99 protein-coding genes and 1 tRNA gene (1 of these 100 running past the window's edge) are annotated in these 115343 nt (G+C 68.5%); 44 read left to right on the forward strand and 56 right to left on the reverse strand.

Annotated elements, in window-relative coordinates:
* Window positions 1-328: 328 nt before the first annotated feature.
* Entirely contained in the window at window positions 329-736 is a 408-nt protein-coding gene (locus JR064_RS11900; protein WP_179570856.1) for an RNA-binding S4 domain-containing protein, read from the reverse strand.
* A complete protein-coding gene (locus JR064_RS11905) occupies window positions 729-1013 on the reverse strand; it encodes a hypothetical protein (protein WP_206229855.1) in 285 nt (94 codons plus the stop codon). The genes JR064_RS11900 and JR064_RS11905 overlap by 8 nt, the downstream gene beginning before the upstream one ends.
* A 254-nt stretch (window positions 1014-1267) precedes the next feature.
* On the opposite strand from JR064_RS11905, the gene JR064_RS11910 reads away from it, so the two are divergent.
* On the forward strand, window positions 1268-2728 hold the full coding sequence (locus JR064_RS11910) for an MATE family efflux transporter (protein WP_179570854.1): 1461 nt from the start codon (window positions 1268-1270) through the stop codon (window positions 2726-2728).
* Between the two features lie 451 nt (window positions 2729-3179).
* Here the strand turns inward: JR064_RS11910 and rplS are convergent, their stop codons facing one another.
* The 8 genes from rplS to ffh form a co-directional block, all read right to left on the reverse strand.
* Window positions 3180-3596 carry a 50S ribosomal protein L19 gene (rplS, locus tag JR064_RS11915; protein ID WP_003470862.1) on the reverse strand — a complete coding sequence of 139 codons (417 nt, stop codon included), beginning with the start codon at window positions 3594-3596 and terminating at the stop codon, window positions 3180-3182.
* A gap of 131 nt (window positions 3597-3727) precedes the next feature.
* Window positions 3728-4510 carry a tRNA (guanosine(37)-N1)-methyltransferase TrmD gene (gene trmD, locus JR064_RS11920; protein WP_206229856.1) on the reverse strand — a complete coding sequence of 261 codons (783 nt, stop codon included), beginning with the start codon at window positions 4508-4510 and terminating at the stop codon, window positions 3728-3730.
* Between the two features lie 73 nt (window positions 4511-4583).
* Complete coding sequence (gene rimM / locus JR064_RS11925) at window positions 4584-5096, reverse strand: ribosome maturation factor RimM (protein WP_179570852.1); 513 nt, start codon at window positions 5094-5096, stop codon at window positions 4584-4586.
* A 43-nt stretch (window positions 5097-5139) separates the two neighbouring features.
* Window positions 5140-5400 (reverse strand): 30S ribosomal protein S16, encoded by a 261-nt coding sequence (gene rpsP / locus JR064_RS11930; RefSeq protein WP_179570851.1) that lies wholly within the window; start codon window positions 5398-5400, stop codon window positions 5140-5142.
* 96 nt (window positions 5401-5496) lie between these two features.
* Window positions 5497-6297, reverse strand: a complete 801-nt coding sequence (locus JR064_RS11935; protein WP_206229857.1) for an aminotransferase class IV family protein — start codon at window positions 6295-6297, stop codon at window positions 5497-5499.
* Complete coding sequence (locus tag JR064_RS11940) at window positions 6294-7358, reverse strand: NAD(P)H-dependent flavin oxidoreductase (RefSeq protein ID WP_206229858.1); 1065 nt, start codon at window positions 7356-7358, stop codon at window positions 6294-6296. The genes JR064_RS11935 and JR064_RS11940 overlap by 4 nt, the downstream gene beginning before the upstream one ends.
* Window positions 7359-7380: 22 nt before the next feature.
* Window positions 7381-8196, reverse strand: coding sequence for a DUF2314 domain-containing protein (locus JR064_RS11945; protein ID WP_206229859.1), 816 nt, complete (start codon window positions 8194-8196; stop codon window positions 7381-7383).
* Window positions 8197-8328: 132 nt separating this feature from the next.
* Window positions 8329-9708: a signal recognition particle protein gene (gene ffh, locus JR064_RS11950; protein WP_179570848.1), complete on the reverse strand. Its 1380-nt coding sequence runs from the start codon at window positions 9706-9708 to the stop codon at window positions 8329-8331.
* Between the two features lie 252 nt (window positions 9709-9960).
* Between ffh and JR064_RS11955 the strand changes: the two genes are divergently transcribed.
* Window positions 9961-10755 carry a cytochrome C assembly family protein gene (locus JR064_RS11955; RefSeq protein ID WP_191824875.1) on the forward strand — a complete coding sequence of 265 codons (795 nt, stop codon included), beginning with the start codon at window positions 9961-9963 and terminating at the stop codon, window positions 10753-10755.
* Window positions 10756-10901: 146 nt separating this feature from the next.
* On the opposite strand, the gene JR064_RS11960 is transcribed toward JR064_RS11955, so the two are convergent.
* Window positions 10902-11954: an aldose epimerase family protein gene (locus JR064_RS11960; RefSeq protein ID WP_191824876.1), complete on the reverse strand. Its 1053-nt coding sequence runs from the start codon at window positions 11952-11954 to the stop codon at window positions 10902-10904.
* 534 nt (window positions 11955-12488) lie between these two features.
* Here JR064_RS11960 and JR064_RS11965 point away from each other — a divergent pair.
* Window positions 12489-15182 carry a TonB-dependent receptor gene (locus JR064_RS11965; protein WP_206229860.1) on the forward strand — a complete coding sequence of 898 codons (2694 nt, stop codon included), beginning with the start codon at window positions 12489-12491 and terminating at the stop codon, window positions 15180-15182.
* A gap of 104 nt (window positions 15183-15286) precedes the next feature.
* Window positions 15287-16882 (forward strand): alpha-N-arabinofuranosidase, encoded by a 1596-nt coding sequence (locus JR064_RS11970; protein WP_191824878.1) that lies wholly within the window; start codon window positions 15287-15289, stop codon window positions 16880-16882.
* 99 nt (window positions 16883-16981) lie between these two features.
* On the opposite strand, the gene JR064_RS11975 is transcribed toward JR064_RS11970, so the two are convergent.
* From JR064_RS11975 to JR064_RS11985, 3 genes are all read right to left on the reverse strand, one after another.
* Complete coding sequence (locus tag JR064_RS11975) at window positions 16982-17440, reverse strand: hypothetical protein (protein ID WP_191824879.1); 459 nt, start codon at window positions 17438-17440, stop codon at window positions 16982-16984.
* A gap of 131 nt (window positions 17441-17571) precedes the next feature.
* A complete protein-coding gene (fusA, locus tag JR064_RS11980; RefSeq protein ID WP_206229861.1) occupies window positions 17572-19635 on the reverse strand; it encodes an elongation factor G in 2064 nt (687 codons plus the stop codon).
* A 443-nt stretch (window positions 19636-20078) separates the two neighbouring features.
* Window positions 20079-21242, reverse strand: coding sequence for a dipeptidase (locus JR064_RS11985; protein ID WP_191824881.1), 1164 nt, complete (start codon window positions 21240-21242; stop codon window positions 20079-20081).
* Between the two features lie 244 nt (window positions 21243-21486).
* On the opposite strand from JR064_RS11985, the gene JR064_RS11990 reads away from it, so the two are divergent.
* Window positions 21487-22755: a cation:proton antiporter gene (locus JR064_RS11990; RefSeq protein WP_191824882.1), complete on the forward strand. Its 1269-nt coding sequence runs from the start codon at window positions 21487-21489 to the stop codon at window positions 22753-22755.
* Between the two features lie 21 nt (window positions 22756-22776).
* On the opposite strand, the gene JR064_RS11995 is transcribed toward JR064_RS11990, so the two are convergent.
* On the reverse strand, window positions 22777-23709 hold the full coding sequence (locus JR064_RS11995; protein ID WP_191824883.1) for a LysR family transcriptional regulator: 933 nt from the start codon (window positions 23707-23709) through the stop codon (window positions 22777-22779).
* A 141-nt stretch (window positions 23710-23850) separates the two neighbouring features.
* Here JR064_RS11995 and JR064_RS12000 point away from each other — a divergent pair, with 141 nt between their 5' ends.
* Entirely contained in the window at window positions 23851-24117 is a 267-nt protein-coding gene (locus JR064_RS12000) for a DUF2798 domain-containing protein (RefSeq protein WP_191824884.1), read from the forward strand.
* Between the two features lie 138 nt (window positions 24118-24255).
* On the opposite strand, the gene JR064_RS23100 is transcribed toward JR064_RS12000, so the two are convergent.
* From JR064_RS23100 to araD1, 14 genes are all read right to left on the reverse strand, one after another.
* Complete coding sequence (locus JR064_RS23100) at window positions 24256-24537, reverse strand: DUF4261 domain-containing protein (RefSeq protein ID WP_241093018.1); 282 nt, start codon at window positions 24535-24537, stop codon at window positions 24256-24258.
* On the reverse strand, window positions 24538-24975 hold the full coding sequence (locus JR064_RS23105; protein ID WP_241093019.1) for a hypothetical protein: 438 nt from the start codon (window positions 24973-24975) through the stop codon (window positions 24538-24540).
* 97 nt (window positions 24976-25072) lie between these two features.
* Window positions 25073-25693 carry a glutathione S-transferase family protein gene (locus JR064_RS12010; protein ID WP_191824886.1) on the reverse strand — a complete coding sequence of 207 codons (621 nt, stop codon included), beginning with the start codon at window positions 25691-25693 and terminating at the stop codon, window positions 25073-25075.
* 206 nt (window positions 25694-25899) lie between these two features.
* On the reverse strand, window positions 25900-27891 hold the full coding sequence (locus JR064_RS12015) for a glycoside hydrolase family 97 protein (RefSeq protein WP_191824887.1): 1992 nt from the start codon (window positions 27889-27891) through the stop codon (window positions 25900-25902).
* A 187-nt stretch (window positions 27892-28078) separates the two neighbouring features.
* Window positions 28079-29152 carry an arabinan endo-1,5-alpha-L-arabinosidase gene (locus JR064_RS12020; protein WP_206229862.1) on the reverse strand — a complete coding sequence of 358 codons (1074 nt, stop codon included), beginning with the start codon at window positions 29150-29152 and terminating at the stop codon, window positions 28079-28081.
* On the reverse strand, window positions 29149-30117 hold the full coding sequence (locus JR064_RS12025) for a glycoside hydrolase family 43 protein (protein ID WP_191824888.1): 969 nt from the start codon (window positions 30115-30117) through the stop codon (window positions 29149-29151). Before JR064_RS12025 ends, JR064_RS12020 begins: the two co-directional genes overlap by 4 nt.
* A gap of 19 nt (window positions 30118-30136) precedes the next feature.
* A complete protein-coding gene (locus tag JR064_RS12030) occupies window positions 30137-31513 on the reverse strand; it encodes an MFS transporter (RefSeq protein ID WP_191824889.1) in 1377 nt (458 codons plus the stop codon).
* Window positions 31514-31666: 153 nt separating this feature from the next.
* The gene (locus JR064_RS12035; protein WP_206229863.1) at window positions 31667-33622 is read right to left on the reverse strand and encodes a glycoside hydrolase family 127 protein; all 1956 of its coding nucleotides are present in this window, start codon (window positions 33620-33622) and stop codon (window positions 31667-31669) included.
* The gene (gene yjfF, locus JR064_RS12040; RefSeq protein ID WP_179570832.1) at window positions 33619-34647 is read right to left on the reverse strand and encodes a galactofuranose ABC transporter, permease protein YjfF; all 1029 of its coding nucleotides are present in this window, start codon (window positions 34645-34647) and stop codon (window positions 33619-33621) included. Before yjfF ends, JR064_RS12035 begins: the two co-directional genes overlap by 4 nt.
* Entirely contained in the window at window positions 34644-35699 is a 1056-nt protein-coding gene (locus tag JR064_RS12045; protein ID WP_179570831.1) for an ABC transporter permease, read from the reverse strand. The genes yjfF and JR064_RS12045 overlap by 4 nt, the downstream gene beginning before the upstream one ends.
* Window positions 35696-37210, reverse strand: a complete 1515-nt coding sequence (locus JR064_RS12050) for a sugar ABC transporter ATP-binding protein (RefSeq protein WP_206229864.1) — start codon at window positions 37208-37210, stop codon at window positions 35696-35698. The genes JR064_RS12045 and JR064_RS12050 overlap by 4 nt, the downstream gene beginning before the upstream one ends.
* A 12-nt stretch (window positions 37211-37222) precedes the next feature.
* Window positions 37223-38215, reverse strand: coding sequence for an ABC transporter substrate-binding protein (locus tag JR064_RS12055; RefSeq protein ID WP_206229865.1), 993 nt, complete (start codon window positions 38213-38215; stop codon window positions 37223-37225).
* 97 nt (window positions 38216-38312) lie between these two features.
* On the reverse strand, window positions 38313-39752 hold the full coding sequence (locus tag JR064_RS12060) for an aldehyde dehydrogenase family protein (RefSeq protein WP_206229866.1): 1440 nt from the start codon (window positions 39750-39752) through the stop codon (window positions 38313-38315).
* A gap of 17 nt (window positions 39753-39769) precedes the next feature.
* Window positions 39770-40777 carry an AraD1 family protein gene (araD1, locus tag JR064_RS12065; RefSeq protein WP_179570827.1) on the reverse strand — a complete coding sequence of 336 codons (1008 nt, stop codon included), beginning with the start codon at window positions 40775-40777 and terminating at the stop codon, window positions 39770-39772.
* Between the two features lie 151 nt (window positions 40778-40928).
* Here araD1 and JR064_RS12070 point away from each other — a divergent pair, with 151 nt between their 5' ends.
* Entirely contained in the window at window positions 40929-41924 is a 996-nt protein-coding gene (locus tag JR064_RS12070; RefSeq protein WP_206229867.1) for a LysR substrate-binding domain-containing protein, read from the forward strand.
* A 612-nt stretch (window positions 41925-42536) separates the two neighbouring features.
* Here the strand turns inward: JR064_RS12070 and JR064_RS12075 are convergent.
* The gene (locus tag JR064_RS12075; RefSeq protein ID WP_206229868.1) at window positions 42537-43334 is read right to left on the reverse strand and encodes an SDR family NAD(P)-dependent oxidoreductase; all 798 of its coding nucleotides are present in this window, start codon (window positions 43332-43334) and stop codon (window positions 42537-42539) included.
* 173 nt (window positions 43335-43507) lie between these two features.
* Between JR064_RS12075 and JR064_RS12080 the strand changes: the two genes are divergently transcribed.
* The 6 genes from JR064_RS12080 (at window position 43508) to JR064_RS12105 (ending at window position 53154) form a co-directional block, all read left to right on the forward strand.
* Entirely contained in the window at window positions 43508-45232 is a 1725-nt protein-coding gene (locus JR064_RS12080; RefSeq protein ID WP_206229869.1) for an IlvD/Edd family dehydratase, read from the forward strand.
* Between the two features lie 223 nt (window positions 45233-45455).
* Window positions 45456-45980 (forward strand): RNA polymerase sigma factor, encoded by a 525-nt coding sequence (locus tag JR064_RS12085; RefSeq protein WP_179570823.1) that lies wholly within the window; start codon window positions 45456-45458, stop codon window positions 45978-45980.
* Between the two features lie 65 nt (window positions 45981-46045).
* Entirely contained in the window at window positions 46046-47056 is a 1011-nt protein-coding gene (locus tag JR064_RS12090) for a FecR family protein (protein WP_206229910.1), read from the forward strand.
* Between the two features lie 330 nt (window positions 47057-47386).
* Window positions 47387-50281 (forward strand): TonB-dependent receptor, encoded by a 2895-nt coding sequence (locus tag JR064_RS12095; protein WP_206229870.1) that lies wholly within the window; start codon window positions 47387-47389, stop codon window positions 50279-50281.
* Window positions 50282-50432: 151 nt separating this feature from the next.
* Window positions 50433-51737: a histidine-type phosphatase gene (locus JR064_RS12100; RefSeq protein ID WP_206229871.1), complete on the forward strand. Its 1305-nt coding sequence runs from the start codon at window positions 50433-50435 to the stop codon at window positions 51735-51737.
* Window positions 51738-51849: 112 nt separating this feature from the next.
* Window positions 51850-53154: a jacalin-like lectin gene (locus JR064_RS12105; RefSeq protein ID WP_206229872.1), complete on the forward strand. Its 1305-nt coding sequence runs from the start codon at window positions 51850-51852 to the stop codon at window positions 53152-53154.
* 283 nt (window positions 53155-53437) lie between these two features.
* Here the strand turns inward: JR064_RS12105 and JR064_RS12110 are convergent, their stop codons facing one another.
* The 5 genes from JR064_RS12110 to JR064_RS12130 all read right to left on the reverse strand — a co-directional run bounded on the left by JR064_RS12110 (window position 53438) and on the right by JR064_RS12130 (window position 58897).
* Complete coding sequence (locus tag JR064_RS12110; protein WP_191824902.1) at window positions 53438-53824, reverse strand: DUF805 domain-containing protein; 387 nt, start codon at window positions 53822-53824, stop codon at window positions 53438-53440.
* An 84-nt stretch (window positions 53825-53908) separates the two neighbouring features.
* Window positions 53909-55294 (reverse strand): DNA repair protein RadA, encoded by a 1386-nt coding sequence (gene radA / locus JR064_RS12115; protein ID WP_191824903.1) that lies wholly within the window; start codon window positions 55292-55294, stop codon window positions 53909-53911.
* An 87-nt stretch (window positions 55295-55381) separates the two neighbouring features.
* Entirely contained in the window at window positions 55382-56053 is a 672-nt protein-coding gene (locus tag JR064_RS12120) for a hypothetical protein (protein ID WP_206229873.1), read from the reverse strand.
* A gap of 218 nt (window positions 56054-56271) precedes the next feature.
* The gene (locus JR064_RS12125) at window positions 56272-58161 is read right to left on the reverse strand and encodes a M61 family metallopeptidase (protein ID WP_206229874.1); all 1890 of its coding nucleotides are present in this window, start codon (window positions 58159-58161) and stop codon (window positions 56272-56274) included.
* A 301-nt stretch (window positions 58162-58462) separates the two neighbouring features.
* Window positions 58463-58897 carry a MarR family winged helix-turn-helix transcriptional regulator gene (locus JR064_RS12130; RefSeq protein ID WP_191824906.1) on the reverse strand — a complete coding sequence of 145 codons (435 nt, stop codon included), beginning with the start codon at window positions 58895-58897 and terminating at the stop codon, window positions 58463-58465.
* An 89-nt stretch (window positions 58898-58986) separates the two neighbouring features.
* On the opposite strand from JR064_RS12130, the gene JR064_RS12135 reads away from it, so the two are divergent.
* Window positions 58987-59871, forward strand: coding sequence for an SDR family NAD(P)-dependent oxidoreductase (locus JR064_RS12135; protein ID WP_206229875.1), 885 nt, complete (start codon window positions 58987-58989; stop codon window positions 59869-59871).
* Window positions 59872-59991: 120 nt separating this feature from the next.
* On the opposite strand, the gene cyoD is transcribed toward JR064_RS12135, so the two are convergent.
* The 5 genes from cyoD to JR064_RS12160 all read right to left on the reverse strand — a co-directional run bounded on the left by cyoD (window position 59992) and on the right by JR064_RS12160 (window position 65096).
* On the reverse strand, window positions 59992-60330 hold the full coding sequence (gene cyoD / locus JR064_RS12140) for a cytochrome o ubiquinol oxidase subunit IV (RefSeq protein ID WP_179570815.1): 339 nt from the start codon (window positions 60328-60330) through the stop codon (window positions 59992-59994).
* On the reverse strand, window positions 60330-60953 hold the full coding sequence (gene cyoC, locus JR064_RS12145) for a cytochrome o ubiquinol oxidase subunit III (protein WP_206229876.1): 624 nt from the start codon (window positions 60951-60953) through the stop codon (window positions 60330-60332). The genes cyoD and cyoC overlap by 1 nt, the downstream gene beginning before the upstream one ends.
* 3 nt (window positions 60954-60956) lie before the next feature.
* Window positions 60957-62957 carry a cytochrome o ubiquinol oxidase subunit I gene (cyoB, locus tag JR064_RS12150; protein WP_179570813.1) on the reverse strand — a complete coding sequence of 667 codons (2001 nt, stop codon included), beginning with the start codon at window positions 62955-62957 and terminating at the stop codon, window positions 60957-60959.
* A complete protein-coding gene (gene cyoA, locus JR064_RS12155) occupies window positions 62957-63898 on the reverse strand; it encodes a ubiquinol oxidase subunit II (RefSeq protein WP_206229877.1) in 942 nt (313 codons plus the stop codon). The genes cyoB and cyoA overlap by 1 nt, the downstream gene beginning before the upstream one ends.
* A 394-nt stretch (window positions 63899-64292) precedes the next feature.
* Window positions 64293-65096 carry a helix-turn-helix transcriptional regulator gene (locus tag JR064_RS12160; RefSeq protein WP_206229878.1) on the reverse strand — a complete coding sequence of 268 codons (804 nt, stop codon included), beginning with the start codon at window positions 65094-65096 and terminating at the stop codon, window positions 64293-64295.
* Between the two features lie 280 nt (window positions 65097-65376).
* Here JR064_RS12160 and JR064_RS12165 point away from each other — a divergent pair, with 280 nt between their 5' ends.
* From JR064_RS12165 to JR064_RS12210, 10 genes are all read left to right on the forward strand, one after another.
* Window positions 65377-66966: a S10 family serine carboxypeptidase-like protein gene (locus tag JR064_RS12165; protein WP_206229879.1), complete on the forward strand. Its 1590-nt coding sequence runs from the start codon at window positions 65377-65379 to the stop codon at window positions 66964-66966.
* 3 nt (window positions 66967-66969) lie between these two features.
* Window positions 66970-68484, forward strand: a complete 1515-nt coding sequence (locus JR064_RS12170; RefSeq protein WP_206229880.1) for a S10 family peptidase — start codon at window positions 66970-66972, stop codon at window positions 68482-68484.
* A gap of 81 nt (window positions 68485-68565) precedes the next feature.
* Window positions 68566-70812: a TonB-dependent receptor gene (locus JR064_RS12175; RefSeq protein ID WP_206229881.1), complete on the forward strand. Its 2247-nt coding sequence runs from the start codon at window positions 68566-68568 to the stop codon at window positions 70810-70812.
* A 58-nt stretch (window positions 70813-70870) separates the two neighbouring features.
* Complete coding sequence (locus JR064_RS12180; RefSeq protein WP_206229882.1) at window positions 70871-72355, forward strand: S10 family serine carboxypeptidase-like protein; 1485 nt, start codon at window positions 70871-70873, stop codon at window positions 72353-72355.
* On the forward strand, window positions 72352-74391 hold the full coding sequence (locus tag JR064_RS12185; RefSeq protein WP_206229883.1) for an amidohydrolase family protein: 2040 nt from the start codon (window positions 72352-72354) through the stop codon (window positions 74389-74391). Before JR064_RS12180 ends, JR064_RS12185 begins: the two co-directional genes overlap by 4 nt.
* The gene (locus JR064_RS12190) at window positions 74388-74915 is read left to right on the forward strand and encodes a RidA family protein (RefSeq protein ID WP_206229884.1); all 528 of its coding nucleotides are present in this window, start codon (window positions 74388-74390) and stop codon (window positions 74913-74915) included. The genes JR064_RS12185 and JR064_RS12190 overlap by 4 nt, the downstream gene beginning before the upstream one ends.
* A gap of 28 nt (window positions 74916-74943) precedes the next feature.
* Window positions 74944-76221, forward strand: coding sequence for an aminotransferase class V-fold PLP-dependent enzyme (locus tag JR064_RS12195; protein ID WP_206229885.1), 1278 nt, complete (start codon window positions 74944-74946; stop codon window positions 76219-76221).
* Window positions 76218-76661, forward strand: a complete 444-nt coding sequence (locus JR064_RS12200; protein ID WP_179570805.1) for a RidA family protein — start codon at window positions 76218-76220, stop codon at window positions 76659-76661. The genes JR064_RS12195 and JR064_RS12200 overlap by 4 nt, the downstream gene beginning before the upstream one ends.
* Window positions 76658-78361: a M61 family metallopeptidase gene (locus tag JR064_RS12205; RefSeq protein ID WP_206229886.1), complete on the forward strand. Its 1704-nt coding sequence runs from the start codon at window positions 76658-76660 to the stop codon at window positions 78359-78361. The genes JR064_RS12200 and JR064_RS12205 overlap by 4 nt, the downstream gene beginning before the upstream one ends.
* Before the next feature lie 25 nt (window positions 78362-78386).
* Window positions 78387-80174, forward strand: coding sequence for a M61 family metallopeptidase (locus tag JR064_RS12210; RefSeq protein WP_206229887.1), 1788 nt, complete (start codon window positions 78387-78389; stop codon window positions 80172-80174).
* A gap of 194 nt (window positions 80175-80368) precedes the next feature.
* On the opposite strand, the gene JR064_RS12215 is transcribed toward JR064_RS12210, so the two are convergent.
* The 10 genes from JR064_RS12215 to murJ all read right to left on the reverse strand — a co-directional run bounded on the left by JR064_RS12215 (window position 80369) and on the right by murJ (window position 93854).
* Window positions 80369-81385, reverse strand: a complete 1017-nt coding sequence (locus tag JR064_RS12215) for a thiamine-phosphate kinase (protein WP_206229888.1) — start codon at window positions 81383-81385, stop codon at window positions 80369-80371.
* The gene (locus tag JR064_RS12220) at window positions 81382-82536 is read right to left on the reverse strand and encodes a DNA methyltransferase (RefSeq protein ID WP_206229889.1); all 1155 of its coding nucleotides are present in this window, start codon (window positions 82534-82536) and stop codon (window positions 81382-81384) included. Before JR064_RS12220 ends, JR064_RS12215 begins: the two co-directional genes overlap by 4 nt.
* The gene (locus JR064_RS12225; RefSeq protein WP_206229890.1) at window positions 82508-83764 is read right to left on the reverse strand and encodes an HD domain-containing protein; all 1257 of its coding nucleotides are present in this window, start codon (window positions 83762-83764) and stop codon (window positions 82508-82510) included. Before JR064_RS12225 ends, JR064_RS12220 begins: the two co-directional genes overlap by 29 nt.
* Window positions 83761-84951, reverse strand: coding sequence for a hypothetical protein (locus JR064_RS12230; protein ID WP_206229891.1), 1191 nt, complete (start codon window positions 84949-84951; stop codon window positions 83761-83763). The genes JR064_RS12225 and JR064_RS12230 overlap by 4 nt, the downstream gene beginning before the upstream one ends.
* A gap of 1522 nt (window positions 84952-86473) precedes the next feature.
* Window positions 86474-86549 (reverse strand) — tRNA-Thr (locus tag JR064_RS12235).
* Between the two features lie 35 nt (window positions 86550-86584).
* Window positions 86585-87535: a 4-hydroxy-3-methylbut-2-enyl diphosphate reductase gene (gene ispH / locus JR064_RS12240; protein ID WP_206229892.1), complete on the reverse strand. Its 951-nt coding sequence runs from the start codon at window positions 87533-87535 to the stop codon at window positions 86585-86587.
* Between the two features lie 7 nt (window positions 87536-87542).
* Window positions 87543-88046: a signal peptidase II gene (gene lspA / locus JR064_RS12245; protein WP_179570798.1), complete on the reverse strand. Its 504-nt coding sequence runs from the start codon at window positions 88044-88046 to the stop codon at window positions 87543-87545.
* A 109-nt stretch (window positions 88047-88155) separates the two neighbouring features.
* Window positions 88156-90987 (reverse strand): isoleucine--tRNA ligase, encoded by a 2832-nt coding sequence (ileS, locus tag JR064_RS12250; protein ID WP_206229893.1) that lies wholly within the window; start codon window positions 90985-90987, stop codon window positions 88156-88158.
* Window positions 90988-90993: 6 nt separating this feature from the next.
* Entirely contained in the window at window positions 90994-91992 is a 999-nt protein-coding gene (locus JR064_RS12255) for a bifunctional riboflavin kinase/FAD synthetase (RefSeq protein WP_206229894.1), read from the reverse strand.
* Window positions 91993-92261: 269 nt separating this feature from the next.
* Entirely contained in the window at window positions 92262-93854 is a 1593-nt protein-coding gene (gene murJ / locus JR064_RS12260; RefSeq protein WP_206229911.1) for a murein biosynthesis integral membrane protein MurJ, read from the reverse strand.
* Between the two features lie 116 nt (window positions 93855-93970).
* Between murJ and rpsT the strand changes: the two genes are divergently transcribed.
* Window positions 93971-94243 (forward strand): 30S ribosomal protein S20, encoded by a 273-nt coding sequence (gene rpsT, locus JR064_RS12265; RefSeq protein WP_003469619.1) that lies wholly within the window; start codon window positions 93971-93973, stop codon window positions 94241-94243.
* A 124-nt stretch (window positions 94244-94367) separates the two neighbouring features.
* Here rpsT and cgtA read toward each other — a convergent pair whose 3' ends face one another.
* The 3 genes from cgtA to rplU all read right to left on the reverse strand — a co-directional run bounded on the left by cgtA (window position 94368) and on the right by rplU (window position 96270).
* On the reverse strand, window positions 94368-95438 hold the full coding sequence (gene cgtA / locus JR064_RS12270) for an Obg family GTPase CgtA (protein ID WP_191824922.1): 1071 nt from the start codon (window positions 95436-95438) through the stop codon (window positions 94368-94370).
* Window positions 95439-95661: 223 nt separating this feature from the next.
* On the reverse strand, window positions 95662-95937 hold the full coding sequence (rpmA, locus tag JR064_RS12275; protein ID WP_179570794.1) for a 50S ribosomal protein L27: 276 nt from the start codon (window positions 95935-95937) through the stop codon (window positions 95662-95664).
* A gap of 12 nt (window positions 95938-95949) precedes the next feature.
* On the reverse strand, window positions 95950-96270 hold the full coding sequence (gene rplU, locus JR064_RS12280; protein WP_039005690.1) for a 50S ribosomal protein L21: 321 nt from the start codon (window positions 96268-96270) through the stop codon (window positions 95950-95952).
* Between the two features lie 294 nt (window positions 96271-96564).
* Here rplU and uvrA point away from each other — a divergent pair, with 294 nt between their 5' ends.
* Both uvrA and JR064_RS12290 read left to right on the forward strand, forming a co-directional pair.
* On the forward strand, window positions 96565-99531 hold the full coding sequence (uvrA, locus tag JR064_RS12285) for an excinuclease ABC subunit UvrA (protein WP_179570793.1): 2967 nt from the start codon (window positions 96565-96567) through the stop codon (window positions 99529-99531).
* Complete coding sequence (locus JR064_RS12290) at window positions 99528-99956, forward strand: acyl-CoA thioesterase (RefSeq protein WP_191824924.1); 429 nt, start codon at window positions 99528-99530, stop codon at window positions 99954-99956. Before uvrA ends, JR064_RS12290 begins: the two co-directional genes overlap by 4 nt.
* A 338-nt stretch (window positions 99957-100294) precedes the next feature.
* On the opposite strand, the gene JR064_RS12295 is transcribed toward JR064_RS12290, so the two are convergent.
* Window positions 100295-100780 (reverse strand): copper chaperone PCu(A)C, encoded by a 486-nt coding sequence (locus tag JR064_RS12295; RefSeq protein ID WP_191824925.1) that lies wholly within the window; start codon window positions 100778-100780, stop codon window positions 100295-100297.
* Window positions 100781-100828: 48 nt separating this feature from the next.
* Here JR064_RS12295 and JR064_RS12300 point away from each other — a divergent pair, with 48 nt between their 5' ends.
* From JR064_RS12300 to JR064_RS12310, 3 genes are all read left to right on the forward strand, one after another.
* Window positions 100829-101608 carry an enoyl-CoA hydratase/isomerase family protein gene (locus JR064_RS12300; protein ID WP_206229895.1) on the forward strand — a complete coding sequence of 260 codons (780 nt, stop codon included), beginning with the start codon at window positions 100829-100831 and terminating at the stop codon, window positions 101606-101608.
* A gap of 72 nt (window positions 101609-101680) precedes the next feature.
* Window positions 101681-102592 (forward strand): acyl-CoA thioesterase II, encoded by a 912-nt coding sequence (gene tesB / locus JR064_RS12305; protein WP_179570790.1) that lies wholly within the window; start codon window positions 101681-101683, stop codon window positions 102590-102592.
* A 10-nt stretch (window positions 102593-102602) separates the two neighbouring features.
* Window positions 102603-103115 carry a putative signal transducing protein gene (locus JR064_RS12310; protein ID WP_206229896.1) on the forward strand — a complete coding sequence of 171 codons (513 nt, stop codon included), beginning with the start codon at window positions 102603-102605 and terminating at the stop codon, window positions 103113-103115.
* Between the two features lie 453 nt (window positions 103116-103568).
* Here JR064_RS12310 and JR064_RS12315 read toward each other — a convergent pair whose 3' ends face one another.
* Window positions 103569-104174 (reverse strand): EF-hand domain-containing protein, encoded by a 606-nt coding sequence (locus JR064_RS12315; protein WP_179570788.1) that lies wholly within the window; start codon window positions 104172-104174, stop codon window positions 103569-103571.
* A gap of 214 nt (window positions 104175-104388) precedes the next feature.
* Between JR064_RS12315 and JR064_RS12320 the strand changes: the two genes are divergently transcribed.
* The 7 genes from JR064_RS12320 to JR064_RS12350 all read left to right on the forward strand — a co-directional run bounded on the left by JR064_RS12320 (window position 104389) and on the right by JR064_RS12350 (window position 109675).
* Complete coding sequence (locus JR064_RS12320; protein WP_179570787.1) at window positions 104389-105150, forward strand: arginyltransferase; 762 nt, start codon at window positions 104389-104391, stop codon at window positions 105148-105150.
* 226 nt (window positions 105151-105376) lie between these two features.
* Window positions 105377-106618 carry an endonuclease/exonuclease/phosphatase family protein gene (locus JR064_RS12325; protein ID WP_206229897.1) on the forward strand — a complete coding sequence of 414 codons (1242 nt, stop codon included), beginning with the start codon at window positions 105377-105379 and terminating at the stop codon, window positions 106616-106618.
* Window positions 106619-106771: 153 nt separating this feature from the next.
* Entirely contained in the window at window positions 106772-107134 is a 363-nt protein-coding gene (locus JR064_RS12330; RefSeq protein WP_179570785.1) for a roadblock/LC7 domain-containing protein, read from the forward strand.
* A gap of 10 nt (window positions 107135-107144) precedes the next feature.
* Complete coding sequence (locus JR064_RS12335) at window positions 107145-107645, forward strand: PAS domain-containing protein (RefSeq protein WP_191824930.1); 501 nt, start codon at window positions 107145-107147, stop codon at window positions 107643-107645.
* Window positions 107642-108397, forward strand: a complete 756-nt coding sequence (locus tag JR064_RS12340; protein ID WP_191824931.1) for a PhnD/SsuA/transferrin family substrate-binding protein — start codon at window positions 107642-107644, stop codon at window positions 108395-108397. Before JR064_RS12335 ends, JR064_RS12340 begins: the two co-directional genes overlap by 4 nt.
* A 10-nt stretch (window positions 108398-108407) precedes the next feature.
* Window positions 108408-109055 (forward strand): hypothetical protein, encoded by a 648-nt coding sequence (locus JR064_RS12345; protein ID WP_241093021.1) that lies wholly within the window; start codon window positions 108408-108410, stop codon window positions 109053-109055.
* Entirely contained in the window at window positions 109052-109675 is a 624-nt protein-coding gene (locus JR064_RS12350; RefSeq protein WP_206229899.1) for a hypothetical protein, read from the forward strand. The genes JR064_RS12345 and JR064_RS12350 overlap by 4 nt, the downstream gene beginning before the upstream one ends.
* 49 nt (window positions 109676-109724) lie before the next feature.
* Here the strand turns inward: JR064_RS12350 and purT are convergent, their stop codons facing one another.
* The gene (purT, locus tag JR064_RS12355) at window positions 109725-110912 is read right to left on the reverse strand and encodes a formate-dependent phosphoribosylglycinamide formyltransferase (protein WP_191824932.1); all 1188 of its coding nucleotides are present in this window, start codon (window positions 110910-110912) and stop codon (window positions 109725-109727) included.
* A gap of 136 nt (window positions 110913-111048) precedes the next feature.
* Between purT and JR064_RS12360 the strand changes: the two genes are divergently transcribed.
* From JR064_RS12360 to JR064_RS12390, 7 genes are all read left to right on the forward strand, one after another.
* Window positions 111049-111933, forward strand: coding sequence for an SPFH domain-containing protein (locus JR064_RS12360; protein ID WP_179570778.1), 885 nt, complete (start codon window positions 111049-111051; stop codon window positions 111931-111933).
* Between the two features lie 61 nt (window positions 111934-111994).
* Window positions 111995-112174 (forward strand): type II toxin-antitoxin system antitoxin, encoded by a 180-nt coding sequence (locus JR064_RS12365; RefSeq protein WP_179570777.1) that lies wholly within the window; start codon window positions 111995-111997, stop codon window positions 112172-112174.
* Window positions 112171-112356 carry a DUF4177 domain-containing protein gene (locus JR064_RS12370; RefSeq protein ID WP_179570776.1) on the forward strand — a complete coding sequence of 62 codons (186 nt, stop codon included), beginning with the start codon at window positions 112171-112173 and terminating at the stop codon, window positions 112354-112356. Before JR064_RS12365 ends, JR064_RS12370 begins: the two co-directional genes overlap by 4 nt.
* Before the next feature lie 28 nt (window positions 112357-112384).
* Complete coding sequence (locus tag JR064_RS12375; protein WP_241093022.1) at window positions 112385-113659, forward strand: alpha/beta hydrolase; 1275 nt, start codon at window positions 112385-112387, stop codon at window positions 113657-113659.
* A gap of 5 nt (window positions 113660-113664) precedes the next feature.
* Window positions 113665-114222 carry a PH domain-containing protein gene (locus JR064_RS12380; protein WP_206229901.1) on the forward strand — a complete coding sequence of 186 codons (558 nt, stop codon included), beginning with the start codon at window positions 113665-113667 and terminating at the stop codon, window positions 114220-114222.
* A gap of 15 nt (window positions 114223-114237) precedes the next feature.
* On the forward strand, window positions 114238-115044 hold the full coding sequence (locus JR064_RS12385) for a M15 family metallopeptidase (protein WP_206229902.1): 807 nt from the start codon (window positions 114238-114240) through the stop codon (window positions 115042-115044).
* On the forward strand, window positions 115041-115343 hold the 5' portion of the coding sequence (locus tag JR064_RS12390; protein ID WP_206229903.1) for a hypothetical protein. 294 nt of this gene lie beyond the right edge of the window; 303 of the gene's 597 nt are visible here — the first part of the coding sequence; it begins with the start codon at window positions 115041-115043; its stop codon lies off the right edge, out of view. Before JR064_RS12385 ends, JR064_RS12390 begins: the two co-directional genes overlap by 4 nt.

Raw genomic sequence — 115343 nt, forward strand, 5'->3', positions numbered from 1 at the left:
CGCGGCTGAAGCCGCTCCTACAGGAACTCCGCGGCGCGCCGGCTGGGTGCACTGTAGGAGGGACTTCAGTCCCGACATCCTCCAACACCGATCGGTCCACCGCTTCGCTCGTCGCGGCTGAAGCCGCTCCTACAGGAACTCCGCGGCGCGCCTGCTGGATGCACTGTGGGAGGGACTTCAGTCCCGACTGCACGATGCGTGGAAAACCACCCCAGCCGGCGGAAGCGAGCGAGGGGCCGCGAGCATCGAGCGGAGCGCGGCGCATCTGCCCAGCGCACGTTGGCCCGCGTCGTCGCGTCTTCGGAAACGGCCGTCCCCGTCAAAGCCCCTACAACGCGTCGAGATCGCCCAGCGCGCGGATCAACCGCCGCGCGCGCTTGTCCGGCTTGCCCTCGGGCGCCTGGTAGCCGTTGCGTTCGGCGCTGCGTTGCGCGCGTTGCTGCGCGCGCCGCTCGCGCGAGGCCTCGCTCTCCTGGTACAGCGTCTGCGCGACGCTGGCCGGGCCGCGGTCGTCGCTGAGCGCCAGCACCTGGATCTCGAACACCTCCTCGCCGCGCTCCACGCGCAACTGCTCGCCCACGCGCACCGCGCGCGAGGATTTCGGCCGCTGCCCGGCCACGTCGACCTTGCCGGTCTCCACCGCCTGCTTGGCCACGCTGCGGGTCTTGAAGAAGCGTGCGGCCCATAGCCAGACATCCAGCCGGACCACACTCGGTTGCGCTAGCGGTTCATTCATCGCGTTTACGGAAATCCACGTTCATCGGTCGATCGTCGCGTCGCTCGCCGGACCACTGCAGCGACTCCTGCGGATGGCAGCGCTGCTGGCGCTGGCTGGCGGCCAGGCCGTCGGCGCGGCGCGGGAGCGCGCTGGCGTCCTCGCCGACCAGGCATTCCGGGCGCTCGCCCGGCCGCAGGTGGGCCTCGTCCCGGCGCGCGTTGTCGGCACAAGCGGCCAGTGCCAGCGCCAGCGCGCTGCATCCGATCCACTGCAGGTTGCGGCGCGATCGCGGCATTGCAAGTTCCTCCGGTGAGTGCAGCGCCGACAGCCTGCGCCCAGGCCTGAAACTGCACCGAAAGGCCCGGCCGCGTGCGCCTGCACCGCCGACGGGCCGGCGCACCATCGGCGGGCGGCGATCGCCGCTTCAGCATCGACGCCTTCAGTCTAGGACGTTCGCCGCCGCGCCACATCTGCCATGCGTCGCCTCCCCGGGGTCGCGCGCAGGTGCTAGTGTGCGCGGCTCCCCGCTCCCGTCCCTGCAGGCAAGCGATGGCCAAGCCCGCCACCCTCACCGAAGGCCCGATCGGCCGGCAGTTGCTGCTGTTCGCGCTGCCGATCCTGGCCGGCAACATCGCGCAGTCGCTGAACGGGTCGGTCAACGCGATCTGGGTGGGCCGCTACCTCGGCGAGGCGGCGCTGACCGCGGCGGCCAACGCCAACAGCATCATGTTCTTCCTGATCGGCTCGGTGTTCGGCATCGGCATGGCCGCCACCATCCTGATCGGCCAGGCGATGGGCCGCGGCGACGTGGTCCAGGCGCGGCGGGTGATGGGCACCAGCGCCACGTTTTTCATCGGCATCTCGGTGCTGATCGCGGCCGGCGGCTGGTGGCTGGCGCGGCACCTGCTCGCGGCGATGGGCACCCCGGCCGCCTCGCTGCCGCTGGCCGAGGCCTACCTGCGGGTGATCTTCCTGGCGATGCCGCTGCTGTACGCGTTCGCGTTCCTGTCGGCGGCGCTGCGCGGCACCGGCGACTCGCGCACCCCGTTCCGCTTCCTGCTGCTGTCGGTGGCGCTGGATATCGGCTTCAATCCGCTGCTGCTGTTCGGGCTGGGGCCGTTCCCGAAGCTGGGCATCGCCGGCGCGGCCTGGGCCACGCTGATCGCCCAGGCCATCGCCCTGGGCGGCCTGCTGCTGTACCTGCGGCACAAGCGCCATGTGCTGTGGCTGGGCCGGCAGGACGCACGGCTGTTCCGCATCGACCCGACGATCCTGCGCGCGCTGGTGGTCAAGGGCGTGCCGATGGGCCTGCAGATGGTGCTGATCTCGCTGGCGATGATCGTGATGATCTCGATGGTCAACGGCTACGGCACCGATACCTCGGCCGCCTACGGTGCGGCGATGCAGCTGTGGACCTACGTGCAGATGCCGGCGATGGCGATCGGCGCGGCCTGTTCGTCGATGGCCGCGCAGAACGTCGGCGCGCAGCGCTGGGACCGGGTCGCGGCGACCGCGCGGCAGGGCGTGCTGTTCAACTTCCTGCTGACCGGCGCGCTGATCGCGCCGCTGATCCTGCTCGACCGCTGGACCCTGGCGCTGTTCCTGCCGCCGCACAGCGCGGCGCTGGAGATCGCGCGCCACCTCAACCACATCGCGGTGTGGTCGTTCCTGTTCTTCGGCGTGACCTTCGTGATCTCCGGCGTGGTCCGTGCCACCGGCGCGGTGATGCCGCCGCTGCTGATCCTGGCGCTGGCACTGTGGGGCATCCGCGTGCCGTTCGCGCAGCTGCTGCAGCCGCAGTTCGGCGCCGATGCGGTGTGGTGGAGCTTCCCGACCAGTTCGATCTGCGCGATGGCCTTGTCGCTGGCCTATTACCGCTGGGGCAACTGGCGCAAGGCGCAGATGCTGAGCCAGCCCCGCCCCGAGGAAATGGCGCATCCGGCGGAAGTGCCGGCGGCGCCGCCGGCCGCGGTCGCGGACGTGTCGATCGTGCAGGAGCCGGCGCGCTGAGCGTGCGCGCCCGCGTTTCGATCGAGGCGATCGCCTGTGGGAGCGGCCTCGATGGCGACGGGATTTCCCGGGAAGTCCCGTCGCGACTGAAGTCGCTCCCACATGCCGCCTTCGATGGCTCCGGGAAGCCCGCTCACTCCGCCTCGGCCGAAGCGGCATCGAGAGAACGCCGTCGGGGCTGAAGCCGCCGACGCGTTGGCCACGGATGGTCCGCGGCTTCGCTCGGTCGCGGTTGAAACCGCTCCTACAGGATTTGCGGCTGGCCGGCCCGGTGCGCTGCGGCAGGAGCCTTCGCCCCCGACCGGAAATCCCCTGCCCGCGTCATGCCGAGCGCACGCCCGACATATCGAGCGCAGCGGCGCAGCCACGCGCCATCGCGGCCACACCGCCGCCCAAACGCAAACGGCCGCCCGAAGGCGGCCGTCGCGGCAGCGACCGAAGTCGCCGGGGATTACTCGGCCTTGGCGGCGGCCGCAGCGGCCTGACGCGCGACCTTGGCCTGTGCAGCGGCGGCCAGATCTTCCTTGATGCGGGCGGCCTTGCCTTCCAGGCCACGCAGGTAGTACAGCTTGCCGGCGCGGACCTTGCCGCGGCGCTTCACTTCGACCGAGTCGATGATGGCGCTGTGGCTCTGGAACACGCGCTCCACGCCGAAGCCGTGGGAGATCTTGCGCACGGTGAACGAGGAGTTCAGGCCGGCGTTCTTGGTGCCGATCACCACGCCCTCGTAGGCCTGGACGCGCTCGCGGTTGCCTTCCTTCACCTTGACGTTGACGACGATGGTGTCGCCCTGGTTGAACTCCGGCAGCTTGCGCTGGATCTGGGCGGCTTCGAAGTCGGCCAGGATGGTCTTGTTGAGCTTGCTCATGGTGGGCACCGCTTGTGTCTGGTGAGGTGGTCCGGCAGTCGCCGCACGGCGATTGCGCGATATACGGATGGGCCAAGCGCAGATGGCTAGGCCGGAAAGCCGGGCATTTTAACCCAGTCGTGCCGCCATGGCTAGGGCTTGGATGGATTTTCCTGCACGGGGGCCGGATCGGCCTGCAGGCCCTGGCGGAATTCCTCCAGCAGGCGGCGGTCGGCCGCGCTCAGCGCCGCCTCGTCCAGCAGGTCCGGGCGCCGCAGCCAGGTCCGGCCCAGCGCCTGCATGCGCCGCCAGCGCGCGATCGCGGCATGGTTGCCGGAGCGCAGGATGGCCGGCACCTCGCCCAGCGCGTGCTCGCGCGGATGGGTGTAGTGCGGGCAGTCGAGCAGGCCGTCCGGGCCTTCGAAGCTGTCCTGGGCGGCGGACTCGGCATCGTTCAGCGCGCCCTCCTGCAACCGGGTGACCGCATCGACCAGCACCGCCGCGGCCAGCTCGCCGCCGGACAGCACGTAGTCGCCGATCGAGAGTTCCTCGTCCACCGCCACGGCGACGAAGCGCTCGTCCACCCCCTCGTAGCGTCCGCACAGCAGCACCAGCCGCGGCAAGGCCGCCAGCTGGCGGGCCTTGGCCTGGGTCAGCGGCGCGCCCTGCGGGCTCAGGTAGATGACCGGCGCCGGTTGCGGGTCGGCCTCGCGCACCGCCTGCAGGCAGGCCTGCAGCGGCTCGATCATCATCACCATGCCCGGGCCGCCGCCGAACGGGCGGTCGTCCACCTTGCGGTAGCCGCCGGTGGCGTAATCGCGCGGATTCCAGCCGTGCAGCGCCAGCAGCGCGCGCTCCTGCGCACGCCCGACCACGCCGAACGCGGCGCACTGGGCGACGAACTCGGGGAACAGGCTGATGACGTCGATGCGCATGGGGCCGGGAATGGGGAGTCGAGAATGGGGAATGGGAACAGCAAGAGCGAAAGCGGCCGCATGGCCGCCTTGCTCAGAACTCGGGGTCCCAGTCGACCACGATCAGGTTGGCCTCGAAATCCACCGACTTGACGTAGTCCGGCTGCACGAACGGCAGCAGCCGCTCGCGGTCGCCGCGCACCACCAGCACGTCGTTGGCGCCGTTGGAGAACAGGTGCGAGACCTGGCCCAGGGCCACGCCGTCGACGGTGCGCACGTCCAGGCCTTCCAGGTCCACCCAGTAGTATTCGTCGGGCTTGGGCGGCGGCAGGGTGTCGCGCGCCACGTAGATCTCGGTGCCGCGCAGCGCCTCGACCGCATCGCGATCGGTGACGTCGGGCAAGGTGACCACCAGATGCTTGCTGGATTCGCGGCCGCGCACCCCGCTGAGGGTGCTTTCGCTGCCGTCGGGCTTGCGCACGATCCAGGGCTGGTAGCGAAAAATGGCGAGGCGCGGCTCGGTCCACGACTCGAGCTTGGCCTCGCCACGTACGCCGAAGGCGCCCAGGATCCTGCCCAGCAGGATACGGCGCTGGCTGTCTTTCATGGGTGCAAAAACCGAAGGGCCGCGCCAGGCGCGGCCCGCAGGATCAGGCCGCGGTGGCCTGGGCCTTGGTCGCTTCCTTGTACAGGTTGCGCACCTTGTCGGTCAGCTGCGCGCCATTGGACACCCAATGGTCAACGCGCGGCAGGTCGAGCACGATACGCGGCTCGGCGCCCTGCGCGACCGGGTTGTAATAGCCCAGGCGCTCGATGTTGCGGCCGTCGCGCGCGCTGCGCACGTCGGTGACGATGATGTGGTAGAAGGGGCGCTTCTTGGCGCCGCCACGGGTAAGGCGAATCTTGACCATGGTGAGTTTTCCGGTGTTGCCCAGTCGCCAGGATGGCGCGGTAAGCCGGCGATTATAGCGGGCGGGCGGAACGCTGCCAAGTCGCCCCCAGACCGGTCAGATGGCTTGCCAGGCCTGGGTCTCGACGGCGGCGTTCAGTATCCGCAACAGCTCCGCGGCCGGCCCCAGCGCCTGCCCGTCCACCGCGGCGATGGCCTGCTGACCGCGCGCATTGCAGGCGAAGGCGGCGGCACACCCGGCCAGTTCGCGCAGGTGCAGCGGCCGCACCTGCTGGGCGATGCCGAGCTTGGCCAGGCCGGCCTGCAGCAGCCGCTCCTGGGTGCCGCGCAGGGCCGGCGCCTGCGGCCACACCACACCCTGCCCGTCCCACACACCCAGGTTCCAGATCGACCCCTCGGCGACCAGCCCTTGCGCGTCGACGAACAGCGCATCGTCGAAGCCGGCCTGCAGCGCCAGCCGGCGTTGGTGGAACAAGGCGAACGTGCCAGCGTGCTTGATCTGCGGCAGTTCGCGCGCGAACACCGCGCTGCGCAGCCGCAACGGCGTGGCATCCGCCTGCGCGGGCGCCGCCAGCGAGACCAGCAATTCCGGCGTGCAGGCCGCATCGGCGCGGCGGAAATCGAAGTCGCGGGCGAACACGCTGGCGCGCAGCGACGCATCGCCGCTGCCGAATGCCTGCAACGCCGCGCGCAGTTCGGCGCGGATCCGGGCGGCCGGCAGTTCGCTGCCGAACAGCGTGCGGGTGGCCTCATCGAGCCGCCGCAGATGCAGGTCGAAGCCGCGCACCGCGCCGTCGCGGACCTGCATCGTGCTGAAGTGGCCGTAGTTGACCAGCGCCGGCGCGGCCAATGCCTCCGCGCTCGCCGGCCGTCCGTTGCAGAACAGCCTCGCGCTCACAGCAGCGCCTGCGCCTGGTCCCACCAGCTGTCGAGCAGCGTCGCCGCCGGCAGCGCCGGCGCCATCCACGCCGACTGCCCGGCCCAGGCCTGCATCGCCGCCAGGCGACCTTCGCGCACCGCGGCCTGGCGCATCGGCGCGGTCAGCCCGCGCTGCACCGGGTAGGGCCGCGGCGGCGGCGCCGTCGGCTCGGCGGCGGCGCGCACGTAGTCGGTGGCCAGCGCGCGGCCGAGGCGGCCGGAAAAGGCGCGGGTCGGCACGGTCTGTTCCGGCTCGGCGCGTGCCAGCGCCTCGGCCCAGGCTGGCGCCAGCGCCGCCTCCGGGGTGCGCAGGAAGGCGGTGCCGATCTGTACCGCGCTGGCCCCCAGGGTCAGCGCCGCAGCGATGCCGCGGCCATCGGCGATGCCGCCGGCGGCGATCACCGGCACGTCCAGCCGATCGGCCAACCGCGGCAGCAACGCGAACAGCCCGGTCAGCTGCTGCTCGGCGCGCGCCGCATCGAACGCGCCGCGGTGGCCGCCGGCCTCCGCGCCCTGCGCGACCACCGCATCGGCGCCGGCCGCCTGCGCCGCCAGCGCCTCGTCCAGCGTGGTGGCACAGGCGAACCAGGCGATGCCGGCCCGCTTCAGCTGCGCGACGAAGGCGGGCGGGAACAGGCCCATGATCGAGGACGCCACCGCTGGCCGCGCGGCCAGCAGCGCGGCGCATTGCGCGTCGAAATCGGCTGGACCGGCATCGCCGGCGGCAGCCTCGACCGGCGGCCCCCACTGCGCGAGGAACGCGCGCGTGGCCGCCTCGGCCGCGGCATCGCGCAGCGGCGGCGGATCCGGCACCCACAGGTTGACCTGCGCCGGCCCATCGGTATCGCGCCGAAACGCGTCCATCCAGGCGCCGATGTCCGCGACCGAGGACAGCACCGCGCCCATCGCGCCCATGCCGCCGGCCTGCGCGACCGCCACCGACAGCGGCACCGGGCAGGCCCCGGCCATCGGCGCCAGCAGGATCGGCGCGCGCAACCGGTAGCGCTGGCAAAAGTCCGATGCGCGCGTGCGTGTCAACAAGGACGCCGCCGAAGGCCTCACGTCAGCCCGCCTGTTGCAGCAGTTGCACGATCCGCGGCCACTGCATCTGCTGCGCCAGCTCCAGCGCCGTGCGTCCCAGCGGGTTGCGCAGCGACGGATCCGCGCCGTGCTGCAACAGCATCGCCACCGGCTGGTAGTTGCCGGCCAGCGCGTCGCGCTGCAGCAGCGTCCAGCCCTGCTCGTCGAGCACGTGCACCGCATCGGGGCGGCCGCGCAGGTCTTCGTCGATGCGCGGACCCATGTTCTCGCTCATCGGGTGCTCGCGCAGCGACAGCGCCTCGGCATCGTCCTCGGCGCCGTCGTTGCGACCGAGCATACCGGCGAACAGCCCGCGCTTCGGCGCGGGCACCAGCCGCACCTGCCCGGGCGCACCGAATTCCAGGCCCCAGGCGGCGTCGTGCTCGGCGCGCTCGGCGGCCGACATGCCGCGACGCAGCGCATCGATGGTGTAGCCGCCATAGACCTTGCCGTCGATGACGTACATCCAGTCCTCCAGCTCCGCGACCGGAGCGGCGACCGCGGCGCCGGCCTGCAACGCAGCGATGTGGTCCGGATCGTTGAGCAGGGTGCCGGAGACGGTGTGCCCGTCGAACTGCACGTCGCCGACCCACATGTGTTCGACCGATGGCACGCCTTGGTCGGTGGCATCGGTCGCGAACGCCAGCTTCACCGCCGCCATGTCCAGTCCCGGCACGATGCGCCGGTATTCCCAGGACATCTCGCGCCAGAAGAACTTGAAGGTGCCGCGCGCGGCGACGTACGCCGCCTGCATCGCGGCGTCTTCGCCGCCCACGGAATAGGCTGAATCCTCATTCATCGCACTGACTTCCTCGTCGAGAACAGATCGCAGTCGACGCGCTCGCGGCGCCGCGAGCGCAGGAGCGCACGGCGCGACCGGGGATGCCGCGGCTCAGGAGCGCTGCGCGCGCGCAGCGCATGCGCACCGGCCTCAGCGGAACGGCAGGCCGCCGCGGCCGCCCATGCCGCCCATCATGCCCTTCATGCCGCGCATCAGGCCCTTCATGCCGCCGCCGGCCATCTTCGACATCATCTTTTCCATTTGCTGGAACTGCTTCATCAGCTTGTTGACGTCGGCCGGCTGGGTGCCGGAACCGCGCGCGATGCGGGCGCGGCGCGAACCGTTGAGCAGGGTCGGATTGCGCCGCTCCTTCTTGGTCATCGAGCCGATGATCGCGATCATCCGCGGCACGTCCTTGTTGCCGGCGACCTGCTGCTTGAGGTGCTCGGGGATCTGGCCCATGCCCGGCAGCTTGTCCATCAGCCCGGAAATGCCGCCCATGTTCTGCATCTGCTCGAGCTGGTCGCGCATGTCGTTGAGGTCGAACTTCTTGCCCTTGGCGACCTTCTCGGCGAGCTTCTGCGCCTTGTCCTTGTCGACCTGGTGCTCGACCTGCTCGACCAGCGACAGCACGTCGCCCATGTCCAGGATGCGGCTGGCCAGGCGGTCGGGATGGAACACGTCCAGGCCGTCGGGCTTCTCGCCCACGCCGATGAACTTGATCGGCTTGCCGGTGATGTAGCGCACGCTCAGCGCGGCGCCGCCGCGGGCGTCGCCGTCGGTCTTGGTCAGCACCACGCCGGTCAGCGGCAGCGCTTCGCTGAACGCCTTGGCGGTGTTGGCCGCGTCCTGGCCGGTCATCGCATCGACCACGAACAGGGTTTCGGCCGGGTTGATCGCGGCGTGCAGCGCCTTGATCTCGGTCATCATCGCCGCGTCGATGGCGAGGCGGCCGGCGGTGTCGACCAGCAGCACGTCGACGAAGGACTTGCGCGCGTCGGCGATCGCGGCGCGGACGATGTCCACCGGCTGCTGCGAGGCCTCGGACGGGAAGAACAGCACCCCGACCTGCTCGGCCAGGGTCTTGAGCTGCTCGATCGCCGCCGGACGGTAGACGTCGGCGGAGACCACCATCACCTTCTTCTTGCGCTTTTCCTTCAGGTGCTTGGCCAGCTTGCCGACCGTGGTGGTCTTGCCCGCGCCCTGCAGGCCGGCCATCAGCACGATCGCCGGCGCCGGCACGTTGAGGTTGAGGTCGCTGGCGGCCGAGCCCATCACCGTGGTCAGCTCGTCGCGCACGACCTTGATCAGCGCCTGGCCCGGGGTCAGGCTCTTGAGCACTTCCTGGCCGACCGCGCGCACCTTGATGCGCTCGATCAGCGCCTGCACCACCGGCAGCGCGACGTCGGCCTCGAGCAGCGCGATGCGCACTTCGCGGGTGGCTTCGCGGATGTTCTCCTCGGTCAGGCGGCCGCGGCCGCGCAGGCGCTGCATGGTGCCGGAGAGGCGTTGGGTGAGGGATTCGAACATGCGGGCGGGTCGCAGACGGGAAACGGTCGTCGATTATAGCCGCGCCGGCCGGCGATCCCGGAGCCGGCCCCGGCTCGGGCCCGTAGCGGCATAGGCAGGCCGCCCCGCCCTGGCGCCGCCGCCTGCCGGCTTCCTCGCGGTGCCGCCGATGCCGTCGCGCATGGCGCGCTGCCGTGGGCGCGGCGCGAGCGGGTGCGTCCGATCGACCGGGCCGCCGCCACGAGCGCGGGCCCGATATGCGAAACTGGCGCGATGCTCCTGATCCTCGTCGCGACCCTGCTGTACCTGACCGCTACCGGCCTGCTGGTCGGCTCGGTGGTGCGCGACCGGGTCGAACGCAGCCGCGCCTGGCTGTGGGCGGCGCTGCCGGCGGTGGCGCTGCATGCGGGCTATCACGTGGAAGTCGCGCTGCACACCGCCGGCGGGCCGGACATGCACTTCTTCGCCGCGCTGTCGCTGGTCAGCCTGGGCATGGCGCTGATGACCGCGCTGGTCGGCGCCAGCGGCCGCATGGCGGCGCTGGGCGTGGTGGTGTTCCCGCTGTCGGCGGCGCTGCTGCTGGCCTACCACTCGCACGGCCACGAACCGGCACCGCTGCTGGACTGGCGGCTGCAGCTGCATGCGTGGATGGCGCTGCTGGCCTACGCCACGCTGGGCATCGCCGCGCTGCTGGCGGTGATGCTGTGGCTGCAGGAGCGCGCGCTGCGCCGCCGCGATTTCCACCCGTGGCTGCGCGCGCTGCCGCCGCTGACCGCGCTGGAGACGCTGCTGTTCCGCACCATCGTGGTCGGCTTCATCCTGCTGACCCTGACCCTGCTCACCGGGGTGCTGTTCGTGCAGGATTTCCTGGCGCAGCGGCTGGTGCAGAAGACCGTGCTCAGCGTGCTGTCGTGGATCGTGTTCGGCGCGCTGCTGTTCGGCCGCTGGCGCTATGGCTGGCGCGGGATCAAGGCGGTGCACTGGACGCTGGCGGCGATGCTGTTGCTGCTGCTGGCGTTCTTCGGCAGCAAGTTCGTGATCGAACTGGTGCTCGGGCATCCGCAGTAGCGGCTGGGATGCGCGATGCATCCTGTGTAGGAGCGGCTTCAGCCGCGACAGAATGTTTCCGCAGCTGACATTCCTCGGCGCCCGGTCGCGGCTGAAGCCGCTCTACAGGAATCGCGCTATCTGCCCGCGGCGATCTGCATCGCAGCTCAGTCTGCCAGCGCCGCCTCCACAGCCTCCCAATCGGCATCCGCGCCGACCTCGGCGAAGCGGTATTCGATGCGGTGCCGGTAGACCTGGCCGGGACGCAGGATGGTATCGGGAAAGCCCGGCTGGTTCGGCGCATCCGGATAGCCCTGCGGCTCCAGGCACACGCCGCGGCCCAGGCCCGGATGCTGGCGGTCCAGCCAATGCCCTTCGTACAGTTGCAGCGCCGGCATCGCGCTGGCGATGCGCATGGCCACGCCGCTGTGCGGCGAATACAGGATGGCGCTGCAGTCGCGCGCCTGCGCCAGCACCAGGCAATGGTCGTAGCCGCCGCTCAGGCGCAGCTGCGGATCGGCGGCACTGTCCTTGTCGGCGATCGCGCGCGGCGTGCGGAAGTCGAATGGGGTGCCGGCCACACCGGCGATCTCGCCGCTCGGCAGCAGCGCCGCGTCGGCCACCGGCAGGTAACGGTCGGCCGGCACCCGCAGCCACTGCGCGGCAGCCGCCACGCTGGCATCGCCGGCCAGGTTGAAGTACGGATGATGGGTGAGATTGAGCGGGGTCGGCGCATCGGTCTGCGCGGCGAACTGCAGTTCCAGGGTGCGGCCATGCAGCTTGAACTCGGCGCTGACCTGCAGGTTGCCCGGATAGCCTTCCTCGCCGGCCGGCGAGTCGTAGTGCAATTGCAGGCTGCGCTCGGTCTGCGCCTGCAGCGACCACACCCGGCGCCCGAATCCGCATGCGCCGCCATGCAGATGATTGGCGCCCTCGTTGGCGCTGAGCGCGTAGCGCTGCCCGTCCACGCTGAAGGCCGACCCGGCGATGCGGTTGCCGAAGCGGCCGACCAGCACGCCGAGATAGGCCGGGTCGTGCAGGTACGCATCCAGCGTCGGCAGGCCGAGGACCAATTCGGTGCGGCCACGCGCGGTGTCCAGGCTGAGGCTGCGCAGCAGGCCGCCATAGGTCAGCAGTTCCGCGCGCAGGCCCGCGCCGCTGTCCAGAACCACGCGTTGGATGGCGGTACCGTCGGGAAGCTGGCCGAAGATCGATGACATGCAGAGGTCCTGGTTGGGTGAGCGCGCGTTCCACGCGTGCCGCGCAGCATAACCAGCGCAGCCGGTCGCAAGCCATCGCCGCGTCCTTGGCCACGGCGACGCTGGGACCCGTCGCGTGGACGCAGGCGCGTTGCGTGCAGCGACGGCACGCGCTCGCCGCGTCGAGCGTCAGCGAAAAATCTGCGGCATTGCAGCATTGCAATCCCCATATCGATAAGTCGATTTAAATCATTAGTCGGTTATTCGTCGCTCCTCTATTCTCCGCTCGCTGAACCTGGATGGGCACGCCCGTGATCCCCGCCGCGACTGCGCCGCAGCCGAGCGTGGGGACTGCGCCCCCTTGCACCTGCCTTCCTGGCGCAACGCGTCGGGCCATCGCGATGTGGCCCGACGCGCGCTCTGCGCATGCACCCAGTCGCACCACTCGGAATGGCCTTGCCACGGCATCGCCAGTCCCGCACACCGAAGGCGACCGCACTGCATCGCGGCGCCATCGCGCCATCGTCCGCACGACTCTGGGAGGAGTTACCTGCGATGAAGATCGTGACCACGAACCGCCGGCCCACGCCGCGTCCCTTGCCGCATGCGCTGGCTGCGGCGCTGAGCCTGATCCTGGCCGCGGGCAGCGCCGCCGCGCAGCAGACCGAACCGGGCTCGGACGCTTCGGCCGCCGACACCGCACAAGCCGCGAGCGGCGCTCAGGCGCCGACGCAGCTGGACACGGTCGAGGTCAAGGGCGTGCGCGGCAGCATCGCCAGTGCTATCGCGCTGAAGCAGAACAGCACCCAGATCACCGACTCGATCGTGGCCGAGGACGTGGGCAAGCTGCCGGACAACAGCGTGGCCGCGGCGCTGCAGCGGGTCACCGGGGTGCAGGTGGCGCGCAGCGCCGGCGAAGTGAGCACGGTGCTGGTGCGCGGCCTGCCGGACGTGGTGACCACGCTCAACGGCCGCAACGTGTTCACCACCACCGGCCGCAGCATGACCCTGGCCGACATTCCTGCCGACCTGCTGCAGCGCGTGGACGTGTACAAGACCAGCGGCGCGGAAAACATCGAGGGCGGTATCGGCGGCTTGATCGACGTGCGCCTGCGGCGGCCGTTCGACTTCCAGAACGACTGGACCCTGGCCGGCAGCGCACGCGCGTTGTACAGCCGCAACTCCGGCGAAGCCGACCCCAACGGCAGCCTGACCGCGAACAAGTTGTGGCACACCGATGCCGGCAAGTTCGGGGTGATGGGCAGCGTCTCCTACCAGTCCCAGCAATATCAGGAAAGCAATACCTTCAACGGCACCTACACGCTGAAGGACAACCCGGCCAATCCCGGCGAGCAGATCTACGTTCCCGATACCATCGGCTCGATCTACACCATCGGCGACCGCGACCGCCGCTCGGCCAATCTGACCTTGCAGTGGGCGCCGAACGAGAACACCGAGCTGTACTTCGAGAATTTCTACGTCGGCTACCGCAACGATTCGCAGGTCAACTTCTGGATCCCGCTGCCGACCCTGGTCAACGCCGACAACGTGGTCAGCGTGACCACCAAGCCGGGCACCAACGTCGCCCAGAGCATCACCGCGCGCGACCTGTTCACGCTGACCAGCAACCAGGCCTACGCCAACACCTCCGACACCTACCAGAGCGCGATCGGCGGCAGCTGGAAGGGCGAACGCCTGAGCCTGTCCACCGATCTGGCCTATACCTACAGCAAGGCCGACAACCGCAGCTTCATCCTCGATACCGCATTCATCGCACCATCGATCACGATGAACTTCGACAACAAGGGCGCCTCCGACGCGCGGGTCAGCAACGCCGACGGCAGCGCCTACGGCGTCGCCGACGCGTCCAACTACTGGCTGCACCAGTACTACGACGCGTGGAGCCGGCAGGAAGGCAAGGACTGGTCGTGGAAGGGCGACGGCAGCTTCAGGCTCGACGCCGGCCCGCTCGCCGCGCTGGACTTCGGCTTCCGCGCCAGCCGCCGCGAGGCGAAGAACGTCGCCGCCGATACCGGCGGGCGCACCAACATCAGCGGCGGCACCGTGTTCGTCGACGACCTGGCCGGCCTGGCCTCGACCACGCCGAGCAACTTGCTCAACGGCGAACGTTCGGTGTCGACCTCGCAGTGGATGGTGGCCGACCGCGACTACCTGCTCGCCAACGCAGGACTGATCCGCGCGGCGATGGGCTACGACGCCGCGGCGCCGACCGCGAGTCCCTCGCTGTACTTCGACGACAAGGAAGACAGCTACGCGGCCTACCTGCAGGCCCGCTACTCCACCAGCGTGGGCGGCATGAACCTGGATGGCGCGGTCGGGGTGCGGGCGGTGAAGCTGGACGCGCAATTGCAAGGCACCCAGATCGTCGATGGCGCCAACTCGCCGGTCAGCATCGACAAGAGCGACACCGAACTGCTGCCCAGCTTCAGCGCCAACCTGTCGATCCGCGACGACCTGCTGCTGCGCGCCTCGTACGGCAAGTCGATCACCCGCGCCAGCTTCAGCGCGCTCAATCCGCAGCTGTCGCTCTACCAGGCCACCGCCACCGTGCCGGCGACCGGCAGCGGCGGCAATCCGGATCTGAATCCGGTCAAATCGGAGAACCTGGACCTGTCGCTGGAATGGTATTTCCGCCCCGGCTCGCTGCTGTCGGCGGCGGCGTTCTACCGCCGCATCGACGGCTACATCCAGACCTACGCCAGCGACGAAGTCATCAACGGGGTGACCTACTCGGTGAGCCGCCCGCGCAATACCGGCGACGGCACGCTGAAGGGCATCGAGCTTGCCTACACCCAGTTCTACGATTTCCTGCCCGGCTGGCTGTCCGGCTTCGGCACCCAGCTCAACGCCACCTTCATCGATGCGCAGACCGAGTCGCCCAGCGGGCAGATGCAGGACCTGGTCAACGTCTCCGACCGCGCCTACAACGCCGTGCTGATCTACCAGAAGGGCGCCTTCTCCAGCCGCCTGGCCTACAACTGGCGCAGCGAATACGCGCTCAGCTACACCGCCAGCGGCGACCAGCCGCAGTCGATCTACGTGGCGCCGACCGACTCGCTGGATTTCGCGATGAACTACGACATCGACGACGCCATGACCGTATCGCTGGAGGCGACCAACCTGCTCGGCCAGGTCACCCGCAACTACTTCGGCGATTCGTACCGCTTCCCGCGCGACATCGGGGTCGCGGAGCGCACCTTCAGCCTGGGATTGCGCTTCCGCTTCTGAGACCCGCGCAGCGCTGTGGCGCCCACCCGCCACGGTCGCATGCGACCATCACCGACGCGGCGCCCGTGCACGGATGCGCCGCCCCTGCCCACTAGGAGACACCGATGCTCTCGACCCGTTCATTGAAGAATGCCGCGATACGCTGGCGGCGGCGCCTGCCGCTGGCCGCGGCGATGGCGGCGCTGACGCTCTGCGCCGGCCTGGCGCAGGCAGCCGACGTCGAGGTGCGTGGCACGCTGCGCGCCGACCAGCCCGGCGCGCAGGTGTCGCGCAACATCTTCGGCCAGTTCGCAGAACACCTCGGCACCGGCATCTATGGCGGCCTGTGGGTCGGCCCGGATTCCAAGATCCCCAATACCCGCGGCTACCGCAACGACGTGGTCGCCGCGCTGAAGGATCTGCAGATTCCGAACGTGCGCTGGCCGGGCGGATGCTTCGCCGACGAATACCACTGGCGCGACGGCATCGGCCCGCGCGCCAAGCGCCCGACCAGCATCAACACCCACTGGGGCGGCGTCGAGGAACCCAACAGCTTCGGCACCCACGAATTCATGGACTTCGTCGAGCTGATCGGCAGCGAAGCCTACGTGGCCGGCAACGTCGGCAATGCCGCGCCGGACGAGATGGCGCAGTGGGTCGAGTACATGACCGGCCCGGCCGGATCGACGCTGGCGAAGGAGCGCATCGGCAACGGCCGCCAGCAACCGTGGAAGGTGCCGTACTTCGGCGTCGGCAACGAACTGTGGGGCTGCGGCGGCAACATGCGCGTGGAATATGCCGCCGACGTGTACCGCCGCTACCAGACCTTCGTCAAGGCGCCGGCCGGCGCCACCATCCTGAAGATCGCCCCAGGACCCAACAACGACGACTATCACTGGACCGAGGTGATGATGCGCGAGGCCACCAAGTTCATGGACGGCCTGAGCCTGCACTACTACACCCTGCCCGGCGGCGGCTGGCCGCCGCGCGCCTCGTCCACCGACTTCGACGAGACCCTGTGGATCGAGACGCTGTCGCGCACGCTGCGCATGGACGAACTGATCACCAAGCACAGCGCGGTGATGGACAAGTACGACCCGGAAAAGAAAGTGGCGTTGGTGGTGGACGAATGGGGCACCTGGTACGCCGGCCTGCCCGGCTCCAACCCCGGCTTCCTGCACCAGCAGAACACGCTGCGCGACGCGCTGGTGGCCTCGATCAATCTGGACATCTTCACCGCGCACGCCGAGCGCGTGCGCATGGCCAACATCGCGCAGATGATCAACGTGCTGCAGGCGATGATCCTCACCGACGGCGACAAGATGCTGCTGACGCCGACCTACCACGTGTTCATGATGTACAAGCCGTACCAGGACGCCACCTATCTGCCGCTGCAGATCAAGACGCCCGACTACAAGCACGATCAGTACACCGTGCCGGCCGTGCACGGCTCGGCGGTGAAGGCCAAGGACGGGCATGTCTACGTGGCGCTGACCAACCTGGACCCGAACCGCGAAGCAGAGGTTTCGGTGCAGGTCAGCGGCGCGCAGGCCACGCGCGTCAGCGGCCAGATCCTGACCGCGCCGAAGATGACCGCGCTCAACAGCTTCGAACAGCCGCAGGCGGTGAAGCCGACCGCCTTCGGCGGCGCCAGCCTGCAAGGCGGCACGCTGAAGGTGGCGTTGCCGGCCAAGGCGATCGTGATGCTGAAACTGCAGTAGTCGCCGGACGCCACCGCGCCATCCCCTCCCGCTGTAGGCGCGGGCAGGTCGTCCGAACCGCGCCGACGCAGGTCGGCGTGGTTTTTTTATGCGCGGCGCCTATTCCGACGCATCGGACAGCCGCGCGAACAGCGATTCGCCGGCCGGCGAGATCAGGTCGCTGACCGCCCAGCAGCCGTTGCCGCGGCGCTGCAGTTCGATCTTCACCGTGCCGGTGCCACCGAGCGCGCGTCGATAGTCCATCCGCACCTCCAGCACGGTGGCCAGGGAGCCGCCGGACACCAGGGTGAAGCGTGGCGCGCCCTCGATGGCGCCCTGCGCATCGGTCCACGGATCGTAGCCCAGGCGGCAGGCGCCCTTGCGCTTGGTGCAGCCGAGCCCCGCCTCGACCGCATGGGCGAAGGACGGCGTCAACAACCCGTCCAGGTTCTGCGGCCGCCGATAGAAATCGCGCGCCTGGTACAGCTTCTCGGCCACCTGCAGCGGCGTCGCGCACGGTGGCGCCTGCGCCGCGGCAAGCGCAGGCAGAAAGGCGAGGATGGCGAACAGTCGACGCATGCACGGCTCCGGTGTGGGGGGCGCCTATGAAGCCCGGATCGCGGCGCGCGTGCAAGCGCCGGGCAAAAAAAGAGGAGCCGGCGAACCGGCTCCTCGACCTCATGCAGCTTCTCTTCGGCAGGCGAGCCGACTCATGCCGCCCTGACCGCCGCGTAGCCGTCGAAGGTCATGCTGGCCGACGCGCGGCCCTGGGTCAGCGAACGCAACGCGGTGGTGTAGGCCTGCAGTTGCGCCAGCGGCGCCTGCGCGACCACGTCGGCGCGGGTGCCGCGCTCGGCGATCGCCACGACGCGCCCCTCGCGCCGCTGCAGATCGCCGAGCACGTCGCCGACGCTGGCGGCCGGGGTATCGATCGCCAACGCCATCACCGGCTCCAGCAGCAGCGTGCCGGCCTGCGCCAGCGCCGCCTTCACCGCGTCCGACGCCGCACGCTGGAACGCCAGGTCCGACGAATCCACCGCATGCGCCTGGCCATCGACCAGCACCACCTCCACGCCGACCACCGGGTAGCCGCGCGGACCTTGCGCCAATACCGCGCGCACGCCCTTCTCGGTCGCGGCGACGAACGCCTTCGGCACCACGCCGCCACGGCTGCGGTCGGCGAAGACCACCTCGCCGTCCGCACGCGGCACCAGGTCCAGCACCACCTGCGCGAACTGGCCATGGCCGCCGTTCTGCTTGGACAGCCGCCCGACCACGCCCAGCGCCGCGGCGCGCAGCGTTTCCTGGTAGGCCACGCGCGGCGCACCGGTGCGCACGTCCACCTGCCACTCGCTGCGCAGGCGCTCCACCATCACCTCCAGGTGCAGCTCGCCCATGCCCCAGACCAGGGTTTCGCCGGTCTCGGCATCGCTGTCGACGCGGAACGAGGGATCTTCCTGCGCCAGCCGCGCCAATCCCTGCCCCATCCGCACCAGCTCCGCGGCATTGGCCGCGCCCAGCCGCCACGCCAGCACCGGCGGCTGCGTGCGGATGCTTTCCAGCACCCAGCGCGCATCGCCGCCGCTGAGCGTCTCGCCGCTGGCCGCCTCCTTCCAGCCGAGGATGGCCACGATCTCGCCGGCGCAGGCCTGCGCCACGTCGTGGGTGCGCTGCGCCTGCACCACCGCCAGCCGCCCGACCCGGCGCAGACGCCGCGCCTGCGACGTCCACACCATGTCGCCGACGCGCAAGGTGCCCGCATACACGCGCACGAACGCCAGCGGCCCCTGTGCGGTATGCGCGACCTTGAACACCAGCGCCGCCAACGGGCCGGACGGATCCGGCGCCAGCTGCGCGGCGAGCGCCATGTCCGTGCCGCCGACGTCGTCCGCGTCGCGCGTCGCCGGCACCGGCGGGCGGTCCAGCGGCGACGGCAGCCAGTCGACGATCGCGTCCAGCAGCGGCTCGATGCCCTTGCTCTTGAATGCCGAGCCGGCCAGCACCGGCACGCCGGCGCCGGCCAGGGTGGCGCGGCGCAGCGCGGCGCGCAGCGCGTCGTCGTCGATCGCACGTTCTTCCAGATAGGCCTGCGCCAGCGCGTCGTCGTGCTCGGCCACTGCGGCGACCAGCCGTTCGCGCGCCTCGGCGAACGCAGCGGCATCGTCCGTGTTCCATGCACGCGCGGCCATGCGTCCGTCGCCGTCCCACCCCAGCACGCGGCGGCCGACCAGGTCGACCCAGCCGTCGAAGCCGGAATCGCCCGGCAGCGGCACGCCGACCGCCCACACCGTGGCGTCGAGCTTGCTGCGCAGCTGCGCCAGCACGCCCTCGAACGAGGCGCCGGCGCGGTCCATCTTGTTGACGAACGCGACCAGCGGCACGCCGTGCCGGCGCGCCTGGCGCCACACGGTTTCCGATTGCGGCTGCACGCCGTCGACCGCGGAGAACACCGCGACCGCGCCGTCGAGCACGCGCAGCGAGCGTTCCACCTCGATCGCGAAATCGATGTGCCCGGGAGTGTCGATCAGGGTGAGCCGATGCGCCGGCTGCCCGCGCGGCGCCCACTGCGCCTGCACCGCGGCCGCGCCGATGGTGATGCCGCGGGCGCGTTCGATGTCGGAGAAGTCGGTGGTGGCGGCGCCGTCGTGGACTTCGCCGACGCGATGGATCGCGCCGGTGACCCACAACAGGCGTTCGGTGAGGGTGGTCTTGCCGGCGTCGATGTGGGCGATGATGCCGAGGTTGCGCCAGCGGGAAAGGGTTTGGGTGTTCATAGAATGGATTCCAGTGCCAACACGGGGAGGCCGCATGCCCCGGTTGGCGCGTGGGCATGCGGCTAGGTTTCGGGTTCGGCGGCGTGGTGCATGGCACGTTCTCCTTCGCGTCGGTTCGGTGAAGTGGAAAGCTGAAAAAAGGCAATAAAAAAGCACCCATCGGGTGCTTGTCTGCGGCGGATCGGCGGCGGCGGAGCGCTACGGCTCGGCTCGTTCCATCCCGTCAGGCAGGCGCACCCGGCCCGCGCTGGCGCGCAGGGCGTTGGTCGGCAATATCAGTAGCGGTGCGTGCGGCATGGGATGGCGGACGATACGGTGAATGAGGGCGCAAGTCTGGACCTGCGCCGTAGCCGGGTCAATGCGCTGGGCGCATCGCCGCTGGAACAGTCCGGCGCGGCGCATGCAACGGCGCGGCACACCGGCGCACGCGATCTGGGCGTGCCTCAGGCCGCCCAGATCTCGCCGAACACCCGATCGAAGTTCAACCCCAGCACTTTCTCGGTCACCCGCGCGCCGTAACCATGGCGCAGCAGGCCGTCGGCGACGCGTTCGAGCTTGCGCACGCTGTTGACGTCGGGCAGGTACGGGGTGCGGTTCTCGCCGGGCGCACCGACGCCGTCGCGGCGGCGTTGCTGCATCTGCTCGTCCAGCTCGCGCATGTCCTGTTCGGTGACCGGAAAGAACAGCGAATCGGTGCCGATGCCGACGTGGTCCTCGCCGCACACGTCCAGCGCATGCCGCATGTGCCGCAGATAATCGGCCAGCTGCGGCTGGCGGCTGTCCTCGGTCAGGAACGGCAGCATGTAGATGCCCATCACCCCGCCCTTGTCGGCGAGCGCGCGCATGTCGCGGTCGAGCTTGTTGCGCGGATGCGCGAACACCGCGCTGCAGCCGGCATGGGTGAACACCGGCGGACGCTGCGACAGCGCGATACCGTCGCGGGTGGTCTGCGCGTTGGCATGGCTCAGGTCCAGCGCCACGCCGAGCCGGTTCATGCGCGCGATCGCCTCGCGCCCGAGCGCGGTGACGCCGCCGGCATCGCCGTCCAGGCAGCCGGTGCCGAACGGCGAGGCGCGGTTGTAGGACAGCTGCATCACGCGCACGCCGAGCTGGCGGAACAGATCGATGCGCTCGGGCTTGTCCTCCAGCATGGCCGCCGATTCGAAGGAGAAGATCAGCGCGATCCGGCCCTCGCGCTTGGCCCGCTGCAGGTCGTCGTGCTGCAGCACTTTCAGGAAGTGCTGCGGATAGGTTTCGACCAGCGCCTGCGCCGCGGCGATGTCCTTCACCGCCGCTTCGAAGTCGCCGTCGGCATCGCCCAGCGTGGTCTTCAGCGCGGTCACGCCGGAATCGCGCAACTGGCGTATGCGATCGGCGCTGTCGCCGTCGCCGGCCAACCGGCCGATCGAGGCCAGGGTGTTGGCGTCGAGCACCAGGGCGCGCCGATACAGCGCCTCGGCGTCGGTCGCGTGCGCACCCTGGTCGGCCGCGCCCTTCGCCGTCCCTGCCGCTGCGCCGCTTGCCGTCGCCGTACCCGGCAGCAGCCCCGCAAGCAGCGCGCTGCCGGAAAGGCCCAGCCATTGCCGCCGCGTCCATGCTTCGCTCATCGTCCTCTCCCCCACCGTATCAAGTGATGCCCCGCCCGTGGCCGTTGACGGCCGGGCGTGCCGCCCCGCATAGCACTGTATCCGGCGCGCGGCGGTCAGTGCCGAAAGTACCGTCGGCGGTTCGCTGCGACACCCGCGACGCCGCCCGGCCGCTCCGGCCGGCAGGCGGCGCAGGCGCCGGGCATGCGTGGCTTTCTCCGCGCCGCGCTCCTATCATCCGCCGACATATCAAGGATGCGTGCCAATGACCACACCGCAGATGTCCGTCTATTTCTTTCTGCAGGCGGCGGCAATCCTCCTGATCTGCCGGCTGGTCGGCCTGTTGGCCAAGCGCGTGGGCCAGCCGCAGGTGGTGGGCGAAATGATCGCCGGCGTGGCGCTGGGGCCGTCATTGTTCGGCTGGCTGCTGCCGGACGTGCAGCAGGCGCTGTTCCCCAAGCAGACCCTGGACATGCTGTACGTGTTCGCCCAGTTCGGCGTGGGCCTGTACATGTTCCTGGTCGGCACCGACTTCCGCGGCGACCATTTCCGCGCGCGCTACCGCAGCGCGATGAGCGTGTCGCTGGCCGGCATCGCGGTGCCGTTCGTGCTCGCGTTCCTGCTGGTGCCGTGGCTGCTGCACACCCCGGGCCTGTTCTCGGCCAAGGCCAAGACCCTGGAAGCCTCGCTGTTCCTGGGTGCGGCCATCGCCATCACCGCCTTCCCGATGCTGGCGCGGATCATCCACGAGCGCGGCCTCACCGGTAGTTCGCTGGGCACCCTGGCGCTCACCGCCGGCGCGGTGGACGATGCCGCGGCCTGGTGCATCCTGGCCATCGTGCTGGCCAGTTTCGGCGGCAGCTGGAACAGCGCCTACCTGGCGATCGGCGGCGGCGTGGGCTACGCGCTGTTCATGCTGCTGGTCGGCCGCCATTGGCTGCGGCGCCTGGCCGATCACGTGCGTCCCGACCAGCCGCTCAGCGCCAGCGTGCTGGCGGTGGTGCTGATGCTGTTCTGCCTCAGCGCCTGGGCGATGGACGCGATCGGCATCCATGCGGTGTTCGGCGGCTTCCTGCTCGGCGCCTGCCTGCCCAAGGGTGCGCTGACCGAGAAGCTGCGCGAACAGCTGCAGCCGTTCGTGGTGGTGTTCCTGCTGCCGATGTTCTTCACCTTCTCCGGGCTCAAGACCCAGCTCAGCGTGCTCCTGGACCCGCAGATCCTGCTCGCCGCCGGCGCGATCCTGCTGGCTTCGTTCCTGGGCAAGGGCATCGCCTGCTGGGCCGCGGCGCGCGTCAGCGGCGAGAACAACCGCGACGCCATGGCGATCGGCGCGCTGATGAACGCACGCGGGCTGATGGAGCTGATCATCATCAACATCGGCTTGCAGGCCGGGGTCATCGAACAGGGCCTGTTCTCGATCCTGGTGCTGATGGCGATCGTGTCCACGCTGATGGCCACACCGCTGTTCAACTGGGTGATGCGCCGCGCCGCCGCGCGCGAGGCGGCGCCGGCGGTGGCCGGCGGCAGGCTGTAGCGCGCCGCCTGTCGTGCCGGTCTAGGCCGTGGGTACGCGCCACGACTGCGGCAGGCACGCCACGATGTGCTCCTGAAAAGCGCGCACCTTCGCGGTGAAATCGCGGCGGTCGGCCACGCACAGGTAGAGCCGCATCGGTTCGGGCGCGGCGTTGACCGCGCCGGTGGCGTCGTACTCGAACAAGGCGCGCAACGCGCCACTTTGCAGGTAAGGCTGTGCCACGAACGCAGCCAACCGGGTGATGCCGCCGCCGGCCACGGCCATGCCGGCGAGCGCGTCGATGTCGTCGCCGACCAATGCCGGCGTCACTTCCGCGTCGAAGCGCAGCCCGTCGCGAACGAAGCCCCAGCGCAGGTAGCGGCCGTCCACCGGCCAGCGCAGCAGCAGGCAGGCGTGGTCCTTCAGGTGCTCCGGCGTCGTTGGCGTGCCGGCACGCGCCAGGTAGTCGGGCGCCGCACAGAACACGAACGGCACCGCGGCGATGCAGCGCGCGACCAGACCGTCCTGCAGCTGCGGCTCGATGCGGATGCTGACGTCCACGCCCTCCTGCGCATGGTCGACCCGGTGATCGGCGCTCAGCAGTTCGATCGACAGGCGCGGATGCCGCGCCGCCAGTGCCGGCAGCAGCGGCGCCAGCACGTGCCGGCCGAATGCGGCGGTGCTGGCCACGCGCAGCCGCCCTTCCGGTTCTGCCTGCGGATCGGCGACCGATTGCCGCGCACGCTCCAAATCCAGCTCGACCTGCCGCACCTGCTGCAGATACAGCGCGCCGCGCTCGGTCAGCGCCAGGCTGCGCGTGCTGCGATTGAGCAGGCGCACCCCCAGGTGCGCCTCCAGCCGCGCGATGTTCTGGCTCACCGCTGCGGCGCTCACGCCCAGCGCCTTGGCGCCAGCGGCGATGCTGCCGGCCTCGGCGGTGTGGATGAAACTGCGGATGGACAGAAGAAGGTTCACTGACGACAGCTATACGCGATGCATTCGTAAGTTGCAGTTTACAAAGTCGCAAGCCGCCCTCGCCTACTGGCGCCACGGAGCGCTTGCTAACGTGCCGCCTCCCGAGCTGCCAGGCTCGCAACGACCATCGAGGCATCGCCCATGCAGGATTTCGACATCGCCGCGCCACGCCGCCTGAAGCTGGGCGTGCGCGCCACGCCGTTCGTGTTCGCCTTCTACATGGCCACGATCATGGCCATGCTGATGTGCCTAGTGATTACCGCGGCCAATGCCGGGCTCGGCGAGGACTATCTGCCGCGGGTGCTCGGGGCGTACCGGCTGGCGATGCCGACCGCGTTCTGCTGCATTCTGGTGGTGCGGCCGCTGGTGATGCGGCTGGTGGCGGCGACGGTGCATGCGCCGCGTTGAGCGGTTTTCGCGTGCCGTCTCCGCAGCAAGCGTGTCATGCAGCGCAACGGTGGCGATCGGTCTTACGGTGACATCCTGTCGCGGCTGAAGCCGCTCCTACAGCGGCGTGGCGTGCACGGATGCAAGAAAAGCGCCGGCTTACAGCGGCGTCAGCCGCCATAAGCCGTAGGGATTGGCGAACAGGTCGCCGGGCTGGAACTGGGTGCTGGGTTCGGCATCGATCCGATAGCGCGGCGCATCCTCCGCGACGGCGAAGGTGTGGCCCTCGCGTATCGGCGGCGCTTCGGTGAACAGATACCAGCTGAAGGTGTGCAGCAGCGCCACCGGATCGGGCGCGGCCTGCGCATCGACGATCGCGTCCTTCATGCCGAAGTGATGCATGCCGCAGGAATGGACCTGCTCGCCGGTAATGTTCAACACCTAGGCACGATGGGCGCTGCAATGCGTCAGGTCCGCGCACAGCTGGCGCCATGCCCCCGGGCCGTGCGCGACGCCGCTGCTCTCGACCTTCACTCCCAGGCCGCCTGCATCCAGCAGCGCCGCGGCGGCCAGCATCATCGCCTCGGCGCGCACCCTGGAACCGCCAGCGCCGATCAGGTACACGACCGAGGCATGCGCGTGGATGCGCGCCATCTCGTCGGAATCGAGCCAATGCGGCCCGGCGGCAGCGAACGCGGCCGCCATGCGCGGGTCGCGCGGCTCGTATTCCAGTTCGAACGCGTCGCCGCTTTCCATGTGCAGCAGGACCCGTCCGGCAAACAGATAACCGCCGCTGTCGCGGACGATACGCGCCAGCAGCTCCGAGCGATCCTGCCACGGACCGGGAATGCACAACACGATTTTCGGGGTTTCGATCAAGATGGCGGCTCCTTGCCGTCAGGTGCCGGGCGCGCCCGACTGGAATGGCCGCCGCCGCAAAACCGGTGCGGCAGCGCTGGCAGGAGAAAAGCCGTGTTCAGGTGAGCGGCGTCATCACGCCCTTGCGGTAGGCCGGACGCTGTTGCAGGCGCGCATACCAGTCCTGCAGATGCGGCAGCGCAGGCCGTTCGATCGGCATCTCGAACCAGGCGTAGGCGAAGCTGCCCAGCGGGATGTCGCCCATCGCGAACTGCGCACCCGACAGCCAGGGCCGCTGCGCCAGCGCCGCATCGGCAATGCCCAGCAATTCGCCGGAACGCGCCAGCGCGGCAGCGATCCTGGCCTCGTCGCGCGCTTCTGGCGCGGTGCGCAGCGTGCCCCAGAACAGATCGCGGAATACCCCGGCGAAGCTCGAGGTGGTCCAGTCCATCCACTTGTCGCCGAGCGCGCGCTCGGCCGGGTCTTCGGGGTACAGCACGCCCGGCGCGTAGCGCGCGGCCAGGTAGCGCACGATGGCGTTGGATTCCCACAGCGCCAGGCCGTGGTCCTCGATCGCCGGCACCAGGCCGTTGGGATTCATCGCCCGGTAGTGCGGATCGTCGGTCCTGCCGAACGCGCCGCCGGCCTCGATCGATTCGTACGCCACACCGATTTCCTCGGCGCACCACAGCACCTTGCGCACGTTGCTCGAATTGTGTCGTCCCCAGATCTTCAGCATGGCAGCGCTCCTGTTGCGAGTGCCAATTCTATGCTCACACGCGTAGCGCAGGCCGATGCATGCGCTTGCGCCCGCTGCGACGCCAGCGCAACGGTGCAGATCCGGCCGCACCGACCGGCGCGGCGCGCAACAGCAGCGCCGCTTGCCACCGGCATCCCCAGGCGCGACTGCGACCACGCCTGCCGCTGCGCACGCCGCAGGCGCGCTCAGTCAAACTGCAACACGAAGCCGCCGCGCGCCGGCAATGCCACCTCGAGGTTTTGCGTCGGCCCCACGTCGATGCGGCGGCTGGCCAACCCCAGCGGGCCGTCGCCATCGACGATCAGGCGTGCGCCGCGACCGGCCACACCCAGCTCCGACAAGTTCAGGCGCAACGTGCGCGGCTGCGCATCGGCATTGATGCCTGCCACGTACCAACGCGTGCCGCCGCGCCGCGCGAACACCGCGAAGCGCCCGGGATAGCCGTCCACATAGCGGCTGTCGTCCCACACCGAGGGCAGCTCGCGCAACAGCGCGCGCACCTCCGGCGCTGCCTTCTCAAGATTCTCGGGCGTCTCGGCGTAATGCTGGATGCCGGAGACGAACAGCACCGTCTCGGCCAGTTCGAAGCCCGGCGTGGTGCGGCGCTGCACCTTGTCGTTGAGCTTGACCAGGGCCAGCGGGGTGAAGTCCATCGGGTCGAACACGTTGCGCGCGAACGGCAGCATCGCCGCATGCGCCGGCACCTGGTCGGCGTTGACCTGCTCGAAGGTGGCGAATTCCAGCCCGCGCACCGCCTCCATCGTCATCAGGTCCGGCCAGGTGCGCTGCCAGCCGCGCGGCAAGGTGGCGCCATGGAAGTTGAGCATCAGCCCGTACGGCGCGGCGTCCTGCATGATGTCCAGGTAGTAGCCGATCATCGACTGCCCGTCGCCGCCGAAGAAGTCGATCTTCACCCCGGCCACGCCCATCGTCTTGAGCCGTTCGAACTCGCGGATGCGGCTGGCGTGGGTCAGCATGCGGTCGCGCGGGGTCTGCGGCGCATCGTTCCAGCTGCCGGCCGAGTTGTACCAGAGCAGGATGGCCACGTGCTTGCCGCGGGCGTAGTCGATCAGCTCGCGCATCCTGTCTTCGCCGATCTGCGTGTCCCACAAGGCGTCGATCAGGGTGTAGCGCCAGCCCATGCGCGCGGCGAAATCGATGTAGCGCTTCTGCACCTCGAAAGTGGTGGCGCCGTCGCCGAGCAGCGGCCAGCTCCACGATGCCTTGCCCGGCTGCGGCGGCGCGACCGGCGCGACCGCGGGCGGGTCGGCCAGGTCGGTGCCGAGGGTGGACTCGGCGATGGTCTTCAGGCTGCCGATGGCGACGATGCGCCAGGGCGAGCGCCACGGCAGCGCGAAGCTCGGGTTGGCGGCGCCACCGGGGAGCACTTCGCGCGGATCGGGCATGCCGATCGCATACTCGCCGGGCACGTCGGCGACATCGCGCAGGCGGCTGCCGGCATGGCCGCGACCGAGCGCGCCCTCGCTGAGCAAGACCCAGTCCGCGCCATGGCGGAACAGCGCCGGATACACCCAGCCGGCCGCGAGCGGCGACGGCGTGCCCACCGCGATGTCCTGCAGGTAGTACTCCTCGTACGCGGGGTTGGTCCTGCCGAACCCGGTCTTGGCCGCCGACATCGGCTGCAGCCACGCACGGGTCTGGGCCGCGAAGCGGAACGTGCTGGCGTCCTCGCGCAGCTGGCGGATCGTCGCATCGCGCTGCGGGAAGTCGTAGCGGAACGCGACGCCGTCGTCGGACACCTGGAATTCGATCTGCAGGCGTTCGCCGTTGGCGCCGCGCCAGGAGAACACGCGCCGGTTGGCGCGGTAGTCGTTGATCCGTCGCTTGCCGGTGAGCAGTTCGTAGCGATCGCGCACGGCGGCGACCGGCGACACCTCGATCAGCTGCAGGCCCTTGGAAAAATCGGCATCGTCGCGCACCAGACCGAGCCGCGAGGGCAGCAGCACCTCCCGTCCCTGGCGCAGCACGCGGTAGTGTGCGGTGCCGGCCGAGTCCAGGGTCAGCTGCGCGCGCAGCGTGGCGTCCGGGCTGAGTACCTCGCCGACCATGCGCTCGGCGGCCAGCGCCGGCAGCGCGCACAACAGCAGCGCGCACGCTGCCGCGATCGTGGCCCAGCCCCTGCGCCAGCGGCTCAGAATTGCGGATTCTTTTCCCATACAGCCCTCACTCGGCAATAGACCGCATAACGCTGGTGGACTCGGCGTTGCTCACCTTCCCCAACATGTCGCTAGCGCGTATCGACCGTGCGCTGCACCTGTCCAAGCAGCACGGACGCGACGCGATTACCGTGTTCAGCGGCGGGGCCGAACCCGCCGGCGCCCGCGGGACGGCGCACGCGCCGGCTCACTTCTGCAACGCTGATGCATCCACCTGCGGCCATTGCTGCGCGTCCCAGCGCAACGGCAGCACGTGCAGCTTGGGCCGGCCGTTGTCCTTGCTGTCGTAGGCATGGAACACCAGGTAGTCCTTGCCATCGAAGGTGTACGCGCTGTTATGGCCGGGACCGGCCCAGCGTGCGCTGCCTTGCAGCACCAGGCTGCCGCCGCCCTGATCCAGACGCTTGCCGTCCTTGTCCAGGTACGGGCCGGTCACCTCGCGGGCGCGGCCGACCATGATCTTGTAGTCGCTCTTGACGCCGCGGCAGCAGTGGTCCCAGGACAGGAACAGGTAGTACCAGCCGTTCTTCTTGAACACGAACGGCGCCTCCAGTGCGGCCGGCTCCGGCTCGGCGTCGTCCACCAGCAGCGAGCGTTCGCGCTTGGCCAGGGTCTGCCATTGTTGCGGCTCGGCCAGATGCAGGCGGTCGGGCGCGAGCCGGACCAGCTTCAGTCCGCCCCAGAACGAGCCGAAGCTGAGCCAAGGCGTGCCCTGCGCGTCTTCGACCAGGTTCGGATCGATGGCGTTCCACAGGTCGCGCTGCGGCAGCGAACGGATCAGGATGCCGTGGTCCTTCCAGGCGAAGGCGGGATCCTTGGGATCGAGCGTGGTGTTGGTGGCCACGCCGATCGCCGAGGTGTTCTTGCCGCCGCTGGAAACGGAGTAATACAGCGTGTAGACGCCGTCGTGGAAGGAGATGTCCGGCGCCCAGATATGCCCGTTGAAGTCCTTGACCACGCTGGCGGTCCAGGCCGGACTGTGCGCGAACACCGGCGGCTCGGCCTTCCAGGTCTTCATGTTGCGCGAGCTGTAGACGCTGATGCCCGGGCCGGTAATGAACAGGTACCAGGTCTTGCCCTGGCGGATCATCACCGGATCGTGCGCGAGCACATCGGCGTGGTAGCCCTTGCGCGGCGCGGCCACCGGCGGTTGGTCGAGCATCGAGGCACCGGCGGCCGACGGCGGCGTCTGCGCGGCCGCAGTGGCGCACAACGCGACGCCCAGCAGCAGGCCGGCGAGCCGTGGCAGGCGCCGGCTCATGCGCCATCCTCGCCGACGATCGCCTCGCGTTGCGGGCGGCCGAACACCGGCATGCCATCCGCGTCCCACTGCAACGGCTGCACGCAGGCGTGGCGGTCGGGATTCCATAGCGGGTCGCCTTCGATGTCGCGGTAGTTGCGCGCGTGGTAGACCAGCAGGTCCTGGCGGCCGTCTGCGGAGACGGTGAAGCTGTTGTGGCCGGGGCCATACACCTGTCGCTCCACATCGGTCGCGAACACCGGCTGCGGCGACTTGTGCCAGGACGCCGGGTCGAGCAGGTCGTCGTTCTCGTCGGCCCACAGCAGGCCCATGCAGTAGCGCGCGTCGGTGGCGCTGGCCGAGTAGCTGACGAACACCTTGCCATGCCGCAGCAGCACCGCCGGGCCTTCGTTGACCAGGAAGCCCTGCACTTCCCATTCCAGTTCCGGCCGGCTCAGCAGCACCGGCACGCCGGCCAGTTGCGTGGGCGTGGCCATCGGCGCGATGTACAGGTTGGAGTTGCCGGCGATCTGCGGCGCCTTCTGCGCCCACACGTAGTAGCGCTGGCCGCGGTGGGCGAAGGTGGTGGCGTCCAGGCAGAACGCATCGATGCCGCTGTGCACCTGGCCGAGGAATTCCCAGTCGCCGCCGAGCGGATCGTCGGCGCCGCAGCGCAGCGCGTACATGCGGTGCTGGAACAGGCCGTCGCGGATCTCGCGCGACGGCGCCGCGGCGAAGTACACGTACCAGACGCCGTCGATATGGTGCAACTCCGGCGCCCAGATCAGCGCGCTGGCCGGGCCGCTCGGCGGCGCGTGCCACACCGCGACCGGCGCGGCGTCGGCCAGGCCGTCCAACGTGCGCGCGCGGCGCAGTTCGATGCGGTCGTATTCGGGCACCGAGGCAGTGAAGTAGTAGTGGCCGTCGTGGTGGCGCAGCACGAACGGATCGGCGCGTTGCGGTACCAGGGGGTTGCTGATGTGCATGGTGTGCGTCCGTGGGTCGTCAGGTAGGCGTGGCCGGCGGGGCGGCCGCCACGCCTTGCAGCGACAGCGGCAACGTGCCCTGGGTGAGCCGGCGGTAGTAGTCGTCGGTGATGCGGTAGCCGAACATCAGCGCCCCCATCAGCGCATGGAACAGGCCCGGAATCACCGACAGCATCAGCGCGATGCCGGTCAGGGTGAAGGTGCTCTGCGGGCGGTCGGGCACATACTGGTAGTAGGTCAGCAGCCAGCCGACCAGCGCGCCGGCCACGCCCATGCCGGCCTTCTGGCAAAACGAGATGCCGCCGAACGCCAACCCGGCCACGCGCTTTCCGGTCTTGGCCTCGCCGTAGTCCACCGCTTCGGCGATGGCCGACCAGAACACCGGCGCGTGCAGGTCCACCACGAACGAGATCAGGAAATACAGCACGAACGCGAGCAGCGTATCGCCGGGCTTGACCAGCACGAACATCAGCACGCTCAGCAGCGCCACCAGCAGCTGGCTGTAGCGGAACAGCTTGATCTTGCAGAACGCCTTGGTGATCCAGGTGGAGGCGACCATCGCCAGGATCGCGGCCGCCACGCCGGTGGACAGGAACGCCGACAGCAACCGCGCGTCGCCGCCCAGGTAGTACTTGGCGTAGTAGGCGGCGACCGAGCCGCGCACCACGTAGCCGACGGTGCCGGTCACGCACACCGCGCACAGGATCAGCCATTGGTCGTTGCGCAGCAGCAGGCGCAGTTGCTCCAGGAACGGCTTGCGCTCCACTTCGTGCTGCACGCGTTCGGTGGTGGTGAAGAAGCAGAACAGGAACAGCAGCGTGGCCATCGCCCCCATCAGTCCCATCGCCCATTGGTAGCCGCGCGCCAGGTTGCCGTCGCCCCAGGCCACCGCCAACTGCGGCACCACGATGGTGACCAGGAACGCGGCGACCTTGGCGAAGAACAGCCGGTAGCCATTGGCCGACAGGCGCTCCTTGGGATCGGCGGTGAGCACGCCGATGATGGAGATGTAGGGAATGGTGACGCCGGTGAAGATCAGCATCACCAGCAGATAGGTGGCGTAGGCGTAGGCCAGCTTCAGGTTGTAGGCCAGGTCCGGGGTGCTGAAGGTCAGGAACACCGCCAGCCCGAACGGCACCGACAGGAACAGGAAGTACGGCCGGTAGCGGCCCCAGCGCGTATTGATGCGGTCGGTGACGATGCCCATCAGCGGGTCGGTGACCGCATCGACCATGCGCACGGCGATGAACAACAGCGCCAGGTCCTGCGGTTTGAGGCCGTAGATATCGGTATAGAAGAAGGTGATGATCAGCATCATCGACGACATCACCACGTTCACGGCCATGTCGCCGGCGCCGAAGCCGACCTTCTCGATCACGCTCAATTTGTGTTGCATGCGCCCCTCCTGCGAAGCTCGCGCGATGATTCGTAGAGCCCGGCCGTGCCCTCCACGCGCCGGGATGCAAGCACGCTCAGCCGGACTGCGCCACGTCGCCTCCCGGTGGCGGGGACGCGCCGCAGCAGGACACGCCACGCGCGCGTGGCGGGGTCAGAATTGCGGGTTCTTTTCCCACACCGGCCTCGCTCGGCAATAGACCGCATAGCGTTCGTGGGCGATACGGTAGAACGGCACCAGGGTGATCGGGCCTTCGATGCCGTCGGCCTCGAACACCTGCTCCTGGCCGTCGCGCCGGCGCGCCCACAGTGTGTCCGGCGCGAAGTAGACCGCCGGCAACTGGCGGCCGACGATCTTGTTCAACGACGGCCGCTGGTCGGACACGTGCAGCTGCGCCGGATCGATGCCGTCGCTGCCCAGTTGCGCGGCCAGCACCAGCGGGCCGTACATCATCGCCTGCAGGCTGGGTTCATCGGGCAGCGGCGCGGCGTGCAGCGCCATCGGCAGGTCCAGTTCGATGCGGTCGCCGTCGGCGAAGCGGCGCTGCAACTCCAGATAGCTGCCCGGGGTCGCCTTGACCGCCTGCGCCTTGCCGTTGATGCGCAGGCGCACGCCCTGCGTGGCCCAGTACGGGATGCGCAGGCGCAGCGTCATCTGCTGCGCGCGCTTGCACTGGAACTCGAGCGCGGTGCCTTCCTGCTGCGGGAAGCGCGTGCGCTGGACCACGCGCATGCCGCGCTCTGGCCAGTCCAGCTGCGAGGCGATGAACAGGTTGACGGTGAGGCCGGCATCGTCGCGGAAGTAGATGCTGTCGTTGCTCTTGGCGAATTCCTCCACGCCGGTGCCGGTGCAGCACCAGAACGAAGCGAACGGGGTGTTGTAGAGCTTCCAGTACCCGGCATCCATCGGCACGAAATACATCATCATGCCGGCCTCGTCCTGGGTGCCCAGGCGCGCGTTGAACAGCACGCGCTCGTAGTAATCCATCAGCGCCGCGTCCGGCTGCCAGGTGTACAGGTGCCTGGTCAGCTTGAGCATGTTGTAGCTGCAGCAGCACTCGTGGCTGTGCCCGCTCAGGCGCCCGGCGAAGTGGCCCGGCTTGCCGAACATCTCGAAGTCGCTGGTGCCGCCGGTGCAATAGGCATGGTGGCCGCTGACGGTGCGCCAGAAGAATTCGGCGATCTGGCGCTGGCGCGGCTCGCCGCCGATCTCGTAGGCGCGCGCGGCGGCGACGATCTTCGGGATCTGGGTGTTGGCATGCAACCCGGCCAGCGCGTCGCGGCCCTGCGCCAGCGGCTCTAGCAGCGATGCCTGCTCGTAGCGCGCGGCCCAGCGCCGGTACTTGTCGTCGCCGCTGAGCAGGTACAGCTCCAGCAGCGACTCGTGCACGCCGCCGAACTCCACGCCGAGGATGCGCTGCCACTGCGCGTCGTCGAAGCCGTCCATCCACGCGCCCAGCCAGTCGGCGAAGCGCTGCGCGGTGCGCAGCGCCTGTGCGTTGCCGGCATGGCGGGCCATGTCCAGGTGCCCGGCGAGGATCTTGTGCGCGGTGTAGATCGGCACCCACACCTCCTCGCGGCGGCCGAGCCGGTCGTAGAACGAGGACGGGTATGCGCCGAGGTAGCCGTCCGCGCGCTGGCAGCGCGCCAGCTCGGCGACCAGCGCATCCGCCTTGTCCTTCAGCGCCGCGTCGCCGGTCGCCGCGTACAGCAGCGCGCAGGCCGACAGATAGTGGCCACCGGAGAAATGCCCGCGGATTTCGCAGTGCGGCGATTCCCAGCCGCCCAGCGGCTCGGCGTGCGAGTCCAGTCCCGCGGCAAGCCGGAAATTGTGCAGCAGGCGATCGTTGGGAATCGACATCAGGTAACGGCGGTCGCGTTCGCGCGCCTGCAGGAACGGGCCGTCGAGCAGTTGCACCTGGCCCATCGCGAACGGCTGCTCGCGCAATTGCACTGCTGGCTGCCGTTTCGCGGCGGCCGGCGCAGCCGACGGCGTCACGGCCAGCGCCTCGCCCTGCGCCAGCACACCCAGCGCGGCCAGCGAGGCGCCGCCGTAGTGCAGGAAATCGCGCCGTGTGCAGGCCATGCCTGCCTCTTCATGTTCCGTCATGCGTCCGCTCCCGAATCCGGCGTGCGCCGGGTCAACAAGCGCTGCAGCAGGCAGAACACCAGCAGCAGCGCGCCGATCACGATGCGTGTCCACCATGAGCTGAGCGTGCCGTCGAACACGATCAGGGTCTGGATCACGCCCAGGATCAGCACGCCGAACAGCGTGCCGATCACGTAGCCGCTGCCGCCGGCCAGCAAGGTGCCGCCGATCACCACCGCGGCGATCGCATCCAGTTCCAGGCCCAACGCATGCAGGCTGTAACCGGACAGCATGTAGAACGTGCACACCACCCCGGCCAGCGCCGAGCAGAACCCGCTGAAGGCGTAGACCTTGACCTGGGTCGCGGCCACCGGCAGGCCCATCAGCCGTGCCGAGGCTTCGCTGCCGCCCAGCGCGTACACGCCGCGGCCGAAACGCGTGCTGTGCGCCAGCCACATGCCCAGCGCCACCGTGGCCAGCGCGATCAGCGCGCCGATCGACAGCGAGGCGCCGGCGCCGATCGGCACGCGGAACTGGGCGATGGCCACGTACAGCGCATCGTCGATCGGGATCGAATCGACGCTGATCAGATAGCTGGCGCCGCGCGCCAGGAACATGCCGGCCAGGGTCACCACGAACGGCTGCAGCCGGTAGCGCTGGATCAGCATGCCCATGAACGCGCCGAACAGCGCACCGAGCAGCAGCACCAGCGGGATCGCCGCCAGCGGCGACCAGCCGTGGTGCTGCACCAGCGACGCCGACAGCACCGTGGTGAAGGCGATCACCGCGCCCACCGACAGGTCGATGCCGCCGCTCAGGATCACGAACGTCATGCCGACCGCGGCGATGCACAGGAAGGCGTTGTCGATCAGCAGATTGGCGAACACCTGCGGCGACAGGAAGCCGTCGTAGAGCGCGCCGCCGGCGCCGGCCATGGCCACGAACAGGGCCACGGTGATCGCCAGCGGCAGGCGCGCGCCATGCAGCAGCGCGCCGGCGCGGCGCAGGCCGCGCGCGGTCTGGACCGGTACGCCGGCCGCGCTCATCGCCCCGCTCCCGGCTCGGGACGCCGCACCCAGCCGCGCACGCTGGCGCGGAACTGCGGCGATTGCAGCAGCATCACCGCGAACACCAGCAGCGCCTTGATCAGCATGTTGACCTGCGCCGGCACGCCGATCGCGTAGATCGTCGCGGTCAGGGTCTGGATGATCAGCGCGCCGATCAGGCTGCCGGCCAGGCTGAAGCGGCCGCCGTCGAGCAGCGTGCCGCCCAGCGTCACCGCCAGGATCGCGTCCAGTTCCATCAACTGGCCGGCGTTGTTGGCGTCGGCGCTCTTGACGTTGGAACTGATCAGCAGCCCGGCCAGGCCGGCGCTGAACGCGCAGAACACGTACAGCAGCACCGCGATCAGCCGCGCCTTGACCCCGGCCACCCGCGCCGCGCGCGGGTTGTGCCCGATCGCGCGCACGAACAGGCCCAGCGCGGTGCGCCCGAGCAGCAGCTGCAACACCACGAACACCGCGGCCACCACGAACAGCGCGAACGGCAGGCCGAGCAGGAAGCCGTTGCCGAGGTAGAAGTACGGCGGGTAGTAGATGGTCAGGATCTGGCCGTCGCCGATCAGCTGCGCCACGCCGCGTCCGGCCACCATCAGGATCAGCGTGGCGATGATCGGCTGCATGCCGACCTTGACCACCAGCAGGCCGTTCCACAGCCCGCACGCGGCGGCGACCAGCAACGGCGCCACGATCACCGCCCACAGCGGAAAGCGGCTGTGCTCGCCGCCGCCGATCATCCATGCCGCCACCGTCGCGGCGATCGCCACCACCGCGCCGACCGAGATGTCCAGGCCGCGCACCGCGATCACCAGGGTCATGCCCAGCGCGACCAGCGCCAACGGCGCGGCGCGGTTGCCGATGTCCACCAGGTTGCCGTACAGATGCCCGTCGCGCCATTGCAGCGCCAGGAAACCGGGATTCCACAGGCCGTTGCCGAGCAGCAGCAGTGCCAGCGTCGCCAGCGGCCAGAACAGCGGGTGGGCGGCGATGCGCGCCGGCAGCCGCGGCGCGCTGGGCGATCGGGTGGCCGCCGCGCTCATGCCGCCGCGCTCCCGGCGATCAGGTCGAACACCGCGCGCTCGCCGCAGCCACCCGGCAGTTCGCCGACCAGGCGCCGTTCGCGCAGCACGGCGATGCGGTCGGCGATGCGTTCGATCTCGGCGACCTCGGCGGAAATGAACAGCACCGCCATGCCCTCGCGGGCCAGCGCCAGGATGCGGGTCATGATGTCCTGCTTGGCGGCGATGTCGATGCCGCGGGTGGGTTCGTCGAGGATCAGCAGCCGCGGCCGCGTCGCCAGCCAGCGCGCCAGCACCACTTTCTGCTGGTTGCCGCCGGACAGCAGGCCGACCGGCGTCTCCACGCTGGCGGTCTTGATGCCCAGCGCGTCCACGTAGCCCTGCGCGATGCGCACCTGCTCGGCCAGCGGCAGGAACCGGCGCAGGCCCATGCGCGCCTGCAGCGCCAGCACGATGTTCTCGCGCACCGACAGCTCGGCGACGATGCCGTCGGTCTTGCGCTCTTCCGGGCACAGCGCCAGGCCGTGGCGGATGGCGTCGGGCGGGCCGCGCAGCGCCACGTCATGGCCGTCGATCGAGACGCGGCCGCAATCGGCGCGGTCCAGGCCGAACAGCAGCCGCGCCAGTTCGGTGCGGCCGGCGCCGAGCAGGCCGGCCAGGCCCAGCACCTGGCCGCGGCGCAGCTGCAGGTCGATCGGGTGCAGCTGGCCGCGCCGGCCCAGGCCCTGCGCCTGCAGCAATACCGGCGCGGCTTCGGGCGGCGCGGCGTCCACCGCCGCGGCGGCCGCGGCGGCCACGTCCAGTTCGCGCCCGACCATCGCCGCGATCAGCCGCGGCGCCGGCAGGTCCGCGGCCAGGTATTCGCCGACCAGGCGGCCGTTGCGCAGCACGCTGATGCGGTCGGACACCGCGTACACCTGGTCGAGGAAATGGGTCACGAACAGGATCGCCATGCCCTGCTCGCGCAGGCCGCGCATCACCCGGAACAGTTCGGCGACCTCGCCTTCGTCGAGGCTGGAAGTGGGTTCGTCGAGGATCAGCACCCGCGCCGACACGCTCAGCGCGCGTGCGATCGCCACCATCTGCTGCACCGCCACCGGATAGGCGGACAGCGCGCGGCGCACGTCGATGTCCACGCCCAGCCGCTGCAGGCACTCGCGCGCCTCGCCCTCGACCCGGCGCCAGTCGATGCGCCGCGGCCAGCCCTTCAACGGATAGCGGCCGGCGAAGATGTTCTCGGCCACCGACAGGTTCGGGCACAGGTTCACTTCCTGGTACACGGTGCTGATGCCCAGCTGCTGCGCCTGCAGCGGCGAGTTCGGCGCAATCGCGTCGCCGCCCAGCGCCATGCGCCCGGCGTCGGCCGCGACCGCGCCGGTCAGCAGTTTGATCAGGGTCGATTTGCCGGCGCCGTTCTGGCCCATCAGCGCGTGGATCTCGCCGCGGCGCAGACACAGCGCCACGTCGTCCAGCGCGGCGACGCCGGCGTAGGCCTTGCTCAGTCCCTGCGCGTGCAGCACCACCGGCTTCATCGGCAGGCTCCGTCAGTACTTGCGCTTGGGCAGCTCGGCGGCGGCCTGCTCCTGGGTGTAGACCGATTCCTCGACCACGATGCGCTTGGGCAACGCCTTGCCGGCCTTGACGTCGCGGATCGCCTGCACCAGTTGCGGGCCGAGCAGCGGATTGCATTCCACGGTGACGTTGAGCTTGCCGGCCTGCATCGCCTCGAACGCGCCCTTCACCCCGTCGATGGAGATCACCAGGATGTCCTTGCCCGGCTTCAGCCCGGCTTCCTCGATCGCCTGGATCGCGCCGATCGCCATGTCGTCGTTGTGCGCGTACAGCACGTCGATGTTGCGCCCTTCCGACTTCAGGAACGCCTCCATCACTTCCTTGCCCTTGGCGCGGGTGAAGTCGCCGCTCTGCGAGCGCACCACCTGGAAGCGCGGGTTGGCCGCGATGATCTCCTTGAAGCCCTTCATCCGGTCGATCGCCGGCGCCGAGCCCACCGTGCCCTGCAGCTCGACGATGCGCACCGGCTTGTCGCCATCCTTCAACGGCGACTGTTCGAGCAGCCAGCGCCCGGCCTTGCGTCCTTCCTCGACGAAATCCGAACCGATCAGCGTGGTGTACAGGCTGTCGTCGGACACCTTGACCGCGCGGTCGGTCAGCACCACCGGGATGTTCGCCGCCTTCGCTTCGCGCAGCACCGTTTCCCAACCGGATTCGACCACTGGCGAGAACGCGATCACGTCCACGCGCTGGGCGATGAACGAGCGCAGCGCCTTGATCTGGTTTTCCTGCTTCTGCTGCGCGTCGGAGAATTTCAGCTTCATCCCCGCCTGCTCGATCGCCTGCTTGACCGAGGCGGTATTGGCGGTGCGCCACTCGCTCTCGGCGCCGACCTGGCTGAAGCCCACGGTGATCTGGCCCGGCTTGCCGGCCGCGTCCTTGCCGCCGCCGGAACACGCGCTCAACGCCGCGCCCAGCAGTACCGCCATCCCCAGCACCGCCGCACGCACAGCTGACTTCTGCATAACCCCTCCTCGTTCGTTGCACGCTGGCGGTCGCGCGGCGTTCGGGCCGCGGCGGCCGCCCACCCTCCCAGGCAGGCGCGCGAATGGATCGATCAGTTCATCCCGCGAATGTATAGGCCGTCTTGACCGTCGTATAGAACTCCACCGCATAGCGGCCCTGCTCGCGCGGGCCATAGCTGGAGGCCTTGCGCCCGCCGAACGGCACGTGCGGGTCGACCCCGGCGGTCGGCAGGTTGACCATCACCATGCCGGCCTGCGCATGCCGCTTGAAATGCGTGGCGTGCTGCAGCGAGCGCGTGGCGATGCCGGCGCACAGGCCGAATTCGGTGTCGTTGGCCAGCGCCAGCGCGTGTTCGTAGTCGTCGGCCGGCATCACCGCCGCAACCGGGCCGAACACTTCCTCGCGCGCGATGCGGTGCTGCGGCTGCGCGGCGATCAGCGCCGGACGCATGTAGTGGCCCTGGTGCTCGCACTCCATCGCCTCGCCGCCGTACACCAGCTCGGCGCCTTCTTCCTGGGCGATGCGCACGTAGTCGCGGTCCTGCGCGAACTGGCTGGCGCTGGCGACCGGGCCGATATCGATGCCCGGGGTCAGCGCATGGCCGATCTTCAGCGTGGCCAGGCGCTTGCTCACGCGCGCGACGAAGTCGTCGTAGACCGCGCGCTCCACGATCAGGCGGCTGGACGCGGTGCAGCGCTGGCCGGTGGAGAAGTAGGCGCCGTTGACCGCGATCTCCACCGCCAGATCCAGGTCGGCATCGGCCAGCACCACCAGCGGATTCTTGCCGCCCATTTCCAGCTGGATCTTCAGCCCGCGCGCGGCGGCCTGCTTGAGCAGGTGGTTGCCGGTGGGCACCGAGCCGGTGAAGCTCAGCGCATCGATGCCGCGGTCCTCGACCAGCGCCTGGCCGACGGTGCGGCCGCTGCCGATCACCAGGTTGAACGCGCCGCTGGGCAGGCCGGCGCGGCTGAGGATCTCGGCCAGCGCCCAGGCGCAGCCGGGCACGATCTCGGCCGGCTTGAACACCACGGTGTTGCCGTAGGCCAGCGCCGGGGCGATCTTCCACGCCGGGATCGCCAGCGGGAAATTCCACGGCGCGATGATGCCGACCGTGCCGACCGGCTCGCGGGTGATCTCCACGTCCACGCCGGGGCGGGTGGAGGCGAGCTTTTCGCCGGGAATGCGCAGCGCCTCGCCGGCGAAGAACTTGAAGATCTGCCCGGCGCGCGCGGCCTCGCCGATGCTCTCCGGCAGAGTCTTGCCTTCTTCGGACGCCAGCAGCGTGCCCAGTTCCTGCTTGCGCGCCAGGATCTCGCTGCCGACGAAGTCGAGTGCGTCGGCGCGCTGCTGCGGCGTGCTCGCCGCCCACTTGGCCTGCGCCGCGTTGGCCGCGGCGATCGCGCCGCGCACCGCGTCGGCGTCGACGCTGCCGACCTCGCCGACCGGCGCGGACAGGTCGGATGGGTTCTCGTCCGCCGCGATGTCGCTGCCGGCCACCCACTGGCCGTCGATATAGCTCTGGAAACGTTGGCTCATGCCGTTCTCCTGTTCGGTTACAGCGCGCGCACGCCGCCCAGTTCGAACCCGGCCGACACCCGCTGCAGCGGATTGACCAGGGCCGCGCCCAGCTCCGGCAGTTCGATCTCGAAGCGGTCGCCCGGCTCGGCCTGCACGCCGTCGGCGAAGCTCAGCGTGGCGGTGCCGAAGAAGTGCAGGTGCACGTCGCCGGGCACGCGATGCGCGGCGTACTTGAAATGGTGGTATTCCAGATTGGCCAGCGAATGGCACATGTTGGCCTCGCCGGTGACGAAGGGCTTCTCCCAGATCACCGCATCGCCGCGGCGGATGCGGCTGCTGCCGCGCAGGTCGCGCGGCAGTTCGCCGCTGCGCAGCTCCGGCCCGACCGCGCAGGCGCGCAGCTTGGAATGGGCCAGGTACAGATAGTTCTGGCGCTCGGTGACGTGGTCGGAGAATTCGTTGCCCAGCGCGAAGCCGAGCCGGTACGGCACGCCGTCGGCGCCGATCACGTACAGCCCGACCAACTCCGGCTCCTCGCCGCCGTCCAGCGCGAAATCCGGCGACGGCAGCGGTGCGCCCGGCGCGACCAGGATGCTGCCGTCGCCCTTGTAGAACCATTCCGGCTGCGCGCCGGGCTGGCCGTCGCGCGGGATGCCGCCTTCCACGCCGAGCTGGAAGATCTTCATCGAATCGGTGAGCGTGCCCTGGTCGGCCTGCTGCTGCAGGTTCTGGTGCATCGCGTCGCGGGTGGCGGCGCTGCCCAGGTGGGTCAGGCCGGTGCCGGTGACGCGGCAGTGCGCCGGGTCCGGATGGGTCAGCGGCGACAGCACGCGGTGGTTCGCCAGCAGTTCGGCGTAGTCGAGCACGATGTCGCCGAGTTGATGCGTGGCGTAGTCGTCCAGGCCGAGGCCGGCGGCGAGCGCGGCGTTGGCCAGCGCATAGGTCGAGCCGACTTCGCGCAGCAGGCGCACCTGGGTGCCGTCCGCCGCCACCGCGCCCACGCTGGGGATGCCGGACTCGTCGAGCAGTTGGATCAATCGCATGAATCGGTCGCCTGTCGGAATACGAAAGAGCCGCGCGGCAGCACAGACCGCCGGTGCCGCGGATGCGCTTCTATTCTGGCCGGATGACCTATATGCAACAAATATCGTTTTTGGCTTAATGTATACGAACATTCATATGCATAGGGCCGCCATGCCTGCCGCCACGCCCTGGTTCGTCCGCGCCCGCCTGAAGACCCGGCAATTGATGCTGCTGCTGGCGATCGAGGAGGAAGGCAACATCCATCGCGCCGCCGAGACCTTGAACATGTCGCAGCCGGCCGCGTCCAAGCTGCTCAAGGACCTGGAGGACATGATGGAGGTGCCGCTGTTCGAGCGGCTGCCGCGCGGCATGCGCCCGACCTGGTACGGCGAGGCGATGATCCGCCACGCGCGCATCGCCCTGTCCAGCCTGGGCGAGGCCGGCGCCGAGATCGAGGCGTTGAAGGCCGGCTATTTCGGCAGCGTCAGCGTCGGCGCCATCGCCGGGCCGGCGATGACCCTGCTGCCGGCCGCGCTGGCCCAGGTCACCGAACAGCATCCGCTGCTGCGCGTGGCGCTGCGCGTGGACGGCAGCGACGTGCTGCTGGAGCAACTGGCGCAGAACAAGCTCGACATCGTGGTGGCGCGGCTGTTCGCGCGCCACGACAAGCGCAACCTGCACTACCAGGCGCTGGCCGAGGAAGAGGTGTGCGCGATCGCCCGCCCCGGCCACCCGATCCTGGCGATGCCGCAGCCGGCGCTGCGCGAACTGGCCGACGCCGGCTGGATCGTGCCGCCGGACGGCAGCGTGCTGCGCCACCGCTTCGAGCTGATGTTCCAGAACGCCGGGCTGGAGCCGCCGAAACGGGTGGTGGAGACCTCGGCGCTGGTGGTGCTGCCGCAGCTGCTGCGCCTGGGCGACTATCTGGCGGTGGTGCCGGTGGACGTGGCCCGGCATTTCGCCGACCACGGCAGCGTGGCGATCGTGCCGGTGGAACTGTCGTGCCGGATGGACGCGTTCGGCATCATCACCCGCACCGACTGGCTGCTGTCGCCGGGCGCGCGGATCATGCTGCAGGCGCTGCAGGCCGCGGCCGGGCCGGTGTACGGCTATGTCGCGCCGGCCGAGGATGCGGTGGCGCCGGCGGATGCGCGAACCGAAGGATGAGGTCGGGGCTGAAGCCCCTCCTACAGTGCACCCAGCCGGTCAACCGCAAACCCCTGTAGGAGCGGCTTCAGCCGCGACCGAACGCAGCGGTAGACATTCCGTCCGTCTGCGCACACCGTCGGGGCTGAAGCCCCTCCCACAGTGCACCCAGCCGACCAACCGCAAGCCCCTGTGGGAGCGGCTTCAGCCGCGACCGAACGCAGCGGTAAACATTCCGTCTGCAGACACCGTCGGGGCTGAAGCCCCTCCCACAGTGCACCCAGCCAACCAACCGCAAGCCCCTGTAGGAGCGGCTTCAGCCGCGACCGAACGTAGCGGTAGACATTCCGTCTGCGCACACCGTCGGGGCTGAAGCCCCTCCCACAGTGCACGCAGCCGACCAACCGCAACCCCCTGTAGGAGCGGCTTCAGCCGCGACCGAACGCAGCGGCAGCCCAGGCGTGCCGCCAAACCATCTGAGCCGAAGCCCTCCCACCCTGCAACCCGCCAGGCAATCGCGACCATCTTGTGGGAGCGACTTCAGTCGCGACGAGCGGAGCCTGGAAGCGCGACCGTTTCAACGATCGGTCGGAGCCCAAGCCCCCCCGACATGTCAGCGATGCACCCGCTCGCTCAGGTCCACCCACCATCCACCACGAACTCCTGCGCGGTGATCGCGCGCGACTCGTCCGAGGCCAGGAACAGCGCCATGCGCGCGATATCTTCCGGCATCACCTTGTCCGGCAGGCACTGGTTGCGCGCCAGTTCGCGCTCGCCGGCCTCGTCCAGCCACAGCGTGACCTGGCGTTCGGTCATCACCCAGCCCGGGGTCAGCACGTTGACCCGGATCCGCGCCGCGCCCAGCTCGCGCGCCAGGCCGCGGGTCAGACCGTTCACCGACGACTTGGCGGTGGCGTAGACCGGATAGCCGCCGGTCTTGGTCTGCCAGCCGGTGGAGCCGAGATTGACGATCGAACCGCCACCGAGCCGCTTCATGCCCGGCACCGCCGCCTGGATCGCGAAGAACGCGGCGCGCTGGTTGATCGCCACGCAGCGCTCCCAGTACTCCGGGGTCACCGCGTCCAGCGCATGCCGGTCGTCGCTGCCGACGTTGTTGAGCAGCACGTGGAAATCGCCCAACTCGGCGGCGGCCTCGCCCAGCGCCGCCTGCAGCGCGGCCACGTCGGTGACGTCGCAACGGCGCCACCACGGCCTGGCCAGGCCGGCCGCGGCCAGCCGCTCGGCCAGCGCCGCGCTGGCCTCGGCGGCCACGTCGACGAAGGCGACCTGCGCCCCCTGCCCGGCAAAGGCCTCGACCAACGCCGCGCCGATGCCCGACCCGCCGCCGGTGATGAAGACGCGGCGCCCGTGCAGGCTGCCGTAGGTTGCGTTGCCGGTGCCGGGAGACGCCGCGCTTGCCGTGTTGTCCATGCCGTTTCGCTCTAGGTGGATAGGATTTTGATATACGAAAAGAAATATCTGAATGCAGATATTTGTTATTTTTCATGTATCAATATGCCCGCTAGCATCGCCGACGTAAAGCACCCGGGCGACGCCGCGCAGGCACCGATCCGGGCCGATCAGGTCTCGAGGATTCCGCCAGCATGGGCTCACCCACCAAACCGGTCCGCCGCAGCCAGGCGTGGTTCGGTCGCGAAGGCAAGCAGGGTTTCTACTACCGCAGCTGGCTCAAGAGCGCGGGCCACCCGCACGACATGTTCGACGGGCGCCCGGTGATCGGCATCTGCAACACCTGGTCGGAGCTGACCCCGTGCAACGGCCACCTGCGCGAGCTGGCCGAGCACGTCAAACGCGGCGTCTACGAGGCCGGCGGCTTCCCGCTGGAATTCCCGGTGATGTCGCTGGGCGAAACGCAGATGCTGCCCACCGCGATGCTGTTCCGCAACCTGGCCAGCATGGACGTGGAGGAGTCGATCCGCGCCAATCCGCTGGACGGCGTGGTGCTGCTGATGGGCTGCGACAAGACCACCCCGTCGCTGCTGATGGGCGCGGCCAGCGTGGACCTGCCGACCATCGGTTTATCCGGCGGCCCGTCGCTGTCCGGCAACTGGCGCGGGCAGCCGTTGGGTTCGGGCACCGGGGTGATCCAGATGTCGGAGATGGTCCGCGCCGGCACCCTGAGCCAAGACGAGTTCGTCGAGGCCGAAGCCTGCATGCAGCGCTCCAAGGGCAGCTGCATGACCATGGGCACCGCTTCGACGATGGCCAGCATGGTCGAAGCGCTGGGCATCTCGCTGCCGGAAAACGCGGCGATCCCGGCGGTGGATTCGCGCCGCGCGCGGCTGGCGCGGCTCAGCGGCCGGCGCATCGTGCAGATGGTCGAGGACGACCTGCGCATGTCGCAGGTGCTGACCCGCTCCGCGTTCGCGAACGCGATCAAGGTCAATGCGGCGATCGGCGGCTCCACCAATGCGGTGATCCACCTGCTCGCCATCGCCGGGCGCCTGGGCGTGCCGCTGAGCCTGGACGACTGGGATCAGTTGGGGTCGCGGCTGCCGTGCCTGGTCAACCTGAAACCGTCCGGCCAGTACCTGATGGAAGATTTCTACTACGCCGGCGGCTTGCCGGCGGTGATGCGCGAACTCGGCGCCGAGCTGGACCTGGACGCGCTCACCGTCAATGGCCGCACCCTCGGCGAGAACGTGGCCGACGCGCCGTGCTGGAACCGCGAGGTGATCCATGCGCTGGACACGCCGTTCCGCGAACAGGCCGGCATCGCCGTGCTGCGCGGCAACCTGGCCCCGGACGGCGCGGTGATCAAACCCTCGGCCGCCTCGCCGCACCTGCTGCGGCACCGCGGCCGCGCGGTGGTGTTCGAAAGCATCGAGGACATGAAGGCGCGCATCGACGACGAAGCGTTGGACATCGATGCCGACTGCATCATGGTGCTGAAGAACTGCGGCCCACGCGGCTACCCCGGCATGGCCGAGGTCGGCAACATGCCGCTGCCGCCGAAACTGCTGCGCGCCGGCGTCACCGACATGGTGCGCATCTCCGATGCGCGCATGAGCGGCACCGCCTACGGCACCGTGGTCCTGCACGCCTCGCCCGAAGCCGCCACCGGCGGCACCCTGGCGCTGGTGCGCGACGGCGACATCATCGAACTCGACGTGCCCGGGCGCTCGCTGCACCTGGAGGTCAGCGACGAGGAACTGCTGCGCCGGCGCAGCGAATGGACGCCGCTGCCGACGCCGCTGCGCGGCTGGAGCAAGCTGTACGTGGAGCACGTGCAGCAGGCGCACCTGGGCGCGGACCTGGATTTCCTGGTCGGCGGCAGCGGCGCCGACGTGGCGCGCGATTCGCACTAGCGCCGCGCTGTTGTAGGAGCGGCTTCAGCCGCGACAGGCCTTACCGACAGCGCCTGTCGCGGCTGAAGCCGCTCCTACAAAAATCGATATCCGGCGCAGCCCTGGCCGCATGCCATCAGGCTTCTCCGCGAAAGCCCTGTCCAAGCATCGGACACGCAGCCCGTCACCGAAACGTCATCCGCAGCCTCTAGCCTGCGCCGCATCCAAGGGGCAAGGCAGGTCGGTGGCGGCACATCCCAAGCGCGCGTGGGCGCGCATGTTCGCGGAACATGGTCCGGTGCTGCGCGGCTTCTTCGTGCGCCGCGGCGCCAACGAGGATGCCGAGGACATGGTGCAGGAAACCTATCTGCGCCTGCTGCGCGCGCACCAGCACCAGGGCGAGGCGATCGCCAATCCCGAGGCCTACCTGTACACGGTGGCGCTGAACCTGGCGCGCGAACAGGCCGCGCGGCGCAAGCAGGCGCCGCTGCGCATCGACGAGATGGAGCAGTTTTCGCAATTGCTGGCCGCAGGGGACGACGTGGAAGACACGGCACAGCGACAGCAGCGGCAACAGCGCCTGCAGGCCCTGCTGGCCGGCTTGCCCGAACGCACCCGCGCGGTGCTGGTGATGCAGTACCGCGACGGCCTCAGCTACAAGCAGATCGCCGAACGCATGGGCGTGTCCGCGCACATGGTCAAGAAGCACGTGGTGCGCGGGCTGTCGGCGTGCCGGCGGGCGCTGGCCGAGAGCGGAGAAAGCTGGTGAACGAGGCCGCCTTCCCGCCGCGCAGCGCCACTGCCGAGGCCGCGCACTGGCATGCCCTGCAACGCATGCAGGCGCTGGACGCGAGCCAGCAGGCGCAGCTCATGGACTGGCTGACCGCATCGCCGCTGCACCTGCGCGAATACATGGCGGTGCTGCGCGTGGCCGGCGAACTGGGCGAGGCCATGCGCGGCATGGACCTGGACGTGGACGCGCTGCTCGACGCCGACCGTCGCGCCGACACCGACGCGGCGCCGCGCAACGTGATCGCGCTGCCGCTGCCGCAACGGCCACCGCGCCCCGCCGCGCAGATGCCCCGCGCCGCAGGCCGGCACGCGCGCCTGCGCGGCTGGGGCATGGGCCTGGCCGCGGCGCTGTGCGGCGTAGCGGTGCTGGCCGCCTGGGCCTGGCCGCGCACCACGACCTACAGCACCGCGCACGGCGAACAGCGCAGCGTGCAGCTGGCCGATCGCAGCACCGTGCACCTCAACGCGCAAAGCGCGCTGCGCGCGACGATGACCCCGTGGAGCCGGCGCCTGCAGTTGCTGCATGGCCAGGCCAGCTTCGTGGTCGCGCCGGATCGGCGCCCGCTGCAGGTGCTGGCCGGCACGCTGCGGGTCGAGGACATCGGCACCACCTTCGATATCGCCCTGTACCGGCAACAGGCACGCATCGACGTGGCCGAGGGCCGCGTGCACGTATGGCGCGCCGATCGCCCGCGGCAGCCGATGCTGGCCGATCTCGGCGCCGGGCAGAGCGCGCGCATCGACGCCGCCAGCGGCCGGGTCGAACTGGCCAGCGAGGACGTCGCCGCGATGCATGCCTGGTGGCAGCGCCGCATCGTGTTCCGCAACGAACCGCTGGCCAACGTCGCCGAGGATTTCAACCGGCTCAACCGCACCCGCCTGCTGATCGACGACACCGCCGCCGGTGCGATGCGCCTGACCGGCAACCTGCGCGGCGACGACATCGCCTCGCTGCGCGCGTTCCTCGCCGACCAACCGACGTTGCGCGTCACCGCCAGCGCCGACGCGATCCGCGTCGGCAGCCGCGCCGCGCCGCGGCCGGTCGCACGCTGACCGCGGCGTCGGTCGCCGAACGCGGCGACCTCCGTCTGCGCGCCTGGCCAGATCGCTGCGCAACCGCGAGCGCCGTGGCACTACGCGCGCAGACGCGCCACCCACCACCGTCCAGCGCGCACCCGGTCATGGTGCAAGCGTTCGTTCGCACGCGCACGCGACCAGCGGAGAAAACGACCGATCGCCCTCGCCCCACGCACGTGTCACAGAAAATTCATCGAAAAGCGGTGCCCGATCGTCGCTGTCGATCCTCGTAGTCCAGGCACAACGCAGCATTCCGCCCTTGCGGCAGCGCTGCGCCCCACCTTCCGCTCCCACTGGACAACGACGATGCGCCGCACCCTGTTCCTTTCCATCGCCCTCGCCCTGCATGCCGGTACCGCCGGCGCCCAGACCACGTCCGTCGCGGTCGATGCGATTCCCGCACAGCCGTTGGCGCGCGCGCTCAACACCCTGTCGCGGCAGAGCGGACTGCAGTTCGTCTATGCCGCGGGCGTGGCCGGCAATCCGCAGACCCGCGGCACCAGCGCCGGCGCCACGCCGGAACAGGCCCTGCGGCAATTGCTCGACGGCACCGGCCTGCGCTACCGCTATCTCAACCCGACCACGGTAACGATCGAAGCCGCAGGCGCAGAGGCCGACGCGGCGCAGGCGGCACCGCCAGCGGCATCCGCCGCAATGCCGGCCGCCGCGCCCACGGCGGACGCGCCGGTGAAGGAACTGGACCGCATCCAGGTGCTGGGCAGCTACGCCGGCAGCCTCAGCGCCGCGCTGCGCGAGAAGCGCTACGCCGACAGCGTGGTCGACGTGATCGCCGCCGAGGACATCGGCAAGCTGCCGGCGCAGAACGTGGCCGAAGCGCTGCAGCGCGTGCCCGGCGTGTCGATCGTGCGCGACCGCGGCGAAGGCGTGTACGTGCGCGTGCGCGGCCTGGGCCCGAACTTCCAGGTCACCACGCTCAACGGCCAGACCATGGCGGTCAACGAGAACGTGCGCACCTCCGGCCAGACCGGCCGCCAGTTCCGCTACGACACGCTGCCGGCCGAACTGGTGTCCGGCCTGGAGGTGATCAAGAGCCCCACCGCCGACCTGGACGAAGGTGCGATCGGCGGCATCGTCAACGTGCGCACGTTCCGTCCGCTGGAACTGGGCAAGACCCTGACCAACCTGTCGCTGGAATCGAGCCAGGCGCAGCGCACCCACGCCAACGATCCGCGCGTGTCCGGCCTGTTCAACTGGGTCAACGCCGACGGCAGCTTCGGCATGCTGATCTCCGGCGCCTACGCGCAGCGCAGCCTGCGCCAGGACCGGGTCAACGAAGTGAGCTGGGACTACTACCCCAACGGCGTGCCGGGCGCGCCCGGCGCCTATTACGCGCCGACCGGCCTGCGTCCGACGCTGGAACTGGAGCAGCGCGAGCGCACCGGCGTAGCCGCCTCGCTGCAATGGAAGCCGAGCGCGGCGTGGGAGACCAACCTGGACCTGCTCTACGCCAAGCAGACCGTGCACTACGACGAGTACAGCATGGGCGTGGGCTTCGACAGCCTGGCGAAGATGAGCAACATTCGCGTCGAGCACGGCGGCATCACCGGTTTCGACTACCGCAACGGCCAGGTGCAGATCTCGCGCGAGACCTCCGGCATCACCGACGACAACCGCAGCGCGCGCCTGTCCAGCGCCTGGAGCGGCGATCGCTGGACGCTGGGCGCGGTGGCGTTCCACTCGCAGGCGCACAGCTACGATTCGGACCCGATCCGGCGCACCCGCCTGCGCAGCGGCACCAATCTGTCGATGCGCGTGGAGATGCCGCAGGCCGACGGCGACAACGTGCCCGACTGGAGCTTCACCAACGGCTTCGATCCGAACAACCCGTCCACCGTGGCCGGACGGCGCCTGGAATGGCGCGAGATCGACGCGCGCGACAAGGAGGACGCGCTGCAGTTCGACGCCAAGCGCGCGCTCGACGGCGACTTCTTCCGCGACCTCAAGGTCGGCGCAAAATACCGCCAGCGCTCGCGCAGCTACGACCGCGCCGATCTGCTGCTCAACAGCATCGCCGGCGTGCGTTTCCCGGCCGGCAACTTCACCGCGCTGCCGGTGGACGACATGCTCGCCGACGCCAACGGCACCCTGCCGCGACAATGGCTGGCGCCGATCGAATCCACCTTCTGGGGCAACTGGCCGACCGCCGCGGACCTGGCCAACACGCCCAACAGCGCCGACCTGCAGAACTCCTACGAGGTGAAGGAAAAGATCGGCTCGGCCTACGCCATGGCCGATTTCGGCAGCGAACTGGCCGGCCGCGCCCTGCGCGGCAATCTCGGCGTGCGCCTGGTGCGCACCGAACAGACCACCGATGGCCACGCAGACGTCAACGGCACCGCGCAGCCGGTGCATTTCGAGCGCAGCTACAACAACGTGCTGCCCTCGTTCAACGCCGCCTGGGACGTGCGCGAGGACATGGTGCTGCGCGGCTCTGCGGCCAAGGTCATCACCCGCCCCGACCTCACCGACCTGTCGTCCAAGCTCACCTTCAACTCCAGCGGCGAGATCCTCACCGCCAGCGGCGGCAATCCCGGGCTCAAGCCGTTCGAGGCGTGGCAGTACGACCTGACCTTCGAGTGGTACATCGACGGCACCTCGGCGCTGACCGGCGGCGTGTTCTACAAGGACATCTCCAGCTTCATCCAGACCCAGATGTCGAACCTGGTCTACCAGGGCCAGACCTATCTGCTGTCGTCCAAGACCAACGGCAGCGAGGCCAAGGTCAAGGGCGCCGAAGTGGCCTACCAGCAGGTGTTCGCCGGCCTGCCGGCGCCGCTGGACGGACTGGGCATGCAGCTCAACTACACCTGGACCGACAGCGAGGCCAGCTACCGCGACGGCACCCGCACCTTCACCGACAGCCTGGAAGGCGTGGCCAGGAACACCTACAACGCGGTGCTGTTCTACGAGAAGGGACCGCTGATGGCGCGGGTCAGCTACGGCTGGAGCGACGACATCCTCAACGCGGTCGGCACCGCCAACGTCGCCACGCTCAACAGCGACAAGTTCGGCAGCCTGGACGCGAACGTGGCCTACAAGGTCAACGACAGCCTGTCGGTGTTCGTCAACGCGATCAACCTCACCGGCGAAGTGCAGCGCCAGTACGTCGGCGACCACCTGTTCGGCGGCTACACCGACTACGGCCGCACCTGGTCGGTCGGCCTGCGCGCACGATTCTGAGCCGAGCCCGCGCGGTCGCCGCCGTCGTGCGGCGCCGCGCGCGAGGGCGGCCGCGCCCGCTGCGGCGCTGTCCGCCGACCCGTCTTCCCGGCCGGTGCCTCGGCCAGCGGCATGGCGCGCCTTGCCGTCCCGCCTCTTCCGGAAACATGCGATGCCATCGATCCCTCGCCTAGCCGTCGCCGCGCTGCTCGCGCTCGCCCTGCTGCCGTTCGCCGCCGCGCACGCCGCCGTCGCGGCACCGCAGGACACCCTGGAAAAAGTCCTGATCCTCAAGCGCCACGGCGTGCGTTCGGCGATGTCCAGTCCGGAGCAGCTGGGCCGCTACTCGGCGCGCCCATGGCCGCACTTCGGCGTCCCCGCCGGGCACCTGACCGAGAACGGCGCGCGCCTGGAAGCGCTGTTCGGCGCCTACTACCGCGCGCGCTATGCGCCGCAGGGCCTGTTCGCCGGCGACGCCTGCGCCAGCGCCTACTACTGGGCCAATCGCACCCAGCGCACCATCGCCTCGGCGCAGGCGTTGGCGAGCACGCTGACGCCGGGTTGCGCGAACGAGGTGCACGGCGTCGCCGACGGCGCGTCCGATCCGCTGTTCGACGGCGCGCCGGCCCTGCGCACGCCCGCCGCCGCCGCGCTGATGCGCGCGGCCATCGCCGGCCGCATCGGCGGCGACGCCGCCGCCTGGAACGCGGCGCAGCGCGATGCGATCGACACGCTGCAGCAGCTGCTGTTGCAGTGCGCGCAGCGGCCGTGCCCGGCCGACGCGGACGCCGGCAAGCAGCGCCTGGACGCGGTGGCGGCGCGGATGGGCGACAGCGAAGACGGCATTCCCGGCGTCGAAGGCCCGGCGGCGGCGGCCTCCGGCATCAGCGAAAGCCTGCTGATGGGCTGGGCAGACGGCCAGGACTTCGCCGCGCTGGGCTGGCAAGGCCTGGACGAGGCCAGCCTGCTGCGCGCGTTCGCCCCGCACCAGGCCGAGTTCGCGCTGCGCCTGCGCGCGCCCACGGTGGCGCGCATGGCCAGTTCGCCGTTGGCCGCGCGCGTGCTGGCCACGCTGCAGCAAGGCAGCGACAGCCCCGCGCATGCCGCGCCGATCGGCGGCGCTGCGCGGCTGGTAGTCGTCTCCGGACACGACGGCACGCTGACCCTGCTGGCCGGCATGCTCGATCTGCACTGGCAGTTGCCCGGCTACCAGCCGGACCAGACCGTGCCCGGCGGCGCGCTGGTGTTCGAGCGCTGGCGCCGCGCCGATGGGCAACGCGTGATCCGCCTGCGCTACACCGCGCAGAGCCTGGCCCAGCTGCGCGAACAGCGCGCGCTGACGCTGCAGGCGCCGCCGCCATCCGCGCCGGTGTTCATTCCCGGCTGCAGCAGCGCCACCCCGGACTACGACTGTGCGCTGCCGACGCTGGCGGCGCTGATCGGCACCGCGATCGACCCGCACTTCATGAGCGAATGACGCCATGCCTCCGGCCGTCGGCCGGCGCCATGGCTGCCGCATCGGCGCATCCCGCGCCGCTTCCCTGGCCATCGTGCCAGCCGCTGTTCCCCACCACCGCAAGAGGCGATTCATGATCCAGCATCTACGCACCCTCGTGAGCTTCGGCATCGGAGTGAGTCTGGCCTGTGCCGGCGCGGCGCACGCGCAATCGGACACCGGCGTGCTCGACGTCCTCAGCTACAACGTGGCCGGTCTGCCCGAAGGCATTTCCAGCAGCAACCCTTCCGCCAATACCGCGCAGCTGGCACCGAAACTGGCGCCGTACGGCCTGGTCCACGTGCAGGAGGACTTCAACTACCACGCCACCCTGTATGCCGGCGACGCGCATCCCTACCGCACCGCCACCAGCGGCGGCGCCGCCATCGGCGACGGCCTCAACACGCTGAGCAACTATCCCTTCAGCGACTTCACCCGGGTCAAGTGGAACCAGTGCAACGGCACCGACTGCCTGACCCCGAAGGGCTTCAGCTACATGCGCGTGCGCCTGGCCGACGGCGTGCTGCTGGACGTGTACAACGCCCACCCCAACGCCGGCACCGAAGCCGGCGACCTGTCCGCGCGCCGCGCCAACATCGGCCAGCTCTCGCAGTTCATCCAGACCTGGTCGGCCGGCAACGCAGTGCTGGTGATGATGGATTCCAATACCCGCTATACCCGCGCCGACGACAACATCCGCACGCTGATCGCGGCCAACGGGCTGACCGATCCGTGGGTGGAACTGGTCAAGGGCAGCGCGCCGGCCGCCGGCGCCGAGCCGCTGCTGTGCGGCACGCCGCCGACCAATGCCTGCGAAGTGGTCGACAAGATCCTGTACCGCGATGCGCCGCAGCTGACCCTGGTCGCCAACCGCTACCAGCTCGACCCCGGCACGTTCTACGACAGCGCCGGCAAGCCGCTGTCCGACCACTACCCGCTGTACGCGCAGTTCGGCTGGGCGGTGGGCACCGACGTGCGCACCAGCGACCAGGTCGGCGGCCCGCACGGCATCCCGTTCAACGATCTGGCCGACAGCGCCAGCGGGCGTCCGCTCAGCGGGGTCACCCTGCGTGGCGGCGAGCGCCTGGACAACGTCGGCGCGATCCTGGACACCGGCAAGCTGCTCGCGCACGGCGGCACCGGCGGACAGGCGACCACCCTGTCGCTGGGCGCCAACGAGACGCTGACCTCGGCCACCGTCAGCGTCGGCAAGTACAACGACACGACCCGCGTGTTCTCGCTGAGCCTGCGCACCAGCACCGGCCGCAGCGTGCAGGCGGGCAAGCCGACCAGCGAGACCTATACGCTGACCGCGCCCAGCGGCTGGCACATCGCCGGCTTCACCGGCCGCGCCGGCGACGCGATCGACAAGCTCGGCGTGGTGTACCGGAAGAACTGACGCGTCGCGGCGGGTCGCTCGCGTTCGCGCACCAACGAGAACGGCGCTCGCAACAGCGAGCGCCGTTTCGGTTATGCGGATTGTCCCTGCGCTGCACCTGCGGCCGGCATGCCGGCGAACGCCGATGCGTCGCGGCGCGTGCAGCGCCACAGCGCTGCGCCCCGGATCGGGGTGCCGCGGTTTCCAGCGCCGATGCCGGCATCACCGCAGGCGGCGCATGCGCGCCAATGCATCGGCAGCGGCCGGATCGCGAGACCCGGCCGCTGCGGGATCGAACCGCAGATCAGGCCTGCTTCGGATCCGGACCGTAGGCGTTGGCGCCCCTGACCCCTTCCATGCACATGAAGACGAGGATCACCACGCCGCCCAGCCAGGGGATCAGGCCCAGCAGCACGTACCAGCCGGACTTGCCCTGGTCGTGGAAACGGCGCACCTGCACCGCGATCGACGGCACCAGCACCGCGAGCGAATACAGGCCCAGCAGCACGACCGCCACCAGCGACAGCGCGCCGGTGCCGTTCTGGCCGCCGACGCCGCCGCCGATTCCCATCAACACCATCAGCACGGTGATCACGACGATGTTCAACAGCGTGAACATCCAGTACTCCTTGCGCCGCGAACGCCCGGAAAAATCCGCGTAGCGCTTGAGCGGCATCAACATCCATTCCATTGTATTTCCCTTTTTTTCGAACCGCTGCGTCACTGCAGCGGGCGGCATGGTGGCATAAACCCCGCCGCAGGGAAACGCTTGCAGCTACTCGCTCGCCGCCTCCAGCGCCTGCGCCAGGCGCTCCACCGCGATCACCTCCATGCCCTTGACCACGCCGGTCTTGGGCGCATTGGCCTTGGGCACGATGGCGCGCTTGAAGCCGTGCGTGGCCGCTTCGCGCAGCCGGTCCTCGCCGTTGGGCACCGGGCGGATCTCGCCGGACAGGCCGACCTCGCCGAAGGCGATGGTCTTCTCCGCCAACGGCTTGTCGCGCAGCGAGGACAATACCGCTAGCAGCACCGGCAGGTCGGCCGCGGTCTCCTGCACGCGGATGCCGCCGACCACGTTGACGAACACATCCTGGTCGCCGACCAGGATGCCCCCGTGCCGATGCAGCACCGCCAGCAGCATCGCCAGGCGGTTCTGCTCCAGGCCCACCGCCACCCGCCGCGGATTGGACAGCGGCGAGGCATCGACCAGCGCCTGCACTTCCACCATCAGCGGCCGCGTGCCTTCGCGCGTCACCATCACGCAGCTGCCGGGCTGGTTGGCGCTGCTGCCGGACAGGAAGATCGCCGACGGGTTGGAGACTTCCTTCAGGCCCTTCTCGCCCATCGCGAACACGCCCAGCTCGTTGACCGCGCCGAAGCGGTTCTTGAACGCGCGCAGCAGGCGGAAGCGGCTGCCGCTCTCGCCCTCGAAATACAGCACCGCATCGACCATGTGCTCGAGCACGCGCGGCCCGGCGATGCCGCCTTCCTTGGTCACATGGCCGACCAGGAACACCGCCGTGCCGGTCTCCTTGGCGTAGCGCACCAGCCGCGCCGCGCTCTCGCGCACCTGGCTGACCGAACCGGGCGCGGCGGTCAGCGACTCGGTCCACAGGGTCTGCACCGAATCGGCCACGATCAGCCTGGGCCGCGCCGCGCTGGCGTGCTGCAGGATCTGTTCGATGCCGGTCTCGGCCAGCGCGTTGAGGCCGTCCAGCGGCAGATCCAGGCGCACCGCGCGCCCGGCGACCTGGGCCAGCGATTCCTCGCCGGTCACGTACAGCACCGGCAGCGTGCCGGCCATCTTGGCCAGCGCCTGCAGCAGCAGCGTCGACTTGCCGATGCCCGGGTCGCCGCCGATCAGCACCACCGCGCCTTCGACCAGGCCCCCGCCGAGCACCCGGTCGAACTCGCCGATGCCGGTGGACACGCGCGCCTGGTCGCGATGCTCCACGTCCTTGAGCGCGGTGATCTTCGGCGCCTCGGTCTTGCCGGCCCAGCCGCTGCGCCGCGCCGCGGCCGGCGCCTTCGCCGTCGCCGCGCTTTCCAGCACGATCTCGCTCAGCGAATTCCACGCTCCGCATTCGGTGCACTGGCCCTGCCACTTGGTGTATTCGGCGCCGCAGTCGCCGCACACATAGGCCGTTTTCGCTTTTGCCATCTCGTTCTTGTCCGCTGCCAGGAGGCAACAGCATAGGCGCTGGCGGTCTCAGGTTGCGCGACAGAACGTCGTCACGACGTGGGTGCCTCAGGCACCAGTGTCCTCGGGCTTGAGGCCCATCGAGTATTCCTCGATCTCCTTGCCATCGACCCAACCGGTGGCGCAGTCGCCAGCGTAGTGGCCATCCGGCTTGAGTGCGCAGGCGATGCCGGTTGTCGGGCGTTTCCATTCGGTCGGCGAGTCGGCGCCCTTGCACATCGCGTTGCCCCGACAGAGCTTCACGGTACGGGTTGGAATCGCCATGACCAGGGCACGAACCAAAACCCCTTCCTTGCGTTGGGCCGCCCGCAGGCAGAGCAGCTGGTTTACTCCGACATGTGCGACGGGCTTGCCTGCGGCTGGTTTGAAACTGTCCTTGAGTGTGACGCCGTTTTCCGCTGCAACAGCGCCGAACGACAGGTTCGAGGTGCAGTCATCGCCGGCGTCGATCGCCATGCCGTCAATGGTGCAGGCAGGGTTACCGTGCGTGTCGCTGGTGCAGGACACGGCAGAGCCAGGTGACGACGCCTGCAACATAACCTGCAAGGCGTGCGCATCGCCTGGCGCGGCTGACGCCGCCGAGGCTGTTAGCAGCACAACCAGGCTCAGCGCCCATCCAGAAGAATGGATGCTCTGTCTGCTACCGAGAAGTCCCCTCACGCTGCCTTTGACGGAGCCGGCGATGGCCTTGCAGCTGGAATTGACGAGCATGATTGTCACGGGCTTCTCCTAAGCGACCTTTTGCACAATGCATACATCCGGGCCATCGACTGCACCTGTGGGGCCGGCATGACCTGGACCCTGGCGATCAGCGACCAGCCGAAATCATGGTCTGGGGCGCTCATCGTGATTTGACACCGCCCTTTCCAGCTGCGCGCTTTCATGTGAGCTCGCTCTCCACATCTTGCAACGTCGGCGTCGTGGAATGCACGCAGCGCTCAACGCGCCTTGTACAGCTCGCTCAACCGGTCCGGCTTGCCGGCGATGCGTTCCAGGTGCGGATACTGCAGGCCGCCGTGATAGGCGATGCGCAGCGTGTCGTAGCGGTTGCCGCGCTTGACCAGCAGCTCGATCGGCGCGGTGCCGCCCTTGGCCGCGGTGATCGCCTCCTTGATCGTGTCGGCGCTGAACTCGCGGCCGTTGACTGCGACCACGCTGTTGCCGGCGATGATGCCGGCATCGAACGCCGGACCATCCCACAGCACGTCCTGCACGCTGCCCTTCTCGTCCAGGCTCAGGCCCAGCGAATAGGTCAGGCCGACGCCCTTCTTGGTCGCTTCGTAGGTCTTGATCGCCTCGTTCGGCTGGTCGGTATAGACCAGCTTCCAGCCGCTGGCCTCGATGCCGCCGACCAGCGAGCCGTGGCCATCGACGCGGCTGCGCAGGAACGTCGCCCAGTCGTACTTGGCCACGCCGTCGAGCGTGGCGACGATGTCCTCGAAGGTATACGGATTCACGTCCCAGGCGCCGTCGTGCATGCCGAAGAAGGCCTTGGCGAAGTCGTCGATCGAGCGCTTGTTGCCGCTGAGCTCGCGCAGCTTGGCGTCGGTCTCCAGCCACAGCATCTGCCCGCCGGAATAGTAGTCCTCGCTCATCTGGTAGCTGCGGTAGGCGCGCGGCCGGCGCATCGACATGGTCGGATCGTTGGTGGTGTCCTGCAACGCGCGCCAGGCCATGCCGGGGCGGCCGCGCTGGTAGGTGGCGGCGACGTCGGCGAGCATGTCGCGTGCCTGGCTCTGCGTCCACAGGCCGGAACGCGCGGACAGCACTTCGCCCCAGAACTGGGTCTGGCCTTCGTACAGCCACAGCAGGCTGTCGCCCATCGGCACGTTGAAGTTCGGCGTGGCCAGGTCGGCGCCGCGGCGGTACTTGCCGTTCCAGGAATGGTTGAACTCGTGCGCAAGCAGGTCGCGCCGGTCCCAGCTCTTGTCCCACTCGGTGAAGTAGTTGAGCGGGCCGCTGTTCTCGCTGGAGCGGTGATGCTCCAGGCCGATGCCGCCGAGCTTCTCGGTCAGGGCCAGCAGGAATTCGTAGTGGTCGAAATGGCGCGCGCCGTACAGCTTGTCCATCTGTTGCACCAGCGCCGCGTGCGCCTTGATCTGCTCGGGCCTGGCCTCCAGCGACTTGGCCTCGTCGGCGAACACGTTCAGGTACACCGGCGCCTTGCCGCCGGCATCCAGCGCGATGCGCTTGTAGTACTTGCCGGCGAACATCGGCGAATCCACCAGGTCGTCGAAGTCGATCGGCTTGAACGTCACCGTGTCGCCGACCCGCGTGGCGGTCTCCAGCGCGGTGGCGTAGCTCCAGCCCGGCGGCAGGGTCACGCTGGCCTGGGCCTTGATGTTGCGCGCGTAGTAGCCGGCCGGGTACAGCGCGGTGGTGTTCCACTGCAGGTTGAGCAGTTCCGGGGTCATCATCACCCGGCCCTGGCCGTCGCCCTGCGAGGACAGGAACTGGAACTCGGCGACGATCTCGCTGGCGCCCTGCGGTACCTCGACCTTGAACGCGTACACGTCGAACTGGTCGCGCTTCCACGGCAACACCTGGCCGTTGGCCTTGATCACCAGCCCGGCCAGCTTGTCGATCGGCCCGGTCGGCGAATGGTTGCCGGGGATCCACTGCGGATACAGCAGGGTCATCGGACCCGGCGCAGCCGGCATCGTGGTGCGCACGCGGAAGATGCGGTGCGCCAGGTCGGTGGCATCGACATCGATCTTCAGCGTGCCGGCGAACGGCACGTCCTGCGGCGGCGCGGTCTGCGCCGAGGCCTGGAACGCGACAGTGGCGGCCAGCAGCAGCGGCGCCATCCAGGCGGTGGACTTGTTCATGGGGTCTCCAGTGGGGGTGCGGCGGACGAGCAACCCCTGATCCTATGCCGGCGGCGGCGTGGCGCTCTATGCCATTGGTCATGCATCGGTGCCATTGGCGCCCTCGATACCGACGCGTTCACGCCTCGCCGTGCCGGCCATCCATCGCTGCCGCCAGCGCCTGGCGATCGTTCGGCGAGAGGAGCGCGCGCTACGGCATTGGCGCGCGGATCACGCCGGCAGCTTGCCGACGGCGCTGCCTGTCAGGCGCACGTCCGTGCAGTCTCTGCCGCAAGCCGCGCGATGGCGCTTCAAGACCGCTTCAAGCGCGATTGAACTTCCCGAGCAGCGCCACCAGTTGCGCCAGCTCGGCATCGTCCCAGTGCGCCAGGCGCGCCAGGAACATCTCGGCCTTGACCGCATCGGCGGCCTGCAGGCGCCGGTCGCCCGCATCGGTCAGGCGGTATACCGTTCCGCGGCCGTCGTCCGGATCGGCCATCGCCTCCACCAACCGGTGTTCGCTCAGCGACTTCGCCAGCCGGCTGACCGCGCTCTTGTCCATGCCGAGCAGCTCGGCCAGGCGCCCGGCCTTGCTGGGACCATGCCGCGCGAGCGCGGCGGCAAGCTGATACGCGGCGGGCTGCAGAGCGGGATGGAAACGCGCGGCCGACGCGGCCATGACCGCGCGCGATGCCGCCAGCAAGGCGCTCAGTTCGCCACCCAACTCCCCGACCAGTGCCGCATGACGTCTGCCCATGTGTTCTCCGCATGCATCAAAAGTGCGCATGGACAGTGCGCGGCTTTCGTGATTTAGTTGATATATATCAACCAAACCGATGCCACGCCATGCCCACCCTTCCCACGATCCTCATCACCGGCGCGACCGACGGCATCGGCCAGCTGGCGGCCCTGGCGCTGGCACGCCGCGGGGCACGCCTGGTGCTCACCGCACGCAGCCAGGTCAAGGCGGACAGGACCCGCGCCGCGATCCTGGCCGTCGCTCCAGCCACGCCGGTCGATGTGCATTATGTGGATTTTTCGGATCTCTCGGCGGTCGCGGCGACCGGCAAGGCGATCGCCAGGCAGCATCCGCGCATTGACGTGCTGATCAACAACGCAGGACTGCATGCCTTCCGGCAGCGCGTCAGCACGGACGGCTATGCGGAAATGATCGCGGTCAACTACTTCGCCCCGTGGCTGCTGACCCATGTCCTGCAGGAATCCCTGCTGCATTCCGCGCCGTCGCGCATCGTCACGGTCGGCTCGGAGGCCTCCCGCCATAGCGGCGCCCTCGCCATCGAACGCGACCTGCTCGACATCGCCCCTTTCGGCGTACGCGGATCCTCGCGGATCTATGGCCGCAGCAAGCTGCTGGACATCATGTTTTCCCTGGAATTGGCGCGTCGGCTTCGCGGCAGCGGGGTGACGGTGAACTGCCTGTGCCCCGGTTTCAACGTCACCGGCCTCGGCCGGGAATTGGGCTTCGCACGGCCGCTGGCCAGGCTGCTGCGATGGTTCGACATCGGCAACCCCCGACACGGCGCCGACGGCATCGTGCGGCTTGCGGTCGATCCGGTTTTCGGCCGCCAGACCGGCGCTTACGTGTCGGCGAAGCATGCCCGCGCGCTGACCCCGTGGGGACCGGGAAACAGCGACGCGGCGAGGCGGCAGTTGTGGGATGCGACCGCCAATCTGCTTGCCCGGTTCGTCGCATCCGCCCCCGCGCACTGAAGGCGCCACGCGATCGCCAACGAAGACACGCCTGTGCCGCAACGAAGAAGGCCGCCCGGAGGCGGCCTTCCTGCGTTCACGCGGATGACGACATGCGCATGCCGTTGCGCGTGCCCGGCCTCAATGCATCATGTTGACGTTGAGGTTGTGCATGACCCACAGCGAGCCGACCACCACGATGCCGATGATCAGCAGCGAGAACAGGCCCACGTGCACGTTGGAGCGCTGCTCGGCGGAGCGGTCCATGTGCAGGAAGTAGATCAGGTGCACCAGCATCTGCACCGCGGCCAGCACCGCGATGACGATGACGGTCACGCCCTTGGGGAACGCGCCGCTCATGACCATGCCGAACGGGATCACGGTGAGCACCACCGCCATCACGAAGCCGATCAGGTAGGACTTCAGGCCGCTGCCGTGCGACTGCTCGGCGTGTGCGTCGGAAGGATGGTGGTTGGCCATTACAGCGCTCCCAGCAGGTAGACGATGGTGAACACGCCGATCCAGATCACGTCCAGGAAGTGCCAGAACAGGCTCAGGCACGCCAGGCGGGTGGTGTTGCGCGGGGTCAGGCCGTTCTTGGAGATCTGGATCACCAGCACCGCCATCCACAGCAGGCCCGAGGCCACGTGCAGGCCGTGGGTGCCGACCAGGGTGAAGAACGCGGACAGGAACGCGCTGCGGCCGGGGCCGGCCCCTTCGTGGATCAGGTGGTGGAACTCGTAGATTTCCATGCCCAAAAAGCCCAGGCCCAGCGCCGCGGTGACCGCCAGCCAGCCGTACAGGCCGCCCAGGCTGCGCTTGTGCGCGGAGATCATCGCCAGGCCGAAGCTCAGGCTGCTGAACAGCAGCAGGAAGGTTTCCACCAGCACGAACTTCAGGTCGAACAGTTCCTTGGCGGTGGGGCCGTCCACCGTCGCGCCGGCCAGCACCGCGTAGGTCGCGAACAGGCCGGCGAAGATGAGGCAGTCGCTCATCAGGTAGACCCAGAACCCGAACACGGTGTTGCCGCCGCTGTCGTGGTGGGCGTGGTCGTCGTGGCCGTCGGCGTGGACGGCGTGGTTATCGAGCGTCGTGGAGGACATGGTTCAGACCGCCTTTGCGGCATGTGCCGCCTGTTGCTGCTCCAGCAGGGCGAAACGCGCGTTCTCGATGCGTTCCACTTCCTCTGCCGGCACCCAGTAGTCGACGTCGTCGTCGAACGTGCGCGCGATGAAGCTGCCGATCATGCCGACCAGGCCGATGATCGCCATCCACCAGATGTGCCAGATCAAGCCGAAGCCCAGCACCACGCTGAAGGCACCGATCCAGACCCCGGCCGCGGTGTTGCGCGGCATGTGGATCGGTTCGTACTTGGCCGGACGCGTCCAGCCCTTGCCCTTGAGCTTGTCTTCCCAGAACTGGTCGCGGTCGTCGATGTGCGGCAGCACGGCGAAGTTGTAGAACGGCGGCGGCGAGGACGTGGCCCACTCCAGCGTGCGCCCGTCCCACGGGTCGCCGGTCAGGTCCAGGTTGTCCTTGCGCTTCCAGACGCTGTAGCCGATCTGCACCAGGTTCAGGAAGATGCCGATGCCGATGATCGCCGCGCCGGCCGCAGCCACCATCAGCCACGGCGCCCACTCCGGGTGGTTGTAGCTGTTCATGCGCCGGGTCATGCCCATGAAGCCGAGCACGTACAGCGGCATGAAGGCGATGAAGAAGCCGATGATCCAGCACCAGAACGAGGCCTTGCCCAGCGTCTCGTTGAGCTTGAAGCCGAACGCCTTCGGGAACCAGTAGGTCAGGCCGGCCAGGTAGCCGAACACCACGCCGCCGATGATCACGTTATGGAAGTGCGCGATCAGGAACAGGCTGTTGTGCAGCACGAAGTCCACCGCCGGGATCGCCAGCATCACCCCGGTCATGCCGCCGATGGTGAAGGTGATGATGAAGCCGATCGTCCACAGCACCGGCGCGGTCATGCGCACCCGGCCGCGGAACATGGTGAACAGCCAGTTGAAGATCTTCACCCCGGTGGGGATGGAGATGATCATCGTGGTGATGCCGAAGAACGCGTTGACGTTGGCGCCCGAGCCCATCGTGAAGAAGTGGTGCAGCCACACGATGAACGACAGCACGCCGATCGCCGAGGTCGCATACACCATCGAGGTGTAGCCGAACAGGCGCTTGCGGCTGAAGGTGGCGATCAGCTCGGAGAAGATGCCGAACGCCGGCAGGATCAGGATATAGACTTCCGGGTGGCCCCAGATCCAGATCAGGTTGACGTACATCATGGCGTTGCCGCCACCGTCGTTGGTGAAGAAGTGGGTGCCCAGGTAACGGTCGGCACCCAGCAGCGCCAGCGCCACGGTCAGGATCGGGAACGCGGCGATGATCAGGATGTTGGTGATCAGCGCGGTCCAGGTGAAGATCGGCATGCGCATCAGGGTCATGCCCGGCGTGCGCATGCGCATGATCGTCACGAAGAAGTTGATGCCGGTCAGCAATGTGCCTAGACCCGATATCTGCAAGGCCCAGATGTAGTAATCGACGCCGACCCCCGGACTGTATTCCAGCCCCGACAGCGGCGGATACGCCAGCCAGCCGGTCTGAGCGAATTCGCCCACGCCCAGCGAGATGTTGACCAGCGCCGCGCCGGCCACGAACAGCCAGAAGCTCAGCGAGTTCAGGAACGGGAACGCCACGTCGCGCGCGCCGATCTGCAGCGGCACGATCAGGTTCAGCAGGCCGGTCATGAACGGCATGGCCATGAAGAAGATCATGATCACGCCGTGCGCGGTGAAGATCTGGTCGTAGTGGTGCGGCGGGAAGATGCCCTCGTTGCCGCCGTGCGCGATCGCCTGCTGGGTGCGCATCATCGCCGCGTCGGCGAAGCCGCGCAGCAGCATGACCAGCGCCACCAGGATGTACATGACGCCGATGCGCTTGTGGTCGACCGAGGTGAACCACTCCTTCCAGAGATAGCCCCACAGCTTGTACTTGGTGACCGCCGCGACCACCAGCAGGCCGAGCAGGCCGGCGCCGCCGAGCGCCGCCATGATGATCGGCTCGTGGTACGGAACCGCCTCGAGCGTGAGTTTGCCTAGCATCACTTGTCTCCAGAAGTGCACATGGCGACCGGCTCAGCAGCCGATGCCGGATGGGCGTCGTGGCCTTCCATCTTGTGGCCCTTGCCCATCATGTATTTGTCGAGCAACGACTTGAACATGCCGTCCTGCACCGACGAGTAGTAGGTCACCGGGTACTGCGCCTTGTCGTTGCGGTTGGCCGCCAGGATCTGGAACTCGGCCTGGTCCAGCGCCTTCGGCGCGGCCTTGACCTTGGCCACCCAGGCGTCGAAGCCGGCCTGATCGGTGGCGTGCGCGGTGAAGCCCATCTTCGAGAAGCCGTGGCCGCTGTAGTTCGCCGACAGGCCGAAGTAGTCGCCCGGCTCGTTGGCGATCAGGTGCAGCTTGGTCTCCATGCCGGCCATCGCGTAGATCTGCGTGCCCAGGTGCGGGATGAAGAACGAGTTCATCACCGTGTCGGAGGTGATCTTGAAGTTCAGCGGCGTATCCACCGGGAACGCGATCTCGTTGACCGTGGCGATGCCCTGCTCCGGATAGATGAACATCCACTTCCAGTCCAGCGCCACCGCCTCGATGACGATCGGCTTGACCTTGGAGTCCAGCGGCTTGTACGGATCCAGCTCATGCGAGGAGCGCCAGGTCAGCACTGCCAGCACCAGGATGATCATGCACGGGATCGACCACACCACCACCTCGATCGCGGTGGAGTGCGACCAGTTCGGCTCGTAGCGGGCCTTGGTGTTGGACGCGCGGTAGCGCCAGGCGAAGGCCAGGGTCATCACGATGACCGGGACCACCACCAGCAGCATCAGCACCACCGAGGTGATCAGCAACGTCTTTTCGTCGTGGCCGATCTGCCCCTTGGGGTTGAGAATGGCCGCGTCGCACCCGGCCAGCAGCAGCGCGAGCAGGAGCAACAGACCGGAGCGCAGCGAGCGCCGGAGTTGTTTCAACGGAATCATCGAACGATCCAATTGCGTAGGGGATGCGGACCGCGCAACGGCAAACGGGAGCGGCCCGGGGGGCGTTTCCGCGTTTCCTGCGGCATCCTGGCCGGCATGCGCGATCGACCACGCATTTTATGCTGCCGTGCGGCATCTCCGAAAGCCATTGACAAGGCCGAGCGTGCGCACAGGCGTGTTTTTGCGTGCGACACATTGCCGCACCTGCGTGCGACGGATCGCCGCATGCGGCCCGCGACGCGCAGCCGGCGACGTCGATCTCGTTACAATTTGAGATGAAATCGGGCGCGACCGGCACCCGCGTCGGCACGGCATTCGTTCTTTCAACGAGGGGCGACCGTAGCGACCGGCCATGGCGTGAGCGCCGCAGGCCCCGGCCGCCCCTGCTCCAGCGCTACGGCCGCGCCGCCGCCTTCTTCTGCTTGATCTGCTCGATGTAGTTGTAGATGGTGAAGCGGCTGACCCCCAGCGCCGTGGCCACCTGTTCCACGCTGTTGCGGATCAGGAACAGGCCGCGATGCATCATCGCCTCCACCGCGTACATCTTCTCTTCCTTGTTCATCAGCGCCGGCGGCTTCATGAAGCGCTTGACCGCGTCGTCGATGATCTCCTGCATCATCGCCTCCAGCCCGACCTCGCCGGCGGGCGCCTCGCTGCGCGGCGGCTTCGCCTTCCGGTGCAGCATCTGCTCCAGCCAGCCATGGGCCATCTCGAACACGGTCATGTCGGCGTTGAGGCACAGCGCGGCCACCGGCTGGCCGGCGCCGTCGCGGAACAGCAGCGTGGCCGAGCGCAGGTGGCGGCCGGCGGCATTGGTGGTCTGGTACTCGTCGACGATCGCCCAGCTGATCGTGCCGGTGCCGGCCACGTCGCGGTAGAGCTCGCTGAAGCCGGCGTCCTCGCGCGGGCCGCTGAGGATCGGGTCGCCGAGGTTGCGCCCGGACACATGGCCATTGGCGATCGCCAGCACCGAGGCCCCGGGCGCGGACAGGTCGTGCAGCACCACTTCGATGTTCTCGCCGATCACCCCGCCGAGCAGCGCCACCACCGGCTTGAGCAGTTCGAACAGGTCGCGCACCTGCACGCCCGCGCCCAGCCCTTGCGCAGGCGCGGGAGCGTGCGCCGCCTTGCCGCGCTTGCGCTTGGCGGCGGGTGCCGTGCCCTTGTGCGGCGCCCCGCCCTGTTTCGCTATTGCCATCGAATCGTCCCGTCCTGAGCAGTGCTCGGCGAATGCGCACCGGCCATCTTGCCGGCTACGCCCGCGGGCGTCGAGACGGCAACGCAACGGCGCAGGTCCGCACAGGAACTATGTGACGCGCTCTTGACATACAAATTATTTTTGTATATCAACAAACTGTTGAAGCAACATTCAGCCCGCGGCGCCACCGGTTCCGCGGGCCGGTCAACCACCGTCGCGCCCTCGCATCGGGTGCGGCGCCACGCTCCAGGGGACAACCAAGCAGACCATGTCGACGTCCATGCCGTCCGTCAGATCGTGCTGTCGCGCCAACGCCTGGCTGCGTCCGTTCGCAGTTGCGTCGGCGCTGTGGCTGGCCGGCGTCGCCAACGCGGCGGCGGCGGTCCCGGCGCATGCCGACGTGCAGGTACGCTCGGCCGGCAGCGTCGCCGTCGAGGGCCATGGCACGTTGCGCTACGCGGCCGAGGCCGGGCTGCTGCCGATCCACGACGATCCGACCGGGCGGCTGATGGCGTCGGTGTTCTTCGTCGGCTACAGCGCCCCGGCCAGTGCCGGCGCGGTGCGGCCGCTCACCTTCCTGTGGAACGGCGGCCCCGGCTCCAATGCGGCACAGCTGCACATGGGCGTCGGCCCGCGCCGCCTGGACACCGCCGATCGCCTGCCGGACTGGACGCCGGCGCAGAGCGAGCGGCCGCTGGTCGAAAACGCCGACAGCTGGCTGGGCGCGAGCGATCTGGTGTTCGTCGATCCGCTGGGCACCGGCTACAGCCGCGCGGTCGAAGCCAAGGACCTGCCGACGCTCTACACCTCGCATGGCGATGCCGAAACGATCGCCGAAGCGATCCGGGTCTATCTCACCCGCCACGACGCCTGGGACCGCCCGCTGTACCTGGCCGGCGAGAGCTATGGCGTGACCCGCGCGATGCTGGTCGCCGCGGCGCTGCAGCGGCGCGGCATGCCGGTGCGCGGCGTGGTGCTGGTGTCCTACAACTTCGACCTGGGCACGCCGCCGGCGGCCTACCCGGAAGACGCGTTGAACGTGCCGCAGTTCACCGCCGCGGCGCACTACCATCATCGCCTCGACGCCACGCTGCAGGCGCTCGACGAAACGACCGCGGTGGCGCAGGCGCAGGCGTGGACGCAGCAGGACTACCTGCCGTTCCTGGCCGCCCCGGCGGCGCAGACGCCGGAGGCGCGGCGCCGGATCCTGGCCGCACTGGCGCGCTTCAGCGGCCTGCGCGCGCAGGACATCGATGCCAAGCAACTGACCATCTCCATCGCCGATTTCGCCGACCGCTTGCTCGCCGACCAGGGCCGTGAGCTGGGCCGCTACGACCTGCGCATGACCGCGCCGCGCCGTGCCAAGGACGCGCCGTGGATGCCGGGGATCGACCCGAGTCTGCTGCCGATGGCCGGCCTGATGAACGGCACCTCGCGCGTGTTCAACCGCTACCTGCGCCAGCAGCTCGGCTTCGAGAGCGACCTGCTGTATCGCGGCCCGTTCGGCAACGCCTTCCATCCGCTGCCGCGCTACGTCGACCAGAAGTCCGGCATGCCCGACGACTGGATGGCGCAACTGTGGGATTTCTCGCAGAAGCTTCCCGAAGGCGCCGACGCGCCGCTGCGCAAGGCGATGGACCAGGACCCGCAGCTGCGCGTGCTGAGCCTGCGCGGCCGCTACGACGGCTGGCCCTGCGAAAGCTCGGTGGAGACCACCCGCGCCGCCGGCCCGCGCTACGCCGCGCGGGTGACCAACCTGTGCCTGCAGGGCGGACACATGTGGTACTCCGAACGCGCCAGCCGTGCCCAGGGCCGCCGCGCGTTCGAAGCCTTCCTCGCCGCCTCTCCCTCTCTTCCCAGCACGGACTAGCCCATGCGCTCCGCGACCGCACGCCCCGGCCCTGTGCCGCCGAAGACCCGAGTGCTGCAGCCGCTGCTGGCGCTGGCCCTGGCGATGGCCTTGCCTGCCGGCACCGCGCACGCCGCGGAGCCGGGCTTCGTCGATCCAACCACGCTGGGCCCGGTGTCGTTGCCCTCGCCGGTCACCACCCTGCACCGCGGCGTGTTCAACGGCCAGCGCATCGCCTACGCCGCGACGGTGGAAACCTATGCCACTACCGACGCCGACGGGCGCCCGGCGGCACGCCTGGTCTCCACCGCCTACGTCGCCACGTCCGCCGCCAGCGCGCGGCCGCTGCTCTTCGCCTTCAACGGCGGCCCGATCGCCGCCAGCACGCCGCTGCATTTCGGCCTGCTCGGCCCGCAGCGGCTGGCCGTGCCCGACGACCTGCATGCCGACGCCGCCGGCTTCAAGCTGGTGGACAACCGCTATTCGCCGCTGGACGCGGCCGACATCGTCATCTTCGATCCGGCCAGCACCGGCTACAGCCGCGTCGCCGAGGGCGTGGCGCCAGCCAGCCAGTTCTCCACCCGCGCCGATGCGCGCCAGCTCGCGCAACTGGTCGCGGCATGGCTGGACCGGCACGGCCGGCGCGGCTCGCCGGTGTACCTGCTGGGCGAAAGCTACGGCACCTTGCGCGCGCCGGAAGCGGCCACGCAACTGCAGGCCGCCGGCATCGCGGTGGACGGCATCGTCCTGCTCGGCCAGGCCGCCAACATCCTCGAATACGCACAGCGCCGCGACAACATCGTCAGCTACGCGGTGTCGCTGCCGACCCTGGCCGCGCTCGGCTGGTACCACGGCAAGGTCGAGCGCAAGGGCCGCAGCCTGGCGCAGTTCGTCGACGACGCCTCCGCCTACGGCCGCGAGCGCTACCTGAGCACCCTGTTCCTCGGCAACCGCGCCAGCGCGCAGCAGCGCGAGGAAGTGGCGCAGGCGCTGCAGGGCTTCACCGGCCTGTCGGCGGAGGCCTGGCTCAAGGCCGATCTGAAACTGTCCAAGGTCGCCTACGCGCGCCAGCTGTTCCCGGGCCGGATCCTGGCGTCCAGCGATGGCCGCTACCTGCTCGATGCGCAGGGCAATTCCGGCAGCGTGCCCGACTACAACGCCGCCGCCGAGCGCTACTACCGGCAGGTGCTGAAGGTCCCCGCGCAGGCGGGCCACTACTCCACCGCGATGCCGACCTCCAGCGACTTCAACGCCTGGGACTGGGACGCGAACAAATCGCCGTTCGGCGACTACCCGTGGGTCGGGCAACTGCGCGAGCTGCTGGCGGCCAATCCGACGTGCCGGCTGCTGGTCGGCAACGGCTACTACGACAGCCAGACCACGATCGGCGCGATGGATTATCTCGCCGCGCAGTCGGGGTTTCCGATGCAGCAGGTCCGCACCCGCTACTACGAGGGCGGACACATGATGTACACGGTCGAGCGCACCGCCGCCGGCCTCGCCGACGACATCCGCCAGATGGTCCGCCGCACCTGGTGACATGACATTCCGCAGTCCCCGCAGCACCCGTGGTTCGCGCTCCACCCATCCCGCCCACCGCCCGCCAGACGAGTCCCGCCCATGTCATCCGTAGCCCGCCGCAACCGTCTCTCCCAGTTCATTTCGCGCGCCCTGTGCTGCCCGGCCAGCGCGCTCCTGCTGCTGCCGTCCATCGCGCTCGCCCAACAGGACGACGGCGCCACCGCGGCCAAGCAGCTGGACACCATCACCGTGACCGCGCAGAAGCGCAGCGAGCGGTTGCAGGACGTGCCGATGTCGATCCAGGTGCTCAACACCGAGAAGATGAGCAGCGAAGGCAGCTACAAGCTGGCCGACTACTTCGCGCAGTTGCCGGGCCTGTCCTACATCCAGTCGCCGATGAGCAGCAACATCGTGCTGCGCGGCATCGCCACCGACTCCGGCCTCGGCAGCCGCCCGACCTCGGGCATCGTCATCGACGACGTGCCTTACGGTTCGGCGCTCAGCACCGGTGCCATCCCCGACCTGGACCCGTCCGACCTGCAGCAGATCGAAGTGCTGCGCGGCCCGCAGGGCACGCTGTACGGCGCCAGCAGCATGGGCGGCCTGATCAAGTACGTGATGACCGATCCGGACACCAGCGCGACCTTCGGCCGCGTCGAGGCCGGCGGCTCCACGGCCGCGCACGGCGGTTCCGGCTACAACGCGCGCACCTCGGTGAACCTGCCGTTCTCCGACCGCTTCGCGCTGCGGGTCAGCCTGTTCCAGCGCCAGGACCCGGCCTTCGTGCACAACACCAACAGCGACGACGAGAACGACAGCCAGGTGCGCGGCGGCCGCGTCTCGGCGCTGTGGAACGTCAGCGATACGGTGACCGTGCGTTCCTCGGCGCTGTTCCAGGACACCGAGACCGGCTCCAGCTCGGTGGTCGACACCGATCCCGAGCTGCATCCGCTGTACGGCCAGTACAGCCACGACCGCATCAACGGCGGCGACACCTTCAAGGGCCAGGTGCGCTTCTACACCACCAAGGTCAGCTGGGATCTGGGCTGGGCGATGCTGGACAGCATCAGCGGCTACGCCCAGCACCGCAGCCGGGCCTACCAGGACGTGGGCTACACCACCATCGGCCGGCTCGCGCCGGTGTTCGCCGGCATCTTCGGCCTGGACAGCGACAACCCCAGTTCGCTGATCGACAACCGCTACAACACCGACCGCACCACCCAGGAAGTGCGCCTGGTCTCGCAGGGCGAGCATGCGCTGGACTGGCAGGTCGGCGCGTTCTACAGCGACGAGGAAGCCAAGAGCACGCAGAACTTCTACATCGCCGACAAGTCCAGCGGCACCATCTACCGCGACTTCCCGCTGCTGGTCTCGCTGGGCGACAGCACCTACCGCGAGAAGGCGGTGTACGCCGACGGCACCTATCACTTCACCCCGCAGTTCGACATCCAGGTCGGCGCCCGCTACGCGCGCAACAGCCTGCGCGAGAACAGCGACACCGGCGGCCTGCTGCAGGACCCGACCCAGAGCTTCGACAGCAACAAGGACAGCGCCACCACCTACCTGTTCTCGCCGCGCTACCGCTTCAACGACGAGCTGATGACCTACCTGCGCGTGGCCTCCGGCTACCGCGCCGGCGGCAGCAACGGCACCCTGGTGGCCAACGTCCCGTTCTCCTACGACTCCGACAGCCTGTGGAGCTACGAGCTGGGCCTGAAGACCCAGTTGCTGGACCACTCGCTGAGCCTGGACGCGGCGCTGTTCTACATCGACTGGAGCGACCTGCAGATCTCGCAGGTCGAGCCGACCCTGGGCAGTAGCTACACCACCAACGCCGGCAAGGCCACCAGCCAGGGCCTGGAACTGTCGGTCAACTGGGTGCCGTCGGCCGACTGGAAGGTCACCGCCAGCTACGCCTACACCGACGCCACCCTGGCACAGGACATCCCCGGCTACACCGAGGGGTCCTCCGCCTACGGCAAGGACGGCAATCGCCTGCCGTACTCGGCGCGCAACAGCGCCTCGGCCTCGCTCAAGCGCTATTTCCCGCTGGGCGGCAACCTGGAAGGCTTCGCCGGCGCGGACGTGGCCTACATGGGCGATCGCGACATGGAGTTCACCACCTCGGTCAGCATCCCGCGCATCCACCTGCCCAGCTACACCACCGTCGGCCTCAACGCCGGCGTGCAGGGCCAGGCCTGGAGCGCCACGCTGTACGTGCGCAACCTCACCGACGAGGTCGGCTACATCAACGCCAACCGCCGCGGCTCGCTGGCCAGTTCGACGCTCGGCGCCACGCTGATCCAGCCGCGCACGGTCGGCCTGACCCTGGCCTGGGACTATTGATGCGCCTCGCCGGCCGCCGCACGGCGACCGGCCCTTCCTCCTGTTGCGGAATTCCCCGATGAAATGGATCCACGGCCTGGCCCTGCTGCTGTGCACGGCGCTGCCGTTCGCCGCAGTCGCCGACGACGCGGCACCGCTGCCGCGACCGACCCTGCTGTCCAGCCCGCAGCAGGCCCGCATCGGCGAGCAGCGGCTGCGCTATCGGGTCAGCTTCGACCAACTCGACTTCGCCGCCGCGGACGGCGCCCGCGTCGCCTCGATCAGCGCCATCGGCTATCTGGCCGAGCGCACCGATGCCGGTACGCGGCCGGTGCTGTTCGCCTTCAACGGCGGGCCTGGCGCATCGTCGGTATTGCAGGTGGAAGGCCTCGGCCCGCGGCTGCGCGTGCGCAACGGCAAACGGCAGACGCTGATCGCCAATCCGCACAGCATTCTCGATGCCGCCGACCTGGTGTTCATCGACCCGCCCGGCACCGGCTTCAGCCAGGCCCCGGCCGATGCCGGCGCACGCGCGCGCTACTGGTCCGACCACGGCGACGCCAAGGCCGTGGAGGCGATGATCCGCCACTGGCTGAAGACGCACGGGCGCGAACACGCGCCGCTGTACATCGCCGGCGAAAGCTACGGCGGCTACCGGCTCGCCCTGCTCGCCGCGGACATCGCCGACCTGCGTCCGGCCGGCGTGCTGCTGGTCGCGCCGCTGCTCGACGCCACCAGCGGCGACGACAGCCCCGGCAACGACCTGCGCGCGATGTTCGACCTGCCCTCGCTGATCGTCGCCGCCGCCGCCCACGGCAAGGGCGAACTGGCCGGGCAACCGGTCGCAAGCGTCTATGCGCAGGCGCGTACGTTCGCGCTCGGCGACTACGCACAGGCCCTGTTGCAGGGCAGCGCCTTGCCCGCCGACGCACGCAGCCGCATCGCCGCGCGCCTGGCCGCGCTGCTGGGCCTGCCGGCGCAAGCGCTGCTGGCGGCCGACCTGCGTCCGGACGTGGAAACCTTCCGGCTCGGCGTGCTCGCCGCCGACGGCCGGCAGATCGGCCGGCTCGACAGCCGCATCGCCGCGCCGCTGCCGGCGCCGCACGCGGCCGACAACGGCCGGCCCTCGGCCGCCAACGATCCGGCGCTCGGCCTGGGCCGCAGCAACCAGATCACCTCCACGGTGATGGCCGACTACCTGCACGGCCTGTTCGGCACTGCGTTGCCGCGCGACTACGTCAGCCTGGACATCGACATCGCCATGGCCTGGCGCTTCGCCGCCGACGATGGCGCCGGCCCGCGCCCGTTCGGCAGCGCGCTGCGCTTCAATCCCACCCCGAACCTGGCGCGGCTGGCACAGGCCAATCCCGGCTTCCATGTGCTGGCGCTCAACGGCTATTACGACCTGGCCGTGCCCGCGCTCGGCCCCTGGTACGCGCTGCACCACAGCGCCCTGGATCCGGCGCGCATCGATTTTCGCCTACTGCCCGGCGGCCATGCGGTGTTCGCGGAAGACGCATTGCGCCCGCAGTTGCACAGCCTGCTGAAGGACTTCCTGCAATGACCCGCACGCTGCCGCTGTCCGCCGCCCTCGCCCTCGCCCTCGCCTGCACGTTCGCCGGCCACGCCGCGAGCGCCGCCACCGCGCCGCAATCGCTGGTGCTGATCGCCAACGGCGAGAACGTCGGCTACCTGAAGGCCACAGCCGACGGCGACACCTACGAAGTCGATTACCACGTCGACAACAACGGCCGCGGCCCCAAGCACCACGAGACGATCGTGCTCGGCGAGCACGCGCTGCCGTTGGCCTGGTCGGTCGCCGGCACCTCGCTGATGGGCGGCCAGATCGCCGAGCGCTACCAGTGGCGCGACGGCGTCGCCGAATGGAGCAGCCAGGCCGACAGCGGCCGCCGGCCGCAGCCGCGGCCGGCGCTGTACATCACCAACGACAGCAGTCCGTGGGCGATGTGGACCTACGCCAAGGCCTTGCTGGCCGCGCCCGAGCACGCCCTGGACGTGCTGCCCAGCGGCCGCATGCAACTGGAACTGGTCGGCACGCTGGCGCTGCAAGGCCAGGCCGGGGCGCCGCCGCTGCAGGCGCGGCTGCTGCGGCTGTCCGGCCTGGACCTGGAACCGCACTACCTCGCCGTCGATGCCGACGACGCCCTGCTGGCCGACATCGACGACGACGCCGTGGCGATCCGCGACGGCTACCAGGCGCAGGTGGCGACCATCGCCGACGCGGTGAAGGCGCAGCAGTTCGCGCATGCGCAGGCATTGCAGCGCCAACTCGCGCATCCGCTGACGCGCGGCCTGTGGCTGCGCAACGTGCATGTGTTCGATCCGGTCAACGGACTGCGCAGCGACGCGGTGAACCTGCATGTCGCCGACGGGCACATCGTCTCGATGGACGCGCGCTGGCAGCCGGCGCCCGGCGACAGCGTCTACGACGGCAACGGCGGCACGGTGATCCCCGGCCTGCACGACATGCATTCGCACAGCACCCTGTCCTCCGGACTGTGGTACCTGGCCGCGGGCGTCACCAACACCCGCGACATGGGCAACGACAAAGCCTTCCTGCTCGACCTGACCGCGCGCATCGAACGCGGCGAGATCGCCGGCCCGCGCATCGTGCGCAATGGCTTCCTGGAAGGCCGCAGCGCGTACTCGGCGCGCAACGGCTTCGTCGTCGATACGCTGGACGACGCACTGAAAGACGTCGCCTGGTACAAGGCCCACGGCTACTGGCAGATCAAGCTCTACAACTCGATGAACCCGGCATGGGTGGCGCCGATCGCCGATCGCGCGCATGCGTTGGGCATGGGCGTCACCGGGCACATCCCGGCCTTCACCAACGCCGACGCGATGATCGCCGCCGGCTACGACGAGATCACCCACATCAACCAGCTGATGCTGGGCTGGGTGCTGTCTCCCGAGGAAGACACGCGCACGCCGCTGCGGCTGACCGCGATGAAGCGCGTGGCCGCGCTCGACCTCGACGCGCCGAACGTGCGCCACACGCTGCAGCTGATGCGCCAGCGCGACATCGCCCTGGACACCACCGACGTGATTCTGGAGCGGCTGATGCTCAGCCGCGCCGGCAGCGTGCTGCCCGCCGATGCGCCGTACCTGTCGCACATGCCGATCGCCTACCAGCGCTATCGCCAACGCACCTTCGTCCCCGACCTCAACGCGCAGACCGATGCGCAATACCGCCAGGCGCTGGACAAGACCCTGCAACTGATCGGCCGCCTGCACCGCCAGGGCACCGTGCTGCTGCCCGGCACCGACGACACCACCGGTTTCACCGTGCACCGCGAACTGGAACTGTACGTCGCCGCCGGGCTGACCCCGCAGCAGGCGCTGCGCGCCGGCACCTGGCAGAGCGAGCAGCATTTCGGCCGCACCGACCGGCTCGGCAGCGTGCATCCGGGCAAGCAGGCCGACTTCGTGCTGCTGCCCGGCGATCCGACCACCGACATCGCCGCGATCCGCCAGCCCGCGCTGGTGGTGAAGGACCAGTCCCTGTACCTGCCCGCCGAGATCTACCGCGTCCTGGGCGTGGCCCCGTTCGCGCCGGCCCCAAAGAAACTTCAATGAGCCCGATCCCCCATCCCATGCAGACCCCGCACGTCCCTCCCTCCGACACCGTGAGCGCGCGCCTGCGTGCGCTCGGCATGACCCTGCCGCCGCCGCTGCGCGTGCCCGACGGGGTGATCCTGCCGTTCGCGCCGGTGCACGTGATCGGCACCCGCGTGCTGATCTCCGGCCACGGCCCGCAACACGCCGACGGCAGCATGGCCGGCGGCGTCGGCCGCGTCGGCGACGAGTTGGACGAAGCCCAGGGCTATGCCGCCGCGCGCGCCACCGCCCTGTCGATGCTGGCCAGCCTGGAACGCAGCCTGGGCAGCCTGGAGCGGATCAAGCGCTGGGTGCGCGTGTTCGGCATGGTCCGCTGCGCGCCCGGCTTCCAGCGCCTGCCGAACGTGATCAACGGCTGCTCGGATTTGCTGCTGGCGCTGTGGGGGCCGGAACTGGGCCAACATGCACGCAGCGCGGTCGGCATGGCCGAGCTTCCGTTCGGCATCCCGGTCGAGATCGAAGCCGAAGCCGAACTGCATTGAACTGACCCTCGCCTGCCGGAACGCCACCATGGACACGCGCTCGCCCCGTTTCGATCCCACCCGCCGGCACTTGCTGGCGGCCGCCGGCGCGCTGCCGCTGTCCGCCGCGCTGTCCGGCCTCGCCGGCAATGCCGCCGCGGCCACAGCCACTGCGTCCACCCCCGCACGCGGCCTGCAAGGCCTCAACCAGGCCTTCGAGATCGCCGGCTGCTATCTCAACGGCGCCTACATGCATCCGGTCAGCCGCGCCGCCGCGCAGGCGCAACGCGGCTTCCTCGATGCGCGGCTGATGAACGCCGGGGCCGACAAGGTCGACATGGGCGGCGACCGCGCGCGCGCGATGGCCGCGCTGGGCCGGCTGCTGCATGCGGACCGCGACGAACTGGCGTGGATTCCCAGCACCATGTTCGGCGAGAACCTGGTACTCAACGGCTTGGGCATCCCGCACAGCCGCCAGCGCGTGGTCACCGACGCCTACCATTTCAACGGCTCGCTGTTCATGTACATGGAACTGGCCAAGCGCGGCCTCGACGTGCAGGTGGTGCGCCCGCACGACAACCGCATCCGCCTGGAGGATCTGGACAAGGCGATCACCCCCGGCACGCGCCTGGTCGCGCTGACCCTGGTGTCCAGCGTCAACGGTTTCCAGCACGACCTCAAGCCGGTCTGCGACCTCGCCCACAGCCGCGGCGCGCTGGTCTACGCCGACCTGATCCAGGCCGCCGGCAACACCCCGATCGACCTGCACGGCAGCGGCGTGGATTTCGCCGCCAGCTCCACCTACAAATGGCTGATGGGCGACTTCGGCCTGGGCGTGATGTATGCGCGCCGCGCCAGCCAGGACGCGTTGCGGCAGATGGTGTGGGGCTACCGCCAGGAAGGCGAAACGGTCTCGCACATCCTGCCGTTCGACCCGCCCGGCGAGCCGCCGCTGGAGACGCAGGCGATCGGCGGCCTGGCCGGCAAGATCGAGGTCGGCACGCTCAACAATTCCGCCGCCGCCGCGCTGGCGACGTCGCTGGAACTGATCGAGCGCATCGGCGTGGACGCGATCCAGAAATGGCGGCAACCGCTGCTGGCGCGCCTGCACGCCGCGATCCCGCGGCTCGGCTTCGACGCGATGACCCCGCCCGATTCCAGCTCCGCGCTGGTGTCCTTCGCCCAGCGCGACGTCGGCAAGCGATTGGCGCCGAAGCTGAAGGCCGCCGGCGTCGAAGTCACCCTGTACCGCAACTACTTCCGCGTGTCGCCGTCGTTCTACAACGGCAGCGACGATGTCGAACGCCTGATCGAGGCCCTGTCATGAAGCGACTCCCATTGCTATTGCTGTGCACGCTGCTGCCTTGGACCGCACAGGCCGCGCCGGCAGCGTTGCACCACTACGGCACCGCGCCCGGCGCGCCGTTCTCGGCCGCGGTGCGTGCCGGCGACACGCTCTACGTCTCCGGCCAGATCGGCAGCGCCGCGCCGGGCGGATTGCCCGAGGATTTCAGCGCCCAGGCCAACAACGCGCTGGACAACGTCGCCAGCGCCCTGGCCCTGGCCGGCGCCGGCATGGACGACGTCGCCAAGTGCACGGTGATGCTGACCGACATGGCGCAATGGCCCGCGTTCAACGCCCTGTACGTGCGCCGTTTCAAACCCGGCCACCTGCCCGCACGCAGCGCCATCGGCGCCAACGCCCTGGCGCTGGGCGCCAAGGTGGAAATCGAATGCATCGCCTACCTGCCCCAGGCCACACCATGACCGCACGCATCTCCCGCTGGCTCCCCCTCGCCCTGCTCCTGGCGCCGGCCTGCGCCGCGCTCGCCGCCGAACCGCCGACAGCCCCGGTCCAGCTCGACGTGGTGCTCACACCCAAGGCCGACGCCGGCCGGATCGGCGCGCTGCAGGTGCACCTGCACCTGCCCGCGCCCAAGGTCGCCGCAGGCGCGCCGCTGCTGCGCATGCCGGTGGAACTGGTGTCCACGCCGACCGCCGCCTACAGCGCCGAACAGATCCAGGTGCGCGACGCACGCGGCGCCCTGCCGCTGCGCGCGGTCGACGAAGCGCCCGACCCGTCCGGCAAGTACCGCAACTACCTCGCCACCCGCGCCAGCGTCGGCGACGTCGACGTGGACTACGCCACGCCGCCGCGCAAGGTCGATGCCGACACCCGCAACGGCCCGCTGTTCGACCTGCGCGCGCAGGACGGCGGCCTGATGGGCGCCGGCGTCTACTTCATGGCGTTGCCGCCGGGCGAGGCGCCACGCCGGATCCATCTGCGCTGGGACCTGAGCGCGCTGCCGGCCGGTGCGCGCGGCGTGTGGAGCGTCGGCGAAGGCGAGCAGCGCACCACCGCGCCGACCGACCTGCTGCGCTTCTCCTACTACGCCGTCGGCGCGATGCACCGGGTGCCGGAAAACGACGACGACGTCTTCCATTTCTACTGGATGGACACCCCGCCGTTCGACGCGCAACTGCTGGCCAAGCAGACCGGGCAGCTGTACCGCTACATGGCGCGCTTCTTCGGCGACGACGGCTCGGACTATCGCGCCTTCGCCCGCCGCAATCCGTATCCAGCGGGCGGCGGCACCGGCCTGGCGCACTCTTTCATGTTCGGCTACGGGCCGCAGGGCCAGACCATCGCCGAGGGCCCGCAGGCGCTGCTGGCGCACGAGATGGCCCACACCTGGCCCAAGCTCGACGGCGAAGAGCACGCGCTCACCGCCTGGTACACCGAAGGCACCGCCGAGTTCTACTCGCTGCTGCTGTCGCTGCGCGCCGGCGTGTACGACAAGGACGCCTTCCTGCAGGCGATCAACCACCGCGCCGACGGCTACTACGACAACCCGTTCCGCGCGCTCGACAACAGCGCCGCCGGCGAACGTTTCTGGAAGGACGCGCGCGCCCAGCGCGTGCCGTACGGCCGCGGCTTCATGTACCTGGTGAGCGTCGATGCGCAGTTGCGCCAGCACGGCCGGCAGGCGCATTCGGTGGACGACCTGGTGCTGGAAGTGCTGAAGCGCCAGCGCGCCGGCGAGACCATCGGCGTACCCGAATGGCGCGCGATGGTGGTGCGCGAACTCGGCGCCGGCGCCGGCAGCGAGTTCGACGCGATGGTCGCCGGCAAGCTGATCGTGCCGCCCGCGCCGGCGTACGGCTGCTACCGCGTGGTGCCGGCGCCGCACCAGCCGTTCGAACTCGGCTTCGATCGCATGCGCATGGGCGTGGTCAAGAACCTGCTGCCCGAGTCCGCCGCCGCCCGTGCCGGGGTGCAGGAAAACGACCGCATCGTCGAGTACACCCCGCTGGAACAGGCGATGGCCGACAAGCACACGCACATGCAGCTGAAACTGGAGCGCGACGGCAAGCCGGTGCAGATCGACTACCTGCCGCGCAGCGCGCGCGTGGACGCCTGGCGCTTCGCCGTCGATCCGGCGCTGGCCGCCCGCTGTTCGCCCTGATCCCCACCTGCCGCGACCCTTGCCGATGAAGATGCCACGCCAACGCTGCCTGTTCCTCGCCCTCGCCGCGGCCGCGTCTCCGGCCCTGGCCGCGACCGATGCGCCCTACGCGATCACCATCCATGCGCAGGCGGACGCCGCCGGCAGCAGGATCGAGGCGCTGCTGGTGGACGAAGCCATCCCGCTGCCGGCCACGCCGGCCGGCACCACCGTGCTGGCGATGCCGCACGTGACCAGCAACGTGCCCACCATCGCCGCCAGCGTCGGCGAACTGGCCGCGCGCGACGATCAAGGCGCCGTGCAGTTGAGCTATCGCGACCAGGGCGAAGGCCCGACCCGGCAGCGCGAGTGGTACGCCGACCGCGCTGTCGCCGGCACCCTGCGCTTTTCCTATCGCGCGGCGATGACCGAAGCGCTGGCCGCGCGCGGCGCCGCGCCGCCGATCGAACTGCGCAGCGAGGAAGGCGCCTTCTCCGGCGCCGGCGCCACCTTCCTGCTGCATCCGACCAGCGGCCGGCACGACATCGAGCTGCACTGGGACCTGTCCGCACTGGGCGCCGGCGCGCATGCCGTGAGCAGCCTGCAGGACCGCAATGCGCGCGACGTCGGCATGGAAGCGCTGGACAGCAGCTACTTCATGGCCGGCAAGATCGGCCTGTACCCGCAGGCGCCCGACGCCACCGGCTTCTTCTCCGCCTGGCAGGGCAACACCCCGTTCGACGCGCAAAAACTGCTGGCGTGGACCCAACAACTGCGTCAGCACTACCAGGCCTTCTTCGCCGTGCCGGCCACGCCCTACGGCGTGTTCCTGCGCCGCAACCGGGTCAACCCCGGCGGCGGCATGGGCATGTACAACTCCTTCATCGTCACCTACGACGACGACCGCGGCAACGACCCGGAACAGCTGGAACTGACCCTCGCCCACGAGATGTTCCACACCTTCCAGCCGCACATGAGTTCGCAGTACGACGGCGAGACGCTCGCCGATGCCTGGTTCAACGAAGGCACGGCGGTGTTCTACCAGGCGCGCCTGCCGTTCCGCTACGGCATGATCGACGCCGATACGTTCCTGAAAGACCTCAACTTCACTGCCGCCCGCTATTACACCAACCTCCTCGGCAACGCCCCCAACAGCGAAGTGTCCACGAAGTTCTGGCAGGACACCCGCATCCGCACCCTGCCCTACGACCGCGGCTTCCTGTACTTCGTCACCGTGGACGACGCGATGCGCAAAGCGAGCGGCGGCCGCAAATCGCTGGACGACCTGATCCTGGCGATGCTGCACCGCCGACAAGGCGACAAGCCGCTCGGCATCGCCGACTGGGAAGCGCTGCTGCGCGACAACCTCGGCGAGGACGCGGTGCGCCAACTGCACGCCATGCTCGACGGCGCCGCACCGCTCCCGGCCAGCGACGCCTTCGGCCCCTGCTTCGAACGCATCTCGCAGCCCATGCGCCGCTACGAACTCGGCTTCGCCCCCGCCGTGCTGACCGAATCCCCGCGCATCGTCCGCGACCTGATCCCCAGCTCGGCCGCCGCCAAGGCTGGCGTTCGCAACGGCGATGAAATCACCCGCCCGGTTGGCCAGGACCAGCTGCAGGGCGAACAGGACGGCATCCTCACCCTGCAGTTGCAGCGCGACGGCAAGGCATTGACGGTCTCGTACAAGCCGCGCGGCGAGACCGTGGCGACGTGGCAGTGGTGGCGCAAGCCACGCAGCGCGCAAAGCGCCTGCTCGCTGCCCGCCACCGCGCCTGCGCATAACCAATCGACTCCAGCTCGAGGGCGGGAAATACGCCTGACACAGCTCTAGCCGCTGGCGCGGGCGGGGTGCACCTCACGCACGGGTGTTGCCTCGGCCTCAAATGGTCTGTGCAATCAGCACCGAGGCCATCCTGTGCATCGGTCGGTGCCACCAAGACAAGCTAACGACAGGAGCATGCGATGGACTTGTGAGAAGTCTCAAGTTCTTTGAAGACTTCGCCTACGAAGGAGGTCGCCAACCTCCTATGCATCCGGTATGGGTATTGTCATTAGTCTCGAGACATACCCGTCGATGCCTTCTGAAAACCAAGAGTCTTTCGCAAAACGCTCGGACTCAAGCCTCGGCACGACAGTCTTGTGATCGCCCCTCCCCCAAAATACCTGGTCGCCAGAGTCGGCACGACCAATAGCAATACAATTGCTATTCTGACTTAGTGCAACGAGCCTGACCTGTTCAAAATTCATCGAGTCAATCGCGCAAACAACGTTCCAATCTCCCCAACCCAACATCAGTCTCACGGGATCCAAGTCAGCCGGCCCCGCAGTCATTCCCGCACGCATCTGGATCAAATCAAGCGTTATGGATACCGAGCTTGCGAGTGCAAGTTGCTCCAGACTTGGCAACAAGCCATCAGAGTTATCGATAGACGCCTTAACCAAGCCTTGCCGACTAAGAGCAGCCATAACCTCATTCTGTGCAGTTGGTCGAAACAACGGACCAGTGCGATCTGCCTGATCTCCTGCGCGAACCGCTAGCGCATCTCTCCAAAACGCTGGAGGCTTTCCTATCAGTACGATCAAGTCTCCACTAGTAGCTCCCCGCCGAGTTAACGGCAGTCGATCAACACACAAGCCAAGGGCAGTCCCAGTCGCCGAGAGGATCTCGGCCTCCTTGAGATTACCACCCAAGTATCGAATTTTATGAGCCCTACACGCATCCCTAATACCCTCAACTAAACGTCCAAATGCATGGACATCCCAGGCTGAAGGACACTCTAGAGCAGCGAGGAAGCCAATTGGATCACAGCCGGATGCCGCAAGATCAGACGCATTTATAACAACGAGAAGCCACCCAACCCAATACTTGTCGTCGTCGCCACCAATCACATAAGCAGCGGGAACTGGCACTGGATCCGTCGTCAGCACAGCGATGCCTGCATCGACACGCACTTGAGCGCAGTCATCACCCAACCCAGCCACGAGCGGAGAAAGAAACCTCCGAATAATTTCCCGCTCGCCAATATCTCGAAGTGTGATCATCTAACCTTCCGATACACAGCAATCTGCTCAGAAAGAATACTCGGATTCTGCCTTCTCTGCTCGGAAACCACGCGCTCAACGAGATGCACAACATGGAAACCTATCCCTTCCATGGCATCATGCAACTGTGCAATATATCCACGCCTAGAGCGTGATTCACCAACCACCAAGCAGCAGAAACCACCGTACACCAACTTCTCGCGACAAGCATCCATTACGCCAACAAGTTCATCCATGTAACTCTCATAAGCATCTTTACGATGCCTCTTGCTCCGCGCCCCAATCTCCTTGAGGCGCACATTCTCCACATCTGCACCCATCCATTCGGCTGTAAGTCTCTGCGCCTTAGCGTAGTCGCTGACTCCGAAGTACGGCGGAGACGTTACAACAAGATTCACCGATCCTTTCAAACGTGCCAACTCGACGAGCGCATCACCATTTATTACTTGAGCCGGCCGTAAACGCTCGCCCGGCCTGATATAAAGCTCTCTAGCGGCATATGCTCGCTCGATCATCGAAAGAGAACGATGAAACTCAGCCAAGACGTCAGCCCGCCGGCTGGACAAGGGCATAGTGTTGTCGCATATGTAACCCCAATGCCTAGTCTCCCGACAGACTCTAATAAGAATCGAAGAGAAAGCCAAACATCCAAGCTTACTGGAATCGCCGCGCAAGCCACTCAACAGAGCCCAAAGCGCACTCAGCTGCCGCCCAACTTCAGGCATGTACCACTTTTCCATCTGCACTGTGGCGGGATAAATCAATGGCATACTCTTGCGCGGCCGCAACAAATCCCCTTCTAGCTGGACACGCGCTAAATCAGCCAACTCCTGAAGTGTTCTTTTAATTAGAGGCTGCCGCTTCGGAATAGTCTTTGCCGAAGCGATCATCGCCGCGACTGGATTAATCTCGACGCCGACCCCCCGCCTCTTCAGGCGCTGGGCCTCAACCAATGTCGTCCCCGAGCCCAGAAAAGGATCAAGCACCACATCGCCATCATCAGACAACAAGCTAATCAAGCCCGCTGGTATCTGAGAGACGAACCTACAGGGGTGCCAGTGGAGCGCCGAAAACTCGGACTCGCTGCGAGCCCCCACAAAATCCCAATTTATGTCCCGCAATCTAGAAACTGAAGCTACTCTGGCTTTCATCAAGAATCTCGCGCTCAATAGAAACTCGCAACACCTGGCTTTCGTCGATCTCCAACTCGTTCAGAAATCGTCTTACCGCATTAATTCGCGCACCTTTCTGCAGGCTTCCAGAAAGAAGGAATGCATAAACTACAATCCCACTTGAATCTTCACCAATACTCCAACTACTTAGTGAATCATGCGTATTAAACACCATTCTCCTGCCAAATGTCCTCTTATCTTTCTGAAAAAACGGCAATATATCAGACTTTATATCAGAAGACAGGGACTTACAAACATGGCCATATATCTCACGTCTACTCAATACATCGAGAACCGTCCCTGACTGCACATGAATGCAATAAGCGAGTACAGGAAGCTGACCAAAGAAAGAATCAAGCAAGCGCTTGTCAACGAATTTGCTTGCCGCCATCTTCGCTAACAGCTGTTCATCGGTCAGCGACCAGTCGTCCTCTGAGACTTCGGACGAGCTCATCACCTGACCCACAGCTCTAGACAGCAGAGCCTGAGACGCGACCGTCATCGCATCAAAAAACAGCACTTCGTAGACACGCCTTCGCACTGCGAGCCATTCTAAAACGTCGACCGACCACTCTCTTGATAGCACCAAGCACCCAGTCCTCGTAACATCCAGTTGGGATGCGAGCCGCGAAGAAAATCCCTTATCGAATGTAAATCCAAGAGCCCACGCCATTCTGGCAACGTTATCGAGATTGTCGAAATCAAGGGTTCCGAATAAAAGAACAGACAATGGATGGCGCTTAGAAAGGATATCTAGCACCAAACCTTGATCTATACCATTTCGCGCAAGAATCTTTAAGAATCCGACACCTCTATTCGCGAACACTGCGTGAGCCGCATTGGAGGAAACACTCTGTCCGAGGAGCACGTCGCTAGCGACTCTCTCATGATTCCACCCAATCTCTTCTGCGAGCAGAGTCTCGAAAAGGTGACCAAAGGGCGGGGTTCCCACATCATGGACCAGAACACACGCAAGAAGAGCCCTTCGCTCTTCCTCGTCAAAGCCTGCCAACCGCGCAGTCGCACAGATGTGCAATACGCCCATCGTATGTGAAAAGCGGCGAAGATCACCTAGCGTCGCGGTTGTTGGCGCAGTTGTATTGAGAAGTCGAACACTGCCTAGCCGCCTAACTTCAGGGGCGAGCGCGAGGGCCTCGATGTACTTCGGTACGTCGAATGCACCATAAAGAGGATCAAAGACCCTCATGACCTTCGCCAGACCAAGCTGATTGAGTTAGATGTTATCCACCCGAGAATAATAAGAAGCACCGCAGCTCCACCCTTCGCGATGGGAACATCTGGTGCAAACGCGGAGAGGAATGTCCCAAGGCAGACAGAAATTGCAGGGAACCACTTATCAAAAAACTTGTTTTTACGCTTCTTGAAAAGAATCAGGATTACGCGCAGTCCTTTTTGCGAGCTGAATTGGAGCGAGCTACCCGCAATGAGAATCGAAGCCCAAGCCTGATTTAGTGAAGACGCCCGGGCGCCCTCGCCAACAATATAAAGACCATTTCGCGACACCATTGACTTCGCTACCGCGTTTGCCAGATCGAGACCCACCAGAGAGGCCAATGTCTTTTGCTTACACTGAAGGGACGCAATACCAGCCAGCAGATTCACAGGAGCAATCACATACTCGCGACCGTGAAGAAGGCGCTTCTTCACGCGCCACTTGTAGTCATAGAAGTGAACAGCTAGGTAATCCCCCTCCTGCATGAGATCCCGCCACGCCGCAGATTTCAGGATGCGGTAGAACTCACCCATATCATTTTGGCGATTCACCACTACAGCCAATGTGTGTATAACTGCATCCAGTTTTGATTTCCCCGCGCCAGACATTGGCAGCGGCGACTGATTACTAGCCCACCTCACCGAAACATCACACACTCCACTCGAGCCTGGCGCCCTCAATGAGAGACCCAGCACGACCATGGACGAAGCAAGTGTCTTGCCAATCTCGTCGTGCTCACCACCACTAACCCACCACTCGCCCCAGGATCCGTTAGGCAGCTGACGGGCGATCAGGTCGCGTCGGATATCATCCGCAAATCTCCCAAATTGTGCACCAGCCATTCGAATTGCCATGAGGACCAACGCCAAGCGCACGTTCTGAGAGAAAAGCTTCAGCTGCTCACTCTCGCCTTGCCTGTATAAATTCCATTCATTTTCCAGCTCTTTGACGGCCTGATTGTCCACGGGAAGGCCCACCTGACCATTTGCGAGCGCACTAACGATGATGCCCGCAGATGTTCCATAGGGCCCTATCTGCGTATGCTCTCTATCTCCATCAATGAATTGCCCCCATCCTCGCCCAACTTTTCCGGCAACGCTCGACTCGGAGAATCGGCTGGATAGCAAATCTAATGCATGCCTGGCACTGCCCTCACTCATGGCGCATTTCCCATTCTTGCCGTAGCTCTTCAGCGTACCTAAGAGCGTCTTGGCGATTTGGATATTCCCTCCAAGACGCAAGCTCTGGCCTTTTAATCGAACTAGCTACCATTCTTCTTAGGAGCTGACGCGGAGCCCCACTTGGTCCCGAGCAAATATCCCACGAGTACTCATTCTGAGAGAAAAGAAAGTACTCGTCAGGACCGGCGGCTCTTAGAGAATCACTCCATGCGGAATGTTTTGTAGTGACCCCAAAGTTAGATAACAATTCAGGACTCTGCTCAGGAACATTTGGAAATACGAGAAGATGCGCATGATAGCAGTGCCTATCCGCAACCAAAGTCTCGACGCAAAGCGGAACTCGCCCATGTTCTCCGACGGCGACCTCCATCCCCATCCGTCGGAACATCGCACGTATTTCCAATAGAAGCGGGAACAGTGAATTGCCGCCATCTAAATGATCGTCAGCCCAAGACGGGACATGCCCGTGCGCAGCTATAATCGTATAGTAGGGAACAATCGGGCCGAGTCCGCATAGGGCATAAGCAGCCCCCTTTCTCGCAAACACAAGATCCTCAGGCGGCGCGCACAAGAAGCACCCGTCTGCTACGCTCGTTGTCGTCGGGTCCATTTCCACAACCACTAAGCCCCCCCCGGGCGATAGAGATTTTCGCTGTAACTGATGCCACAGAACGGCAACCATCCAATTAGCATTCTAGGCACCTCGCGTTCCTTGTAACAAGCTGGGTCGTGCTAGCGCTTACATCACTCCGGATAGCGAGGTCAATTTACCTCTCTACCGCTCAAGCTGTCTCCTCTCAGCCACCCAAGCCCAGTTCAGCTAGCGCTTGTACTCAGTGCATCTATACCCTAGTTCGCTTCGGCGCGCACGGGCTAGCGTTCCGAGTCCGCCCTGAGACTTAGATCCCGTGATGCGAATCGTCCCTACCTGAGTCGATTAGGGGGCTGGCGCGTGAGCGAGCACCTGCACGCACATCCTTTTATATCAATAAGATGTGTCGACCATCCCTCCCGATAAGCACCATATAGCCGATAAGGCCAGTCCTACAAGCGGGCCTGAATCTGCGATTTCTTAGCGTCTAATTTTCTGCAGAATCCGCCTCATGATCACCAATAGGCCGCGTGAACTTCTTGAATACCACCTTTGAGCCCGGATTGGTACACGCAAAATTTCGTGTAAACAGCTCGGCCTAAAGAGCGCTGCGGTAGTCACGCAAGGCTAGGACTAGAGATGCATTACTGCCCGCTATTTCGCCACTATCATCTCTACGTTAGACCCGGGCTAAGCTCGGCTTAGAGCTAGTGAGCATTTACCTAAGTTGTTGTGAAGCCAGGCGATTAGAACCAACCTATGCCTTCCGCGCGGAGACGGACCATCGCAGCTAGCAGCAAGAAGCGCGGCTCCAGCGACCAATTCACTTCTAGTCCTTGGCCATCAGTGGGGTCCAAAGACATTGCCTAACAAAAAACCCCGACCAAGGCCGGGGTTCTTCGCTGCATCTGGTGCCGGAAATAGGAATCGAACCTACGACCTACGCATTACGAATGCGCCGCTCTACCAACTGAGCTATTCCGGCTGAACCGCCAATTCTAGGGGGGTGCCGGCCGCTGGTCAATTGACCAGGCGCAGGCGCAGTTCCTTGGGCAGGGCGAACACCATCGACTCCGGTTCGCCGGCCAGTTCGCCGACGCCGTCGGCGCCCAGCTCGCGCAGCCGCGCGATGACCCCGTCCACCAGCACCTGCGGCGCCGAGGCGCCGGCGGTCAGGCCGATGCGGCGCTTGCCGGCGACCCAGGCCGGGTCGATCTCGTCGGCGCCGTCGATCAGGTAGGACTCCACCCCGTCGCGCCGCGCCAGCTCGCTGAGCCGGTTGGAATTGGAGCTGTTCGGCGAGCCGACCACCAGCACCAGGTCGCACTGCCTGGCCAGGTCGCGCACCGCGTCCTGGCGGTTCTGGGTGGCGTAGCAGATGTCGTCGTTCTTCGGCCCCTGCATCGCCGGGTAGCGCGCGCGCAGCGCGTCGATGATGCCGCGGGTGTCGTCCACCGACAGCGTGGTCTGGGTGGTGTAGGCCAGGTTCTCCGGCTGCTGGATGTGCAGCGTGGCGACCTGTTCGATGTCCTCGACCAGGTAGATGCGCCCGGCGCCGCGTTCGCGGTTCCACTGGCCCATCGTGCCCTCCACCTCGGGGTGGCCGGCGTGGCCGATCAGCACCACGTCGCGGCCGGCGCGGCAGTGCCGGGCCACCTCGAAATGGACCTTGGTGACCAGCGGGCAGGTCGCGTCGAACACCTTCAGCCCGCGCCGCTCGGCCTCCTGGCGCACCGCCTGGGACACGCCATGGGCGCTGAAGATGACCGTGTTGCCGTCGGGCACCTCGTCCAGTTCCTCGACGAAGATCGCGCCGCGCTGCTTCAGGTCGTCGACCACGAAGCGGTTGTGCACCACCTCGTGGCGCACGTAGATCGGCGCGCCCAGGGTCTCGATGGCGCGTTTGACGATCTCGATCGCACGGTCGACGCCGGCGCAGAAACCACGGGGATTGGCGAGCAGGACGTCCATGCGCCAATTATCCCGCTTTTCGCTTCGACTTGCCGTCGAACACGCCGAACAGGGCGATGCCCACGGCGCCGGCGACGATCGCCGAGTCGGCGATGTTGAACGAAGGCCAGTAGTGGTCGCCCACGTACCACTGGATGAAATCGACCACGTGGCCGTGCATCAGCCGGTCGATCACGTTGCCGATCGCGCCGCCGATGACCAGGGCGTAAGGCATTGCGCTGCGCCAGTCGCCGCGCGGGGTGCGCGCCAGCCACCAGGCCAGCAGGCCGCTGATGCCCACCGCCAGCGCGGTGAAGAACCACAGCTGCCAGCCGCCGGCCTGGCTCAGGAAACTGAACGCGGCGCCGGTGTTGTAGGTCCGGTACCAATTCCAGAAGCCGTCGATCACCGGCACCGCGGTGAACTCGGGCAGGCTGGACAGCACCCAGGCCTTGCTCCACTGGTCCAGGCCGATCACCAGCGCGGACAGCAGCAGCCAGATCAGGGCGGAGGGGTTGGGTCGTACGGTCATGCGCGGGGTCCGCCTCGGGCGAAGGATGGATGCAACGGAAATCTACGCGGGGACGCCGGCGGCGACGCCGAACGCGTCGCCGCCGCGGTCCCCATCGCGCAGGGGCGGATCAGAACCAGTGGCGCTCCTCGCCCGGTCCTTCGACGTTGCCGACACAGCGGCCGCACAGTTCCGGGTGCGCCGGATCCACGCCCACGTCGGCGCGGTGGTGCCAGCAGCGCACGCACTTCTGCTTGCTGGTGGCCTGGGCGCTGACGAAGATCTCGTCGGTGCTGGCCTCGCGCACCACCACGTCGCCGCTGATGAACAGGAAGCGCAGTTCCTCCTGCAGCGGCTGCAGCTTGGCGGCCGTGGCCGCGTCGGCGGCGACGGTGATCTCCGCCTCCAGCGCCGCGCCGATCACGCCGTTGCCGCGCATCGGCTCCAGCACCTTGGCCACCTGCTCGCGCAGCGCCAGCAGCTGCTCGAAATCGGCCGCGCTCAGCGGCGCATCTTCCGGCAGCGGCGCCAGACCTTCGTACCAGGTCGCGAACAGCACGTTGCCGACATGCGCGCCGGGCAGGTAGCCCCACAGTTCGTCGGCGGTGAAGCTCATGATCGGCGCGATCCAGCGCACGAACGCTTCGGCGACATGGAACATCGCGCTCTGCGCCGAACGCCGGCCGTGCGAGTCCTCCGGCATGGTGTACAGCCGGTCCTTGGTCACGTCCAGGTACAGCGAACCCAGGTCCACGCTGCAGAAGTTCAGCAGCGCCTGCACGATCGCGGCGAAGTCGTAGCGCGCGTAGGCGGCCTTGATCTGCTCCTGCACCTCGTAGGCGCGATGCACGATCCAGCGGTCCAGCGCCACCAGCTCCGGCAGGGTGCGCAGGTGCGCGGCCGGATTGAAGCCGTGCAGGTTGCCGAGCAGGAAGCGCGCGGTGTTGCGCAGGCGCCGGTAGGCGTCGGAGTTGCGCTTGAGGATCTCCTGCGACAGCGACATCTCGTTGCTGTAGTCGCTGGAGGCGATCCACAGACGCAGGATGTCCGCGCCCAGCGTCTTCATGATGTCCTGCGGCTCGATGCCGTTGCCCAGCGACTTGGACATCTTGCGGCCGTGCTCGTCCACGGTGAAGCCGTGGGTCAGGCACTGCCGGTACGGCGCCGCCTGGTCCAGCGCCACGCCGGTCAGCAGCGAGGACTGGAACCAGCCGCGATGCTGGTCCGACCCTTCCAGGTACAGGTCGGCCGGCTTGGGAATGCCGCGCTCGGCCAGCACCGCCTCGTGGGTCACGCCCGAATCGAACCACACGTCGAGGATGTCGGTGATCTTGTCGTAGTCGGCGGCTTCGTCGCCGAGCAGTTCGGCGGCGTCGAGCGTGTACCACACGTCCACCCCGCTCTCCTCGACGCGGTCGGCGACCTGGCGCATCAGTTCGGTGCTGCGCGGATGCGGCTCGCCGGTCTCGCGGTGCACGAACAGCGCGATCGGCACGCCCCAGGTGCGCTGCCGGGAGATGGTCCAGTCCGGGCGCCCGGCGACCATGCCGGCGATGCGCGCCTGGCCCCAGGACGGATACCAGTGCACGCCCTCGATCGCCTTCAGCGCGTCGGCGCGCAGGTTGGCCTGCTCCATCGAGATGAACCACTGCGGGGTGGCGCGGAACGCGATCGGGGTCTTGTGCCGCCAGCAGTGCGGGTAGCTGTGGACCATGCTCGCGTGCGCCAGCAGCGCGCCGCGCGCGGCCAGCACCTCGGCGATGGTGTCGTTGGCCTTCCAGATGTGCAGCCCGGCCAGCGCCACGCCGTCGGCCGGCGGAGTCGACGGCAGGTACACGCCGCGGCCGTCGATCGGGTTGATCTGCGCGGCGGTATAGCGCTCGATCAGACCGTACTGCTTGGCCGCCACATAGTCTTCCTGGCCGTGCCCGGGCGCGGTGTGCACCGCGCCGGTGCCGTCCTCGTCGGAGACGTGGTCGCCCAGGATCAGCGGGATGTCGCGCTCGTCGTAGAACGGATGCGCCAGCAACTGGTGCTCCAGCGCCGCGCCGGCGACGCGGCCGTGCACCACCACCTCGGTCACGCCGTAGCGCTGCAGCGCGCGCTCGGCCAGCGCATCGGCCAGCACCAGCCAGCGGCGGCGGCCATCGTGCGCCGGGCCTTCGACCAGGGCATAGCTCAGATCCGGCCCCAGCGACACCGCCAGCGAGGCCGGCAGCGTCCACGGCGTGGTGGTCCAGATCGGCACCGCGACTTCGACATCCTCCGGCAGCGCGACGCCGAACGCGGCCGCCAGCGCCGCGCCGTCGCGCGCGGTGTAGGCCACGTCCACGGTCGGCGACTGCTTGTCGGCGTATTCGATCTCCGCCTCGGCCAGCGCCGAGCCGCAATCGAAGCACCAGTGCACCGGCTTCACGCCGCGGGTCAGGTGGCCGTTGTCGACGATCCGGGCCAGCGCGCGCATCTCGTTGGCTTCGAAATGGAAGTCCAGCGTGCGGTACGGGTTGTCCCAGTCGCCGATCACGCCCAGGCGCTTGAAATCGCGGCGCTGGATGTCGATCTGCTCGTTGGCGTACTCGCGGCACTTCTGCCGGAACTGCGCCGCATCCAGCTTGACCCCGACCTTGCCGTACTTCTTCTCGATCGCGATCTCGATCGGCAGGCCGTGGCAATCCCAGCCCGGGATGTACGGCGCATCGAAGCCGGCCAGGTACTTGGACTTGACGATGATGTCCTTGAGGATCTTGTTGACCGCATGGCCGAGGTGGATCGCGCCGTTGGCGTACGGCGGGCCGTCGTGCAGCACGAACAGCGGCCGGCCCTGGGCGTTGTCGCGCAGCTGCGCGTACAGCCCCTCGCTCTCCCAGCGGGCCAGCGTGTCCGGCTCGCGCTTGGGCAGATCGCCGCGCATCGGAAAGTCCGTCGCCGGCAGGTTGAGGGTGGCTTTGTAGTCCTGGGTCACGGGGATTTACCGGTTGTCTTCAGTGGAGAGTCCGCGCGCGGAGGCGCGGGCTTGTGCGGGCGGCAGCGCGGGGCGCTGCGCCGACGCGAGCAGGCGCCGGGCCAGCGCGGCGTCGCGGTGCATCTGTTCGGTCAGCGCCGGCAGATCGGAGAACGTCTCTTCGTCGCGCAGCTTGGCGACGAATTCCACGGCGATGTGGCGTCCGTACAGGTCGCCGTGGAAATCGAACAGGTGCGCTTCCAGCAACGGCTCCACGCCCTGCACCGTCGGCCGCGTGCCGAAGCTGGACACCGACGGCCACGGCTGCTCGGTCACCCCGTGCACCCAGGTCGCGTAGATGCCCGAGAGCGCCGGCGTGCGCGGAAACCGCAGGTTGGCGGTGGGATAGCCGAGGGTGCGCCCGAGCTGCTTGCCGCGCACCACGCGGCCGTCGATCGCGTACGGGCGGCCGAGCAGTTCGGCGGCATGGGCGAATTCGCCGGCCACCAGCAGTTCGCGGATCCGGGTGCTGGAAATGCGTTCCTCGCGCAGGTGCACCGGCTCGATCTCGCCGGCGGAAAAGCCCAGGTGCGCGCCCATCTCGCGCAGCAGCGCGATGTCGCCGCCGCGCTTGTGGCCGAAACGGAACGCCGGGCCGATCCACACTTCGCGCGCCTGCAACCGATCGACCAGGGTGCGCTGCACGAAGTCCTGCGCGCTCATCGACGACAGGCGCAGATCGAAGCGCAGCAGGCCCACGCTGTCCACGCCGAGCTGCTGCAGGCCTTCGACCTTGGCCCGCGGCAGGGTCAGCCGCGGCGGCGGCGCGGCCGGCGCGAAGAACTCGCGCGGCAGCGGCTCGAAGCTCAACGCCACCGCCGGCACGTCCAGCGCGCGGGCACGCGCCAGCGCATGGCGCACCAGCGCGCGGTGGCCCAGATGCAGGCCATCGAAGGCGCCGATGCAGACCACGCTTCCCTGCGGGAACAAAGTCCCGCCCTCGACGTCTCTAAACAGCCTGCTCATTCCTCGGTCCGAAGCGCCGGCGCTGGAATGCGCCGGCCGATGATGCGTAACCGTCGAGTATAGCGGGGAGTGGCAAGACCCGGGACGGCAGGCCCGCTGCCAGTGGAATCGCCGCCAGGCCATCGGACCGAGGCGGGCGCCGCTTTTCTGTAGGCGGGGCTTCAGCCCCGACGCCTTACCGGCAGAGCATCGGGGTTGAAACCCCTCCTACAGAAAGCGCAAATGCCGCACTTGCGAATTCCCAATCCCCAATCCCAATCTCCCGGCCCTCAATGCTCGCGCAGATCCCGCGGCCGGAAGCCCAGCGCCAGCAACGCCAGCAGGTACACCGCCCCGCCGCCGCCGACCAGCGCCAGCAGGCTGCCGATCCGGTGCCACTTGTCCATCGTGGTGAACCCCGGCAGCCAATGCAGGCCCAGCCCCAGCACCGCGGCCATCGCCGCGCAGGCCACGCCCAGCCGCAGCAGGTAGCCCGCCCAGCCCGGCCGCGGCCGGTACACCTCGGCACGGCGCAGCCAGCGCCACAGCAGCGACAGGTTGATGTAGCTGGCCACCGCGCTGGCCAGGCCCAGCGCCAGGTGCAGGCCCGGCACCGCCGCCAGCGCCGCGCGCACGCCCTGCGCACGCAGCTCGGCCGGCACCCACAGCTGGTACAGGATCGCCAGGAACAGCAGGTTCAGCACCATGTTCGCGATCAGCGCCACTACGCCGGCACGCACCGGGGTGCGCGTGTCCTGACGCGAGTAGAACGCCGGCAGCAGCACCTTCAGCAGCGCGAACGCGGGCAGGCCGAAACTCAGCCCGAACACCGACATCGCCGCCATGCGCGTGTCGAACGCGGTGAACTTGCCGTACTGGAACAGCGTGGCCACCAGCGGCTGGCTCAACAGCATCAGCCCCAGCATCGCCGGCACCGCGATCAGCAGCGTGGTGCGCAGGCCCCAGTCCAGCGCATTGGAGAAGCCGGCGTGGTCGGTCTTGACGTGGTGCCGCGACAGCGCCGGCAGGATCACCGTGCCCAGCGCCACGCCGAACACGCCCAGCGGCAGTTCCAGGAAGCGGTCGGCCTGCGACAGCCAGCTCTGCGAGCCGGCGAACAGGAACGAGGCGATCACCGTGTCCAGCAGCAGGTTGATCTGCGCGATCGAGGAGCCGAACAGGGTCGGCACCATCAGCGTCAGCACCCGGCGCACGTCCGGATGGCTCCAGCCCCAGCGCGGCAGGGTCAGCAGGTCGATGCCGCGCAGCGCCGGCAACTGGAACAGCAGCTGCAGCGCGCCGGCGACCAGTACCGCCCAGCCCATCGCCAGGATCGGCACCTCCAGCTTCGGCGCCAGCCACAGCGCGCCGGCGATCATGCACAGGTTGAGGATCACCGGCGTCAGCGCCGGCAAGCCGAAGCGGTTGAAACTGTTCAGCGCACCGCCGGCCAGCGCGGTCAGCGACACGAACAGCAGGAACGGGAAGGTCAGCCGCAGCAGGTCCACGATCAGGCCGAACTTGGCCGGGTCGTCGCTGGAGCCGGGATTGAACAGCAGCGCCACCTGCGGGGTGAAGATCAGCCCCAGCGCGGTGACCAGCAGCAGAATCCCGCCCAGGGTGCCGGACACCCGCGACATCAGCGCGCGCAGGTCGGCATGCGGCCGGGTTTCCTTGACCTCGGTGAACACCGGCACGAAGGCGGTGGCGAACGAGCCTTCCGCGAACAGCCGGCGCAGGAAGTTCGGAATGCGGAACGCGACCCAGAAAGCGTCGGTGGTCGCGTTGGCGCCGAACGAAATGGTGATAGCCTGATCGCGTACCAGCCCCAGCACGCGCGAGACCATGGTCATGCTGCTGAACGAAAGCAGCCCGCGGGACATGCGCGGCGCGCTCATGCAGCGACCCTCTTGACAATTGGCTTGACGCAGTTGTTTAGAACCTTCATACTCTCCCGCTTGTTTTTATCCACCACACAGCTTTCCAGGAAACCACCACCGTGGCCAATATCAAGTCCGCCAAGAAGCGCGCCAAGCAGACCGTCGTGCGCAACGCGCGCAACACGGCTCAGCGTTCGATGCTGCGCACCGCCGTCAAGAAGGTCATCAAGGCCCTGGACGCCAACGACGCCGCCGGCGCCGAAGCCGCTTTCGCCGTTGCCCAGCCGATCCTCGACCGTTTCAGCTCGCGCGGTCTGATCCACAAGAACAAGGCTGCGCGCCACAAGAGCCGCCTGACCGCCCGCATCAAGGCGATCAAGACCGCCGCCTAACCGGCTGCGGTCGTTGCCGGAGGCGCCAGCGCTTCCGGCACTACGAAAAAGCCCGGCCTCGGCCGGGTTTTTCGTGTGCGTGCGATCCGTTGGCGACAACCGTGCGCCGGACCGGCCGCCGCGCTCAGAGCGCATCGGCGGCAGGAGCATTCGCGGCCGCTTCCAGCGCATCCTCGCGCTGGCGGTCGAAGAACGCCATCACGTCCTTCATGATCGGCCAGGTGCCGTCGCGGCCCAGCGCCGACACCAGGTACCACGGCTGGGTCCAGCCGAGTTCGGCAACGACCTGCTCGGCCAGCGTGCGCGCCTCGTCCTCGAACAGCAGGTCGGCCTTGTTCAGCACCAGCCAGCGCGGCTTGGCCAGCAGCTCCGGGTCGTGCTTTTCCAGCTCGCGCTCGATCGCGCGCACCTGCTCGGTCGGCGAGACGCCATCCACGCCGCCTTCCATCGGCGCCAGATCCACCAGGTGCAGCAGCAGACGCGTGCGCTGCAGATGGCGCAGGAACTGCGCGCCCAGGCCGGCGCCATCGGCCGCGCCCTCGATCAGGCCCGGGATGTCGGCGATCACGAAGCTGCGGTAGGCCTCGACGCTGACCACGCCCAGGTTCGGATACAGCGTGGTGAACGGATAGTCGGCGACCTTCGGCGTGGCCGCGGACACCGCGCGGATGAAGGTGCTCTTGCCGGCATTGGGGAAGCCGAGCAGGCCGACGTCGGCGAGCAGCTTCAGCTCCAGCTTCAGCACGCGCTCCTCGCCCTCCTCGCCCGGCGTCGCCTTGCGCGGCGCGCGCGTCACCGAGCTCTTGAAATGCATGTTGCCCAGGCCGCCCTTGCCGCCCTGCGCGACCAGCAGCTTGTCGCCGTGCGCGACCAGGTCGCCGATGGTCTCGTCGGTATCGACGTTGATCACCACGGTGCCGACCGGCACGGTGATGACCAGGTCTTCGCCGGCCTTGCCGTACATCTGCCGGCCCATGCCGTTCTCGCCGCGCTGCGCACGGAACGCGCGCTGGTGGCGGAAATCGACCAGGGTATTGAGGTTCTCGTCGGCGACCAGCCACACGCTGCCGCCGTTGCCGCCATCGCCGCCGTCCGGCCCGCCCAGCGGGATGAACTTCTCGCGGCGGAAGCCGATGCAGCCGTTGCCGCCATTGCCGGCACTGACCTGGATTTCTGCTTCGTCTACCAACTTCATGGGATTTGGGATTCGCGATTCGGGATTGGAAAAACCACCGGATGCCGCAGTTTAGCGGCCCCGGCAAAGAACGGAGGCAACGAATCAGGGACTCGGCGGGATCCGCTTTCGCGAATCCCCAATCCCCAATCCCAATATCCCGGCCCTCCAACGAAAAACCCCGCCGAAGCGGGGCTTTCGTCAGCAAGCCCGCGCCGTGGCGCAGGCCCTGGAGGCGAAACGCTTACGCCTCGGCAGTCGCCGCTTCGGCGACCACGCTCACGGTGCGACGCTTCTTGGCGCCCTTCACCGAGAACTCGACCTTGCCGTCGACCAGCGCGAACAAGGTGTGGTCGCGACCCAGGCCGACGCCCGAACCCGGGTGGAACTGGGTGCCGCGCTGACGCACGATGATGTTGCCCGCCTCGATCGCCTGGCCGCCGAACATCTTCACGCCCAGGTATTTCGGGTTGGAGTCGCGGCCGTTGCGCGAGGAACCTACGCCTTTTTTGTGTGCCATGACTGCTGCTCCTTACTTCTTGTCGCCACCGGCAATGCCGGTGATCTCGATTTCGGTGTAATGCTGACGATGTCCCTGACGCTTCATGTGGTGCTTGCGGCGGCGGAACTTGATGATGCGCACCTTGTCGGCGCGGCCATGGGCCACGACCTTCGCGGTGACGGTGGCGCCGTTCAGCGCGTCACCGAGCTTGATGCCGTCGCTGTCGCCCAGCATCAGGATGTTGTCGAACTTGATCTCGTTGCCGGCTTCGACTTCGAGCTTTTCCACGCGGAGCGTTTCGCCCTGCGCGACGCGGTATTGCTTACCGCCGGTTACCAGTACTGCGTACATGACCAGACTTCCTCTGTAGTTATTGTGGTCGCCCCTGCCGTGCCTCTTCGGGCAGACAGGAGCGGAATTGTAATGGCTTCAGCGGGTTAGGGTCAAGTCCCCAACCCGGCGCGGATGCGGCCCCGGCGCCCCGTCGCGATTGGCTGAACCGGCCAGCCGCGGCCCGCCCCGAATCCTGGCAAATCCGGCAATTGCCCCCACCTGACAAGCTGGGTACGCTGATCGATTGCCGTCCCCTCTCCGCCCCCACGCTGGCCCCGGGCTGTCGCCCGGCCGGCACAACACGGACCCCTCATGGCGATGGATTTCATCCGCATCCGCGGCGCGCGGACGCACAACCTCAAGAACCTCGACCTCGACCTGCCGCGCGACAAGCTGATCGTGATCACCGGCCTGTCCGGCTCGGGCAAGTCGTCGCTGGCGTTCGACACCATCTACGCCGAAGGCCAGCGCCGCTACGTGGAGTCGCTGTCGGCGTACGCGCGGCAGTTCCTCAGCGTGATGGAAAAGCCCGACATCGACCACATCGAAGGCCTGTCGCCGGCGATCGCGATCGAGCAGAAGTCGACCTCGCACAACCCGCGCTCCACGGTCGGCACCATCACCGAGATCTACGACTACCTGCGCCTGCTGTACGCGCGCGTGGGCCAGCCGCGCTGCCCCGACCACGGCTATCCGCTGGAGGCGCAGACGGTCAGCCAGATGGTGGACCACATCCTGAGCCTGGACCCGGAGCAGCGCTACATGCTGCTGGCGCCGGTGATCCGCGACCGCAAGGGCGAGCACGCGCAGGTGTTCGAGCAGCTGCGCGCGCAGGGCTTCGTGCGCGTGCGCGTGGACGGCGAGCTGTACGAGATCGACGCGGTGCCGGCGCTGGCGCTGCGCCAGAAGCACACCATCGAGGCGGTGATCGACCGCTTCCGCCCGCGCGAGGACATCAAGCAGCGCCTGGCCGAGAGCTTCGAGACCGCGCTGAAGCTGGCCGACGGCATGGTGTCGGTGCAGTCGCTGGACGACACCGCCGCCGCGCCGCACCTGTTTTCCTCCAAGTACAGCTGCCCGGTCTGCGACTACTCGCTGCCGGAGCTGGAGCCGCGGCTGTTCTCGTTCAACGCGCCGATGGGCGCGTGCCCGAGCTGCGACGGCCTGGGCGTGGCCGAGTTCTTCGATCCCGAGCGCGTGGTGGTGCATCCGGAGCTGTCGCTGTCGGCCGGCGCGGTGCGCGGCTGGGACCGGCGCAACGCCTACTACTTCCAGCTGATCGCCTCGCTGGCCAAGCACTACAAGTTCGACGTGGACGCGCCATGGCAGTCGCTGCCGGCGAGCGTGCGCCAGGCGGTGCTGTACGGCAGCGGCGACGAGACCATCACCTTCACCTACTTCACCGATGCCGGCGGCCGCACCCAGCGCAAGCACCGCTTCGAAGGCATCATCCCCAACCTGGAACGCCGCTACCGCGAGACCGAATCGCCGGCGGTGCGCGAGGAACTGGCCAAGTACATCAGCCAGCGGCCGTGCCCGGACTGCAAGGGCGCGCGCCTGAACAAGGCCGCGCGCAACGTGTTCGTCGCCGACCGTCCGCTGCCGGACCTGGTGGTGCTGCCGATCGACGACGCGCTGACCTTCTTCCGCCAGCTCGACCTGCCCGGCTGGCGCGGCGAGATCGCCAGCAAGATCGTCAAGGAGATCGCCGAGCGGCTCGGCTTCCTGGTCGACGTCGGCCTGGATTACCTGACCCTGGAACGCAAGGCCGACACCCTGTCCGGCGGCGAGGCGCAGCGCATCCGCCTGGCCAGCCAGATCGGCGCCGGCCTGGTCGGGGTGATGTACGTGCTCGACGAGCCATCGATCGGCCTGCACCAGCGCGACAACGAGCGCCTGCTCGGCACGCTGACGCGGCTGCGCGACCTGGGCAACACGGTGATCGTGGTCGAACACGACGAGGACGCGATCCGCCTGGCCGACTATGTGCTGGACATCGGCCCCGGCGCCGGCGTGCACGGCGGCGAGATCGTCGGCCAGGGCACGGTGGCGGACCTGCTGAAGGCGCCGCGCTCGCTGACCGGCCAGTACCTGTCCGGCAAGCGCCGCATCGAGATCCCGGCCAAGCGGCACAAGGCCAATCCGAAGATGACCCTGCACCTGCGCGGGGCCACCGGCAACAACCTCAAGAACGTGGACCTGGACATCCCGGCCGGGCTGCTGACCTGCGTCACCGGCGTGTCCGGCTCGGGCAAGTCGACGCTGATCAACGACACCTTGTTCACCCTGGCCGCCAACGAGATCAACGGCGCCTCGCATACGGTGGCGCCGTACCGCGAGATCGAACACCTGGACCTGTTCGACAAGGTGGTGGACATTGACCAGTCGCCGATCGGGCGCACCCCGCGCTCCAACCCGGCCACCTACACCGGCCTGTTCACGCCGCTGCGCGAGCTGTTCGCGCAGGTGCCCGAATCGCGTGCGCGCGGCTATTCGCCGGGCCGTTTCAGCTTCAACGTGCGCGGCGGCCGCTGCGAGGCCTGCCAGGGCGACGGCCTGATCAAGGTCGAGATGCATTTCCTGCCCGACGTGTACGTGCCCTGCGACGTGTGCCACGGCAAGCGCTACAACCGCGAGACGCTGGAGATCCTGTACAAGGGCTTCAACATCAACGACGTGCTGCAGATGACCGTGGAGGACGCGCTGCGGCTGTTCGAGCCGGTGCCGACCATCGCGCGCAAGCTGGAGACGCTGGTCGATGTCGGCCTGAGCTACATCAAGCTCGGGCAGAGCGCGACCACCCTGTCCGGCGGCGAGGCGCAGCGGGTGAAGCTGTCCAAGGAACTGTCGCGCCGCGATACCGGCCGCACCCTGTACATCCTCGACGAGCCGACCACCGGCCTGCACTTCCACGACATCGAAGCGCTGCTGGGCGTGCTGCACAAGCTGCGCGACGAAGGCAACACCGTGGTCGTGATCGAGCACAACCTGGACGTGATCAAGACCGCGGACTGGGTGGTGGACCTGGGCCCGGAAGGCGGCCATCGCGGCGGCACCATCCTCGCCACCGGCACCCCGGAGGACATCGCCGCGCATCCGGATTCCTACACCGGCCAGTTCCTGGCCAAGCTGCTGCCCGCCGGCACCGTGGCCAAGCCGACCAAGCCGGCGGCGATGGCCAACAAGCCCGACGCGCTGCCGCCGCGCAAGAGCAAGGCCGAGAAGGCCGCCGCCAAGAAGGCGGCTAAAAAGACCACGACCAAGAAGGCCGCACGATGAGCGCATCCCCCACCGATTCCTCCCCCTCGCACAAGCCGCTGGCGCGCGTGCCGATCAGCGTGCGCTGGCGCGACATGGACAGCATGGGCCACGTCAACAACGCCAAGTACATCTCCTATCTGGAAGAAGCGCGCGTGCGTTGGCTGCTGAACGTGGAAGGCTTCTCGATGCGCAACCGCATCGCCCCGGTGGTGGCCGCGACCAACGTCAACTACCGGCGCCCGATCGTGTGGCCGAACGACATCGTGGTGGAGCTGTTCGTCGAGCGCATGGGCAGCAGCAGCATCACCGTCGGCCACCGCATCGTCGACCAGACCGACGAGCGCGTGCTGCATTCGGACGGCAACGTGGTGGTGGTGTGGATCGACACCGAAACCGGCAAGAGCGCGCCGCTGCCGGACGAGATCCGCGCGGCGTGCAGCTGATTGAAAAGCCGGGATTGGGGATTCGGGATTCGGGATGACCAGCCGTTCGGCTGTGGAAAGCCGGGATTCGGGATTGGCAGACCCGCGCAAGATCGCTTTTGCTAATCCCCAATTCCGAATCCCGAATCCCCGCCCTTGTAGGAGCGGCTTCAGCCGCGACGGGCTTTACCGGTAATGCCTGTCGCGGCTGAAGCCGCTCCTACAGGACTCCATCGTGTTGGCCGGAGGTGCTGTGGGAGCGACTTCAGTCGCGACGCGCCGAACCCAAAGGGTGCAGCGGCAATCGTGGCGATCGCCATCGCCATCGCCATCGCAATCGCCACCGCTCGGCCACCCCGCTACGGCTTGGCCGCACTCACCTTCAGCTCGCCCTGCACTTCGCGCCCATCCTCCAGCACGAAGGTGATCGGCAGGCTCGCCCCCTCGCGCAGCGGCTGCGCCGGCTGCATCAGCATCAGGTGCAGGCCGCCGGGCTGCAGCACCGCATCGGCGCCGGCGGCCAGCGGCAGGCGCTCGATCTCGCGCATCTTGCTGACCCCATCCACCTGCGTGGTCTGGTGCAGGCTCACGTCGGCGAACGCCGGGCTGCGCGCCGACACCACCGCCAGCGCCTGCTTGCACGGGTTGTGCAGGCGACCGAAACCGGCGGCCATCGGCATCGCCGCGCTCGGCGGCAGCCTTGCCCAGCCCGCCTGCCACTGCGGCAGGCAGCCATCGGCCTTGGCCGCCGCCGGTGCCGCGAAGGCCGCCCCCGGCGCCAACCCGGCCAAACACGCCAGCCCGATGGCCAGCCCCCGTACGCATGCGGATGGTTTGAGCTTCATGGCCCTATGATAGCGGTCCCGCACCGCGCCGCCTTCGGAAGCTTTCGCATGACCTCGCTGATCCAGGTTCTCGACCACGGCCCCATCCGCCAACTGCGCCTGGCGCGCGCGCCGGTCAACGCGCTCGACACCGCCCTGTGCGCCGACCTGGCCGCGGCGATCGCGCAGGCGCAAGCCGACGCGGTGCACGCGCTGGTGCTGTCCGGCAGCGAGCGCATCTTCTCCGCCGGCATGGACGTGCCGCATCTGCTCGGGCACGGCGACGATCGCGCCAAGCTGCTCGACAGCTGGCAGCAGTTCTTCGGCGCCGCCCGCGCGCTGGCCGACAGCGCGATCCCGGTGGTGGCGGCGCTGACCGGCCACGCGCCGGCCGGCGGCTGCGTGCTGGCGCTGTGCTGCGACTACCGGGTGATGGCGCGCAGTCCCGAGCCGGCGCACCCGGTCAGCATCGGGCTCAACGAGACCCAGGTCGGCCTGATCGCGCCGGAAGGCATCCAGCGCCTGCTGCGGCGCGTGGTCGGCGCACACCGCGCCGAACGGCTGCTGGTCGGCGGCGAGCTGGTCAGCGCCGAGCGGGCGCTGGAGATCGGCCTGGTCGACGAACTGGTCGATGCGGAACTGGTGGTCGCACGTGCGGTGGCCTGGCTGCAGGAGCTGCTGCAACTGCCGCGGCAGCCGATGCTGCAGACCCGCGCGATCGCCCGCGCCGACCTGCGCGCCGCGCTGGCCGACGAGCACATCCAGCTCGAGCGCTTCGTCGACGGCTGGCAGGCGCCGGACACCCAGGCCGCGCTGCACGCGCTGGTGGCCAGGCTGGGCAAGCGCTGAGCCGCGCCGGCACGCAGGCGGGCGCGGGCGGCCCGGTATAATCGTGGGCATTCCTCGCCCAGGCCCCGCCTCTTGTCCGCCAAGCCGCCCGCTCCCGTCGTGTCCGAACTGATCGAACTGCTGTCGCTGGAACGGCTGGAGGACAACCTGTTCCGCGGCCAGAGCCGCGACATCGGCACCAAGTACGTGTTCGGCGGGCAGGTGCTGGGGCAGGCGCTGTCGGCGGCGCAGGCGACGGTGGACAACGGCCGCCGCGCGCATTCGCTGCACGCCTACTTCCTGCGCGCCGGCGACATCGACCACCCCATCGTCTACGACGTGGACCGCACCCGCGACGGCGGCAGTTTCTCGGTGCGCCGGGTCACCGCGGTCCAGCACGGCAAGGTGATCTTCTTCTGCGCCGCCTCGTTCCAGGAGCGCGAAGACGGCGCCACCCACCAGCTGAAGATGCCGGAAGTGCCGCAGCCGGAAGACATCGAGCCGACCCAGGCCGCGCGTCCGGACGTGCTGGCGACGCTGCCGACCAAGGTGCAGCGCTGGCTCTCGCGCGGCGGCCCGTTCGAGTTCCGCCACGTATACCCGCGCGACGAACTGAACCCGCCCAAGCGCCCGCCGTTCCAGCAGATGTGGCTGCGCCTGAGCGAGCCGGTCGGCGACGCGCCGGAACTGCACCAGGCGCTGCTGGCCTACGCCTCGGATTTCCACCTGCTCGGCACCGCGACCTTTCCGCACGGCATCAGCTACTACACGCCCAACGTGCAGATGGCCTCGCTCGACCACGCGCTGTGGTTCCACCGCCCGTTCCGCGCCGACGACTGGCTGCTGTACTCGCTGGACAGCCCCAGCGCGCAGGGCTCGCGCGGCCTGGCGCGCGGCCAGTTCTTCACCCGCGACGGGGTGCTGGTCGCCAGCACCGCGCAGGAAGGCCTGATCCGCGTGGTGCCCGAGGCCGGCGCCGCGGCGCAGGTTCCGGCCAAGGACTGAGGCGACGACGATGCGGCAGATCTTCAGCAGTCAACGCGTGGAAACCGCCGAAGGCGTGGCCAAGCTGTTGCGCGAGCAAGGCATCGAGGTGCGGCTGAGCAACGGCCGTTCCTACCGCAGCCGGCGCAGCGGCCAGTTCAGCTACATCGACCCGGTGGCGACGCAGGTGCAGCCGACGGTGTGGGTGGTGCACGCCGACGACCAGCCGCGCGCGCGCGCCCTGCTGCGCGAGTCCGGCCTGATCGACAGCACCCGCCAGGACCCGGCGCAGACGCTGCCGTACCTGAGCGAATTCCGCTCGCAGGCGGTCCCGGACAGCGGCAAGCGCTGGGCGTGGCGGCTGCGGGTCGCGCTGCTGCTGGCGATCGGCGCGGTGGCGCTGGTGACGGTGCTGCGCCATCGCGGCAACCAGGCCGCCACGCCCACCCCGGCTGTCGCGCCAGCCGCCGCACCGGCCTCGCAACCGGCGCAGGACAGCGACGAAGTGCGCGTGCGGGTGCAGCCGGCGCAGCGCGGCAACTGAGCCGTCGGCGGCAGAGGCATCCTGTTTCTTGCAGGGTTTGGGGGCCGCTGACGCCTGACCTCCGCCGAAGCCGGCGATTTCGTCACCGCGCCTGTGGCGGTTGAAACCGCTCGCGATCGACTGATTGGCTGCACTGCTGGCTGGCTGCACTGTAGGAGGGGCTTCAGCCCCGACAGACTGCCGAAGTTCACCACTTCGCCATGGACCTGCCGCGATTGAAATCGCCTGCGATCGGCTGACTGGGTGCATTGTAGGAGGGGCTTCAGCCCCGACAGGACGCCGAAGTTCGCGCCTTCGCCAATGGGCCTGTCGCGGTTGAAACCGCTCCTACAGGAGCATGGCGATTGAACCGATGCGTTGCTTAGACAAATAAAAACGCCCCTGCGCATCGCTGCGCAGGGGCGGTCGTCGATCGGCGCCTTGTTGCTTGTTGCCTGTTGCGGGGTGGAACGGTCAGTTCGCGTCGGATGCGGCCGGCATCGGCTTGGCGCCAGGCTTCTGCCCGGGCTTCTGGCCGGGCTTGTGCATCCACATCGACTGCGCCGCGTCGAACTCGGCGCGGCTAAGCATGCCGTCCTTGTTGGTGTCGGCCTTGGCGAACCATTCGTCGCGATGCTGCTTGGCGCGCAGCTCGAAATCGGCGCGATCGACGAAGCCGTCCTTGTTCGCGTCCATCTTGTCGAAGCGCGCGGCGAACTTCGGATCGGCCTTGGCCTCGTCGCGGCTGATGCGGCCGTCCTTGTTGGTATCCAGCTTGGCCCACATCGCGCCGTGCTCGCCGCGTCCGCCGCGCTCGCCGTGACGGCCATGGCGCGGGAACTCGTCGGGGGTCAGCTTGCCGTCGTGGTTCTTGTCCAGGGCGTCGAAGTGCTCGGCCAGGCGCGGATTGGCCGCGGCCTCGCTGCGATCGACGACGCCGTCGCCATTCTTGTCCAGCCTGGCGAAGCCGCCGGCATCGGCCGGCGCGGCGGGATCCGACGGCGGCGGGTTGGCGGCATAGGCGCCGCCGGACAGCACGGCGAGCATGGCCAGGGCGAGCAGCGGGTTGCGATACTTCATGGAAAACTCCCTGAGGGAAAGGAAGACACCTGCCGGCGCGGCAAGCGCGTGCGGCAGTCACCAGCGCAGCAGGAACGGACCGCCAGGCGGGCCGGCGCAGCGGCGCCTTCACTGCAATCAACGCCCCGCTGCAGGCGCGGTTGACCCAGGCCGGGGCGCATTCATGCGGCGGACAGTCGCGGCCGCTGCGATCGCGAAGCGCTATGCTCGGTGCATGGCCATCCACACCGACGCCAGCGACGACCTGCGCCTGTTCCAGACCGGCCAGCACGCGTGCGGCTATTGGCCCGAGCGGCAAGCGCGCGATCTGGTGCTGGACCCGCACGACCCGCGCCTGGGCGCGCTGTATCCGCTGGCGCTGAGCTGGGGCTTCCGCCGTTCCGGCGACCTGGTCTACCGGCCGCATTGCGACCACTGCCGCGCCTGCGTGGCGGTGCGCATCCCGGTCGCGGAATTCGTGCCCGACCGCAGCCAGCGCCGTTGCCTGGCGCGCAATGCCGACATCGACACGCGCATCGTCGCCGCCGAACGCAACGAGGAACAGTTGGCGCTGTACCAGCGCTACCTGCGCATGCGCCACCCGGGCGGCGGCATGGATGCGCACGGCGCGCACGAATTCGACCAGTTCCTGATCGGCCGCTGGTCGCACGGGCGCTTTCTGGAGATGCGCCAGAAGACCGCGGACGGACAGCGCGGACCGCTGCTGGGGGTGGCGGTCACCGACATCGCCGAGCAGGCCTTGTCGGCGGTCTACACCTTCTACGATCCCGACGTCGCCGCGCGCGGGCTGGGCACGCTGGCGATCCTGCAACAGATCGCATGGGCCAGGCGCGAAGGCCTGAGCCATCTGTACCTGGGCTACTGGATCCGCGGCCACCAGAAGATGGACTACAAGCGCCGCTTCCGGCCGCTGCAGGCCTACGACGGGCGCAACTGGCGCGCGTTCGACGACTACGCCGGCCGCCTCGGCGATTAGGGCGCCCGCACCGCGATTCGGCCTTCCGGCTTACCGACCGACGGGAGCGAGAGAGGCAATGAGCGATGCACGGCGCGACCGTGAGAGCTGACGGCGAGCGAGACGCTCGTCGTCCCGCGCCGCCTGCCGGTGGCGCAACCCGCGGCGTGCATCGCCTCGGCAGGCGCGTTTGGCACGCCGCCACGGCGCCATCGTTCGGACATGCGCCGCGTGCGAAAATGCGCGCATGAAGCCACGTGCCCTGTTGTTTGCCCTGACCCTGCTGTGCGGCGCCTGCTCGCACACCGGCTCCGCCCCGACCGCCGCCACGCCCGCGGCGCCCGCCCCTGCGGCATTGCGCCTGGCCACCTACAACACCTCGCTGAATTCGGACGAGGACGGCGGCCTGATCGCGGCGCTGCAGGGCGACAGCGCGCAGGCGCGCAAGATCGCCGCGGTGCTGCAGCAGGTGCGCCCGGACCTGGTGCTGCTCAACGAATTCGACTACGACGACGCGCACCGCGCCGCCGACCTGTTCCAGCAGCGCTACCTGGAAGTCGCCCAGCCGCTCGGCGGCGCCGCGCTGCACTACCCGTACCGCTACCTGGCGCCGGTCAACACCGGCGTGCCCAGCGGGCTGGACCTGGACAACGACGGCAGCGTCGGCGGCAACGGCCGCGCGCGCGGCAACGACGCCTGGGGCTACGGCCTGCATCCCGGCCAGTACGGCATGCTGCTGCTGTCCAGGTACCCGATCGACGCCGCGGCGGTGCGCAGCTTCCGCCTGTTCAAATGGAGCGCGATGCCCGGCGCCCTGCGGCCGATCGATCCGGCCACGGGTCGCACGTTCTACAGCGATGCGGTGTGGGCGCAACTGCGGCTGTCGTCGAAATCGCATTGGGACGTGCCGGTACGCACGCCGCTGGGCGTGGTCCACGCGCTGGTCGCGCATCCCACGCCGCCGGTGTTCGACGGCGCCGAGAAGCGCAACGCGGCGCGCAACCACGACGAACTGCGGCTGTGGCGCGAATATCTGGACGACCGCGACAGCGCGACATGGCTGTGCGACGACGCCGGCCGTTGCGGCGGCCTGGCCGCCGGCGCGCGCTTCGTGATGCTCGGCGATCTCAACAACGACGTCATCGACGGCGAAGGCCGCCACGACGCGATCCGCGCGCTGGTCGAACACCCGCGCGTGCTGCACTACCCGACCCCGCACAGCGCCGGCGGCGAAGAAGCCGCGCGCGCCTATGCCGCGCAGGGCATCGCCCACCGCGGCCCGCCGCAGCAGGTCACCGGCGATTTCGGGCCGAAGGCCGGCGCGATGCGGCTGGACTACGTGCTGCCGTCCAACGGCTTCCGCTATCTGGACAGCGGCGTGTTCTGGCCGGCCTCCAGCGCCGCGGCCGCGGCGATCGCCGACGGCAGCGACCATCACCTGGTGTGGGTGGATGTGACTGTGGAGCCGGGATTGGAGAGTCGGGATTAGGGATTCGTGGCGCTGGCGGTCGGCCGGCGACTGAATTGATCCGGGTCCGCGGGGTCGCCGCACCCCGGCCTTGATCCAGATCAAGGGCAAGACCGCGCAAACGCTATCCAATGCATGCCGCACCCCGTCGGGATGCGTCACCGGATAGCGAGCATGCGAACGCAACAGCTGCAACAGGCGCTGGAGGGACTCAACGGCGCCACCGCCGACATCGAGGCCTCGGCGCTGATTTCCTTGGATGGACTGATGATCGCCTCGGCGATGCCGCAGGGCATGGACGAGGACCGCGTCGGCGCGATGTCCGCCGCGCTGCTGGCGCTGGGCGAGCGCAGCGCGCGCGAGCTGGCGCGCGGGCCGCTGGAGCGGGTGCTGATCCAGGGCGAACTCGGCTACGTGATCATGAGCGCGGCCGGGCGCGAAGCGGTGCTGACCGTGCTCGCCAAGCCCAGCGCCAAGCTCGGCCTGGTGTTCCTGGACATCAAGCGCGCCGCCCAGGCGCTGCAGCAGATTCTCTAGGAGCGCCGCCATGCCGCTGCCGCCGATGGATCCGCCGCACGAGCCGCACCGCAGCGCCGAGCTGCGTTACCACGACGGCAGCCGCCGCCTGGTGTACTGGAGCGAACGCGAAGTGGCCTACCCCGACGGGCGCCTGATCGTGTCGCGCACCGACCTGGACGGGGTCATCACCCACGCCAACGACGCCTTCGTCGAACTCAGCGGCTGGCCGCGGGCGACGCTGATCGGCGCGCCGCACTGCATCCTGCGCCACCCGGACATGCCCAGGCGTGCGTTCCGCGACCTGTGGGACACTGTGCTGGGCGGCGAGAAATGGCACGGCTACGTCAAGAACCTGCGCCGCGACGGCGCCTGCTACTGGGTCTACGCCACCGCGCTGCCGAACGTGCGCAACGGCCAGGTGGTCGGCTTCACTTCGGTGCGGCGCAAGCCCTCGCGGCGGCGCATCGACGCACTGCAACCGCTGTACGCGCAGTGGCTGCAGGACGAGCGCGCGGAGACGCCGGCATGAGCCTCGATTTCCTGGTCGCGCCGGACTTCGCGCCGGAGAACTTCTGCGGCTGGTACCTGCTCAGTACCGTGCTGCAGCGCCGCACCGGCGTCGGCCTGCACCTGTTGATGCCGGCCGATGCCGCGGAACAGAGGCAGTTGCTCGACGACAGCGTGGTCGACCTGGTGTACGCCAGTCCGTTCGATGCCAGCGCCCTGATCCGCACGCGCGGCTATCTGCCGCTCGCACGCCCGCGCGCGCATGCCGACGAAGTGGTGATCGCCGCCGCCGCGGACGCGCCGGCGCGCCGTGTCGAAGACCTGTCCTACGGCTGCCGCATCGCGCTGACCGACAACCACGACGTGCGCCTGATCGCGCTGCGCCTGCTGGAGCCGGCCGACCTCGACCCCGAGCGCATCGCCTGGCGTCCGGCCAGCAGCTATGCCGCGGTGGCGCGGCTGCTGCTGGAAGGCGAAGCCGATGCCGGCCTGTTCCTGGCCGACGCCTATCGCCGCCTGTCGCGGCTGACCCGCGAGCGGTTGCGGCCGCTGGTGGAGAGCGCACTCTGCGACATCGGCCACGTGCTGCTGGCGCATCCGCGCATCGCCGCGCAGCTGCCTGCGCTGCAAACGGCGCTGCTGGCGCTGGGCGACGCGACGCACCGCGAGGACCAGGGCGTGCTCGATGCGCTGGGCCTGGAGCGCGGCTTCGAGGCGATGGCGATGGAAGACGCGGAATTCATGATCGACCTGATCGACACCTTGCTGGACTGAGCGCACCGCCATGGCCAACCGCACCACCGCTGCAGATCCGGCCCGCCTGGTGATGCGCACGCATGCGCGCGCCCTGCTGCGCGATCCGCGCGACGCCGCCGCGCATCTGGCGCGCCTGCATGCGGCGCTGCAGCTGCACGACAACGAGCCGGCGCAAGGCGTGCTCGCCGACCTGTTCGTGGCGCTGCCGCGACACGACACCGCGTTGCGCCAGGCGGCATTGCAGATGGCCGCCGCGCATCTGCCGCCGCATGTGGCCGAGGCCTTCCAACGCCACAGCCATGGCCACGCGTTGCTGCCGATCAATGCCCTGGCCACACGCTGGAGCGTGCTGGCGCGCCCCTCGGCCGACGTGCCGGCACGGGTCCGCCGGGCCAGCCCCGACCATTCGCGGCGCATGGTGCGCGAGGTGGTGGAGGCGTTGTGCGAAGGCGCCCCGCTGACCGCGGCGCGCTGCGAGCGCGAGTTCCTCGACTACTGCATCAGTTGCCAGGACAAGCTCGCCTTCATGCTCGCCAGCCGCGAGCTGCGCCGCCATGCGCTCGCCCTGGGCGACCGCTGGGACCGCACCGCACGCTGGCTGCAGCAACGCGACCTGCTCGGCGGCCGCAATGTCGCCGCCGACCTCCCTCTTTCCATTGCAAGCCCTCGGCCATGAACGACGACCAAGAACCCACCTGGCTGATGCCCACGCCGCACGGCGTACTGCATGGTTTCGCCAGCGCCGCCCCGGACCGCATGCAGCGCGCCCTGCAACTGCTGCTCAGCGCGCACGGCGCATTGTCGCTGCCGGAATGGCGCATGCGCGTGGACGGCGACGCGCAGCGCCTGCTGCACGAAGCGCGCGAACGGCAGTGGATCCAGCTGTTGCGGCGCCCGGTGCCCGGCCCGGAGATCCGCCTGGACGATTTCGCCCAGCACGTGATCGCGCCGCTGTCGGCCGAACGCCGCGCCGTGCTGGCCTCCGACGGCGGTTTCTGCCTGGGCCATGCCGGACTGAACCAGGACGAGGCCGACACGTTGAGCGTGGCCGCGGCCGATTTCTCCGGCTTCGCCCAGCGGCAGGGCGCACGCGGCTGGAGCGGCGCGCAGCACTACGTGTCGTTCTACAGCGAGCCGCAGCTGTTGCTGCCGGACTGGTCGTTCGTCCCGTTCTGGGTGGACGGCAGCGGCTACTGGCTGATCCTCGGCGGCGAAGCGCTGCTCAACAACCTGGCGATGGTGGAGCTGGTGTGGAGCATCCGCCTGGCGGCGGCGCGGTTCGCGCCGCCGGTTTGAAGAGCCGGGATTGGGGAATCGGGATTGGGGATTCGGAAAGGCGGTCCGCTCAGGCTTTCAGTTCGATGGTCAGGGCAGCTGCCGCATCGCGGGCGGTCTGGCGCGCTTCGTCGATGCTGGCGCCGCGCGCCAGGGTCACGCCGACGCGGCGGTGGCCGTGCACGCTGGGCTTGCCGAACAGGCGCAGCGCGGTGTCCGGAGCCTGCAGCGCGGCGGCGACGTTGCCGAACAGCGGCACGCCTTCGCCGTGCGCCAGCAGCGCGCACGAGGCCGACGGCCCGCTCTGGCGGATGACCGGGATCGGCAGGCCCAGGATCGCGCGCGCATGCAGCGCGAACTCGCTCAGTTCCTGCGAGACCAGGGTGACCAGGCCGGTGTCGTGCGGCCGCGGCGACACTTCGCTGAACCAGACCGCGTCGCCCTTGACGAACAGTTCCACGCCGAACAGGCCCCAGCCGCCGAGGTCGTCGGTGACCGCGCGCGCGATCTCCTGCGCCCGCTGCAGCGCCAGCGCCGACATCGGCTGCGGCTGCCAGCTCTCGCGGTAGTCGCCGTCCTTCTGCCAGTGCCCGATCGGATCGCAGAACGACGTGCCGGCGGCATGGCGCACGGTCAGCAGGGTGATCTCGTAGTCGAAATCGATGAAGCCTTCGACGATGCAGCGGCCGGCGCCGGCGCGGCCGCCGGTCTGCGCGTATTCCCAGGCGGCATCGATCTCGGCTTCGCTGCGCAGCGTGCTCTGGCCCTTGCCCGAGGACGACATCACCGGCTTGACCACGCACGGCAGGCCGACCGCGGCGATCGCCGCGCGGTACTCCTCCGGCGTATCGACGAAGCGGTACGGCGAGGTCGGCAGGCCCAGCGTCTCGGCGGCCAGGCGGCGGATGCCCTCGCGGTCCATGGTCAGCCGCGCCGCGCGCGCGGTCGGGATCACCCGCTGGCCATGCTCGCGTTCCAGCGCCACCAGCGTCTCGGTGTGGATCGCCTCGATCTCCGGCACGATCAGGTGCGGCTGCTCGCGCGCGATCAGCTCGCGCAGCGCCATCGCATCGAGCATGTCCAGCACGTGCGAACGGTGCGCCACCTGCATCGCCGGCGCATCGGCATAGCGATCGGCGGCGATCACTTCCACGCCGAAGCGCTGCAGCTCGATCGCCACTTCCTTGCCCAGTTCGCCCGAGCCCAGCAGCAGCACGCGGGTGGCGGAAGCGGACAGCGGGGTTCCCAGGGTGGTCATGGCGGCGGTGCCTGCGCGAAAGAGGGGCGCCATTCTAACGGCCCGTGCCGTTTCCCTGTCGCAGACGTCCGCAAACGCCCCCTTGCAATCAGATATCAAAGTGATATCTTTCCGCCACACACCTGGGAAGACCGCCATGAAAGAACGCACGCTTCGCTCGCTGCCCGGCATTCCGCTTCTGCTCGGCGTCCTGGCGCTGTCCGCGCTGGCGCTGTGGCTGTTCGTGATGGGCGTCATCAAGGATCCGGTGAGCGGCGGGCCGAGCTCGCTGCCGCTGGTGCTGCTGTCGCTGCTGCTCGGCGCGGCCGCCCTGTTCAGCCTGTGCGGCCTGTACACGGTGCAGCCGAACCAGGCCGCGGTGCTGAGCCTGTTCGGCAAGTACGTGGGCACGGTCAAGGACAACGGCCTGCGCTGGAACAACCCCTTCTATTCGAAGAAGAAGGTCAGCCAGCGCGTGCGCAACTTCGAGAGCGGCCGGCTCAAGGTCAACGAACTGGACGGCAGCCCGATCGAGATCGCCGCGGTGATCGTGTGGCAGGTGATCGATGCGTCCGAGGCCGTGTACAACGTCGACGACTACGAGAGCTTCGTGCATATCCAGTCCGAATCGGCGCTGCGCGCGATGGCCACCAGCTATCCCTACGACCAGCACGAGGACGGCCAGATCTCGCTGCGCAGCCACCCCGCCGAGATCAGCGAGCAGCTCAAGCGCCATCTCGACGAGCGCCTCACCCAGGCCGGCGTGGACGTGATCGAGGCGCGCATCAGCCACCTCGCCTATGCGCCGGAAATCGCCCAGGCGATGCTGCAGCGGCAGCAGGCCAACGCGGTGATCGCCGCACGCACGCGCATCGTCGCCGGTGCCGTGGGCATGGTCGAAATGGCGCTGGCCGAACTGGAGAAGAACGGCACCGTGCAGCTGGACGAGGAGCGCAAGGCGCACATGGTCAGCAACCTGCTGACCGTGCTGTGCTCGGACCGCGGCGCGCAACCGATCGTCAACGCCGGCTCGCTGTACTGATGCGCGAGTCCTGCCACCTCCGTGCGGCAGCGGCCGCACGGATGCAAACGAGCCGTCCCGCATGAGCGAGAAGAAGGCCTATCCGCTGCGCATCAACGCCGACGTGCTGGCGGCGGTGCAGCGCTGGGCCGACGACGAGCTGCGCAGCCTCAACGCGCAGATCGAATACGTGTTGCGCGACGCGCTGCGCAAGGCCGGCCGGCTGCCCAAGCCCGGCGAGGACCAGGAACCCAAGCCATGACCACGCGCTGGACTTACCTCACTGTCGAAGTGAATCTCAAGCCCACCTTTCTCGGCAAAGTGGACGCCGAACCGATCCAGGCCGAGCTGAACAAGCAAGGCGCCCTGGGCTGGGAACTGGTCAACGTGATCAGCTCGCCGCGGCTGTGGCCGGTGCTGCTGGTGTTCAAGAAGGCGAGCTGACATGCGCCCACGCCGCCACCTCGGTCCCATGCTGGCATCACTGCTGTGCCCGGCCGCCGCACTGGCGGCTTCGCCCCAGCAGACGGCGAACACGCTGCTGGACCGCCTGCAGGCCGGCGACATCGCCGCGGCCGAACGCGACTTCACGCCCGCGATGGCGCAAGCGGTGCCGGCCGAGAAACTGGCCGAGGCCTGGCACATGGTGTCTGCACAGATGGGCGCGTTGCAGCAGCGCGGCACGGCCAGCGAACGCCAGCAGCAAGGGCTCAGCCTGATCGAGCGACGCCTGCAATTCGAACGCGGCGCGATGCTCTTGCATGTCTCGGTGAACGCCGAAGGCAAGATCGCCGGCCTGCTGCTGACCCCGGCCGCGCCACCCGCTCCACCGCCGCCCGCTGCCGATGCCGGCTTCGCCGAACAGGCGTTCGCGGTCGGTCCGCTGCCCGGCACCCTGGCCTTGCCGGCCGGCAAGGGACCGTTCCCGGCTGTGGTGCTGGTGCAGGGCTCCGGCCCGCTCGACCGCGACGAGACCATCGGCCCGAACCGGCCGTTCCTCGATGTCGCGCGTGGCCTGGCCGCACAAGGCATCGCGGTGCTGCGCTACGACAAGCGCACCTTCGCCATGCCGGAAAGCTTCGCCGGGCGCATGCAGGACGGCTTCACCATGGACGACGAAACCACCGACGATGCCGTCGCCGCAGTCGCGGCGCTGGCGCGCACGCCCGGCATCGACCCCAAGCGCATCTTCGTGATGGGCCACAGCCAGGGCGGCATGCTCGCCGCGCGCATCGCGCGCATGTCCGGCAAGACCGTCGGCATCGTCCTGTGGGCGGCACCGGCGCGCTCGCTGCTGGACCTGCTGCTCGACCAGAACCGCTATCTGCTCGGCCTGCAAGGCACGCCGTCCGCCGAGGGCAAGGCACGCGTAGCCGAGATCGAGCGGCGCGTGGCCAAGGTCCGCGGCGACGGTGCGGTGGCGCGGACCGATTCGCCGCAGGACTTGCCGGCCGCGTACTGGCGCGCGTTCGACAAGGTGGATCCGGTGGCCGACGTCCTCGCCTTGCGCCAGCCGGTGCTGTGGCTGCAGGGCGAGCGCGATTTCCAGGTCACCGCGCCGGACTGGCAGCGCTGGCAGCAGGCGCTGGGCGACGATCCGCGCGCGACCCTGCACCGCTACGCGCAGCTCAACCACCTCGGCATCGCCGGCAGCGGCGCCCCGAACCCCGCCGAGTACGCGCAGCCCGGGCATGTCGACGCGCAGCTGATCGCCGATACCGCGCAATGGATCCGCGCACAACCGTGACCGCCATGCACAGCCATTCCCCAGCCGCACCGACCTCCCGCGACTACCGCGTCGCCACGCCCGGGCGCCTGCCGCTGCTGGGCCTGTGGCTGCCGCTGCTGCTCGCCGCCGGGCTGGTCGCCGCCGTGGGCCTGTCCAGTCCGGAGCGCGGCCACCGCCTGCACTGGACTACCCTGGCGCTGCTGCCAGCCACCGGCACGGTGCTGAGCCTGTTCTACCTGCGCCGCGGCATCCGCCTGCAGGAACGGACGCTGCTGGTCCGCTCCAGCCTATTCGCCGCGCGCACCGACATCGCCCAGATCGACCTGGCGCAGGCACGCGTGGTGGACCTGGCCGAGCACGGCGAATTCGCGCCGACCCGCAAGACCATCGCCTACGCGTTGCCCGGCTTCAAATCCGGCTATTTCCGCATGCGCAACGGCCAGCGCGCGTTCTGCCTGGTCACCGATGCCAGCCGCGTGCTGGCGCTGCCGTTGCGCGACGGCCGCTGGCTGCTGCTGAGCCCCGAACAGCCGCGGCAGTTGCTGCAGGACCTGCAACGGCTGGCCGCGCACCGCGCTTAGCCCTACCCTGTGCGGATGCGCCCCGCTCCCGCCCTGCTGCTCAATACCGAATGCATCGAACTGCTGCCGGCCAGGTTGCTGCGCGCGCGCAGCAATGTCGATGCGCGCCTGCTCGCGCAGGCGACCTGGCTGTTGCGGCGCAAGTGCGACGGCCGCTACCTGGCGGCCGCCTCCGCGCACGGCCTGCATGCGCTGCTGCCGCGGCTGATGCACGAACCCGGCATCGATGCGGCGCTGGATCGCCTCGACGCCCTGCCCCTGCGCCGGCAACCCGACGACGCCGGACCGCTGCCGCTGAGCGCCTTGCACGAACGCCTGGCCGGCCTCGGCCTGGACGCCGAGGACTACGCGCGCAGCACCGGCCTGCCGCTGCACGCCGAACCCGCCACCCTGCATGCCGCGGGCCGCGACCGCTACCGGCGCCCGCTGTGGCTGAGCGCCGGCGCCGCGCGCGCCTGGCAGGCGCTGCGGCGCGCCGCCGCCCGCGACGGCGTGGTGCTGGAGGCGATCTCCGGCTACCGCAGCCACGCCTACCAACTGGGCATCTTCGCGCGCAAGTTCGCGCGCGGTCAGAGCCTGCAGCAGATCCTGCAGGTCAATGCCGCGCCCGGCTACAGCGAGCACCACAGCGGCGACGCGCTGGACATCGGCACGCCCGGCGAGCCGCCAGCCGAGGAGAGCTTCGAGCGCACCGCGGCCTTCGCCTGGCTGCGCGCGCATGCCGCCGACTTCGGCTACCGGATGAGCTATCCGCGCGACAATCCGCACGGCATCGTCTACGAACCCTGGCATTGGCGCTGGCACGCGGGAGCGCCGGCATGAAGGTCGGCATGGAGCAGCGCGCAGAGCGCCTGTCGCGCGGCGGCCTGGCGTATTGCGCGCTGGCATTGCTGGCGCTGCCGTTCGGCGCCTCCGCGCAGTGGCACGATCGCCAGGGCAAGCCGGTCGCCGACAGCGCCGAGCGCGCGCACGACAAGAACTTCGCGGCGACGGTCCACGTCGCCGATGAAGCCGAGTTCGCGCGTTTCGGGAAAGAGTGGACCGAGACCGACAGCAACCACGGCCCCCAACTGCGCACGACCGCCCGCGTGCGCCGCGGCGAACCGCTGCGCGTGGTCGTG

Origin of the sequence: Xanthomonas bonasiae (assembly GCF_017163705.1) — a bacterium.
GTDB lineage: Bacteria > Pseudomonadota > Gammaproteobacteria > Xanthomonadales > Xanthomonadaceae > Xanthomonas_A > Xanthomonas_A bonasiae.

What these genes read in the sequence shown, in the direction of transcription:
- JR064_RS11900 (WP_179570856.1), bottom strand. Translation starts at nt 736, where the DNA reads ATGAATGAACCGCTAGCGCAACCGAGTGTGGTCCGGCTGGATGTCTGG.
- JR064_RS11905 (WP_206229855.1), bottom strand. Translation starts at nt 1,013, where the DNA reads ATGCCGCGATCGCGCCGCAACCTGCAGTGGATCGGATGCAGCGCGCTG.
- JR064_RS11910 (WP_179570854.1), top strand. Translation starts at nt 1,268, where the DNA reads ATGGCCAAGCCCGCCACCCTCACCGAAGGCCCGATCGGCCGGCAGTTG.
- rplS (WP_003470862.1), bottom strand. Translation starts at nt 3,596, where the DNA reads ATGAGCAAGCTCAACAAGACCATCCTGGCCGACTTCGAAGCCGCCCAG.
- trmD (WP_206229856.1), bottom strand. Translation starts at nt 4,510, where the DNA reads ATGCGCATCGACGTCATCAGCCTGTTCCCCGAGTTCGTCGCCCAGTGC.
- rimM (WP_179570852.1), bottom strand. Translation starts at nt 5,096, where the DNA reads ATGAAAGACAGCCAGCGCCGTATCCTGCTGGGCAGGATCCTGGGCGCC.
- rpsP (WP_179570851.1), bottom strand. Translation starts at nt 5,400, where the DNA reads ATGGTCAAGATTCGCCTTACCCGTGGCGGCGCCAAGAAGCGCCCCTTC.
- JR064_RS11945 (WP_206229859.1), bottom strand. Translation starts at nt 8,196, where the DNA reads ATGAATGAGGATTCAGCCTATTCCGTGGGCGGCGAAGACGCCGCGATG.
- ffh (WP_179570848.1), bottom strand. Translation starts at nt 9,708, where the DNA reads ATGTTCGAATCCCTCACCCAACGCCTCTCCGGCACCATGCAGCGCCTG.
- JR064_RS11955 (WP_191824875.1), top strand. Translation starts at nt 9,961, where the DNA reads ATGCTCCTGATCCTCGTCGCGACCCTGCTGTACCTGACCGCTACCGGC.
- JR064_RS11960 (WP_191824876.1), bottom strand. Translation starts at nt 11,954, where the DNA reads ATGTCATCGATCTTCGGCCAGCTTCCCGACGGTACCGCCATCCAACGC.
- JR064_RS11965 (WP_206229860.1), top strand. Translation starts at nt 12,489, where the DNA reads ATGAAGATCGTGACCACGAACCGCCGGCCCACGCCGCGTCCCTTGCCG.
- JR064_RS11970 (WP_191824878.1), top strand. Translation starts at nt 15,287, where the DNA reads ATGCTCTCGACCCGTTCATTGAAGAATGCCGCGATACGCTGGCGGCGG.
- JR064_RS11975 (WP_191824879.1), bottom strand. Translation starts at nt 17,440, where the DNA reads ATGCGTCGACTGTTCGCCATCCTCGCCTTTCTGCCTGCGCTTGCCGCG.
- fusA (WP_206229861.1), bottom strand. Translation starts at nt 19,635, where the DNA reads ATGAACACCCAAACCCTTTCCCGCTGGCGCAACCTCGGCATCATCGCC.
- JR064_RS11985 (WP_191824881.1), bottom strand. Translation starts at nt 21,242, where the DNA reads ATGAGCGAAGCATGGACGCGGCGGCAATGGCTGGGCCTTTCCGGCAGC.
- JR064_RS11990 (WP_191824882.1), top strand. Translation starts at nt 21,487, where the DNA reads ATGACCACACCGCAGATGTCCGTCTATTTCTTTCTGCAGGCGGCGGCA.
- JR064_RS12000 (WP_191824884.1), top strand. Translation starts at nt 23,851, where the DNA reads ATGCAGGATTTCGACATCGCCGCGCCACGCCGCCTGAAGCTGGGCGTG.
- JR064_RS12010 (WP_191824886.1), bottom strand. Translation starts at nt 25,693, where the DNA reads ATGCTGAAGATCTGGGGACGACACAATTCGAGCAACGTGCGCAAGGTG.
- JR064_RS12015 (WP_191824887.1), bottom strand. Translation starts at nt 27,891, where the DNA reads ATGGGAAAAGAATCCGCAATTCTGAGCCGCTGGCGCAGGGGCTGGGCC.
- JR064_RS12020 (WP_206229862.1), bottom strand. Translation starts at nt 29,152, where the DNA reads ATGAGCCGGCGCCTGCCACGGCTCGCCGGCCTGCTGCTGGGCGTCGCG.
- JR064_RS12025 (WP_191824888.1), bottom strand. Translation starts at nt 30,117, where the DNA reads ATGCACATCAGCAACCCCCTGGTACCGCAACGCGCCGATCCGTTCGTG.
- JR064_RS12030 (WP_191824889.1), bottom strand. Translation starts at nt 31,513, where the DNA reads ATGCAACACAAATTGAGCGTGATCGAGAAGGTCGGCTTCGGCGCCGGC.
- JR064_RS12035 (WP_206229863.1), bottom strand. Translation starts at nt 33,622, where the DNA reads ATGACGGAACATGAAGAGGCAGGCATGGCCTGCACACGGCGCGATTTC.
- yjfF (WP_179570832.1), bottom strand. Translation starts at nt 34,647, where the DNA reads ATGAGCGCGGCCGGCGTACCGGTCCAGACCGCGCGCGGCCTGCGCCGC.
- JR064_RS12045 (WP_179570831.1), bottom strand. Translation starts at nt 35,699, where the DNA reads ATGAGCGCGGCGGCCACCCGATCGCCCAGCGCGCCGCGGCTGCCGGCG.
- JR064_RS12050 (WP_206229864.1), bottom strand. Translation starts at nt 37,210, where the DNA reads ATGAAGCCGGTGGTGCTGCACGCGCAGGGACTGAGCAAGGCCTACGCC.
- JR064_RS12055 (WP_206229865.1), bottom strand. Translation starts at nt 38,215, where the DNA reads ATGCAGAAGTCAGCTGTGCGTGCGGCGGTGCTGGGGATGGCGGTACTG.
- JR064_RS12060 (WP_206229866.1), bottom strand. Translation starts at nt 39,752, where the DNA reads ATGAGCCAACGTTTCCAGAGCTATATCGACGGCCAGTGGGTGGCCGGC.
- araD1 (WP_179570827.1), bottom strand. Translation starts at nt 40,777, where the DNA reads ATGCGATTGATCCAACTGCTCGACGAGTCCGGCATCCCCAGCGTGGGC.
- JR064_RS12070 (WP_206229867.1), top strand. Translation starts at nt 40,929, where the DNA reads ATGCCTGCCGCCACGCCCTGGTTCGTCCGCGCCCGCCTGAAGACCCGG.
- JR064_RS12075 (WP_206229868.1), bottom strand. Translation starts at nt 43,334, where the DNA reads ATGGACAACACGGCAAGCGCGGCGTCTCCCGGCACCGGCAACGCAACC.
- JR064_RS12080 (WP_206229869.1), top strand. Translation starts at nt 43,508, where the DNA reads ATGGGCTCACCCACCAAACCGGTCCGCCGCAGCCAGGCGTGGTTCGGT.
- JR064_RS12090 (WP_206229910.1), top strand. Translation starts at nt 46,046, where the DNA reads ATGCAGGCGCTGGACGCGAGCCAGCAGGCGCAGCTCATGGACTGGCTG.
- JR064_RS12095 (WP_206229870.1), top strand. Translation starts at nt 47,387, where the DNA reads ATGCGCCGCACCCTGTTCCTTTCCATCGCCCTCGCCCTGCATGCCGGT.
- JR064_RS12100 (WP_206229871.1), top strand. Translation starts at nt 50,433, where the DNA reads ATGCCATCGATCCCTCGCCTAGCCGTCGCCGCGCTGCTCGCGCTCGCC.
- JR064_RS12105 (WP_206229872.1), top strand. Translation starts at nt 51,850, where the DNA reads ATGATCCAGCATCTACGCACCCTCGTGAGCTTCGGCATCGGAGTGAGT.
- JR064_RS12110 (WP_191824902.1), bottom strand. Translation starts at nt 53,824, where the DNA reads ATGGAATGGATGTTGATGCCGCTCAAGCGCTACGCGGATTTTTCCGGG.
- radA (WP_191824903.1), bottom strand. Translation starts at nt 55,294, where the DNA reads ATGGCAAAAGCGAAAACGGCCTATGTGTGCGGCGACTGCGGCGCCGAA.
- JR064_RS12125 (WP_206229874.1), bottom strand. Translation starts at nt 58,161, where the DNA reads ATGAACAAGTCCACCGCCTGGATGGCGCCGCTGCTGCTGGCCGCCACT.
- JR064_RS12130 (WP_191824906.1), bottom strand. Translation starts at nt 58,897, where the DNA reads ATGGGCAGACGTCATGCGGCACTGGTCGGGGAGTTGGGTGGCGAACTG.
- JR064_RS12135 (WP_206229875.1), top strand. Translation starts at nt 58,987, where the DNA reads ATGCCCACCCTTCCCACGATCCTCATCACCGGCGCGACCGACGGCATC.
- cyoD (WP_179570815.1), bottom strand. Translation starts at nt 60,330, where the DNA reads ATGGCCAACCACCATCCTTCCGACGCACACGCCGAGCAGTCGCACGGC.
- cyoC (WP_206229876.1), bottom strand. Translation starts at nt 60,953, where the DNA reads ATGTCCTCCACGACGCTCGATAACCACGCCGTCCACGCCGACGGCCAC.
- cyoB (WP_179570813.1), bottom strand. Translation starts at nt 62,957, where the DNA reads ATGCTAGGCAAACTCACGCTCGAGGCGGTTCCGTACCACGAGCCGATC.
- cyoA (WP_206229877.1), bottom strand. Translation starts at nt 63,898, where the DNA reads ATGATTCCGTTGAAACAACTCCGGCGCTCGCTGCGCTCCGGTCTGTTG.
- JR064_RS12160 (WP_206229878.1), bottom strand. Translation starts at nt 65,096, where the DNA reads ATGGCAATAGCGAAACAGGGCGGGGCGCCGCACAAGGGCACGGCACCC.
- JR064_RS12165 (WP_206229879.1), top strand. Translation starts at nt 65,377, where the DNA reads ATGCCGTCCGTCAGATCGTGCTGTCGCGCCAACGCCTGGCTGCGTCCG.
- JR064_RS12170 (WP_206229880.1), top strand. Translation starts at nt 66,970, where the DNA reads ATGCGCTCCGCGACCGCACGCCCCGGCCCTGTGCCGCCGAAGACCCGA.
- JR064_RS12175 (WP_206229881.1), top strand. Translation starts at nt 68,566, where the DNA reads ATGTCATCCGTAGCCCGCCGCAACCGTCTCTCCCAGTTCATTTCGCGC.
- JR064_RS12180 (WP_206229882.1), top strand. Translation starts at nt 70,871, where the DNA reads ATGAAATGGATCCACGGCCTGGCCCTGCTGCTGTGCACGGCGCTGCCG.
- JR064_RS12185 (WP_206229883.1), top strand. Translation starts at nt 72,352, where the DNA reads ATGACCCGCACGCTGCCGCTGTCCGCCGCCCTCGCCCTCGCCCTCGCC.
- JR064_RS12190 (WP_206229884.1), top strand. Translation starts at nt 74,388, where the DNA reads ATGAGCCCGATCCCCCATCCCATGCAGACCCCGCACGTCCCTCCCTCC.
- JR064_RS12195 (WP_206229885.1), top strand. Translation starts at nt 74,944, where the DNA reads ATGGACACGCGCTCGCCCCGTTTCGATCCCACCCGCCGGCACTTGCTG.
- JR064_RS12200 (WP_179570805.1), top strand. Translation starts at nt 76,218, where the DNA reads ATGAAGCGACTCCCATTGCTATTGCTGTGCACGCTGCTGCCTTGGACC.
- JR064_RS12205 (WP_206229886.1), top strand. Translation starts at nt 76,658, where the DNA reads ATGACCGCACGCATCTCCCGCTGGCTCCCCCTCGCCCTGCTCCTGGCG.
- JR064_RS12210 (WP_206229887.1), top strand. Translation starts at nt 78,387, where the DNA reads ATGAAGATGCCACGCCAACGCTGCCTGTTCCTCGCCCTCGCCGCGGCC.
- JR064_RS12215 (WP_206229888.1), bottom strand. Translation starts at nt 81,385, where the DNA reads ATGATCACACTTCGAGATATTGGCGAGCGGGAAATTATTCGGAGGTTT.
- JR064_RS12220 (WP_206229889.1), bottom strand. Translation starts at nt 82,536, where the DNA reads ATGAAAGCCAGAGTAGCTTCAGTTTCTAGATTGCGGGACATAAATTGG.
- JR064_RS12225 (WP_206229890.1), bottom strand. Translation starts at nt 83,764, where the DNA reads ATGAGGGTCTTTGATCCTCTTTATGGTGCATTCGACGTACCGAAGTAC.
- JR064_RS12230 (WP_206229891.1), bottom strand. Translation starts at nt 84,951, where the DNA reads ATGAGTGAGGGCAGTGCCAGGCATGCATTAGATTTGCTATCCAGCCGA.
- ispH (WP_206229892.1), bottom strand. Translation starts at nt 87,535, where the DNA reads ATGGACGTCCTGCTCGCCAATCCCCGTGGTTTCTGCGCCGGCGTCGAC.
- lspA (WP_179570798.1), bottom strand. Translation starts at nt 88,046, where the DNA reads ATGACCGTACGACCCAACCCCTCCGCCCTGATCTGGCTGCTGCTGTCC.
- JR064_RS12255 (WP_206229894.1), bottom strand. Translation starts at nt 91,992, where the DNA reads ATGAGCAGGCTGTTTAGAGACGTCGAGGGCGGGACTTTGTTCCCGCAG.
- murJ (WP_206229911.1), bottom strand. Translation starts at nt 93,854, where the DNA reads ATGTCCCGCGGGCTGCTTTCGTTCAGCAGCATGACCATGGTCTCGCGC.
- cgtA (WP_191824922.1), bottom strand. Translation starts at nt 95,438, where the DNA reads ATGAAGTTGGTAGACGAAGCAGAAATCCAGGTCAGTGCCGGCAATGGC.
- rpmA (WP_179570794.1), bottom strand. Translation starts at nt 95,937, where the DNA reads ATGGCACACAAAAAAGGCGTAGGTTCCTCGCGCAACGGCCGCGACTCC.
- rplU (WP_039005690.1), bottom strand. Translation starts at nt 96,270, where the DNA reads ATGTACGCAGTACTGGTAACCGGCGGTAAGCAATACCGCGTCGCGCAG.
- uvrA (WP_179570793.1), top strand. Translation starts at nt 96,565, where the DNA reads ATGGCGATGGATTTCATCCGCATCCGCGGCGCGCGGACGCACAACCTC.
- JR064_RS12290 (WP_191824924.1), top strand. Translation starts at nt 99,528, where the DNA reads ATGAGCGCATCCCCCACCGATTCCTCCCCCTCGCACAAGCCGCTGGCG.
- JR064_RS12295 (WP_191824925.1), bottom strand. Translation starts at nt 100,780, where the DNA reads ATGAAGCTCAAACCATCCGCATGCGTACGGGGGCTGGCCATCGGGCTG.
- JR064_RS12300 (WP_206229895.1), top strand. Translation starts at nt 100,829, where the DNA reads ATGACCTCGCTGATCCAGGTTCTCGACCACGGCCCCATCCGCCAACTG.
- JR064_RS12310 (WP_206229896.1), top strand. Translation starts at nt 102,603, where the DNA reads ATGCGGCAGATCTTCAGCAGTCAACGCGTGGAAACCGCCGAAGGCGTG.
- JR064_RS12315 (WP_179570788.1), bottom strand. Translation starts at nt 104,174, where the DNA reads ATGAAGTATCGCAACCCGCTGCTCGCCCTGGCCATGCTCGCCGTGCTG.
- JR064_RS12320 (WP_179570787.1), top strand. Translation starts at nt 104,389, where the DNA reads ATGGCCATCCACACCGACGCCAGCGACGACCTGCGCCTGTTCCAGACC.
- JR064_RS12325 (WP_206229897.1), top strand. Translation starts at nt 105,377, where the DNA reads ATGAAGCCACGTGCCCTGTTGTTTGCCCTGACCCTGCTGTGCGGCGCC.
- JR064_RS12330 (WP_179570785.1), top strand. Translation starts at nt 106,772, where the DNA reads ATGCGAACGCAACAGCTGCAACAGGCGCTGGAGGGACTCAACGGCGCC.
- JR064_RS12335 (WP_191824930.1), top strand. Translation starts at nt 107,145, where the DNA reads ATGCCGCTGCCGCCGATGGATCCGCCGCACGAGCCGCACCGCAGCGCC.
- JR064_RS12340 (WP_191824931.1), top strand. Translation starts at nt 107,642, where the DNA reads ATGAGCCTCGATTTCCTGGTCGCGCCGGACTTCGCGCCGGAGAACTTC.
- JR064_RS12345 (WP_241093021.1), top strand. Translation starts at nt 108,408, where the DNA reads ATGGCCAACCGCACCACCGCTGCAGATCCGGCCCGCCTGGTGATGCGC.
- JR064_RS12350 (WP_206229899.1), top strand. Translation starts at nt 109,052, where the DNA reads ATGAACGACGACCAAGAACCCACCTGGCTGATGCCCACGCCGCACGGC.
- purT (WP_191824932.1), bottom strand. Translation starts at nt 110,912, where the DNA reads ATGACCACCCTGGGAACCCCGCTGTCCGCTTCCGCCACCCGCGTGCTG.
- JR064_RS12360 (WP_179570778.1), top strand. Translation starts at nt 111,049, where the DNA reads ATGAAAGAACGCACGCTTCGCTCGCTGCCCGGCATTCCGCTTCTGCTC.
- JR064_RS12365 (WP_179570777.1), top strand. Translation starts at nt 111,995, where the DNA reads ATGAGCGAGAAGAAGGCCTATCCGCTGCGCATCAACGCCGACGTGCTG.
- JR064_RS12370 (WP_179570776.1), top strand. Translation starts at nt 112,171, where the DNA reads ATGACCACGCGCTGGACTTACCTCACTGTCGAAGTGAATCTCAAGCCC.
- JR064_RS12375 (WP_241093022.1), top strand. Translation starts at nt 112,385, where the DNA reads ATGCTGGCATCACTGCTGTGCCCGGCCGCCGCACTGGCGGCTTCGCCC.
- JR064_RS12380 (WP_206229901.1), top strand. Translation starts at nt 113,665, where the DNA reads ATGCACAGCCATTCCCCAGCCGCACCGACCTCCCGCGACTACCGCGTC.
- JR064_RS12385 (WP_206229902.1), top strand. Translation starts at nt 114,238, where the DNA reads ATGCGCCCCGCTCCCGCCCTGCTGCTCAATACCGAATGCATCGAACTG.